This window comes from Shewanella sp. Sh95 (assembly GCF_001308045.1).
Classification (GTDB): domain Bacteria; phylum Pseudomonadota; class Gammaproteobacteria; order Enterobacterales; family Shewanellaceae; genus Shewanella; species Shewanella xiamenensis.
Window position 1 is genome coordinate 1 of the sequence record NZ_LGYY01000274.1, and the last position, 115,343, is coordinate 115,343.

Below are 115,343 nucleotides of genomic sequence, written 5' to 3' on the forward strand. Positions count from 1 at the left end.
GGCTGTGCATCGCCAATTTAGAAAGCTCACCAAAACCAAAGGTGCTTTTCCTAATGAAAATAGCTTGTTGAAGCTACTTTACGCAGGCATATTAAACGCCTCAGATAAATGGACCATGCCAATCCACAATTGGAGCCTTTGTTTATCTCAGTTAGCGATTTATTTTGAAGGACGTTTAGATAGCGTGCTGGAAATTTAAAAATTAGCCTGACACAGAATTTTGAACGCCCTCGAAGCAATAAAACTTTTATCGATTTTTAACACGCTGATGGGGAACAACTTTATATGTTCAAGGGATGAAAATCCGGTACCAAAATCGTCCAACGCAAATCGCACTCCAAGTTGGGCTATTTTATCGAGGATCTTGGCATGTTCGTGGGGTTCTTCAATCAAACAGTTTTCAGTAATTTCCAACTCAAGTGCACTGGGCGCTAGCCCTGTCACGTTAAGAACATGGGCGATTTTCTCATATAAGTTGATATGCCCAATTTGAGATGCAGATAAGTTCACTGCAATGGTAAAGCGATGCCCTGTTGATGCTAATTGGCTCAGCCAATATTGGGCCTGTCGGCAGGCTTCATACAATACCCAGTCACCTATTTCTTCCATTAACCCAATTTCTTCTGCTATGGGCAGAAATTGGTCCGGAGAAATCAAACCATCTTCGGGATGCTGCCAACGAATTAACGCCTCCATTCCCACCATATGGTGTGTTTGCGCGTCAACTTGCACCTGATAATAAACCTTAAACTGATTCTGCCTTAAGGCCATTTTTAAGCTGGACTCGATATGATTGCGGTAGCGGACTTCTTTATCTAGCGCCTCGGAATAAAACTGGATCTGATTGCGTCCCATTTTCTTAGCACGATACATGGCGATATCGGCGCATTTCATTAACTCAGAGCTATCAGAGGCGGCTTCATTATAAAATGCCACGCCAATACTGGCGCCAATCATCACATCGTTATCTCCAAGGCAAAACACTTCTTCAAAAGCTTTAAGTAGACGGTTAGCCACAATCATGGGGAAATATTTGTAGTCATTGTCAGTCACTAACACCACAAATTCATCCCCGCCTAAACGAGCAATGACGTCACCATCCCGTAACACGGCGCTGAGTCTCGATGCGACTTTCACCAACAAAATATCACCCGTCTGGTGACCTAACGTGTCATTAATCGCTTTAAAATCATCAAGATCAAGTAAAATCACGGCTAAAAAATCATTACTGCGTTTTGCTCTTGCAATGGCGCGATTTAAACACAGCTCAAATCCATAACGATTCATCAATTTGGTGAGTGAATCGTGCTCCGCCAGTTCTTTCAGTTTTTGATGGCTATTTCGTAGGGCAAGTGCCATTGAGGCGCGCTGTTTAGCGTAACGAATTGAACGACTCAGGATTCTTGAGTTAACTTCATCTTTAAGTAAGAAATCTTGGGCACCTAACTCAATACAACGCTGAGCGAGTTTTTCATCTTCGTAACGGCTCAACATCACCACCACAGTTTGATCTTGAGTCATAGAATTGAGCTTGATAAGCACTTCTAAGCCATTAGCATCGGGCAATAGGTAATCGAGTAGAATCCCGTCAAAATGACGCTCCAAGGCAAGATTCAATCCATCAAAAGCACAGTTTGCTTCAACCACATTAAAAGCTAACTTGGACTGTCGTAGCGCTCGAATAATAGCGGTTCTATCAACTTCATCATCATCGATAAGTAGTAAATCCATATACACATCCTATACGCTTGGAAGCTCAACGATGCGCCAGTAGCCTTCCAACATATTAAAAATATTGTGGAAACCATCTTTAATATCTGTTTTAACCATGTAACCAGCCACATGGTGACGGTAGGCTCTCATCCGATCTTCATCGGTACTAGAAGTCGTCAGCATAAATACAACGGAAGAAGACAACGTCGGATCAGAACGAATATGTTCAAGAAATTCAAAACCATTCATTCTGGGCATATTGAGATCGAGCAAGATCAAGTATGACCCCTTGATAGCGTTGGTATGCGTCAGAATTGTAAGTGCTTCAAGCCCATCCCTCGCTCGCACAAGAGGATTAAGCAAACGCAGCTGCTTCATCGCCCTCTGCACCGCCATATAATCCACATCGTCATCATCAACCAACAGAATGGTCACTTGTTTATAGTCATGGCTATTACTCATACCGCCTCCTTGTTGACTATGTGCATCGGCCAGCTAAACCTAAAGCAACAACCTCGCCCCGCTGATTCAAGTAGAATTTCTCCCCCTAGACTTTCAACCGTCTTTTTGACAAGCGACAATCCCAAACCGCTTCCCTCGACTTCGTCTCTTGGTCTAAGAGTTTGAAACATTTCAAATACTTTGTGGTGAAACTGGGCAGAAATTCCAGGTCCATCATCAATCACGCTAAACCAGTAATAGTGGCCTTTTGTTTCACATTGCACCTTAAGTACACCACCACCTCTATCATGGTGTTTAATGGCATTGCTAATTAAATTCCGAACGACTAGTTCTAAGAGCGTTTTAACCGTTTTAAATCGTGGAAAATTACCTTCGATGACCAATTCAAATCCCTGAGGCGGAGCGACCAAAGCGAACATATCTTCGACCAGTTGTCGACAATCAGTGTCAACCATTTCAATATCAACACGCCCAATGCGTGAAAACGTTAACAACCCGTCGAGCAATAACACCATTCTCTGGATACGATTCTGAATTAAGCCTAAGTATTTTTGGACATTTTCATTGGTGTTATCAGCAAGATCTTCACTTAACCAATGGGTTAGTTGCTCAATGCCTCTGAGGGGCGACTTCAAGTCATGGGAAGCAATATAGGCAAATCTATCTAGCTCTTGATTAATACGCTCCAATTCTGTCGTATGCTCGATACGCTGCGCTTCAATCCGCTTACGTTCAGAAATATTATTGATCGTCGTTAAAATGTAGATCCCATTACTAAAGTGAATAGGAGTTAATCCGACCTCGATCGCCAAACGTGTACCATCTTTGCAGCAACCAAACAGATCATCCCGCATCGACATATTCTTCGCGATGGGATGAAGCAGGTAATGAGATAGATGCTTTTTATGAATTTCCCTAAGCGATTCAGGTAGTAACATATTAATTGAACGTCCAAGTAACTCCTCCCTCGTATAACCAAAAAGCCTTTCGGCATGGGTATTGACTAAGGTAATCGCGCCTGTTTTATCAACCATAAACAGTGCACTCGGAGAAGCCTCGATGACTAGACGAAAGCGTTTTTCATTGGCAATTAATTCGGCGGTTAACATTGACTCTTGGTAACGGTTACGAGCCATACTGATCACTGCATAAAGTAAGGCAAGAATAAAGGCGCAGCCAATCACTTGCAGCCACATACTTTGGGTTTGCTCTGCAATTGAAATAAAGCGCGACTCAGAAGAAACATCTATTCGCCAAACTTGCCCTTCCATGTTTTCTAGTTTTGATTGATAAAAAACATCCTTCGGAGAGGGAAGCGCTTTGTGGGAACTAAACATTAAACTGGCATGATTTGCCTCTGAACCATCATAAATGGCAAGTTTTAGACCGGAAAAACGTTTTCCCATAATGCCCTGCATTAAATTATCCATCCGAAAAGGTGCGTAAACCACACCTATCGCTTGCTGTAGACGTTCCGCTTCTGTCACGGGTTGACCATGATAAAAAGGAACATACATCAATACACCAGCCTGAGAATTATCGGGCGTTTCCTGCACTAAGGTAACTTTGCCAGACACCTTAACTTGTCCCGAAGCAATAGCGTTTAGAATTGCAGTGCGACGAGTTGATTCGGAACACATGTCAAAACCAAATGCCCGTTGATTTCGCCAGTCGAATGGTTCTAAATATTTGATAACACAGTAAAGCTCTCTATTACCTGTGGGTGTGACGCGAAAATCAGTAAATCCCTCCTGTTGGACTTGCTGTGTAAACTCATCCAAGGATGTTGGCATCACTAGTTGAGCAAAACCTAAACCTTGAATCCCTGGGTAATAATCGGATAAACGCGCATTAGCGACATAAATTTGCCATTCACTGCGAGTGACGCCGTTGGAGGACAAAAAAAGCCCTACTCCACCACGTAAAACTTGCTCATAGGCCATCATTCTTCGGGTAACAGCTTCGGACAACTCCTGAACATGATTATTAAACCGCTCTTCGCCTCGATCTCTTAAATATTCCTCTAAAACAAACCAAGAAATACCCATAAAAGTCAGCGCGGCAAATAACATCAGCCAACTTGAACGAATCACACTAACGAAAAAACTTTTTGGAGGGCCGAAAGATTCAGGAAAACGGTCCGTGTCCATATTAGCTTCCCTAGCAAAGTTACATTTGAGTTGTCTTCCCCAAGTGTTGTTCGATTTTTATGCAAATTCAAGTTTATCCGACTATTTAAGTAGGGCTTAACATCAATATAAAAAGAAAGTGTTATGCGCTAAATCACAAAATTCAGCAAAAACTTAAATAGCCTTAACTCCCCTAAAAATTCAGTAATGCCATAGGAGTAACACACTGTCGTATGGGAAAAAAAATTTGCGTTTATGAGTAAAATTTTTTGCTTTTCTGCCACACTCTTTTTAGATAGAAAGGCGTTAGGAACAACATGAGGAATTCGTTATGGCTCATATTACTGAAGTCGTGCCCAACGATACTGAAATTGAGGCAATGACCACCCCTAGAAATAGCAAAGCAGCAGAGGCAATGCAGCACAAGCGTGAAATCAAGAAACGCTTAGAAGATTATCTCGAACGTGCCGAATTACGACGCGCATTAGGAGATGATGACTTTTTCTAAACTTCCTACTCCCATAAGGCATTATGGTCGTTTAAGTTCACGACTGTTATCCAAACCTTCACCCAGCTCCTTGGGGCTGGGTGCAAACGTTAACACTGATTTACCAAGCCGACTTTTCCTCATTTTATAAACCTGTGTCAGCCTAGTTTTATCAGCTACCGTTAAATCGGCACCACCAACGCATGCACTGCTGCATCGTTTCTCAAATAGCACAATGCAGCCATAATCATCTCATATAGACTTTATAAACTTTTAGCATAAGCTAATTAGTCTTAGTCTCATTGGGATAAAACAATATTTAACAGTTACTTGCATAAAAAATCTTCGCCATTTTCAGGCTAAAACAATTCATATTGCACCAAAATGATTCACTAAATCGATAGCAGATAAGATACTTAATCGACAAGATTTAATTGTTCTGGGTAAGAAACCTATAAAAACAACGACTTTACCGCTATGATTGAACTAATTTTAGCGCCTAAGTAGCAACAGGATTTCGGGAATGTCAGAGTCATTAGCCCAGTACCAAGAAGATTTACGTCGCTTTTCCGATGAGCTGATCCGCATTCAAACCCCGATCAAGATTTTAGACGCCATCAAATGGCCACGGGAAATGGAGGAGCGTTTTCTTTCTAGTAAAGGCACGGTTCTGCCAGCAATTACACAGGATTTTTATCAAAAAATTGCTCTGCCCTTCGATCCCGTAAAAACACAGGCTGAATTACTTTCTCTCAAACAAGACATTCATCGACGTTTAGGCAAAAAAGACAAGCTGGGCAAGATATTAGTCGCTAACGTAGACCAGTATCGTCTGGTGGTCGATATGCTGGGTCATCGAGGGACCCCTGTCTTTGGTCAGCTTAGCCAAGAACTCTACGGCAGCGCCAGCCACAGATTACATGGCGATCGCCACACTCTACGTCAATTGGGCGATAAACTCAGTTATATCTTCTCATTGCCCGCTGCGCGGCATATGAATAAGCATCACCCTAAAATCATCAGTGCCCCCGAAGCCGTGAATGTGCTGAGCCAGCGATTGGAAAAATACTTCCATAGCGATGATATGCGGGTGCGTTTGAGTGACGGGATTGTGTCTGACGCCGCGGTGGGGGGCGATACGGTCAAACTCAATAGTAAGGCCATGTTCAGCGAGTCAGATCTCAATGTGTACGAAGTTCATGAAGGGTGGGTGCATGTGGGCACCACCCTGAATGGTCGGGCTCAACCCCATGCTACTTGGCTCAGCGTCGGCTCTCCCCGCGTAGCTGCCACCCAAGAAGGGCTTGCTGTATTACTCGAAATGCTCACCCTAAGCTCAAACCCAGGCCGTGCCCGCCGTATTAGCGACCGTGTCGCAGCGGTAGATATGGCGGAAAATGGGGCCAACTTTATTGAAGTATTTAACTATTTTAGAGAGTTAAATCTTAGCGCTAAGGATAGTTATCGAGTCACACAAAGGGTGTTTCGTGGCGGTATGGTCGAAGGCGGCAGCTTTTTTACCAAAGATATTTCCTATGTGCGTGGTTATGTCGAGAACATCAACTTTATCCGCAGCGCCATCACATCGGGTTTACCCGAACTTATCCCTATGCTGTTTTTGGGCAAACTCGCCATTGAGGATATTCCCGTTCTCTATCAAGCCTGCCAAGAAGGCATCATTACGCCACCAAAATATTTACCGCCCATGTTCGACAACTTCAGCGGTTTGTATGCTTGGTTTGGTTTCGCCTCAGGATTGGCAGGAATCGATTTGAAAGGAGTGCAACGTCATTTCACTCGCCTATTTAAAGATGTGCCCAGTATCGACCCAAGCCTCGAGTTACTCGACGACACTGAATTTGATAACAACTCAGACTAACGCAGTAGTTTGCCCACAACCTCTTTAGGTAGTGGGCTTAAGCTTAAGCCGTTATCCACATCAGTTTGGGTAAAGCGTTCAAATCCAACTTATCGCCACGGGTGGCAATAGCCAGTGCTTTAGGTTTGGTTTTAGGCTCTTGATTCATGGCTGCCACTAACCCCTGCTGGGCTTCGGCTTCGCCATGCACTAGCAATAAAGGTGGTTGATCTTCAAAGTGCCGATACCAACGTAGCAACTCTGCCTGATCCGCATGGGCGGATAAGCCTCCGACGGTATGTAACTTGGCGGCAACTTTGACGCTATTACCATGGATAGTGAGCTCCTCCGCGCCGTCGACCAAGGCTCGTCCAGGCGTGCCAAGCGCTTGGAAACCACAGATAATCACATCACATTCTGGCCGCCACAGATTATGTTCCAAATGACTACGGATACGGCCACCATTACACATGCCGCTACCCGCAATAATGATCAAGCCCTGATGCACATCGTTTAATGCGATAGACTCTTCAGTAGTTTGAATAAATTCGACATTCGATAATAAGGGATGTTGCCCCGGATGCTGGCGAGTAAAACGCTTAAAATCATCATCCATTAACGGATAGTTATTAACATATACCCGTGTTGCCTCAATCGCCATTGGACTATCGAGGCAGACTTTCCAGCGAGATAAATCCCAATCTTTAGCATATAAATGAAATAGATATAAAAGCTCCTGCGCTCGCCCTACTGAGAAGGCTGGCAAAAGAATATTACCGCGGCTCTCGGTGACTGCCTTAGCAAAAATCGCCTTTAATTCGGCCAGAGTATCAGTCCAGCTTCGGTGGAAACGATCGCCGTAGGTGCTTTCCATTAACACTAAATCTGCGGTGTCGACTAAGGTGGGATTACGTAATATCGGCATACCCGCCCGGCCAAGATCACCACTAAAGACGATTTTCTTCTGGGACTTACCTTCGCCTAACCATAACTCGACTAAGGCAGAACCTAAAATATGCCCCGCATCTGAGAGGCAAATATCCACATGGGGAATAACCTGAGTCACTTGGCCGTATTCCAGCGGCACAAATTGACTAATAGCCTGTTCGGCATCTTCGACGGTGAACAGTGGCTCTAGGGGTTCAAGATCATGTTTAGCGCGCTTTTTATTGATTCTTTCGGTGTCGCGCACCTGCAGCATCGCCGCATCTTTAAGCATGATCGCGCACAGCTCTGCTGTGGCTTTATGGGTATAGATTGGCCCATCAAAACCCGCTTTGACTAAGAGTGGTAAACGCCCTGAATGGTCGATATGAGCATGGCTGAGCACAACCGCGGAAATAGACTCAGGATCGAAGGTGAAGGGCTCATGGTTACGCAATTCATCCGCTTTACCACCTTGGATTAAACCACAATCGAGTAATAAGCGTTCATGATCGACCGAGAGCAAATGGCATGAGCCGGTCACTTCCTCTGTCGCCCCTAAAAACTGCAGTGTCATCCGCATGGTGTGCCTCCAACGTGATTACCTCGTATAAAGCTAGACTATGCCCTTATTCCTAAAACAAAAAGCAATAATTAGTCGCATGCGAGCAATGTCAACTTTTGCCGTAACACTCAAGCATCAATAACCTAATAGCGGGTACAACTCACCTTGGCGCACGGTTTTATCGGCATTGATTAAGGTGCCATCACGCTGCCATTGAGCGAGTTGATCTTGAATGATGGGTTGCACTTCTTTTGCCGTCATCCCTGCGTTAATCTGGCGACTGTAGAGTAATTTCAGCAAAATATAATCGAGCCCAGTGAGTAAGTCCTGCGGGGTTTTATCGTTAAAGATGGATGGAAATACTTTTTCAGAATCATTGGGTAACCCAAGTACTTGAGTGATTTCTTCGACGATACAAGCCACTAACTTACCGTGCATTTTTGCCTGATCCACAGGAATAATTACCCAGGCGCGCTCAATCTCATTCTGAGAGTTGAGGGCAAATTTACCCATACAAACAGAGCCATGAATATTACTGGCTGCACTCGCGCCCATGAGGCGCATCACCTCATCGGCCCATTGGGATTGGCGGGTAAAGACTAAATGTAAATTAGCCTCTTCGAGCTTATCTACCTGCAAAATACTGTGACCCGTGATTTGCGCGAGATGACTTAGATGCATCTGCACCAATTGCGCATGCAGCATATTGTCGCCAACTTGGTGCTCAACAAAGACGCGCACGGTTTTTTGCCATTTTCGTACTCGGTGCTTATCTTTATCGTATTCATTTTTAAGGGCTATCTCATCGAAAGCTTGGGTGATGTAGGCTGGATTTTTCCAATCTCGAATGGATGTTGAAGCGAGATTGGGTATGTCGGCCTCTTTGGGACTTAACGTCGGGGAAACCGATGCGCAGAGTGGCGCAACAAAGGCTGCAAGTAGCGAAACAATACAGGCTAAGCCAATCGAACTCTTCCCCTTGAAGTGCTTTCGCCAGATTAACATGTTGTTATTCCTTCGATTGTCGAGGCAACTTAATAGAAATCAAGGCCGTAGTCGCGATAAAGGCTGTCGACATCCATAAGCAGGCCACCAGCCCATGACTCTGATACACCCAGCCAGAAAGCACGGTTCCCACCAAACGCCCCATAGCGTTGGCCATATAATAAAATCCAACATCGAGGGATACCGCCTCTTCGCAGGCATAACTCACAATCAAATAACTGTGCAGCGACGAGTTCACCGCAAACAGAGCACCAAATAGCATTAAGCCCAGCAACAAACTGGCTTCAGGGTAAAAACTGAACTGTATCGCGCTAGCAATCAATGCTGGGATAAAGGCCAAGATACTGGCCCAAATTAACGCGCTGCGACCATCGGGTACAGCACCGACGGCTAAGCTTTGGTGTTGGTGATTCCCAGTGATCTTAGGCGCCAAGGTTTGTACTATACCGTAGCCGATAACCCACACAGCTAAAAAGCCGCCCACCGCCCAATGATCCCAGCCAAATTTACTCGCTAGATACACAGGCAGCGCCACCACAAACCACACATCCCTGGCGGCAAACAGGAATAATCGTGCCGCCGAGAGAATGTTCACACTACGACTCTTAGAGAAAATCTCCGTAAATTTAGGCTTATTCTTGGCTTTACCTAAATCCTTCTTCAGCATCACTAAGCTAAGTAGCCATACGAGTCCGAGCATGCTCGCCATAGTGGCGATCGCCAGCTCAAATCCAAGTAAGGCAAGCAAAACACCACCGAGGAAAAATCCCGCGCCCTTGAGGGCATTTTTAGAACCCGTTAACAAGGCAACCCACTTATAAAGCTTGCCCTGCTCGCCTTTTGGTACTAGCAGTTTGATCGCGCTTTTAGCACTCATCTTATTGAGATCTTTAGCAACTCCAGAAAGCGCCTGCGCAGCCATCACCCAAGGCACGCCCGCGAGCCACAGCGGTAAACTGGCGGCAGGTACCAATAACATTCCTAATGCCAACACCTGCATACCAAGACCCAGATTCATGGTGCGATTTAACCCTAAACGCGCACCGAGATAGCCGCCCACCAGATTGGTTACGACGCCAAAAATCTCATAGAATAAGAACAACATCGCAATCGCGAATGGCGTATAACCGAGATCGTGAAAATGCAGCACCACCAACATCCGCAGCGCGCCGTCGGTTAAGGTAAAACTCCAATAATTGAAGGTGATCAGCAAATATTGCCGCACGGCGGCGGGCAATTGCATCAGTTGTTCAAATAGCTTGGCAGCAGGCACTATGCTCTCCTAAAGTGGCACATCAAGCTGACCGACTAAACGGGCGAGCTCTGCCGTACGGTTGGCATATCCCCATTCATTGTCGTACCACACGTAGAGTTTTAGCTGAGTACCATTCACCACCATGGTCGAGAGCGCATCGACAATGCTCGAACGCGGATCGGTTTTGTAATCCACCGACACCAGCGGCCGCTCTTCATAGCCTAAAATCCCCTTAAGCTCGCCCTCAGCGGCGGTTTGTAGCAGCGCATTCACTTCTTCTTCGGTCACGCTGCGTTCAAGCTCAAATACACAATCGGTTAGAGAGGCATTGGCGAGCGGCACCCGCACGGCGTGGCCATTTAGCTTGCCCTTAAGCTCAGGGAAAATATGGGTAATCGCCGTCGCGCTGCCAGTGGTGGTTGGGATTAAACTCAAACCACAGGCGCGGGCGCGACGTAAATCTTTATGTGGCGCATCGAGAATGGTTTGAGTGTTAGTAATATCGTGGATAGTCGTCATAGAACCGTGTTTGATGCCGATCTGCTCGTGGATCACTTTAACCACAGGCGCAAGGCAGTTGGTGGTACAGGAAGCCGCGGTCACAATCGGATGAATAGCCGGATCGTACAACTGGTGATTCACCCCCATCACCACATTTAACACTCCTTCCTCTTTGACGGGCGCAGTGACTACAACCCGCTTAACACCTTGATCTAAATAAGCTTGTAATAAGGCTTTGGTTTTCATCACCCCAGAGGCTTCAATCACTACATCGCATCCCGCCCAATCGGTCTCGGCAATCGTTTTATTACGTGTGGTGCGAATGCTTTTATCTTGAATGTGGATCTGATCATTACTCGCCGTCACGGAATAACACCAGCGACCATGGACAGAATCGAACTCAAGCAAGTGGGCCAAGGTAGCCGCATCCCCCGCGGGATCGTTAATCTGCACAAACTCCACCTCATCCCAGTCCCATGCCGCGCGCAGGGCTAAACGCCCCATACGGCCGAAGCCATTAATGCCGATTTTGATTGCCATGCTGATATTCCAATATGCTGATTGTGAGTTTTATATTATTAATTTTTAATATGTTATGAATAAGACGGACTTTTTACTTAAGTGATAACATCGCCATTGCCAACCCTAGTGGATGACAATGGCGCATCTTGTTAACGACGATTATTGCTAGGCCAAAAGCAAGTCTTGCTCAACGATAATGGCGGCTAATTTACTCCCTTAGCCATCCTTCAATTTCATCTCGGGTCGGTACTGAGCCGCTGTGGATTAACTCACCATCGATCACGACCGCTGGGGTTTTCATTACGTTAAATTTCAACAGGGTTTGCGGATCTGTGTCCTTTTTCACAATCGCATCCACGCCCATTTCTTCTGATATGTCCGCAATCATCTCGGCGGTTTTACTACATTTAGCGCAACCACTACCTAATACTTTGACTTGTTTCATGTTATTTCCTTAAAGATACGGTGCTGCAAAATTAAACATCCAACCTACTAACGTAAATGCCGTTAATAGCACAATCAACAGCAGCGCCAACAGGCGCCACTGCATAACTTGTTTGAGTAAAATAAATTCGGGGAAACTGGCTGCCACAGTGCTCATACAAAATGCTAGCGTAGTGCCAATTGGCAGACCGTTTGCTAGCAAGCTTTCCATGACAGGAATAATGCCTGTCGCATTCGAATAAAGGGGAATGCCGATTAATACAGCCGCGGGCACTGACCACCATTGGCCTTGACCTAAGTGGGTTTCAACCCACCCCTCAGGTACAAAACCGTGCAGGGCAGCGCCAAGACCTACGCCGATAATGACCCACTTCCAGACGCGGCCAAAAATATCAATCGCCTCAGCTTTGGCAAATTGATGACGTTCAGAAAAAGAGAGGGTTCGCTGAGTCGTTGAAACAGCATTTGATGCTGTCATCTGACGCCCACAAACGAGGGCTTCGGCGGCGAAGGATTGCAACCAACGCTCAGCCTTCATCGCATCTAGCAATAATCCGCCGAGCATACCCACCGCCATCCCCACAGCCACATAGAGCAAGGTAAATTTCCAACCGAGTAAACTCATTAGTAATAGGACAGCAACTTCATTGATCAAAGGTGAAGTGATCAAAAAGGCCATAGTGATCCCAAGGGGAATACCCGCCGAGGTAAAACCTAAAAACACAGGTATGCTAGAGCAAGAACAAAAAGGCGTGATGGCACCAAAAATCGACCCAAGCAAATAACCCACGCCCTTATTCTTACCCGCTAAATAATTGCGGACTCGCTCAACATCTAAGGACGCCCGCAGCAGGGCGATAACATAAATCATCACCACCAGCAATACGAAAATTTTACTGACATCTTCAACAAAAAAATGCACTGCGTCGCCCAAGGCCGAACCAGCATCGAGGCCAAACACACCAAACACTAGCCAAGTTGCAAAATCAGTAAATATTTGGAACATATCGCTCCTTAAAACAATGCAGACCTACACCCTGCGATTTATTAAGATTGAAACCAGTGCCGAGTGCGATTCGCAAAATACACCAGCGACAACATCACAGGCACCTCAACTAATACCCCAACCACAGTCGCGAGAGCCGCTCCCGAGTGCAGACCAAATAATGAAATAGCCACGGCGACCGCCAGCTCAAAAAAGTTAGAAGAGCCAATCATGCTCGCTGGTGCCGCAATCGCATGGGTAAGTTTTAGTTTTAAGGCTAGCCAATAGGCCAAGATAAAAATGCCATAGCTTTGAATAATCAAAGGGATAGCTATGAGTAGAATATTCTGTGGTTGACTCACAATGGTCTTCGCTTGAAAACCAAATAACAGCACAACCGTCGCGAGTAGCCCAATCACAGACCAAGGTTTGAGTTTAGCCAGTAACTGCGGCACAGCACTCGTATCATGGCGCGTCTCAAGGCGTTTTCGAGTCGCAACACCCGCAATCAAAGGCAATAACACATAGAGGACAACCGAAAGTAACAGGGTTTCCCATGGCACTTGAATATCGCTCACACCGAGTAATAATGCCGAGAGTGGCGCAAATAAAAACACCATAATGATATCGTTAACAGAGACTTGTACTAGCGTATAGTTCGGGTCACCTTTCGTCAGTTGACTCCACACAAACACCATTGCAGTACAAGGCGCCACACCGAGTAATATCATTCCCGCGATATATTCACTGGCGGTTTGTGGATCAACCCAGTCGGCAAATAGCAACTTGAAAAATAACCAGCCTAACAATGCCATAGTAAAAGGTTTAACGAGCCAGTTGATGAAAAGCGTTAACATCAATCCCTTCGGCGCTTTGCCAACATCTTTCACCGCAGAAAAATCAATCTGCACCATCATGGGATAAATCATTACCCAGATAAACAGGGCGATGACTAAATTAACATGGGCATATTCAAGCGCGGCTACAGCAGCAAATACACCGGGGACAACATTCCCCAACACAACCCCAGCAATAATGCTCAGCCCGACCCAAACACTTAAATAACGCTCAAAAATTCCCATATAAACCTCTTAATCGACTAACGGGTGGGCAAGTACAATTTGCTGTAATGCTGCCGATAAAACCCTAGGCTCGGCCTTTAAATCAACACGCAGCAAAGCACCTATCCGTCCCTCTAACAATCTGATTATTTTAAAAAATAAGACATCTTGATCTTCAACGTTCAGCTGGCTTGGATCGGGTAATCCCCAGTGCAATTTCGGGGTATTTCCTAGCAATAAAGGGCAAGTTTCGCCCGCTGCACTATCACAAACGGTGATAACCAGATCCGGCGAGAAGTCAGCTAGCGCCTCCCAACTTTTACTGTGAAGTCCTGCGGTTGAATACCCATGTTGCTGAAGATGTTTCAGGGTCATAGGATGGACCTTGCCCGATGGGGCGCTGCCAGCACTCATAAAAGTCAGTGGCAACCCCAATGCCAGTTGCCGAGCAATGGCCTCCGCTAAAATGCTCCGACAAGCATTATGTGTGCACAAAAAAAGCACGTTAAAATCGGGGGTTAGCTCCACATATTGTTCTATAGCCGCCATGACAAACTCCAATCCAGTACGTTTCAAAAGTTATATTAACAACACGCTTTTGCTCGCTCAGGCCGCCCACCCATTTGACAGAGATTACGCAGGTTCTCCTGCAAAAAGATGTCGTTATCATCACAGGTTTGGGCAAGTACCTGCTGGCACCAAGGCGCGATCTCAGTATTAATCCGATAAAACACCCATTGTCCTTGACGTCGATCGACTAACAGCCGGGCTTTTTTTAACTGAGCCAAGTGGCGCGAAACCTTGGGCTGACTTTCAGACAGCGCAGCCATCAGTTCACACACGCATAATTCCCCTTCCCGCTGGATCAGCAGCAGACATTTCAACCGAGTTTCATCGGCAAGCGCCTTAAAAAATGCGACAGGTTGCATGGTTTAGTCCAAAGGTAGATAAAATTACATATGGAATTTAATATATATGAAAAAACATATATGTATAGTTATTTTTGTAGAAACCACTCACTGGCTTAATAAAACAAACATAAAAATAAATACCTTAACCGTTGAAGATGATGATGTAGGTACGAAAATAACCCATTGGAAAGGCCATTAAAAAATGGTTACTCAGGCATAAAGTCGTGAAACCCGACCAAAAGAAATGCCAGTTAACATTAACTGGCATTTTCGATTTGCAATACTTTATATCAAGTTAATGCTGATAAGGTTCTAGGGAGTAACCAAATCAAACCTTGGGTGACAACTTACACATAAATTTTCTGACTTTTGGTGTACGTGGTGACACTTAGCACAATCCGTCTCGGTAGCAAAGTGACGGTTGTTATGGGGGTTAGTCGGTTTCAGGTTTTCAGTTTTTAGCGCCAGCTTTTCAGTGTTATGGCATTGCACACACTTAAGCATAGGCACAGCTTGACGCTCTCCTGTTCCATGGCAACTGTTACATTTAATCCCTTTTGCAGCATGGGTTTGATCGAGTAGAACATTGTCTTTTGCTATCGCACTTGCTGCGAAAATGCCCAAGACAAGAGCCAAAATAATTGTGAGATTTTTCATTTTTAAATTCCATCATTCATGTCACTGGATGCCAACTAAAAGCAGCCGCTATTGATAATTTGGCGTTTAAAGTTTCGCGACGTATTTGCCCGCTAAGTAGCCAAAGGTGTAGCAACGTCCCAGAGACAGACCGAATACTGTTAATGGGTAATCAACACCACCATAGAAGCCCGCACCCAAGTTGCCGACAATAAACAGGCCAGGAATTTCTTTACCATCCGCATCCAGTACTTGATGATTTTCGTTCACCAGAATTCCTGAACATAAGGTTGAAATTCTCATACGACGATGAATGCCGTAAAACGGCGGTTTAAGCACTGGAACCATTTTGCTGGCTGGTTTACCAAAATCTTCGTCTTTACCTTTTTTGCACAATTCGTTGTAACGATTCACGCTTGCGACAAAGGTTTTGGGATCACATTCCAGCTTCACAGCTAATTCTTCTAAGGTGTTGGCAGCGTAGGTATTGGTCAAAGAAGGGAATACACCTTTTTTCTCGCCGGGCACTTCAGGCATATAAACCTTAAGCTCCTCTGGAGAATAAAGATGACCTGGCCAATCCTTCGCTTGTGTCATGTAATCCGAATCAAATACCTGGGAGTAATGTCCCGCGTTATACTCATCCTTCAGGTAGTTATTCATTAATGACATTTCAACTGTTTCATTAACGAAGCGTTCGCCTTTACGGTTAACGGCTAAGAAAGGCATATCGCACATTGAAGCAGGGCCCGCGTCGAAGTCATGCAACATTTTGGTATGACCAACAGGTTCAATAACCCCACCGGCCCAATACGCCATGGCAAAACCATCACCGGTACGGTCCATTTGTTTGCGTTCAAAGTTTTTCAAATCTGGAATAAAGAAATCACACATGGCCTTGTTATTTTGGTAATCACCAGAAGACAGGATGACCCCTTTCTTCGCCATGTATTTGTGGTACTTACCATCACGAGTTTGAGCAATAACACCGATCACTTTGCCTGATTCGTCTTGGATCAGTTGTTGTGCAGGAGTGTTAAAGAAGAATTTTACACCTGCCTTTTCCGCTGTTTTTGCCAGTGCACGAATACCATCACCGGTTGTGTAGGGTTTAGGGCCACAGAATGAGGTCACAAAATTTAAACGATCAGATTGGTCCGCAATACCTCGAATACCATGTTGTACCTTGGTACCCTGATCGACCACTTGGCCACCACTTTGTTTCATTCGATCAATCACCCAAGTGACAGCTTCACCGGAGTTGTAAGCCCATTGTCTTAATAAACCAGGATGCGAGCGGTGAGCATTATCAGCCATCAAACGGCTTACTAACGCCTCAATAGCTGCTTTATCACTATTTTTAAGATCGATGCCAGAACCAGTGTTTCCCTGTGAAACAGGAATGGCTTGTTTTTGTAAACAGGCAACTGTGGCGCCGTTTTCTCTGGCAGATAATGCCGCAGGAACACCGGAAGCTCCGGCACCGACAACAACAACGTCAAAGGTTTGAGTCGTTGCGATATCTTTATCTGCGATCGGTTTAGGTTTAGGTAAAAAACTTAAGGTTGCACCGCCAATCTCGGCACATTCGGCACCCACTTGCAGTGGTGCAGCACTGGCAGACCCCATTCCTAAAGAGGCAAAAGCTAAACCACCACTGCCCATTGCCGCTCGAGTCAGAAAACTTCTTCGAGAGATCCCGTTTTGAAGCACACTCGCTGTGTATTGATCAATTTCTTTCGATTTATTACTCATTTGATACTCCTTTGCCCTCATTGCGAGTGGTATTGCACTCACAATGGTGCTGGGTCTATTCGTGCCCAGATTTTTTACGTGTATTTAGAAGCTAAAACCGCTGCGTTGACTTAAGAACACCCAATCAATCGACAATTAAATGTATGACATATGACAATACATAAAAAGAGGTATTAGCAACATCTTTGCAGTACTTCACAAAATATTAAATTTATGGAAAAACTAACCTTATTTAATAAGCAACTTCAGACTATTTTCAAACTCACCATTTAATAGATAAATACTCTAATTTCAATTATCTAATTTAAAAGTAATTTAAAATTTATTTCACAAGAAAAAATAGGTATACCAAAAAAAAAAATGGTATACCCTTAAAAAGTTGCAGGGGAGCAGTTTTCAGTACTAATGACCTAAAGTAAATTTATAGTTAATATAGAACCGAACATCATTGAAATTCTCACCTTGATCAAAATCAATAGTGGCATAACGAGCTTTTAACCCTAAACCGGAAAGTGCTCCAGAGAATTTATAACTAATTGAATAGTTGATTTCGCTAAAATCACTACCAGCATTTTCTGGCACATCATATTGACCATAATATGCATAGGCCTCTAATCCATTAAGGCCGAGTTTCTCAAAATCATAGGCTAGTTTTAATGCATTGACTTCTTCATCAGCACGCGCAGATTGATATACCTGTTGAATAACCACTTTTTCATCTCCCCATGGAGTGAGCACAGTGTCATCACCAGTTTTAGCATATAGATAAGTGATATCAGCACCAGCAAACTTGGCACCGAGATGGAAACCATATTGATATGTGTCTAGTGGGCCGCCAGTTTCATCACCCGTTGCTTTCTGAGTTAAGTAAGATGGAGTGAGATAAAAATTAACCGCACTGATGTCAGTGGAAAATTTTACTTTTGCATAGGTTTGATTAAAAACATCTTCCATGCGGTAATGCCAAAGATTAACCTCGGTTTTGACCGCCTCGAAAGGTAACTGATATTTAGCACCCAGAGCATAAACAGGGTTATCTGCCACCTCAGTAATCACACCCGCTCTCGCTAGCTCACTTTGTACAGCTTCTTTAACCGATATGAAGCTGTTATCAGACCATCCCATTGAGTCCGTAATATACAATGCGGAAAGAGTGAGATTATTTACGCTATTATTTTCAACAGAAAAACCACGAAAGGTTCTTGGAATGGCTCTAATATCGTGAGGATTCATCATCGGAGTTCTTAATTCTTGAGCTCCAAGTTTAAATTTAGTATTCCACCAATCACCTTGAATAAAATATTCTTGCAATCGATTGACACTATCATGGTCGCCATTTTTATCTCGAGCCACTAAACCATAAACACTATCAGAATCATTAGTCCAAATTGGATTAGCAGAGGCAAAGCTAGTACCAAAACTAATACCGTTAACTTTAGCGGTATTATAATAAAACAGCCCACCTAATGACGTATCATGTTTTTTATTCGTTGCGCCATCATAATCACGCGTAAAATCAAATAACCGCAATTCACCTTTAACCGTTCCATCGCTAAACATTTTATCAATCGTTGTATCTGCGAACGCAGATACAGAAAGTGCCGACAGCACAAAAAAAGATAGGCTTTTCATTTTCATCATCATCTTCCTGTTATTAGTTGACATGTTTGCCATGCCTATACTGGTTAAGAAACAGACTCCAAACCACTTTGGAGAAATGTATGACGTATAACCTTAATTAACAATGAAGACTGAACAAATATGAGAAACTAGTTGCGAAATTTATAGAGATGTTACTTCGATCAACAAAAATGAATGTTTTTTAATCACTAATATAGGAAAAGCGAGAGTACATTTTCTGCCTCAAAAGTACTTTTATGTTAAGATGGCAGAACTAAGCATATTGAGGGCAAACTAGTGCATAACTTCAAGCCAATTAAGCAGATAAAAGCATCTAGTGAAGTTGGACAACAGCTAAAAAATGCTATTTTAGGTGGCGATTATAAAGCTGGTGATAAACTACCATCCGAACGCGAGCTCATAGAATTATTCCAAGTGAGTCGAACCGTTGTCAGGGAAGCCATTAAGAGCCTTGAAGCGAGCGGCTTGGTAGAAATTCGCCAAGGTGCAATGGGTGGTGCATTTGTTAAACATCTGACATTTGAGCGTTTAAGTGATGCCTGCCATGACATGTTTATGATGGGAAAGTTATCACTCCCCGAATTATGCCAAGCGCGCATTTTGATTGAGCCTCAAGTCACCAGAATGGCAGCTAAAAATTGCACACCAGCACAAGCAATTGCGCTGCATGAAGCATTGCGACATGAAAATGACTCGTACGCTTATCCCGAGACTGTCGCTTTACGCTCTGAAGTGCATTATTTATTAGCAGAAATGTCAGGCAACCGTTTCTTAGAGGCAATTGTAAAATCACTATTGATTTTACTTAAAAATCAAACAATAAAGTTTGAGCCACCAACGGATGAAATCCATCCCTTGGGCTTACACGATATTATCGTTCAAGCCGTTATCGAAAAAGATGAAGCCAAAGCCGCCATGTTGGCACATTTAGAAGACTTTAATCGTCGTTTGAAAGAAATCGAATTGAGATACATCAAGCGGCAAAATAACGCTTAGTCTGCCCACGATAAATTTTGGCATTACAGTTTGATAAGCCGACTTACTGTAATGCCAAATTCTTTCATTACAACTCTTGACGACTGATTGAATCAACTCAATATCAGTATTATCTAATATGTTAAGCTCAGTTCTCTGCAGCATACTCTTAAACATCAAACATGCAAAAAATTAAATAATTGATTTAAAAAACAAAGCTAATTGATGCGTCAGATTTTGCCATTCCCTTTGAGCGATTAACCGCCGCATAATACCTTTAAATAAAAACACCCGATGGGTTCATCAGGTGTTTTAGGAGTCAATCAGTAGCTGCTGATGGCAAACCAGACAGTCGCACAAATTTGATCTAATTGATTGCAGATTTAGCTGAATTGAGAATGCTTATAACCCAAAGCTTCAGGATGTTATTTTTTGCAACGTCCAATATTGGAGCCAATAGATGCAACTTTGTCACACTCCTTGGCAGCTTTCTTTTCAGCAGTATTTGTAACTTTCGAGTTAGAGTTAGTATCAGCATTTGTCGATGCACAACCGCTCAAACCGAGAAATACGAGGGGAATAAGGCTCAGTGTCCATGTTTTTAGCATTGTATACATCCGTGAGTTAATTGGTTTTTAACATTTTGTTGCGGCATTGAATAGCGAAGACAGTAAGCTAACCAATAAAATCTCCTGATACAATGCTATAAACTGCAAAGACAATGTAAATTAATACATTCTACTGACGACATAAGGTTTATTAAGCGATAACACGGTAAAACACTTAGACGATGACCTGATGATAGGTTTCGACTTGGAACGACTCAACCAACTCAGGCATCACTTGGTGGAAATAATGTTGAATAGCCTCTTTAGCGCAGTGCTCATCGAAGGCAGTAATATCAACAAACTTCTCCACAAAGGTCACGCGGCGCGGTTCATCACGGCTGACGTTGAGCTCATACCGAATACAACCGGCTTCACGGCGTGTATCGGGGATCAGCGAGGCGAGCGCCGCAATCAAGGCCTCGGTTTTGCCTTCCTTAGCTAAAAAGCTCGCGACGCAAACGAGTTGTTGTTGATTGATTTTATAGTCCGCAACAGTAGTCATTTGATTTCCTTAATAAGATGTAAATTCAGCTAGTTAAAACTAGATTACTTAGGCTGGTAGCGCATGTCGATATGAGGAATGCCATCTTCCAAATACATTTCAGAACAGATGTTAAACCCGAGTTTTTGGTAGAAGCTTTTCAGATAATCCTGAGCACCAATTTGGATCCCCGCCTTGGGCCAAGTACTGAGTGCAGATTTGATCGCCCGCTGCATCAACGGCATTGCCAATCCTTTACCTCGTCCAGCAGGTGACACCACCACTCGGCCAATGCTGGCCTCGGGATAACTCAGCCCCGGAGGCAAAATACGGGCATAGGTGAGTAACTCGCCCGCAGGTGATAGGCCGATTAAATGCTGGGTTTCAGGGTGTCTATCTTTATCATCAAGCTCTGGATAAGCACAGGCCTGCTCGACCACAAACACATCGACTCGCAGTTTAAGGATTTCATATAAGGTGTTGGCAGTTAATTGATTAAATTTAAGAATGTGCCACTCAACTGAATCTTGTATAGACATAAAAAGGCTCTGCGTACAACAGGAAAAGAGCTCGAGTCTATCACAGCTCAGCGCATAAAAAAGCGCCCTTAATTCTGGGGGGAATTAAGACGCAAGGGTTACGCATTGCGAAAACTGACTCAGTGTTATTCGATCACCGCATCGTGGGCGACTGGGCCTTGTGGTTTACGGATAAGCAGTACAGCCACCACGGCAATTAACAACAGGGCCCCCATAATCAAAAACACATCGTTATAGGCTTGAATATAGGCCTGCTGACTCATGGTTTGCCCTAACAATGCCTTGGCCTGCATGGAGGCGGTATAGGGATCCGAGCCACCCTGTTGCAACATACTGGCACTCTGATTCAAATAGTCCTGCGCCTGCGTGCTGACCGCTGGCAAAGATTCCTTCACATGGGCCAAATGGCTGCGAGCCAAGTTATCGGTTAAGGTCGCCACCAACGCGATACCAAAGGCCCCACCTAAGTTACGCATCACGTTCAGTACGGTCGAAGCTGATGGGTTTTCATGGGGTTTTAAATGCGCAGTCGCGAGCATTCCGATAGGCACTAAAATAAACGGCTGGCCTAAGGCGCGTACCACTTGGGAGGCAATCATCTGCTGCCCAGCGTAATCGGCGGTCATTTGGCTATTCATGTAATAACTTAGGGCAAACATAAAAAAGCCGAAGGCGGCTAAGTAACGTCCGTCGAATCGTTGCATTAAACGTGGCACTAAGGGTAATACCAACAGCTGTGGAAAGCCCATCCACATAATCACCTCACCAATTTCCAGTGGTGTGTAATCATGCACTTGAGACAAATAAAGTGGGATCAAATAGATCGCGCCAAAGAGCGCCATCCCCAGTAAAAAATACGCCACGGTTGAAAGCACAAAATCACGTTTACCGAGTAAGCGTAAATTCACTAAAGGATCTTTACGGTTGAGCTGGATCCACACAAACAGCACTAAATTCACCGCGGCAATGATGGCGAGATTGCGGATCAAATCCGAGCCAAACCAATCCTTACGGTTGCCCTCCTCAAGCACAACCTCGAGACAACCCATGCCCAGCGCCATAGTGACAATGCCCGCTAAATCGGCATTTTTCAGTTTATCCCACACCACAGGCCGTTTCTCGAGACCATAGGCCAACATCGCCATCACCAGCAATCCGGGCGGTACGTTGATATAAAACAGGTAATGCCAACTAAAATGCTCAGTTAACCAACCACCTAAGGTTGGGCCAATCGAGGGCGCAAACGTGGCTGTCACACCAAAGAGCGCCATCCCCACGGCACGGTTATTCTCGGGTAAAAATTCTAAGATCAGCCGAAAGGCCAGCGGGATCAACGCGCCACCAAAGAAGCCCTGCAACGCCCGAAAGGCGATCATGGCCTCGAGGTTCCACGAAATCGAACACAGGATAGAAGCAAAGATAAAGGCAGCTGTGGTCCACAGCAGATAACGCCTGACCGAGAGCCCTGTGCTTAACCAGCCCGAGAGCGGAATCGCAATCATCTCGGCAACCAGATAAGCCGTTGAAATCCAGCTGCCTTCCTCAAGCGTTGCCCCAAGGCTGCCTTGGATTTCCTTCATCGAGGCATTGGTGATTTGAATATCGAGGATCGCCATAAAGGCGCCAATCAAACCACCAAAAACGGCAATCCACGAACGGCGACTACCGCGCTCATATTCGCTCGGCGTAGCCCCCGCGGCGATAGCCTCAGGTGCAGCAGCAATTGTGCTCATGTTAACGACCTACTTAGCGACCGACGTTTGCAGCGATAGTTGTCGTCGGATGCGACGCAGTATCGACCTTCACCACCGCACTTAACCCGGGGACCACTCGCGCCTCTTCTTCTGAGAGCTCTAAACGGATCCGCACTGGAATACGCTGCACGATTTTGGTGAAGTTACCCGTGGCATTTTCGGCGGGCAGCAGACTAAATTTGGCTCCGGACGCTGGCGACAGACTATCGATTACACCTGTAAAGGTTTTGTCGGGAAACGCATCGAGACTGACCTGCACCGACTGCCCGGGTTGCATATGTTGGATTTGGGTTTCTTTAAAGTTCGCCGAGATCCACACAGCCCCGTCCGGAACCAAACTAAAGAGTGCTTGGCCGGGCTGCACATACTGCCCCACCATCGCGCCGCGTTTACCAATCACCCCAGAGAAGGGCGCGGTCACACGGGTATCATTGAGCTGAATGTTAGCTAGCTCCAATGCCGCATTCGACTGCTCAACCACAGAGCTGGCTTGATTAAGCTGAGCATTAAACACAGCAAGCTCACGTTCTTTAGCCACTAACAGCGCCTTGGCTTCATCGAGGCGCGCAGCAGCAGAATCAAAACCCGCCTGTAATTGGTCGACATCGTCCTGTGAGCTGTAATTGCTGACTTTTAACTTTTTCGCTCGGCTTAATTGTTGCTCGGCACGAATTTTATCAGCCTGCGCCGCCACCACACCCGCACTCGCTTGGCTGATCAGCGCATGTTGCAGATCCACCTTAGCGGCTAAGGTTTGTAGATCGGCTTTGGCACTGGCAAGTGCAGCCTCAGCTTGGCTGACTTTGGCGCTAAACTGGTTATCTTCAAGTTGCGCCAATAACTCGCCCTTACGCACATGCTGGTTATCGGTCACATCGGATAACACCACATAACCTGGTACTTTTACGCTCACATGGGAGATATCGGCCTCAACATAAGCATTATCAGTGGTTTCGATAAAACGTACTTGCGTCCACCAGTAATAGCCGCCACCCGCAGCGGCGGCGAGTAAAAGTGGAACGGCGATAATAAGCTTACTTTTGGACATGAATGACTCCTTGATTAGTGAGTACTAGTGTACTACTGTCTCATCAAGTTTATTAGGTAGTTAAAAATCAACCCACTGTTTCACAGGTGTAACAATCATGGATCTCAATCGGGTGCAAATATTTGCTCAAGTGGTAGAGCAAGGTAGTTTTACTGGGGCAGCTAAAGCCCTCGGACTCACTAAGGCAACAGTCAGTCGCAAAATTGCCGAACTAGAAGCCGATACGGGTACTCAGCTATTATTCCGAACGACTCGCGCACTCAAACTCACAGAAGCGGGTTCGAGTTATTACAATCGAATCAATAAGATCTTAAGTGATCTTCAAAGCGCCGAAAATCAGCTCAGTGCCCACCAGCAATTAATCAAAGGTAACCTAAGAATCGTATGCCCTATTGAATTAGGTCAACTGTTTCTTGGGCCGATCTTCGCCCAGTTTTTAACCCTTTATCCCGATATCACCATAGAAGCCGAGCTCACTAACCGTAAAGTGGATGTGATAGAAGAAGGTGTGGATCTGCTATTCCAAATCGCTGACTCGAGTGATACCCGCCTACAAAGTTATTCCTTAGTTAACGCCTATAAATCCTTAATGGCCAGCCCTAAATATTTGGCCGAACATGGCACGCCCAAAGTGCCACAGGATTTGGCTAAACATAAAGCGATTCGTTTACAGTCGGCCCATATTGAAGGGGCATGGAAGCTATTTGATGGTAAAACTTGGGTAGTCATTGAGCCCGTCACGCAATTAACAGTGAATAATGTCACCATTGCCCGCGAAGCTGCCATTGCAGGGCTTGGCATTACGGCCGTGCCGTCGATTATTGCCCAAGAGGCGATAGAGAAAGGCTATTTAGTGCGACTCCTTGACGATTATCCTATGGTGCAAACCAAGGTGGTACTCAGCTATCCCAAGCGAGCCTATCTGCCGCGCAAATACCGCGTTTTTATCGAGTTTATCTACGCCTCTTTGTTTAAACGCTGGGGATCACAAGTATTAGAAGTGCCAGAATTTATCGGTCAGCAAAAATAGACCCATTCACACCCAAATTAACAACTGTAACCTTGAGAGTGTGAAATCTGCCAGTACAGAATAAATCCTTAATCTCAGAATTGCCTTAATCCTTAAGCCCCTATAAGCTTGGCAAGGTAACAGGCAGCAAAAGACCCTAAGGTTTTCCTGATACAGTTAATATAATAAAATTTAACATTTAATCATATTTTCGGAGGAAACCTAATGAGCTTACTTAAAGAGTTCAAGGCTTTTGCGTCCCGTGGCAATGTAATCGATATGGCGGTGGGTATAATCATCGGTGCCGCTTTTGGCAAGATAGTCTCATCCTTTGTGGCCGACATCATTATGCCGCCGATTGGGATCATTTTAGGGGGGGTGAATTTTAGTGATCTGAGCGTTGTGCTCCTCGCTGCCCAAGGTGATGCACCTGCGGTCGTCATCGCTTACGGTAAATTCATCCAAACCGTTATCGACTTTACCATTATCGCCTTCGCGATTTTTATGGGCTTAAAAGCCATTAACAGCTTAAAACGTAAACAAGAAGAAGCGCCTTCTGCTCCGCCCGCACCAACCAAAGATCAAGAACTACTGTCTGAGATCCGCGATCTGCTTAAAGCTCAACAGGAAAAATAAGCCTCAAAAGTCACTTAGGCAGAGTATTGAACATAAAAAACCCATCGATTTCGATGGGTTTTGTTTTTAACCTGTCAGGTATCGATTACTCTGCGGCTTCGTGCACGGTTTCGCTATAATCTTGCACCACTTCGGCGACACGGATGCGATAAGCGTTAAACAAACAAGGAACTATGCCAGTCTGCTCGGCAATGCTGTGGGCCATTTGATTACGCCATTGGGTAATAGAGGCCATATCATCCCAAAACGATAAGCTCAGCACCTTACCATCGTCGGTTAAGCTCTGAAAACGTTCAATCGAAATTAATCCCTTGCGGCCTTCTAAATACTGGCGCATTTCAGCGGCCACATGCAGATACTCTTCCTTTCCTTCTTTCGTGGGAACGACTTCAAAAATGACTGCGATCATACTCTCTCCAGAGATACTTATCCTTAATACCAGCGCTAAGCCTAGCCTATATCACACACTATAGCTCGCTGATTTTTAAACTTTAACATTGAGACTTACCACAAAATCATGCCAAGACTCAGCCCCAACTAGTCAAGCAATTTATCGTGTCGATATAACCAGCGGTATAAGGTCGGTAATACCAATAAGGTCAACGCCGTTGAGCTAAACAAACCGCCAATGATCACCACCGCTAGCGGCTTTTGGATTTCACTGCCCACACCCGATGACACTAAGATCGGAATTAACCCTAAGGCAGAGGTTAATGCCGTCATCAATACTGGTCGTAAGCGGCCCACAGTGCCTTCATAAACCGATTCATAGAGCGACTCGCCGCTCTGCCTGCGTTGGTTTATCGAATCCACTAATACCACTCCGTTGAGCACCGCCACCCCAAACAGCGTGATAAAGCCAATGGAGCTTGGCACCGACAGATAAGTACCACTAACAAACAACGCCACAATACCGCCGATGAGTGCTAACGGCACGTTCGCCATAATCAGTAATACCTGCTTAACCGCGCCGAAGGAGAAGTACAACAGCAAGGCAATCAAGGCGATTGAGACTGGCACTACCAACATCAGCTTTTGCTGTGCCCGCTGCTGATTCTCATACTGACCACCCACAATCACAGTATATCCAGCAGGTAGATCGGCCTTTGGCACCAGCGCGTAAATATCATTTACCACAGAGCCCATGTCTCGCCCCGCCACGTTCGCTTGCACTACCACGCGGCGCTGCACATCGTCACGGCGAATATTCGGCGGCGCCATTTCCACCTCAACGCTGGCCACCTCACCTAAACGCACTGTGGCACCATTGCTGCCGCTAAGGAGTAAATCCTTAATCACATCTGGACTGCTGCGAAACTCGGCGGCAAGGCGTAAATTAATGTCGTATCTGGCGTTACCGTCGATGACTTGGCCAGCGCTGGCGCCACCAATACCTTGGCTGACGAGTGTCATCACCTGATCAACACTGATGCCATAACGGGCAAGCTGCGAACGGTCAGGCCGCACTACCAGCTGCGCCTCACCACTCACCTGTTCGAGGGACACATCCACAGCACCAGGGATTTTCGCCACCAGATCGGTCAGCACTTGGCCTTTTTCAGATAAGACTTCTAAATCGGGGCCAAAGAGTTTAATCGCTAACTGCGCCTTAACCCCCGAAAGCAGCTCATCGACCCGAGTCGCAATCGGTTGTGAGAAGGTGAGTAGCAGCCCAGGGAAGACACTGAGCTTTTCCTCCATCAGCCGTTGCAACTCCAAACGCGAACTGGCCGATTGCCATTCTTCGATGGGTTTTAGGCCGATATAGACTTCAATATTGCTGACAGGCTCAGGATCGCCGCCTAATTCGGGCGCACCGATTCGGCTTAAGGCATACTCCACCTCGGGGAATTCCAGCAGCAAAGCCTCAAGCTTAGGTGCGACATCCAAAGAGGTGCCAAGGCTGGCGGTGGGTGCTAACGTTACCCTCAGGTTAATCGTGCCTTCCTCTAACTCGGGCACAAACTCGGTGCCGAGTCTAGGCAGCAATGTCATGCTCATGACAAACATCAGCGCCGCACTGAGTACCACCATTTTAGGACGCGCTAGCGTTGCACTGAGCAGTTTGCGATATGCACTATCCAGCGGCCTTAAGATCACACTTTCTTTCAGCACAACTCCACGTTTAAACAGATATACCGCTAAGGCTGGCACCGCAATTAATGCCACCAGCAAGGCGGAAATCATCGCCAAAATAATGCTGACGGCCATAGGTTGGAACAGCTTGCCCTCAACTCCTTCCAGCGCAAATAGCGGCGCAAACACCACAATGATGATGGCGGTCGCGAAGAAGATAGGACTGCACACTTCTTTCGCTGCCAGCATAATGCGCACGGCCATATTCCCCTGATGTTCGTCATCATCAGCGTTAACACCCCCATCCTCATCACCATGGTACGGGTCAGTTTCACCATCGGCACGCGCCCTTGCCTCAGCTAAATGACGGCGATCCGGTTGGGTTAAATGTTTGAAAATATTCTCAACCATCACCACTGAGCCATCGACCAACATACCAATGGCTACCGCCAAACCACCAAGGGACATCAAGTTGGCCGACAGTCCGTAATAGGACATCACCATCAGCGCCAAACCGATGGATACAGGGATAGACAGCAACACCAACAGGGTGGCGCGGATATTCACAAGGAACAGCGCTAAGATCACCACGATAAACACAAAAGCCATCAGCAGCGCATCGCGCACTGTGGTAACGGCCTTATCCACTAAATCCGCTTGATCGTAAAACACCTCAAAGGACACGCCCTTCGGCAGCGCCTGCTCAATCAGATTAATCCGCGCATCGATATCATCAATCGTCGCCTTAGTGTTAGCGCCCATGCGCTTAAGCACTACGCCAGCGACCACTTCGCCCAAGGCTTGCGCCTGCCCCGCCTCATCACGGCGCGTCATAGTCACTGAACCTACACGGATCTCACTACCAAAATCGACCTTTGCAATATCCCCCACTCGCACAGGCGTGCCACGTACTTCAGTGAGTGGAATTTGAGCAATCGAGGCAAGCCCTGCCTCTCCGGCGGGCAACATACCATAACCCCGCACCACTAATTGCTCTTGGCCTTGGTCCATAAACCAGCCACCAGCATTACGGTTATTGCTTTCGAGCGCCTCACTCACCTGCGCCATCGACAAGCCATAAGCACGCAACTTATTAGGGTCGACCTGCACTTGATATTGGCGAACTTCGCCGCCAAAAGATAACACATCGGTCACGCCGCCAACGGGCATCAAGATAAGTTTGACGAGGTAGTCGTTAAGACTACGCAGCTCGGCGGCATTGATGCCTGCACTTGGATCTGCCCGCAAAATATATTGATAAATCTGCCCCAATCCAGAGGTGTTAGGGCCAATTTCTGGCACACCCACCCCGCTTGGAATCATCTCCCGCGCCGCCTGTAACTGCTCAAACACTTGCTGTCGGGCAAAGTAAATATCCGTGCCCTCAGCAAAGACGACCGTCACAATGGACAAGCCAGTGCGCGATAACGAACGCACTTCAGTCACCGCTGGCAAAGCATACATGGCCGATTCGACCGGATAACTGATGAGTTTTTCTACCTCTTCAGCAGCCAAACCTTCAGCCTCGGTATTGATGGTCACCTGTACGTTGGTGACATCGGGAAAGGCATCGAGATTCAACTTGGGCAACATGGCCACACTGGCAGCGACCGCCGCCAGCAGCGCCAACACCACTAATAGCCGATTTTTAATCGCGGCTTCGATTGCTTTTTGCAACATAAGAATTCCTTAAGCGAGAATCATAGGCACAGTGATAGGCATCGCGATTAGTGGGCATGAATATCAAAACCAGCTTTCGCCTGCTCCGATGCCAAGAAAAATGCCCCTGCAACTACCACCTTTAATTGTGCCTGCCGTGCTTTATCCAGCTCACTGCCGCGCACTAAACTCAAGCCGCGCTGACGCTGCACCAGCTCCACCTCAATGGCTTCAAAACCATCCTCATCCTGAATAAAAATCTGCCAATCGCCATCACTGCTACGGGTTAACGCTGCATCGGGTAATACAATTCCCGATGAAATACCTGACCCGCTACTCGCCGCAGCCATGTTTTGAGAGGCATCGGCAAAGTACAGCTCGGCAAATTGCCCAGCGTGCAACACATGATCAGGATTAGGCATACTGACTAACACTTGCTCAGTACGTGTCACGCTATCCAGCTCATGGGAACGGCCAATAATCTTGCCCGCCAGCGTTTTGTCCCCCACTTGCACCAACGCCGGGCCGCCGACATTCACATTAGCCGCCTGCGCCGGGGTTAATTGCGCTTCCACCCAAAGGTGCGACTCATCGGTTAACTGCATTAATGGTGTGCCAGCGGTGAACACTTGGCCTAGCATGGCAATATCCTGCTGCACACGGCCATCGATAGGCGCTAAAAGTTGATAGCTACCGATAGCTTCTGGAGTCGACTCTAAGGTACGGATCTGTGCATCCGTCATCTTGATCGCCTCCAGAATTGCTCGCTTAAGTTCGGCATCGACCTGCGCCTGCATTCTGCGGCTCACGCTCACTGCGCCCTCGCTCATCCGACGCACTCGACTCCACTCGGCGGCGGCATTGATATATTCCGCCTGCGCCTTGGCGACTTCTGCACCGCCTAAGGTCAGTAAGGGCTCACCTTTTTTCACCTCTTGGCCGGGCACCACATGGCGCGCCTGCACCCGCACATCCAGCTGTGGCGCTAAGGTCGCGGTTCTATCACGGTCAACCACTAAGGTCGCCGTCGCCCGAATATCGAGATTAAGATTGCTAAGACTTAAGCTGTCGCTGCTCAGGGGCAACAGGCGCACGCCGGCGAGTTCCAGCTGCGCAGGTGTAAAAGTAAGTGCCTGCTCACCATGGTCATCTTCCGTCGAGGAAGTGCTCTTTTCCGCCTGATTTGTGACCTTTTCAGCGTCGTGATCATGGCCTTCGCCCGCGAAGGTGGGAGCCGTCAGGGTTAAGGAGGCAAGCATCAAGGCCAAAGCTAAACGAGAAGGAGTAAATAACGACCTTAAGCCTTCAGCAGACACTGTGCCCAAAGTATGGAAAGACAATTTTTGAGTAAATGAATTCATAGTGTTACCTCACGATTACTTTGCTGGCACGGCATTTGTGGAAGAAGTGGAACTTGATTTGTCGGCGAATGTGTCAACCACGGGAAGCAGTTGACCGCTGTCCCCCATCCAGGTTAACCAGCTCTGATAAATTGCCGTTTCGAGGTTTAAACCGACCAAATAACTGGCCGCAAGTTGTCGCCGACTCTGTAAATACTCACTGGTGCTCACATCGCCCGAGCGCCACTGTTCACTTAAGGATTTAGCGGCTTTACTCCCCGAGGCTGCGACTCGCTCACGCCAATCTTGGTAACGCGCCAGTAAACGGGGTAAGGCATTGTTAAATTGCGCCTGTTTAGCAGTAAGCACTCGCTCACGGGCTAAGTAGGACTGCTCTGCGATAGCGATGCCCTTATCTGCAACCGACTGTAACTCACTGTAGTTATTACGAACCTGCAAGGGGATAGCCACACCGACGCCAAACTTGTTGTCAGAGCCTTCCCGTTCGAGACCAAGGTTGATGGTGGGATCCGCCGCTGTATCAGCCTTAACCTTCATGGCATTGGCCTTGGCCAATAACACCTGCTGATGGACACTGGTCAATGCGGGTAATTCCGCTTTCGGGGCAATCATCGACACAAATTGGCCAATGTCAGAGATGAACTCCCTAAACTTGAGCTTATCAACCCCAAGTAACTCAATCACTTTACCTTCGGCGACTAAGGCCGCTTGTTCGGCCAGCGCATAGTCGGCGGTATTGCTTGCCAGTTCGAGTTTAAGCAGTTGCAACTCAACATCAGACAAATCTCCGGCGGCAAAGCGCTGCTCGGCAATATTGAGCTGTGCCTGAGTAAATCTTAATTGCTGCTCTGCAAAAGTAAGCGCCTTGTGGCTTTGCGACTGCTCGGCCAGCGCTAATAGACGCTCGGCCAACATCTGACTGCGTTCTAACTGTATATCCGCTAACAGGATCTGCGCCTCAAGCTGGGCAAGGCGGGTTGCTACGCCACGCTTATCGCCCCAATCTATGGTTTGGCTCAGCCCTAGGCTGTAGGTATCTGTGTCGGCGTTTTGATAATTGAGTCCAAGTTCAGGGTTATAGACGGCGCGATCCGCCGCGGCAATCACCAGCTCAGCCTGTTGCTGCCGAGCAATTTGCGCCTGCACCTCTGGCAACTGATTAATTTGCTTGAGTAACTCTGGCAACCACTGATTCAGCGAGGTTTGAGTTTCTTGGGTTAATAGTTCACCTTGCGCTACTGCATCTAGCTCTTTGACGTCTAGGCTTGAGCTTGCTGCAACAGCGTAGTTCACCTGTCCACCAACGAGCACTAGCGTACTCAACAGGCCAAACAAGGTCTGGGCGATAATGGTTTTCTTCATCGCAATTCCTAACAATATCTAAATAGGATTGGCCCCACGCTATCGACGTGCGGATACCAATCGAATGCTCCCCAGAGGCAAAATGTCGAATAAGCTCAAAGCGCTAGCGCGAGCCAAACAGGTTAGAGGTTAATAAAACCTTTGCTTTGGGGATAAATTAAGGGCTTATTGCGGCGCGCCAGAACAATAGATACGCAACCAGAAATAAGCAGATATTGAGAGTTAAGCGATGGGTGGGCGGTACTTAGGTAATTGATCTGGAGGGAAATAGGCTAAATCCGTTGGCACATAGGCCGCTTCAAAGGCCGTAAGCGTTTGGCTGTCGGAATAGGAGAGTAAAGCAACATGACCGCCATGGCATTGGCAATCAAGGCAAAGGTCAAAGTTTTGAATTTCAGTGGTTTGCACTAAATGTGAGTGGCTACTAGCACTGGTAGTCGATACGCCCGCATTGAATGCGGCTTCACCAAACGGCTCGGTGCTGAATCTGGGAGTCTGCTCGTTGGGGCACACACAATCCACACATTGAGCTAAGGTGGTCACAGGAGCACTAAATTGTAGGTGGGGATGATTCTCGGCTTCTTCGACGCCATTGCCCGCATGTAACTGATGGGCACCCAAATTCGCGCCCGCAAATTGCAGCACGATAATGGCTATCAGTAGGGTCACCATTCGGCTAAAGAATGGCTTAGCGGTCGAAATCAAATATCACCTTTGGACGATTTAGTCATAATTCAGCAATAGCTTGTGCAAACTTAAGACAGGGATTTTAAGCATAAGTTCACAGCTTGCAAGGATTAATCTGTCAAGCTGTGACACTATTCGCTTGAAAAACTTACTTAAACACGCAGTGTTTGGCGTAATCGGCCGCTTCGTTCGCCGTCCAATCACCTTTAGGTTTTTCCTTCATTTGCTTACACCAAGCATCACTACCTACCTCTGGCGCACAGGCACTTAAGCCTGCGGTAAAGGCCAACACTAGGGCGATAGCGCCTAATTTAGCGGTCGGTTTGGCAGTCATAGTTTTCAACAAAGACATAGTTAATTCCCTATAAGTTATACCCACCATGGGTCATTAAAAAGTTGAACGTTTAGCGATCCACGCAATGGCTTTGGCTTTCTGCTCCAAGGGGAACCAAGCCACTTCGCCCTGCATAAAGGGGCCGAGTAAGCGCACAGCATTACCCACCCAATCTGGGCCGCCAACAAATACTAAAGCTTCAAAATTAGGAAGTTGGACTTCACCACTGCCCGTTAGCGACTCAAATTCCCAACCTTCAAGTAAGACGTCCGCCTCAATATACAGGCAAACCTGTCCCCAATCCTTGCGGTAACTCTTAATGGCCGGCTGTAAGCGGGTACGATAATCGGTTGAAGAGAGTCGACCACTGGCGAAAAGACTGATAACACCCTTAGCAATATCGGGGATTTGGCATAACATAAAGGCACTCCGAAACGAGAACACTATTTTGCGAACGGGCAACCACGCCTGCCCTGCAAGAATGCGCCCGATGATAACAAATCTATTGAAAAGCCATAAGCAGTTATTGCTCGCTTCTCAAAGCAATTGGACAAAACCCTAAGTCTGCCATGATAAAAATCTCAAACCGTGTGGAACTTCCGGAAAATGAAATCGAGTGGCAATTTATCCGCTCAAGCGGGGCTGGCGGGCAGAATGTCAATAAAGTCTCCACCGCCGCCCAATTGATTTTTGATATCAGAAACTCGTCATTACCCGAGTTTTATCAGCAGCACCTGCTGCAAAAAGCCGATCATCGGATTACCGCCAGCGGCAAAATCATTATCAAATGTCAGGCGAGCCGCAGCCAAGAGGCGAATCGGCAAACCGCCTTGGAACAATTTATCGCCCTAGTTGCCAGCGTGGCCGAAGTGCCCAAAAAACGCATTCCCACCCGTGCGACCAAAAGCAGCCAAACCAAACGCTTAGACACCAAAAAACAACGTGGCACCACTAAAGCCATGCGCCAGCTTAAGCTGGATTAACCCAGCTTGCACAGTAACGACATTCATAATGCAAAATCCGCCCGAACAGGTTAAGTTAATGGCATTCAACCCGTTAAGGCATGTCGTAAAAGGAAAGCGTAATGAATCATAAAGTTCTGCTCATCAATGGCCCCAATTTGAATCTCCTTGGCCGCCGCGAACCCAGTGTTTACGGTCATCAAACCTTAGCCGATATCGTTGCCATTTTGAGTGAACAAGCTCAAGCAGCAGGTGTTGAACTTGAGCATATTCAATCGAATGCCGAATTTGAGCTGATCAACGCTATCCATGCCACCGATGCGCAGATGATTATTATCAATCCCGCTGCCTTTACCCACACCAGTGTGGCCCTGCGTGACGCACTGCTTGGGGTGGATATTCCCTTTTACGAAGTGCATTTATCCAATGTTCATGCCCGCGAGCCCTTCCGCCACCATTCCTATTTTTCCGATAAGGCCATTGGAGTGATTTGTGGTTTCGGCGCCCAAGGCTATGAGTTTGCCCTCGCGGCGGCGATTAAAAGATTAAAGGCATAAACGCGATAAGCATGAGCACTGGGAGCCACAAGCCATGGCGGTTGACCTTCGGAAGATCAAAAAACTGATTGAATTAGTGCAGGAATCTGGGATTGCGGAACTCGCGATTACCGAAGGGGAAGAGTCCATTCGCATCACCCGCTACAGCCCGCATACCTCAAGCACACCTGAGAGCGCGCACAATCCTCCGCCTTCCACTGCATCAAGCCCAAAGCTGGCGAAAGCCCGTGACGCACTGCCCATGATTGAAGGTTTTGTGCAGCTATCGCCCATGGTCGGTACCTTTCATGCGTCGCAAGGCCAAACCGAGGCGCCCTTGGTGCGCATCGGTCAACGGGTGGCTCGCGGCGACACGCTTTGCATTATCGAAACCATGCGAATGCAAAATCCCATCGAGGCCGAGCGTGACGGCATAGTTGGCGCCATTTGGGTGAAAGACGGGGACGATGTCGCCTTCGACCAGCCGCTGTTCACTCTGATCGAAACCTAGACTTCGAAATAGAATTTAGAGGTAAAGATGATACTGATTACTGGCGCAAGCAGTGGCTTAGGCGCGGCATTAGCCGCCCTGTATGCCAAGGATAACCAAGCACTTACACTGACGGGGCGCGATGCCAATCGCCTGCATACCGTGGCCAATGCCCTCAGCCCATTTTCGACCCAAAGCATCAGCGCCATTAGTGCCGATTTAGCGGACGAGGCGAGTGTCGAAGCGCTATTTGATGGACTCACCGATACCCCCAACACGGTTATTCACTGCGCTGGCAGTGGTTACTTTGGCGCGCTGGAAACCCAAGGCACGAGTGAAATCCAAGCGCTGCTGAATAACAATGTTACTTCAACGATTCTGCTGGTGCGTGAATTAGTGAAACGCTATAAACAGCAAGCAGTTAAGGTCGTGATCGTGATGTCCACCGCCGCCCTCGCCGCCAAAGCGGGTGAATCGACCTACTGCGCCGCCAAGTGGGCGGTGCGTGGCTTTATCGAATCGGTGCGTTTGGAGCTCAAGCAGAGTCCGATGAAGTTGATTGCGGTTTATCCCGGCGGAATGGATACCGGCTTTTGGCCAAGCAGTGGTACGAGTCTAGACACCTCAAGCTTTATGTCCGCCGATGAGGCCGCAGGCATGCTAAAACAAGCGCTGCTTGCCACTGAGCATGGTTATATCGCCGATATCACCATACAAAGAGGTTAAGAAGTTTACTTAAAAGCGGCGCAGAGATGGATCTGCGCCGTCATGGTCGGCTTAATCAATACAGTTTGCAGTACAAAGATTATCAGCGCGGCGGCTCTCCCTGTGGGTTAACCACCACATGACTAAACCGCCAAGGGATAGAAGTGCTGCGGCATAACCAGTCGCGGCGATGCCTTGGCCTGATAAGATCACTAAGCTGCCAACCCAAGGGCCAATCGCATTGGCAAGGTTAAAGGCACATTGTACTAAAGCGCCCGTCATGGCCTGCCCATCGGGAGCCACATCCATTAATCGTGCCTGCACTATCGTTGCTAGACCAATCCCCGAACCCACAAAGAATACAATCGGCATTAATGCCCAATAAGATCCCGTCAAACTTGGATACAGCGCCAATACTAAGGTGCTTAACACCAGCGACCAAAATGCCGCCGCCAGCGCCGACTTATCCGCCGCCCAGCCACAGACTAAAGTGCCTAAGGTGGCACCAATCCCAAAGACCGCCATCATCACCGGGATTTTAAAGGGCTCGACCTGGGTGACTTGGATCAAGGTCTCGGCCAGATAGGTATACACACAGAAAATCCCGCCAAAACCGATAGCCGCAATGCCGAGCGTGAGCCAAACTTCGCGGTTCTTCAGGGTTTGCAGCTCTTTTTTCGGGCTGGCATTTTGCGGTACGGCGACATTCGGGGCGAGAAAATACAGCATCACGGCAGTAACGGTGGCAATAATCGCCACTATGCCGATACCAGAGCGCCAACCGACGGTTTGCCCCATCCAAGTAGCGAAGGGCACGCCAACGATAGTGGCTAAGGTTAAGCCGATAATCACCCGAGAAACCGCTCGAGCCTTCATCTCTGGCGGCACTAAGGAAGCCGCCAGTAACATAGCGACACCAAAATATGCACCATGGGGCAAGCCACTTAAAAAACGGAAAAAGACTAACCAATTCAAGCTGGGCGCCAAGGCACTTAAACCATTAGCAACCGCCATCATGGCGGCCAAGGCGATTAACAGCGTGCGCCGCTTAATCCTCACTCCCATCACCATAATAATGGGCGATCCCACCACCACCCCAAGGGCATAGGCGCTGATGGCATAACTCACATGGGCGACATCGACGCTTAAATCGCTGGCGATATAAGGCACTAAGGTCATGGCGGCAAATTCTGTGGTGCCTAGGGCAAAGGTGCCTAATGCCAAGGCTAACAACACCCAAAGCGCGCTGCTTTGAGCTGGGGGTTGAGAGTTGGGTTGAACTGCTTGCAAACGATTTCTCCGCGATTCTGTAAAACGACAACTAGCTAAGAAAAAAACAGGAGCCCACTCGGGGCTCCAGTTATAGAAGCGTTGATAAAAATGGATTACTTAACTAACTGTTCTTGATAGGTCTGGCTAGTCCAATCGAAGGCATAAAGCGTGCCTTGCCATTCATATAAGGTACGGCCATCTTGCTGGACGATTCTGGCATTGCTCGGCAGACTCGATACACTGCGTGCCGCCCGCGCCCGGGGAACTGCGGCAGTTGGCTCCGCTGAGACTGTTGAAGCTCTCGCCGTTGAGGCCGCCGACATTACAGTTGCGCTATTGGTTGGCATATTCGACACCATCCGACCTTCGCTCGGCGAATATTGCATGCTGGTGGTAACACGCACAGGCGCAGAAATGGCCACTGGCGTATCATCATAGCCCGTCGGGATCGACAAACCGATGCCCGAATAAGGCGAATGCCAGTAACGCTCGCGATTCCAACGCCAGTCGTCATTCCATATCCCATCATTCCAGCCATAGCCAAGGTTCCAGCCCGTCGCTAAGCCAACTCCTAAACCCAATCCTCAAGGATAATAGGGACGGTAATATGGGCGATAATAACGATGGCTATCACTATGTTTATGATGCTTTTTATAGTGATTATCTTGGCGCCCATAACTCTCGCTATAGCGATCATTTGTGCCTCGATCCCCCGCAATCGCCCAATCTGGCGCGGCAAGACCACCGATCAACAAGGCGCCGAGTAAAGACAAAGCCAAGCCTGTTTTATGCCAAGGCTCCGCGTGCTTACTTAAGCAAACCGATTGATGTTTAAGGCATTTATCTTTAGCAAGGAATGAATAGAATCTCATATAAACCTCGATATACCGGGCGTTGGTCAAATAAACACCGACCTAGGACAAGTATTTTACGCTTCCAAAGCTGGAAGATCACTGAATAGGTTAACCCTAAAACAGAAAAATGCTATAGTGCGCGCCACACGGATTTCCACTGCAGAGGCTATTTCCACATGAGTTTTAAGGATTTACGCAGCTTTATCGATCATCTGGAAGCCAATGGCGAACTCAAACGCATTAGCTACCCCGTTGATCCTCATTTAGAAATGACAGAGATCGCCGATCGCGTTCTGCGTGCCAAAGGCCCTGCACTTCTGTTCGAAAATCCAACCAATCATTCCATGCCAGTGCTGGCTAACCTCTTTGGTACTCCAAAACGTGTCGCCATGGCGCTGGGTAAAGACGACCCGTTAGCACTGCGCGAAGTCGGTGAGCTATTAGCGTTTTTAAAAGAACCTGAGCCACCACGCGGTTTTAAAGACGCAATTGCAAAAATCCCTATGTTCAAGCAAGCCTTGAATATGCCACCCAAGACGGTGCGTAATCCAGCCTGTCAGCAAGTGGTTAAAACCGGTGATGAGGTCGATTTAACCCAGTTACCGATTCAGCATTGTTGGCCGGGCGATGTCGCGCCGCTGGTCACTTGGGGCTTAACCATTACTAAAGGCCCGCGTAAGAATCGCCAAAACCTTGGGATCTATCGCCAACAATTGCTAGGTAAGAATAAACTCATTATGCGCTGGCTATCCCACCGTGGTGGCGCGCTTGATTTTGCTGATTTTAAAGAGCAATTCCCCGGTGAGCGTTACCCTGTAGTTGTAGCCTTAGGCTCAGATCCAGTGACTATTTTAGGCGCGGTAACCCCAGTACCTGATGCGATGAGCGAATACGCCTTTGCGGGATTGCTGCGCGGTGAACGCACCGAAGTCTGCAAAGCCTTAAGCTGCGATTTAGAAGTGCCCGCCAGCAGCGAGATTATCCTCGAAGGCTATATCGATCCCGACGAAATGGCCGAAGAAGGCCCCTACGGCGACCACACGGGTTACTACAACGAGACGGATAAATTCCCCGTCTTTACTGTGACCCATATTACCCACCGTAAAGATCCGATTTACCACAGCACCTACACTGGCCGTCCACCGGATGAACCCGCCATGTTAGGCGTGGCACTCAACGAAGTGTTTGTGCCGATTTTACGTAAGCAATATCCTGAAATTATTGATTTTTATCTGCCTCCTGAAGGTTGTTCTTACCGGATGGCGGTGATCTCGATTCGCAAACAATACCCCGGCCATGCGAAACGGGTGATGATGGGCGCTTGGTCCTTCCTGCGCCAATTTATGTACACCAAGTTTATTGTGGTGGTCGATGACGATGTGAATTGCCGCGACTGGAACGATGTGATTTGGGCCATTACCACCCGTATGGACCCGAAACGCGACACAGTGATGATCGATAATACCCCTATCGATTACCTCGACTTTGCCTCTCCCGTTGCAGGCCTCGGCTCTAAAATGGGCCTCGATGCCACCAATAAGTGGGAAGGCGAAACCACCCGCGAATGGGGCACGCCGATTGTGATGGACCCTAAGGTTAAGCAAAAGATCGACTCAATCTGGGATGAGTTAGGCATAGACGACAGCCCAACCCTATAATTCAGCTTAAGCACGACGTACCCACTTAAGCCAAGAGAATTGGCCGCGAATGGCCTTAATGCGACACCTCTAACAAAATAAAAAGGTGCAAAGGAAGTTTGATGAAAACCATACGTTGTAAGATAGAGAAAGTAACCCCCTTTAATGACGCCGTGTATCAGGTGTGGTTAAAGCCCGATACCCCCTTGGAGTTTCAAGCGGGACAATACCTGTGTGTTGTGATGGGTGAAAAAGATAAACGTCCCTTCTCTATCGCGTCCGCCCCTAATGCCGAAGTGATTGAGCTTCATATTGGTGCGGCCGTCAGCGAAAGCTATCCAATGCAAGTGGTTGAAAGATTGCGTAATAGCACGCATATCGACATCGAAGCGCCAGGCGGCGAAGCCCATTTACGCCACGACAGCCAGCGCCCACGTTTATTGATCGCCGGTGGCACAGGCTTCTCGTACATTAAGAGTATTGTCGAGCAACAAATCGCCCTTGGCCAACAGGTTGAGACCACGCTGTATTGGGGTTGCCGCACCCAAGATGCCATGTACTACGAAAGCATCGCCCGCGCATGGCACGACGCTCACCCTTGGTTGCATTTTGTGCCCGTTATTGAAGAGGCCCCAGCAAACTGGCAAGGCAAAACCGCCAACCTACTCGCGCAAATCAAACAGGATTTTATCAGCCTCAATGGCTATGACATCTATATCGCAGGACGTTTCGATATGGTCGGTGCCGCCCGCGAAATCTTCCGCGAAATGGGTGTTGAAGAAGCCCATCTCTACGGCGATGCCTTCGCGTTTATCAAATAACGCGTTGATTTGTAGCTTGGCTGGCTAACCTTTGCCAACATAGGCTCAAACAATAAACCCCAGTTTTTACTGGGGTTTTGTTTTTGGTTTGATCGCTTTTTTAACCGACTCACGAACGAGAGTTCTTATCGAACAACGTCCATATCTACGACTTGGTTACTCCCCAAGCCTCTCCATTCGCACCACTAGCGTATTAGGTTTAATGTGGATAGAAGGCTTTATTTAAAAGACTAAACCATAAAGAAATCCTGATGCGATAGCCATACCTAAAATAACGCCGAGAAAGGCAGCAATCATTTGATTTTTAAAGATCGCTTTTAACAAAATCACTTCAGTGATACTCGCGCCAGCACTGCCGATGATAAATGCCATCACAGAGCCCATTGCCATACCTTTTTGAACTAATGCCGCTGTGAGAGGGATGACGGCTTCGGCACGAATATAAAGGGGAATGCCAATAACCGCAGCAACAGGAATGGCATACCAAGTGGCCTCGCCGGCATAGTTCACGATAAATTCAGTGGGAATAAAGCCATAGATAAATGAGCCGAGTAACACCCCGACAAAAAGATAGGGTAATACATGCTTAAAGTCCTTCCATGTGGTGCGCCAAACTCGCAATGAACGACTCACAATATCGAGTTTAGGCGGTACAGTCGGGATATCAGCACCAGGAGTAGCCGACGCCGATGTTGTCCCACAGCAGGAAGATGCTAACGGTGCTGGTTTGGTTTCGCAGCAGGAAGATAGTGCTGAAGTAGGCTTAACATCAGCATAAAGGAACATCTTAGATGAAGACTTTACATCACTACACAGGGATACAATCGGCGCTAATTTAGTAGTTTCACCGCATAAAGATAAGGCTGGTGCTGCTTTTGTGTCGCAGCAACTTGAGTGCTCTACATTTTCTTGACCATAAGCCTCTTTACGCACATATCGTTCGAATCCTAGTTTTTCAAGGGTATAGCCCGCAATGACCGATACTCCCATTGCCATGACAAAGTAAAATACCGCGACTTTCACACCGAAAGTGACCACGAATAATCCCACAATGATAGGGTTTAGTAATGGGCTAGCAAATAGAAACACCATCATAGGACCAAAGCCAGCACGAGCCCTGAGTAAACCTTTTAAGAATGGGATCGTTGAGCAAGAGCAAAATGGCGTAATAGATCCAAGTAAAGCAGCAACCAAATATCCTTTGCCATTACGCGAACTCAAAATGGATTGCACTTTTTGAGGGGTAACAAACTCTTGAAGCATACCAACGAGATAGCTAATCACAAGGAATAACAAGGTTAACTCAAGCGCAAGAAACGCAAACATATTTACCGTTTCTTTTAGCATAGTGATGAGCTGTGGATTCATTTCTACCCTTAAAACATTTCGAATATTCTGGAATAATAGTTATGATAACGACAATTTTCAACACTAAATTTCCATAAATGCAGAAATATAGTGTGAACACAGTATCAACAACAGATAAAGTTCATACTCATTGGGGATAGCAGTGCTTTTTGAAGCCGCTTAAAGATAGATAATTCTGGTATTATCGAATAAATTGATGGCATGAACGAAAACAACAGTATCAATATGAATATTGAAAATGCAGCTAAAGTATTGAAAGAACTCGGACATCCTACTCGTCTTGCCCTGTTCAGGATATTGGTAAAGGGTGGCTACGAAGGCGTTGCCGTGGGGCAACTACAAGAAGAGTTGCAGATCCCGGGTTCTACACTCTCGCATCATATTAGCGCCTTAGTATCAGCGGGGATTATCTCGCAGCGACGTGAAGGAAGAGTATTGTACTGCGTACCCGATTATCAATTATTACAAGGACTCGTACATTTTTTACAGGATCAATGTTGCAGTGCCCAGCGCCCTAAAATAGAGGAAGAGGCATAAACACACCTTCATACTACTTGCTAATCTCTGAAGTGCCTTGCACAAGCATTAAACAAGGACGTTTTATGCTCTGCAATACTCTGGCTCGCCTTACCCAGCAACCTAACGCTCAATATCTGTGAGCATCACTAAAGGCAGGTTATCCAATGCATGCTTTTTTGTTGTCACGGCTCGAGTATTATCCTATCGATAAAATATAAACCCCAGTTTTTACTGGGGCTTATATTAATTGATCAACAACGACAAGTATCACTGATGGCTAGGAATAGACTTGTACGCTTATTTCCCTAAATTATCAGCTAACTGTTTAGCGCGACTCGCAGCCCACTGGTCGATCATCTTTTCCAGCTCGCTTGCACTAATTGGGGTATCTTTTTGGGTAGTGTCTTCACTCTCGCGAGCATCTAAAACTCGTACTAATAACTTACCGCTTTGTGAGTCAAGCAATTGCGACATGCTGCCAACCTTGAGCAAGTAAGGCTCCATACCTATTGCCTCTTTTGTCACATCAATGGCAATCTTCGCCGGTAATAAATCGCGTAATTTAAGCTCTGGTCGAGTTAAATCGAAATTTGTCACCGCCGCTTGAACTCTAATCACGCCAGGGCCAGACTCAGTCGCAATCTTGACTCCATTTTTCGTCAATTCATTTTTAAACTTCGTATGATAATAACGGCCAATCTCATTCTGCTCATTAACCGTTAATAGATACCACTGGCCATTCTCTTGACGAATAAATTGTAATGGATCGAGCAACACTTGATTGTACTGGCGCAGATCTACACCCTGCTCCTTATAAATACGCTGATTGGATTAGTTTCACTCGTTTTGAACGCATCAAAGGGCACAACTTGAAACCCACTCATCGCCCTTTCCTTTACCGAGCATCCACCCATCCCCAGTAAGACCGTCGCCATGGCAATCATTACCACTTTTTTCATATTTGCTCCTGCACTGATTAATAATTTGTTTTTAGGATGAACACCGCGATAAGCGGGCCTTCTCCTAAGTAGTATTCCAACCAACAGCCTTCCACAGTGGACACGACAAGGCAGCCCGTATCGACAACTCAAACAGTGACAACAGAACTCACTTTATCAAACGGGTTCAGCACTTTATCTTACTGATAGAATAGTAATAACGTAGATTTTAGCGATTAGAAAGTCGCGCAAGCATTTATCTGTAAACTAGGTATGTGCCATAGCGTTAACACAACATCTTTCATATGAAAAAACACCCAATACAACATTTCACTAAAGAAGATTGCAGATATACCGTTTTTTCGCAGTAGGGTTATTTTAAATACAGCAGGACCTGTACCTGCGGCATCCCGAGGGGAAGGTGAACTTCAGTGATCTCGGCATTGGCCCTCAATCTCAAAAGAGTTGTGCCAGTCCGATCTTTCTTTGAACGAAACCATTTTAATATATGCGCGAAATTTAATATCAAAGAGTATCAATCAACTACCCAAAAATATATTTTGCGGCCTGTTATAAATAGTCATAAACTCCGAACTTATTAAATAATAACACTCGGATAATTAAATGGTTAAGCAAGTTATCTTGGATTGGACTCAAGGAAAAATTATTGATGATGAATTCTTTCCAGAAGATAAGCTAGGAAGAGAAAAGTACGCTACTTTTCTAACTAAACTGCTAGCCTCTCAAGGTTATGATGACCAGAGAACTGATGGTGACAAAAAACGGAATTATGTGCTTAATCTCAATGCTGAGTGGGGTGCAGGCAAAACCTACTTTCTCAAACGCTGGTCCGAAGACCTAAAAGAGCATTATCCTGTCGTATATGTAGATGCATGGAAAAAGGACTACTCAGATGACCCTTTGATGACAGTCATTTCATCCATTATTGACCAATTAAGAAAGCAAGCAGGAAAAGATAAAGATTCTCCAGTATTCAAAGCTCCTCGTAAGTTGATCGGCTTATTAAAGGCAGCGGCCCCTGGTATTGGTCGAGGATTATTTAAGCGATATGTCGGCATAGATCCTGTCGAAATTATGAATGCAGATGACGATAATGAAAATATTGGTCACATCAAGGGGGAAAATGGCCAAGATCTATTAGATACGAATAGTAACCCAATTGATATGAGCTTTGCCGCTTCAGAAGCGGTTAAGTATCTAATTGATGAACATGATGCAAAATCCAAAGCGATTGATAGCCTTAAAAAAAGTGTATCTGAATGGGTTGGAGCTGTTGTAGGCAATAAACAAAATAGCTATCCCGCTTTCATTTTTATTGATGAACTAGACCGTTGTAGGCCTAGCTATGCTGTTGAAATGCTAGAAACCATTAAACATATTTTTGATATTGATGGGGTTGTATTTGTCGTTGCAACAGACACAGAGCAGCTTCAGCATGCCGTTAAAGCGGTATACGGCGAGGGTTTTGACGCCAAAATTTACCTAGGCCGCTTTTTCAATAGTCGTTATAGCCTCAAGTCACCTAATTTAGAAAATTTTTTAGACGTACACAGCGATGCCAACAAGCTTTCAGAGGATTATTTAAAGAGAGTCAACATTGAAATATTCCCTCCTAATAGTGATGCTAAAATAACACTTAAAAATATATCAATTGTTCTTGAGGCCTTTAATGCCTCTCCGCGCACAGCAATTCAAATCACAGATAGAATACTGGCGACCATATCAAACATGCCCAGAGGTTCCAAGCTCGATATATTGATGTTGACGACTTTGCTTTGTATTAAAGAAAAGGACAATAAACTTTTTGAAGAAATCGTAAATGGCAAGTTTGAAAAAGTTATCCAGAAAGGTGATGGTACTAAAACTATCTATTTAGCTGAGTGGATAGAAAGTTACATACCAACAAGTTCTCATAACCGCCTTATTGAAATGAACTTCGACCCACAGCAATATGCGGATCGTCAGTTTACATACGGTCCATATTATAACCCGATGGGCATACCTTACACATCAGGCTCATATTGTTTTGAGTTACTTAAATATCTGAAAGAAATTTTCTCTTCTCACTTTGGTTCCAAAACAATACGTTCTACCTTTGCGTTTCTAAGTGACACACACCAACGTCCGAAAAGAGTGGACACAGATTTAGAGAAAACTTGCAAGACTCTTATCGAAGAACATCATCAATTTAACTCTAAAGGTATTAACCCATTCCAAGCCTCTGCTCTTTTGTGGGCTAATTTTCTCTATATTAGAAATCAGTTCGAAGATATCGGTATGGATGAATATAAAGACTTTGTCGAGTTGGCATCCCCTCTGGATTGGATGGGGCAAGAGGATCTAACAGAAAAAAAATAGGATTTGCATAACTCTTTGGGAATGAACAATACACCGAGTCTACAGAAGTTCACCTCCCCTGCGAAGTTGCTGAAGGGCGTTGAAGAAAATCGCGTAACGCAGACAGGAAGTCTGCGTAGCTTTCGGGGAAGGGGCGAATGAAAATCAGTGATTTTCGAGCTTATGAGCGAGAGGCAGGGACTGCCGAACTGGAGTGCTTTACAGGGATGTAAAGCGGACCCATCGGAAGCGTTAGCGATTTTCGAATAAGCACGAAGCCACTAACCAATGCATGTAACTTCGCTAGGGGCGGCAAGGGAGATCCAAGAGGGAATTGCTGTTGATCCCCTCTTGGTCGGGTGTGGGGTGAAGCCCCACGACTTTGACTTTGATTTAAAAACTATAAAGCTAAACCAATACCTCAAATTAAAAAACTCAAACGAAGTTTAAAAACACCCAGCCCTGCGGCACCAGAGCAACCCTTACACCTGAGGTCTATGCAAATCAAACCTTAATTCTTCCGAAATCCCATAGTAGGCCGATGGGCCGCCGGCGCGCAGCACGGGTTCGGCGAGGGCGGTTTGGTATACCCCTTCACTATCGAGTAAATGCTTGGCGATATGCACAGCAACCACTTCACCTAGCACTAGCCAAGTATCAATCTTGTCACCATTGGCGGCTGTTAATTGAATACATTGAGAAAGCTTACACTCAAAGTTTACTGGGCTTTCGGCCACCAGCTCGGCTTGAACGATAGTGCCAGCCTTAGGAGTCAGTCCGGCAAAGGCAAACTCATCTTCACCGCGGGGCAACATGGCGGAGGTTTGATTCATTTTCTCGGCGAGGCTGCGGGTAGTGAGGTTCCACACAAACTCCCCTGTCTCGACGATATTAGCAACACTGTCCTTCCAGCCCGTACTAGCGAAGCCAATGATCGGTGGTTTGTAGTTGAAACAATTAAAAAAACTATAGGGCGCAAGATTGCGTTGCCCCTGCGCATTGCGGGAAGAAATCCAACCTATGGGTCTGGGGGCTATAATGGCATTTAAGGGATCGTGCGATAACCCATGTCCCTTACTCGGCTCGTAAAAATAGCGGTTTTCTACACTCATGCCTCATCCCTTAATCACAATGTAAATACTCAAGCATCATCTTACAGGACTTCAGCGAACCGCTAAATATTCTAATAGCTGAATAGCGCAAAGTATAAGGGGAACAATATGTTCCCCTTAGTTGATGCTGTTTAAGACGATGAACTTACCAGATCTTGACGCGATCCTCAGGGGCTAAGTACAGCTTATCGCCGGGCTTCACATCAAAGGCTGTGTACCAAGCGTCTAAGTTACGCACGGTCAGCGCGCGGTACATGCCAGGGGCATGACCATCGGTCGCCACGCGGGCACGCAAAGCTTCGTCACGCATCTTGGTTGCCCAAGTTTGCGCGAAGCCGATAAAGAAGCGTTGGTCGCCGGTAAAGCCATCGATAACCGGTGCAGGTTTACCGTTAAGCGAGGCATGGTAGGCATCGAGTGCGGCCGCTAAGCCCGCCACGTCAGCAATGTTTTCACCTAAGGTCAGCTTGCCGTTTACATGCAAATCTGGGAATGGCGCATAGGCATCAAACTGCTTAGCCAGTGCCTCACCTTGTTTGGCAAACTGAGCAAAGTCCGCTGGTGTCCACCAGTTACGCATTGCGCCCGTCGAGTCGAACGCCGCACCATTATTATCGAAGCTATGGCTGATTTCATGGCCAATCACAGCACCAATCGCGCCATAGTTATAGGCGGCATCGGCCTTAGCATCGAAGAATGGCGGCTGCAAAATCCCCGCAGGGAAGTTAAGCGCATTCTGCACCGGCAGGTTAACTGCGTTAACCACTTGCGGCGTCATCCACCACTCGCCCTTGTCCATTGGTTTGCCGATTTTGGCGAGTTGATGGGCATATTCCACCTTTTCACCATTGATAGCATTGGCATAGGCATTGGTTGGCGATACCGCATAGGCATCGTAATTGCGCCATTTATCAGGGTAACCCACGCCAACGGCGATGGTCGCGACCTTAGCTAAGGCTTCCTGCTTGGTTGAAGGGTCCATCCACTCGAGTTTTTCGACCCGCTTACCAAAGGCACTGACGATGTTATCCACCATAGTGCTAACTTCGGCCTTGGCCGAGGCCGGGAAATAATGCTCGGCGTAGGCGTGGCCCACGGCATCTCCAAGGTATTGATCCAAGGCGCTCAAGGCGCGTTTATCACGGCTGCGCTGCTCTGGCGTGCCCGACAGCTTAGTGCCATTAAAGGCAAAGGAAGCGTTATCGATAGCCGATGGCAATACATCGGCGTGGCTGTTGATATGGTGGAACACCAACCAGTCTTTCCACGCATCCAGCGGCTCAGAGGCCACCAGCGCCGAGAGATTGGTAATAGCACTGGCGTGATAGGCGGCAAATCTGTCTTGCTTGCCAAGCTGGGCGGCATCTAAAAAGGCAGTCCAGTCGATACCTGGGGCTTTAGCGTCGAAGTCGGCACGGCTCCACACACCCGATGCCTTAGTGAAATCTTCACTGTCTTCACGGCTGGCGTGGGCGCTAGCGATCTTGTGTTCGAGGGCAAAAATGCGATCTGCACGGCTAGCAGCATCGCTAATACCCGCATCGGTTAACAGGGTTTCGATATAAGCGCGGTAAGCGGTGCGGATCTCGACCATTTTAGGATCGTCCGACAGATAGTATTCGCGCTCGGGTAAGCCTAAACCGCCTTGGAGAAAATAAGGTAATACTTCACCCGGAGTCGCCAGACCTTGGGTGACGAAAATACCGAAGAGGTTTTCAGTGAAAAAGTCGGTGGCATTGAGCGGGTCCACATCGGCGCGCAGGTTAGCACCAAGCGCCGCCGATAAGGCTTGTTTATCCGCAATGGCTTGATAACGGGCTAAATCGGCTTCCATTGGCTTCATGCCCGCCGCATCGATTGCCGCAGTGTTAGTGTACGCCTTGTAGAAATCGGCAATGCGCGCATCATCGCTGCCAGCGGCGTGTTCGGCCTTGACTAAGTCGGCGATCAGGCTGGTCTTATGCTTTTCCGTCTCTTGGAAAGCCACTAAAAAGGCGCCCGTGCTTGAGCGATCGGCGGGGATCTCAGTGGTTTTCATCCATTCGCCATTGGCGTAGGTATAAAAGTCATCACCGGGTTTCACCTTGGGCGACATGGCCGCGAGGTTAATGCCAATCGGCATGGCGGGTTGGCTGGCGGCGGGCGCTGCGCTGGTTTGTACTTTTGCAGCATTGTCGCTGGCGGCAGCGGCGGTTTCCTTGGTGTTATCACCACAGGCAGTTAATCCCGTCAGTACTGTTGTTGACAGTAATAAGGCGGGGATCAGGCGGTCCGACATAAGAGACTCCTTCCGTTGTTATTCTTGTATTTTTGGTATTTTGGCTAATCTAGATGCTTGCTAGCATGGTCTGGCAGTGTAACTGGCGATATGGTGGGATGTAAAAGAAACTCACACTTTATGATAGAAAGTTAATGCAAAGTCTTTAATACACGCTTTTGAGCGACGAGCCCAAAACAAAACAGCCGATGACTATCGGCTGTTTTAATAACATGCGAAGTTAGAGTTTGACTTGGGTGTACTGAGTCCACGCCAGCAGTTGTCCCATTTGCGGGACGATCCAAACGGCTGTGTCCTTATTTTGATAAACCCGATAATAGAACAGATCTTCATCGCGAATATCGTGCTTACGAATCGCGCGGTAAAACTGCATTGCCGAGTGGCTCACTTCATCGGGTTTGGTCAGCTCTTTTTGTGATACTTTGACATGAAAAACATCCACATTGAGATCACCTATCTGGGTTTGATATTGCTCAAAATCGCCCCGAATGGTGTACTTAATCGGTGTAGTTAAACAGTCCTGATCGGTAATGCATGAGGTGGAGTAAAACTTGCCTCGGCTTTGCCCCTCGTACACCAGCGACATGCTGAGATCCGTGCGAACCAGTAACTCACCAGCCACCGGAAAATAAATATCCGCATGGTAGTTATGCTCCAGTAGCTCCCCAACCCCTTTATCATCAACAGGTAAGACTACGCGGTTGTAGCGGATCCGCTCTTCCATCTTTTTACTAAGTGGAATAAATTCCGCCATACTCAGGCCAGCGGGTTTAGCATCAATCGAAGTGATATTGATGATGCCTTTGCCAGTACAATCCTTGGCATCTAACGCAGGGCATATTGCCATCGAATAGTTTTTACCATCCGTTGACGCAAAGGCACTGAAATAAGGTAAGCCATCGATATGATTGCCTTCTGGGGCTAAATGTTTTTGCCACCACGAGGGGTGTAAATGCTCTTCATCATCGATATACAACACCTGCGCCGTACCTAAGGTGCCACCAATATTCAGGCTGATATATTTATCGGCATTCCATTTCGCGACATGCTTCACCACAGCATGGTGATCGCTCCAGTACCAGATCAAGGTGAGGATCATCCCCAGCATGACGATACCAGCAACCTTAGTCCAAGCAGAGACACCCACAATCGCATCGCGGATAGCATCAGCATCGTTAATCGCCAACATTTTTACATGGGACTGTTCTGAGACATGCAATTGATAACCGCGGCGCGCCACAGTTTTGAGCTGTACCTCGGTATAAGGCTCTAATTTTTTACGTAATGTGCTGATGCATTGGGTCAAAGAGGTTGGTGCGACCACGCGATCTGGCCAGCCTACTTGTAGCAATTCTTCCTTGGTAAAAATGGCATTCGGCGATGACAGCAGCAACACGAGTACGGAGGCCTCTGAAAAAGTCAGGCCGATCTCGGTTCCATGAACATGGTCAACCAGCAGCTTGGCCTGTTCATCTAGCATGAGGTATGAAGTAATTTTATGCATGTTAAGCGCCCAAAACTAAGCCAAAACAATAGACTATGATTGCGCTAACAACGGGCAAACACAGTGAAACTCAGTTTCACCCGAGAGCAACCGTGACTTGTGGCTACCAAATCAAGATGGCTTATTTTACCTTTTAACAACATAAAATACTGTGACTCTACACTCAGTTTACCTATTGTTTTTTAAGCGTAAATTTAAACTAATGCAGGGGTATCTAAACTTCTTGGCGATTAAAAATAACGCAACAAACCAGTAGCAAAACAGTAAACCAGCACACAAATACACCATACATTAAGGGCAAGCCCATACCCGTTTGGGAAATTAGGGCGAGAGTACTCTTTGCCGATAAGGTATCGGCAGGGTTTGCGAGTAAGTTTAAAGCCCGGAAAAGATCGGTAGGATTGATTAAAATCAATAGGTTAAATAGTTGACGATTGAGTACTTCAGCCATACTGACGAGGGCTGTTAATAGTACCAAATCGTAGACCAACACCAACACAAACCAGAGCAGCAGTAATACACCTAAGGCTTTGGCTTTTTCGCGCACACATAGGCTCACGCAGTAACCTAAGAGTACAAACACTAAGGACAATAAAATTCCGCTACCCATCAGATGAATAAAGCCAATCACTAAGGCCAGCCGTGCGTGTTCGGCTCCAAGGACAAGCAGCAACAAGGCCGTTAAGCCAAATCCCAATAAACAGGCAGTGGCCATCACATAGGCGTGGCCGAGTAATTTGCCACAAACCAAATGCCAACGGGCTAAGGGGTAAGTCAGCAACAACAGCAAGGTGCCCGATTCCCGCTCACCAACAAAGCTATCGTAGCTAAGTAAAATGGCACCCAAAGGTAAAATAAACACCGCGAGCGTGACTAAACCAGAAAAAATTTGCGCGCTCTCAAATACCACTAAACTGCCCGATACTGCGCTGCCCATAAAACTCACACACAGCGAAAGAATCAATAACATACCCGCCATAAGCCATAACCAACGGTTACGCAGATTGTCTTTAAATTCTTTTACCGCAACGGCTTGAATCAATGTCAGCGCCATAGGAGGACGAAAACTCGACAAGCCTTGCTGCTGATCTAACTGACAGATTTGGCTCATGCCACTAACTCCGAATTAAGGTTTTCTGTACCAGCAAAGGTGTTGCAACTGGACGCGCTCTGGGGCTGAAGATTCGCCATATAACAATGGAAAATATCCTGTAAACTCGGCGGCACAATAGAAAACTCATGGATCTTCAGGGAGTGTAATTGCTGTATCACCTTGGCTTTTAGCGCATCAGGCACCCTTAAGCACACTCGGTCTGAGGCTGAGGGTTCTAACAGTGAGGCGAACAACGCTTGGCTTAGCAACTGCTGATATTGCAGCGGCGTAAAGTGATGCAATTCAATCAGGCTGGGTAGCGAGGTTGCAGCCCTAAGACTGAGCAAATTCCCTGAGGCAAGCATCTGGCCTTGGCCTAAAATCAGCGCGCTATCCATTTGATCTTGCACTAAACCTAACTCGTGGGTACTGATAATAATCGCGCAGCCTTGGGCCTTAAGTTGCGCCATTTTTTGATACAAAAAGGCCGATGCCAGCGGGTCGAGCCCGACTGTCGGTTCGTCCAACAACAGCACTTTTGGATCAGCAAGCACCGCCTGCGCTAAGCCTAAACGTTGGCGCATCCCCTTGGAAAAGGTGCGCAGCCGTTTATCCTTAGCCGCCATCAGGCCAAACTCTTCCAGTAAAAGGTTGACTCGCACAGGTGCAACGCCCTTAAGCTTGGCAAAGTAGCTTAAGAGTTCATGCGCCGTCATATTGTCATAAAAGCTTACATTTTCAGGCAAATACCCTAAAGATAAACTCGCATTGACCCGCTTGGCTTGTACCTCTTGCCCCTGCACAAATAACTGGCCCGCGCTTGGGGATACCAAGCCTAAAATCATTTTGATCAGCGTAGATTTACCGGCACCATTATGGCCTAGCAGCGCTAAGGTTTGGCCTGTAAACACCTCAAAATTAAGATCTTTTACCGCTTCAAATTCGGCATACCGCTTGCTCAATCCAACGGCCTTAACAGCCACTTGCCCTTGGGCGGCAGTTTGCTTTGTCATTAATGTCAGCGCCTGTGGATTGATGGCGTTGTTGGTAAAATGGCTCATATTCCATCTCCCTCTGTGGTCAGTCGCATTAAGGGGAAACTATCACTCACACCGCTGACACTCGTTGGCTGAAACTGCCGCTCTACCCAACGCAGCAGCAATACCACCGGGCTTTCCATCAGTAGTTTCGCCTCGGGATAGAGCCAAAATAGCTTGTCTAAATTGTCGTTAGGTCTGTGGGTAACATCCCCCACTCCGTCGCCATTAGCATCCCAGCCGCGGTATTCAGACCAGTAATTGCCCTGCCCCTGATAACTCCACTCCAGCTGAGCTTCACCGACATACTTAACTTGGGTCTGATTGGCTAAAATACGATTATGCCATAGGCGGTTTGCTTCACCGCCCATCGCCATGCTGATCCCAGTATCACTGTGACTAAATTCATTATGTTGAATGCGATTATTCTGCGCGGCGTAGATAAAAATGCCCTTGCCTTCGTTACCGAGCTCTACCGAACCTTGGGGATGCTTGACGTCTGTGGCGATATTCGCCTGAATATGAGAGTCGTTGGTGATATTGAGCAGAATGCCAAAGTCCCGCGCTTGGCTGACGCGATTATGGTGCAGGTAGATTTGTTGTGAATTCATCAATGCGTAGCCGCCGTCGACGCTAATCGCTTGATTGTTTGAGGCTTCATCACCTCGGGTATACATGTAGTGGATGCCGTATTGAAGCTTAGCGAATTGATTATGGTGAATTTTGCTGTCCGTCACCGACTCGAGATATACCCCATCGCGGACAAAGATAACATGATTTTGTTGCACATCGGGCGCGGTCACATGCTTAAGGAAAATCCCATCGCCTCGGTCTAATACATAGATAGCGCCATTGCCACTGATGCTATTTTCAAGAATGCGGGGCGCAGCAAGTTGCTCGCCATAAATCCCAAAGCCATCCCCCACCAGCCGATTGCCCTTGATAAGCACCTCGTCTGCCCCTGGCTGCAATAAAATGCCTGCATCATGGTAATAAAGATCCCGCCCCCAATGGCGAATATTGAGTCCTTCGACAATCACTTTGGGTGCAGTAATGGTGAGGGCGCTGCCTTGGCGTAGGGCATCGAGGGTCGCGCCCGCTTCGGCCTTAATATGAATGGAGCGGGTGACACTGAAATTACCTTCATACACTGCGGTATCAAGTACGAGTGTGTCACCGTCCTGCGCCTGCGCCAATGCTTGGGTTAAAGAGGCGGAATCTTTAACCCTTAACTCCTGCGTCACACCGATAAAGGATAAGGTGCAGAGCCAACAGAGGAGCAATAAACGCAGCATGATCAATCGCCTACTTATCGCCAGCGAGTAATTCGAGAGTGATATCTTCAAAGGTTAATACGCGTCCACCGTATTCCTTTGCAAAGGCTTCGGCGGCGGCTTTAGTGCTAAAAGGTGCGACTGCTGGCCCCATCACGGCTTTTTTACTGGTGCCGTAAACATAAAATGCGCTGGCGGCATCGATAAAGGCGCCATCATCAGGCTGTTCCCAATCGGTTGTCGCGGCGTCATGCACCATCATGTAAGCAATTTGTCTTTTATTTTCAGGCTGTAAGGCAAAGTTAAACATATCGCGGCTAGAGCAAAACTTAGGCACCATCTTCTCGGCCTTAAGGTGTACTTGTCCCTTTGGTCCAGGGTATTTAGTGATCACCATACCGCATAGGTGGCAACGATCATGCTCGTGGATCATCTCGGCTTTGTGTTGGTGATCGGTCGCTTCGCTCTTATTGCAGCCTAATAACAAAGGAGCGAGTAGTAACAACCCAAAGAACTTTTTCATACTGTTAATCCTTTGAAAAATATCAACGCCTCGCCAAGGCACCTTGCAGGGACAGACCTCTTGCGACGAGGGTTGATAAAAAAATGGTTCATCAAAGGCCGAGGCCTTAGTACATCGTTAAATCGCGTAGTTTTGGCCCGCTAACAGGATAAAGAGTCGTAGACACATCATCCCCACTACCGCACACATTCCCGACATGTAAAACGCTTTGGCCGAATGGCTAAAATGTTTACCCGTCGCAAAGTTCAGTAGCAGTGGCGCGGCAAAGCCGATACCCACAACACCAATCCAGAATACGCTTGCCCACACACCTTCATGGAAGGCAGCAAAAGCAAATTGACCACCGGCATTACCGGTTAATAGCGCTGTGGCGATCATGAAAATAAACATGGCTTCGGCGAACATAATGGGCCACTCAGCGCCGTGTAGAATCTTCATTTCGCCGCTGTGCAGGGGCTCTTTAAATAACCACACCGCCAGCATTTTGGCTGAAGCGCCACCCGCGGATAGACCCGAGGCAATAAACAGCGCAGGGAGTACCGAGGTGTTGATCAGCGGGAAGCGGATCAGCGCAGAAATCAAGAAGCCTGTGTAAGCACACACTGATAACGCCAGCACTAACGCGAGCGCTTCCATTGGGCGTCTAAAGCCTTTTAACTTGGCAATAATCGGCGCTAAAAACTTCAATTGTGGGATGGCCATCAGCTCTTTTTCGAGGGCTAAAAGTGCCACCACTGCCACTAACGGGATATATACCGACAGCGCAATAACACCAATCGACATCACAGAATTTAAGTTATAAAACACCAAAATTCGCCAGAAGAATAAGGGGTTAGTCAAGTCGAGTACCAGACATAACATCCCTAAGCTAATGGTTACAAAGGACAGTAAAGTCGCGGCTTTTAAGAAGGCGGTATTTTCAACCTGGCCTAGGTAAAAACGCAGCGCCAGCGCAATGGTTAACGCCCCGCCCGAAATCCCCGCGAAAAATAAATACACTGCAATCGGCCAAGGCCAAGCAACGCCTTGGGATAAGCCGAGGGTAAATTCCATACTGGTATCCATATTTACACTCCCAGTTTGACGATTGGTATGTAACGTAAGCTCGGCTCAGTACCAAACTGCGGCTTAATCCGCACTGAGTCTTTTACCGCCAATAACTTACTCACATAGGACTGAGGATCATTGGCATCACCAAAGATCAGCGCGTCGTACTTACAGCTCTGTACGCAGGCGGGTAGCTCGCCCTTAGACAGCTTGCTATGCAAACAGAAGTCACAGTTATCCGCCACATCCGTCTCTTTGTTGATGTAACGAGCGTTGTAAGGGCAAGCACCAATACAGTACTTACAACCCGCGCATTTGCTTGCATCCATAGTCACTATGCCGGTTTTCGCATCGCGGTGCGCCGCGCCCGTTGGACAAACCGTGACACAGGGGGCGTTTTTACACTGCTGGCAGGAAACCCGCACAAACTTACGCTCACAGTCACAACTCATCTTGCCGCAATGAGGGCAGGCTTGGCCTTCAACACGACCACTTTGCTGCTCAAGGATCACCCGAGAAACACCCGCGGGTAAGTTGTTTGCTTGGTTACAGGCGGTTTTACAATCACCACAACCGACACATTTATTTTGGTCAAACACCATGACGTAATGGGACTTATGGGCGCTGTCAGCATCTTCTTTGACCGAACAACCCGCTAAAGGTGTTAACATCAAAGAGCACATGCCAGCGCTTTTAAGGAACCTCCGTCTCTCTATATTTTCACTCACAACATCCTCCATCTATCGGTTTTATACCGACGTTTTTATTTATATCGTTATCGTTCCTACATGCCTGAAAATGGCTAGCGACTTGATTAATATCCACTTTCATTCAATTTGCTTTGGGCCTTGCCAATGGCGTTTAAAATGGCCTCACGATTAATCTCTGCCGTTGGCTGTGACAGTAGTGCCTGCCAATGGTCTATCGCCTCTTGGTAACGCCCATGAAGATACGCATCGGTGGCCTGTAACATGCGGGTCTGCGGCTCAAAGGGCGCAAACGCCAAGATCTGTGCAATCAGCGCTTGGGTTTGCGGCGTCATTTGGCGACCATCGCGGTAATAGAGTGCATTCGCTTTAGCGCCTAGCACCTCGGCATCTTCTCCCACCAACGCAAGCAACTTGTCCAAGGTCTGCACCGCATCGCTATATAAACCACCCGCGCTATAGGCCTGGGCAAGTGACATCAATGCCAGCGGGTTTTGTGGTTGATCGTCCACCAGGCGAACGGCTTTGGTAATGTCGGCTGCCACTAAGTAGTCAATATGTTCATTGACTATGCCCTTATCCCAATCCTGATAACGCCCCGTTTGGCTGTAGATAGCGAGCGTCATAGCAAGCAATACACCACTGCACAGCACTGGCAACCCAGGGGAGACTAAAGGCAGCCCCGCAACGGTTTGCTGTTGATTTAAGCGTGCGTGTTGCCAAAATATCCAAGCAACAAATCCGCTTAATAGGAGTGCGATGGTGAACCCTAAACTTGCCATACCTAACCTCTTTGCTTGCCGCCCCAAGCTCATGACTGAGCGTACAAAACTGAACGCTCAGTCCCCGATGTTTGCTCTTAGTGAGCAGGCATCATGCCCATCATGCGGGCTTCTTTTTTCTCACTTGGCTTTTCGATATTTTTCAGTTCAATTTCAAAGATCAAGGTAGATTGCGGTGGAATTTCACCCACAAATTCATTGCCATAGGCTAAGTTTGCTGGGATAACAAAGCGGTATTTAGAGCCCATTGGCATCAGTTTTAAGCCTTCTTCCCAACCAGGGATTACCGTCATTAAGGCAAAACGCGTAGGGTCTTTGCGGCCAACGGTATTTTCAAATTCAGTACCATCGATAAGCTTGCCAACGTATTCAACGGTGACCACATCCTCAGGATTAGGTTTGTTACCAGTTCCTTGGGTTAACACTTCATATTGCAGGCCGGATTCGGTCACAATCACGCCAGCTTTCTTTTTGTTTTCAGCAAGAAAGGCTTCACCCGCCTTGGTATTTTCAGCAGCTAATTTTTCAGCGTTGGCTTTTCTCACTTGATTTAATTCTTCGGCGCGTTGATTGAGATACGTCACCACTTCTTCATCGGTTAATTGCTGTTGTTTTTTCAGCGCGTCCACAAAACCTTGAACCACTAAGTCCACATTCACTTCTGCGCCCAGTTCCACTTGGTTATAAACCTGGCCAGAAATGTAGTTACCGACAGAGGCACCGATACTGTAAGACGCTTTATCTGCATCGGTTTTAAGGCTTGGGGCGGCAAAGCTCGCCATAGACACAAACAGTGCAGCGCAGGTCGCCACTGTGATGGTTTTTGGGATAAAAGACGTTGGCATAGATGTTTTCATTTTATGTTCTCTACAATTTAGCCCTGGGGCTTGGTGCGTTAGCCGAAAACGTATGGACATTGCCCATAACCGATTAATATATTTATTTGATTACTAGGGTTTTTCTGTTGTTCTTCCAGACATGCGCCAACCGAAAATGCCATCGGCCATATGGCGTACACCGGTGTAACCTAGCTTCATGGTTTCCCGTGCAGCCATGTTGCTGGCGGTACAAAGGCGGTTAGCGCAATAAAACACCATCACCGCATCTTTATTCTTTGGAAGTAACTCTCTCCAATTTTGAACATTGAAAAAAACCGCCCCGGGGATAAAACCTTCCGCCCAGATTTCCAGCGTGTTTACGTCGAAAAAATAAACCCCTTGCTTACCGACTAAGGTCTCTGCTTCCCGCATGGAAATAGGATTCAACTGAATTTCGTTATAGGGTGCTTCAGAAATATCAGAACCGCCCCCTGCAATGGCTGGAAGGCTGATGCCACCCAAGCTCAGTGCCATTAAGCCGCCTATCAGGCTTTGTCGGATCACGTTATTCATTATTTGGCCTCGTATATTCCCCGGCACGGATGTGCCGGGGACAAGTTAGACTCGAGTCGAACTAGATTTTCTGTGCGCTCAGACCTTTACCATCGATAATGGCTTGGGCTTGAGTGACATAGGTTAAGGCTGCATCGAGACGTTTCAGTGAGTAAGTTGGGCCGTGCGCACCCCATGAGCCGTCAGCCTTGATCAGGCGAACAACATCTTGGGCTTTGTCGGTCAACATCAGCACTTGAGTCTTGTCTTCTACCGACAGCTTGGTGACTTCTAACAGCTTGTCGATACGGGCAAGGGCTTGTTCTACTTGGGCAAAAGTTTCTTTAACTGGTTTTTGCCACTTTTGAACTTCACCGTAGATTTCCATCTGGTCTTCAAAGTGCAGACCCACTTCAAGTTCAGATTGGAACTGGCTGTGACAACCTTTGTTTTCCACTACATCGTGGTCTGAAGCCGAAGTACGGGCACAGGTCCACATCAAGTCGAGGTAGTTGTAGCCGTTTTCATCTTTCGCCACAGTCCAACCTTTGGTCGTCGCATCGCGAGACTTACCTTCTGGTGGGTTAAGGGTCTTACGCAGTGGATCGACATCAATCTTCCACATGTGTGACTTACGCACGTTGTCGAAGCCCGCCATATCTGGGAATTGGATCGCAGTGAAGTTTTCACAGCTTCCCATGTTTGGCATGTGACAGCTTTGACAAGTTTGGTTGCTGTGGGTGTTAGTGTTCTTAGCAATCTCGGCTTGAGCCGTATGACACTCAGTACACTCTTTGATGATTTTTGGTTTAGTAATGCCTGACTTCCAATCACCATCTGTCACTTCGTGAGGATCGTGACAGGTTGAACAACGCATACCTTTGTCATAGTGAGCAGAGGCAAACATTTGTGAACCTTCAGTACCGCAAGATGGGCAAGAAGATTTCATCTTCACGTTGAAGGCATATTCCAGCTTCTCTTTACCCTGTGGCGTTTCAGCTAGCTCTTCAACAAAGTTGAAGCGTTGGTGACAACGTTCACAGTTAGATGGCATACCGCCACCAATACCGCCGTCTAAGTGGCCGCCTGCGCCATGACACTCTTCACAGGTAATCCCTTTAGAAATCGTGTGTTTTTGCAGCTCTTTCGGGTTACCTAAAGCAGCGAAGAATTCATCTTTCGTTTGGAAGTCAAACTTGAAGCTATGGCACATTTCGCAATAGGAGCTAGCAGGTTGGAATAGGAATTCCTTCTCATACTTAGCACCGTATGAGCTCATGCCCCATTGGTGTGAACCGCTGGTACCAAAATCTTCCATTTTGACGGGGAAACTTGGAATAGCTTTGTTAATTTTTGCAGCCATTTCAGGAGTTAACCACTCAGCCCAACCGCGGGAGAATTGGTTACCACCAGCGACCATAGTACCAGTGCCATCTTTCAACAGACCGTCTTTCACATGGTAAGTACCGCGCACTAGGTAGGCGTCGATAAAACCATATTTAGTACGTGGCGTACCCACAGTCGCGTAGATAGCGTCTGGCGTAATACCCGATGGCAGAATCGTGGTATCTTTGGTGGTATACATGGTTTTTTTCAGGTCGTTATCGACTTCTGGATGTTCGCCAGGGAAGCGAATCGTCTTAGAGTGACGTGAACGTCTCCATTTTTCGTATTGCGGGCCATGACACTCACCGCATTTTTCTGGGCCCACAAACTTGTTAGGGAAATCTAAAATCGATTTTGCCCCTAAACGGTATTGCAGTGCTTTTGGACGCTGACCATCATTATAAGAGCTATAACGTACAGCGGTGCCATCGGTTGAGTTCACTTCTTTACTGTGTTTACTGTAAGCAACACTGTCACCACCGTGTAAATATTCTTCACCACGGTCACTGACTTTATAAGTGCCTTTTAAACGACCTTCTGCGTCATATTTAAAAACTGGGTGATTTTCAAATAGAAAATCAAACAATTCTTGCTCTTGAACAATATAATCCTGCAGTGTTTTAACACCACGGGATTTCTCCATTAAATTTTCATTTAAATTGGGGTTAGCCAAGATATCTTGAGTATAGTGAGTTTGTTGTTTATTACCCACACCAGGGACCACTTTACCATCCGATTTAGCATCGGATGCGATTGTGGTAGCGCTTACGGCAGAACCTAAACAAAACAGCACGCCTAAGGCTGTTTTGGTTTTCCATCGCTTCATCATTCACTCCTAATTTATCATTAGTTTTATATTTTCCACTGAACCTAACTGTTCACTGAACGACATAAACAATTGACCAGTGACGGCATAATGAATGAGAGAAGAAGCAAAAAATCTGCGCTAGAGCACATTAAATTTTGATTCAGAAATCAATAGAGCTAAAAATCAAAAAATACATATAAATCATAAATTTGATAAAATTTTATTAGTGATTTTTTAGATTTTAAATCTGTTTTTTTACATCTAAAAAAACCTAAAAACAGCTTTGATTTTTCAAAAAGAACCAAAGCCACAAATGACGATTTTAATACCGAGACAGATCACATTCCTTCCGTTAAAACTCAGTTACCCTGCAAGCCAATCGTGGAATGGGTAAAGACTTCACATCTAACTTACCTAGATAAAAACAAATAAGTCTGTACCGATTAACCGCTAAAAAGTAACCTCTCATTAATTTCAGTATTAATGTAAATCGATAACTAATGCCATGCAGGAAATATCAATGATAAATATGATTCCAGAAATAGGGCACATATTGCTAATCATGAGTACTGTTTTTGCATTATTGTCGGCAACGAATCATTTAATTGGTAGCTATCGGAATAACGTTTACCTAATCCACTTTGGCAATAAATTATTTTACGCACTATTTATTACCTTATTTGCCGCACTGTGTAGCTTAATATTTAGCTTTATTAGCGATGATTTTTCAGTCGCCTATGTTGCCAACCATTCTAATAGTCAACTCGCTGTGGGCTATAAAATTGCGGCCGTGTGGGGCAGCCATGAAGGCTCAATGTTATTTTGGGTATTCGCCATTGCCCTGTGGGGCGCAGTGATCAATTGGCGCCAAGCAACGAATAAGGTTAATCTCGATAGTGCCAGTTTACAGGCTGATAAGGCTTACTTTGGTCGAGTCCTCGCAATTTTGGGCTTAGTGATCCTCGGCTTTAATTTGTTTTTACTCTTTACCTCCAATCCCTTTGCCCGCTTGCTACCAAATATTCCAGTCGAAGGGCGCGACCTTAACCCCATATTGCAGGACATAGGCTTAATACTGCATCCACCTATGCTGTTTTTGGGATATGTCGGGCTAACGGTTTGCTTTGCCGCAGCACTGGCATCGTTACTGGGAGGAAAGTTACCGACTCGCCACCTCGAATACATGCGCCCTTGGGTGCTATTGGCGTGGATTTTCCTCACAGGGGGCAATGCCTTTGGTTCTTGGTGGGCTTATAACGAACTGGGCTGGGGCGGTTGGTGGTTTTGGGATCCCGTTGAAAACGCATCATTTATTCCTTGGCTGGTTGCGACAGCGCTGGTGCATTCTTTAGTGCTCACCCGAAAAACACAGGGCTTTACTCTTACTACACTGTTTTTATGTTTATTAGCATTCTCCCTTAGTTTGTTAGGCAGCTTTTTGGTGCGTTCCGGTATCGTGCAATCGGTACATGCCTTTGCTGCTGACCCAACCAGAGGTATGTCAATCCTATGTTTATTAGTGCTTTTTGTTGGTGCTGCCCTATTTATTTTTGCGATAAAAGCCCCCGCACTGAGACGAGAAGTCACCCATGCGCTATTAAGCAAAGAGACCTTATTACTGCTTGGGGTGATCGTGCTGGTAGTCGCGGCTTTTTCCGTACTACTTGGCACCTTTTATCCCCTGATATATGAGCTGTTAAACCTAGGTACTTTGTCGGTGGGCGCACCTTATTTTAATGCGATTTTTGTCCCATTGACCTTTATCGCTGTCGTCTTAATGGGCCTCGCCCCGCTACTCAATTGGGGGCAATCCACCCACAAACCACTCAAGGTATTGGCTGTCCCCACTGTAGCCATTGCCATTATTGCAACAGTGCTGGGTTATCAAGCTAAAGGCGATGGCGCATTATTCCTCGTTCTTGGCAGTGCCAGCGCGTTATTTTTATTGTTATGCCTTGGTTTGAGTCTAAAGATGATACTCAAGCCACCACGCGGCGCCCCAGAACGCTTACCCACAGCACGACCAATCCAGCCGTCAGCATCAAAGCGCGCAAGGGTCGCCATGATGCTCGGACACTTCGGGGTTGTAGTGACGATTATCGGCGCAACATCGGTGTCTTTTTTCGAACAGGAAGCCCTGCTACGAATGGGGCCAGGCCAGGGTAAACCGTTAGCGAATTATGTGCTGGTGTATGAGAGTACCGAGCAAGTTGAGAGCCAAAGTTTTACTGCTATTCAAGCCAATATCAGTGTACGCGATGCCAAGCAGGACGATCGAGTACTGGGCTATATCCAACCACAAAGACAAACCTTTAAAAGCAATGGTATGGAAATGTCCCACGCGGGCATCGACCACGGTTTTTGGCGCGATATTTACGTCTCAATGGGACTGCAACTGAGCGACACTGAGTACCTGATCCGCATTAGCTATAAACCATTGGCGACTTGGATTTGGCTAGGCGCCATGTTGATGATGCTCGCAGGAGCAATCGCTGCGTGGCCCGTCAGACAAGTTCGCCATGTCGAACACACAGAAGCACTGAGGGCAGCAGGCACCCCTCAGCTAGGGAGACTGTAACCCCATGAATCCATTATTTCGCTCCCCCTATTTGAGTTTATTGTTTTGGTTGTTGTCACTCATCCTCTGTTTTGGCGGGACAACCTTTCTCGCGACGGCACAGGAAAGCTCGGATATGGGCACATCCTATCAGCAACAGGCAATAGCGATCAGCAAAGTACTGCGTTGCCCAATGGCGACCAACCAAACCTTATTCGAGTCACAGGCACCTATCGCCCATGAGCTCAAGGGGCAAATTTTTTCGCTGCTTGAACAAGGCTATAAACGGGATGAGATCCTCGATTTTATGGTACAGCGCTACGGTGAAAAAATCCGTTATCAGCCAGAATTAAAACCCTCAACACTGGCGCTTTGGCTAGGCCCACTGGCGTTATTAATCATAGGGTTAGGCTTAGGTCTTACCCTGATAAAACGCAAGTCACCTGCCGCTAACAACGCGACTCGCTCAGTTTGAATATAAGGACAAACCCATGAAATCATCCACAGCCAAGCTCACCCTCCTTTGCACTTCATTGCTGCTGAGCTGCGTCGTGCAAGCCCATTCTCTGCAAAACAAACTCTATGACACTGGCGAAGCAATTCCAAAACCACGAGTCATGACGGGTTTTATTGAGATGCAACATGCCCGCGGGATACCCGAAGTGCCTTTTATGGATGAAGCTGGGCAAGCACAAAGCCTCAAACAACATCAAGGTAAGCTTACGCTAGTAAACCTCTGGGCAACCTGGTGTGTCCCTTGTTTAAGGGAAATCCCCGAGCTGCAAAAACTACAACAGCAATTTGCCGATAAAAAAATCGCTATTGTGCCAATTTCAATTGATGAAGAGATAAAAGAAGTACGCCCGTTTCTTAATCAGCATGGTTTTAATCAATACAGCACTTGGCTCGACCCCAACAAAAATATCGAGCAGATCATTCCTGCCAATGTGGTTCCTGCGACTTATTTATTTGATGCAAAAGGTAATCTTGTTGGATTTGTTCGTGGCTATTTAGATTGGTCTGACAAAGAGGTTGCCCCTTATTTGGATAAGCTGATCGCCAAATACGCGCAATAAGCCGTTAACCCAGCGGTCAATGACGAGGTCTTTAGTGACTTAGTCCGAGCCTGTTAATCAAATCTCCATTCGGTGTCCACCCTAATCTTTGCCGAAACCCGCTGCTCCCCGATTTGGCAGCGGGTATTTTTTACTTCAAGGCCAGCACACTTTGTATTCTGCGCCACCTTTCTTTAGAATTGCCGCAGTTATCCATAAATCGATTTCACCAATCTATTTGTAAAACCTATTGATAAAATCTAAGGCACTCCGATGAAACTCAGCTGTTTAACTCAACCTATTTATGACCACTTGTATCGTGATATCAGTGAGTTTCGCAGTACCTTCGACCTCGCCGTCAACGATGCCAGCTCATTAGATGATAAGGCTGACACCTTACATACTTCGCTGATTATTGAAGAGTTAACTGAACTTGCCGAAGCTGATAGCCGTATCGAACAAGCCGATGCGATTGTCGATTCAGTGTATGTGTTGATGGGGCGTTTAGTGCACTTAGGCGCCGAGCACATGCATGACAAATTAGAAATCAGCTACCTTATCGACTTGCTGCTGTGTGTCGCCAAAAACCGTGAAATTGACTTTATCGCCTGCTGGGACGAAGTCCATTCGAGCAATATGAGCAAAGTGTGCCGCAACGAGCAAGAGCTAGCCGAAACCATTGCTTTTTATGCCGAGCAAGGCGTTGACATCGTCGGCAGTAAAAAGGGCGAATTTATCATCGCCAAATGCGCTAAAGATGTAGAAATGGCCGGTAAAGTCGTGCGCCAAGGCAAGGTATTAAAGTCGGTGTACTATCGCCCAGCGGATTTAACTCAGTTAGTAAAAGCGTAACGTGTAGTGAATCTTCTCTTGCACTGGCGGCCAATGCTTTTATCACTAGGAAAACTACATGAATCCAGCAAAAGTGGTGCGTGCCAAGGTCAAACAATTAACGGATTTACCGAATATTGGTAAAGCGAGCGCGGCGGATCTACGTCTGCTCGGCATAGAGACTCCGGCGCAATTGCTTGGGAGAAATCCCTATGAAATGTATCAAACCCTGTGTGACAAAACGGGGCAAATCCACGATCCCTGTATGCTCGATGTGTTTATTTCGATTACCCGCTTTATGGCGGGCGACGATCCTCAACCTTGGTGGTTTTATACCGAGGAGCGCAAACAAGCACTCACTCATCCTTAATTTGAATGACCGTGTTCCTGCGGTGATTCAAGGGATTCAGTTACAACCGAACTATCAGGGTCATCCCTTAACCATTCGCGCCAGATAGCGACTAACAGCGCCATCAACACGGGGCCGACAAACAGACCCACAAAGCCCATGGTTTTCACTCCACCAATCAAGCCGAAAAAAGTCGGTAAGAAAGGCAGCTTAATAGGCCCACCAACCAGATTAGGGCGCAGGGTTTTATCGACGATAAACAGCTCGATACTGCCCCAGAGGAATAAGCCGACCCCAGCGGTCATATCGCCAGTGCCAACTAAATACAGTGAGATCAGGGTAAACATGGTTGGCGCGCCGCCTGGCACTAAGGCCATAAAAGCAGTCAACACCCCAAAGGCCACGGCCGAAGGCACGCCAGCAATCCAGTAGGCAATCCCCAGCACTATGCCTTCACCGATGGCGATAAGCGTCATGCCGATAACGGTTGAACTTACCGTCGCGGGCACCACGCGGGAAAAGCGATACCAGCGGGCGGGTAGAATACGCTCACCGACAATATCAATCTGCTTCGCCACCGACGCGCCATCTTTATATAAGAAAAACAAGGTGATCAGCATAAACAACAAGGTCAGCAGCAAGCCTAAAGTATTCCAGCCCAATTGCAGCACCCAACGGGAAATGCCTGTCAAATTTTGTCCGCTAATTGCACTGACTATCTTGCCCAGTTCATGGGGTTCCCCAATAAACTGTTGCCATTGTTGGGTAAACCACGCACCAACCCAAGGTAAATCCTTAATCCAAAGGGGAACGGGCGCGCCATGCTGGTTAGCATACACCAACCATTCAGCCCATATCCTAATCTCTTGTAAAGCATAGGAAAAAACAAATATCAGCGGTGTAATTAGCCCGACAATAATCAAAACTAACGCGATAGTGGCAGACAGCGCCGAGCGACCACCGCATTTAACCAATAATTTTTGATACAGCGGCCAACTGGAGAAGCAGACGATCAGGGCGGCCAAGGCGGGAACTAAAAAATCGATAAAAAAGAAAACACCAGCACACAGCAATAAAATCAATAGGGTACGACCCACCGCAGCATTACTGATAATCTGTGCCATCCACATACTCCCACAATAGAATCCAACAACAAGGTGAAAAACTCGGCAGAGTGCCAAGCAACAACCAGCCTTTGGGTCTTCCCCATTCTGTTAGCCAGTTTATTGCGCAGTGCTTTCCATGGGCAACGACATTTAACAAAAGCGTGAGTAGTGTATCAGTGGTGCTTGCATCCCCAAAGGTATTCGAATGTCTCGAAGGCCGAATGGCTGAAAATCCTTATGGCGCGGCCTTGAGCCTTGGAAGTAAACAGTAGATGCAGGCTTTGCACCTGTAACTATTTATTGGATATTAAACCCAAAGCCTAAAGCCAATTGCCGTGTCAGTTCGGCTGCGGGAATGTTTTGGCAACCACTGGCATTTTGCCCGCACCACAGCGGACTAAAATCGCCACATCCTTGTCGCTCCGCCGCCGTCCTTAAGCCTGCAACCGCTGAGGATGCCAAGGGGAAATCCGGTACAGCCTCATTCATCGGCCCCATTTCAGCCATAAAGCGGTTTACTATGCCGCGCGCAGGTCGACCAGAAAATAAATTAGTCAGCGCTGTATGCTGCGCGGCATCGCTTTGCAGCGCCTCACGATGGATTGCACTGGTATTGCACTCAGGGCAGAGCAAATAGGCCGTCCCCACTTGCACGGCCGAAGCGCCCATCGTCATGGCTGCGCGCACTGTGGCTACATCGACAATGCCACCTGCGGCAATCACAGGAATATCCACCGCCGCAATCACCTGCGGTAATAGACTAAAAGTGCCGAGCTGCTCGGTTAAATCCTCGGATAAAAAGTGTCCCCTATGGCCTCCTGCTTCTAAACCTTGGGCAATAATCGCATCGGCACCGTGGGCCTCAAGCCAGAGTGCTTCCTCGACGGTTGTCGCCGTAGAGATAACTTTTGATCCCCAAGCTTTAATTTCCAGCAGCAATTCTTCATCGGGCAAACCAAAGTGAAAACTCACCACCTCGGGCTTAAATTTGGCTAACACCTCGGCCTGTGACTTGCTGTAGGGTGTACGCTGGGCGCCAGCAGGCTGCACACTTGAGTCGAGATTAAATTCCGCAAAATAGGGGGCTAACTGTTCGAGCCAAATCGCTTGCTTGGCCGCCTGTGGCAGAGGCTCGCTATGGCAAAAGAAGTTCACATTGATAGGTTTAGTGGTGTTGCTGCGGATTTCGGTTAACTCAGCTTCAAGCGCCTCGAGGGATAACATGGCGCAAGGTAATGAACCTAAACCCCCCGCCTCAGACACGGCGATAGCAAGCGTACTGCCTTGCACTCCAGCCATAGGCGCTTGAATAATCGGAAATTCAATCCCAAATAATCGTGTAAGTCGACACGGCATACTTCACCTCCTTTGAACTTAATCCTGCTGTCACTCACTCCGCAGCAGTTACTCACTCCGAGACCGCCAGCTTAAACAACGATGACCACCAAACTGAGTGGCATTTATCACAATCTACCAGAAAACTGCACGCAACTTGTAGTATTTGCCAAATATTGAAAAATCGGTAAATTGGGTTAGATCATAAAATGTCATGCGTTAAGGGATATTTAAGTCTAATTAAAAGTAAAAATAATATCGACATAATTTAAATTACATTTGTATCATAATGCAAAACGCTTATTGACCTTATTCAAATAAAACCCGTGATATCAGCCGCACTAAGCGATAAAAAAACTATTTAGGTTACATTAAATACTTTATGATTCGCCCCCATTTTTTGGAGGCCATATGTTAATAAAATCTAGTCTATTTTCGACGTTCAATATTAATCGAATAATTATCTGCTTACTCTTGATGTTTACCACATCCGTTGCCTATGCAAAAAAAGATGATAATGACGATGAAATCACCCTTGGCCGCACCATATTACTCGGCATTGGCGATCATCCAGCCACCATACCTTTGATCATTTGCCGACAGGCAAAATATATCAAAATCAAAGCAGAAAGAGATGTGAGTATCGATCGTGTTGTCGTCACCTATGGGGATGATAAAACCCGCACCATCAAATTTGATACCGATATCGAGAAAGATGAACACTCGGAATGGAAATCATTAGGCGCCCGCCGCTGTGTTAAAAAAATTGAAGTATATGGAAACTCAGATCGTAGTAAAGCTGGGATAAAAGTATTAGGACGTAAATAACTTAAGTCATCAACAATAAGTATTAATCAGCTAATAATATTCTTTGAGCTAGCCGATTTTTATTAATAGTCTGAATATGAGTCATAAATAAATGAATTTTCGCACAATATTAATGTTATTACTCGGCCTTAATGTAACAGCGTGTGTTACCTTTCCTACTGAGGAATCGGCACATGTCAAAATATTATGGGAAAACTCCGTAGCTATTGAAAACTGTACTTATAAAGGCACAGTGATTGGTTCGCAGGGGCATTTCTATGATTATTGGCTGCACAGTGATAGGGATATGGTGTGGGGTACACTCAACGAGATGCGCATCAAAGCTCAAACCTTAGGTGCAGATACCGTCTACCTCTACCAGCCATTCAAGTTTTTAGGCTCAGTGACTATGATGGGTAATGCTTACCAATGCTCTGACATCCAAAGTTCAGCCAGTCAGTATCCGCAGATTGATGCGACGCAGGATACCACTTCGAGTCAGTGAGTCGCGGCTTGAGCTAAGTTTTGAGCGGCTATCAGGCGACACGCCTGATAGCACTCATACAAACGGAGAGGAAAACTTAAAACAGGTAATCGGCTCCGAGACCAATAAATAAGGCTAACCCTGCCCAGTTATTGTTGAGAAAGGCTTTAAAACAAGGGGCTCTTTCGCGGCCAAAAATCAACATCTGTTGGTAAGTGCTAAAACCAACAAAGGTCAGCAATCCTAGACCATAAAGCAGGCCACGGTCGGCACTCCAACCCGCGGCGATAAAACACAGCAGTGCAGCCAGTTGAAATAATCCAATGATTTGACGGTCATATTGGCCAAAAAGAATGGCGGTTGATTTGATACCGACTTTTAAATCATCATCCCTATCGACCATGGCGTACATGGTGTCGTAGGCCACAGTCCAAAACCAATTCGCCGCAAATAACCACCAGGCTTCGATGGGCACTTCACCGGTTTGCGCCGCATAGGCCATGGGGATAGACCAGCTCCATACCACACCCAAAAACATCTGCGGCATGTTTGTTACCCGCTTAGTAAAGGGGTAAATAATGGTGAGGATAATGCCTACAACGGATAATTTAACCACTAAGCCATTGAGCAGTAAGACTAAACCAAAAGCGGCTAAACCTAAGATCACAAACAGTAATAACGCTTCTTTGGTGCTGATTTCGCCGCTGGCGAGAGGGCGGGATTTGGTACGTTCAACGTGGGAGTCGAGATCGCGATCGGCATAGTCGTTAATAATGCAGCCACAGGCACGCATAATCACCACACCAATAATGAAGATAATGAGCACCTTAAGATCGGGCATACCACCTGCTGCTAGCACCAGCGCCATCAAACACGGCCAGAGTAATAACAAGGTGCCGATAGGACGGTCGAGTCGAGTCAGGCGGGAATAAACGTCCCACTTCTGCTTTAGATTCATTAACTAACTACTCCCAAACCTAATTTTTTATCTCGGTTGCTAGGGTAAACATCATATACCCTAGCCCCCTTTTAAGCGAATTTGCATAGGCTGAAACTGTCACAAAATCATGACATTCATGCCAATCAACGCGCCTCTAAGCGCGCGTAAGCCACCACCAGCCACTTACTGCCAAAATCACTAAAATTCACCTGTACCCGCGCCTGTGCGCCACTGCCTTCAAAGTTAGTCACTTTGCCGTCACCAAACTTTGGATGATGCACTCTTTGCCCAACGCTAAAGCCAGTATCGTTGGCGACCGCCGACTTTTGCGCACTGAAGCGATTATTCGCCATCGGTGTCGACACCTGCGCCTTTAAGCGAATTTCGTCCACATATTGCGGCGGAATTTCCTTAATAAAGCGTGATGGACGGGCGTAATCTTCACGGCCATAAATACGGCGAGACTCGGCATAGGTGATATAGAGTTTTTCCATCGCGCGGGTCATGCCCACGTAACAGAGGCGGCGTTCCTCATCGAGTCTGTCACCCTCTTCGAGCGCCATCTTACTCGGGAAGATCCCCTCCTCGACACCCGCCATAAACACCATAGTAAACTCCAGCCCCTTGGCCGAGTGCAGTGTCATCAGCTGTACTGCATCGGTAAAGGCGTCGGCCTGACCTTCGCCCGCCTCTAAGGCCGCATGGGATAAGAAGGCGTTAAGCTCGCCCATATCCTCAAGCTCCTCTGGCATTTCGAAGGTGCGCGCGGCGGTGACGAGTTCCTCTAAGTTTTCGATACGAGCGTGGGCCTTTTCGCCCTTTTCCGCTTCGTACATGGCTTTGAGGCCAGAGGCTTGGATCACTGTGTCCGTCATCCGGTACAGCGCCATATCCTGAGTTTCTTCCTGCAGGGTGACGATAAGATCCATAAAACCACTCACCGCTGAGGCTGCGCGGCCCGCAAGCACTTTTTCATCCAGCAGCCGTAAACAGGCCTGCCATAACGTAAGCTCTTGCTGACGCGCGGTCGAACGCAGAATATCTAAGGTGCGATCGCCAATGCCACGGGGCGGCGTATTAACCACTCGCTCGAAGGCGGCATCATCATTTTTATTGCTGATAAGCCGCATATAACCCATAGCGTCTTTAATCTCTTGGCGTTCGAAAAAGCGCAGGCCACCGTAAATCCGATAGGCTAAGCCTTTGTGTAATAAGGCTTCCTCTAGCACGCGCGACTGGGCGTTTGAGCGATATAAAATCGCGCAGTCACTTAAATTGCCGCCTTTTTCGTACCAATCATTGATCCGGCCGACAATAAAGCGCGCCTCATCCATTTCGTTAAAGGCGCAGTAGAGGGAAATCGGCTCACCATCGGCTTCGTCAGTCCACAGCTCTTTACCTAAACGCTCGGGGTTATTGGCAATAAGGGCGTTCGACGCCTTCAAAATATTGCCCTTGGAGCGATAATTTTGTTCGAGACGAATCGTGGTCGCCGTGGGGAAATCCTTCAGGAAGCGGTGTAGGTTTTCAACCTGAGCACCACGCCAACCGTAAATCGATTGGTCGTCATCACCGACGATCATCACATTGGCAGTTTGGCCGGCAAGCACGCGGATCCAGGCATATTGAATGGCGTTGGTATCTTGGAACTCGTCTACCAGAATATGCTTAAAACGCTCTTGATAATGTGCCAGCAAATGCGGCTTATTGAGCCAAAGCTCGTGGGCACGCAGCAGGATTTCGGCAAAGTCGACAAGGCCAGCGCGATCACAAGACTCTTGATAAACCTGATAAATCTTCAGCAGGTTTTGCTCAATCGGAAAACCACCCGCATCGATATGCTTAGGCCGCAATCCTTGGTCTTTCTTGCCATTGATATAACCCTGCGCCTGACGGGGAGGATATTGTTTTTCATCCAGATTCAAACTTTTAAGGATGCGTTTCAGCAAGCGCAGCTGATCGTCTGAATCAAGAATTTGGAAGCTCTGCGGTAATCCCGCATCTTGGAAGTGAGTGCGTAATAAACGATGCGCTAGCCCGTGGAAGGTGCCAATCCACATCCGCCCCATATTGGTGCCAGCGACTTTTTCAACCCGCTCACGCATCTCGGCCGCAGCTTTATTGGTAAACGTCACGGCTAAAATCGAGTAAGGACTCTGCTGTTCAACCTGCATTAACCACGCGATACGGTGGGTTAACACCCGCGTTTTACCACTGCCCGCCCCCGCAAGCACTAACATGCTAGATTGCGGTGCCGCGACAGCCTCGCGCTGTTTATCATTCAGGCCGTCTAGTAAAGAAGATACGTCCATTCTCGCCTCCAAAAAATCGAGGGGGCATTATAACAGAAGAAATCCCACCTGCGCGCCTGATCCACAAGACAAGAGGCATAAGCCAAGAAGCACGAGACAGTAGCCATAAGATGATCGGTATGGAACAGTCCATTCTTAAGCACTGTCATTGCCGCAATGCTTGTGAGCGGGAATCCAGCTTGTATTTGTTTTGGGTTGGAATTAAACAAAGACACAGCGGTATTAATTACTCATAGAAAGGGTGTTCATCATTCTGTTTCAATGATTAAGCACTGTCATTCCAGTGACACGCCGTTAACTCATCCCTGAGGGCTCGACGACGGCATCCATGCCGTCAACGGTCACTTACATGCCAGTGCTTAATTACGCGAGCTAAATCGTATTTTTTCAGTCTGAAACGGCATCTAAGTGTGACGTGTAAATTGAGCGAATCATCTCAGCAGGTATATATCTTTGAGCAAGTTGGGCACAAACCAATAGCTTAGGCAAAATTTAACAATGGATGTTTCGTTAAACTCATAAACTTTGATAAACCCTAATTGGCATAAGAAAGAAATTGGGGTACACAAATACTATGTTTCAAATCGATCTTTAATTTGTAGGAAGCTAAAGCGAATGCTGCATTCAAGGAGTTTTCTGCGGAAAACTTATCCACTTGCTCATTTCGATGGGCAAAGCCATTTCGTGCTTCTCGGGCTTTTTCTATCAATGGGACAACTGATTCATACTTATTATAGTTTTCAGTGGTTTTTATTTTTACAAGCATGTCATCGAGTTTAGGGGAATGCCCCTGTGTAGTCATTTCACCACTAGCTTCATTTAAGAAAATATCAAGTATTATATGTTCAATGATAAACCAAGAGAGAATTAATGAGGTACTGTAATCACTATTTATATATTCGCTTTCAGATTTTGATAGAGTGTTTAAGCATTCAATTCCCTTCTCGTCTAAACGTTCTAAAACATCAAAAGCCTTTTTGTATGCATCAACCGAAATCTGACCATCTCGACTTCCTAACTCTTTGAATTCAAGATTCATAACTGAAGTTAAATTAGGATATGTCGGGATAAATGTTGTTGGTTCATTAAGGTTTTGACCGATTTCACCGAAAAATTTCATGCACATGGTTTCATGTAGTGTGATTTCTATTGGGATAATAGAAGTGGAAAAGCCTGAAATATATTCCTTAGATGTCAAAGCTAGTAGATAGTTATAAACGTTAGCTATCTTAATTAACGTTTTACGCAACTCAACAGCTTTGAAATAGTCATCATCTTGGCTTATTGTTAATCTCTTTGTGTTGCTTGATATCCAAACCATGCCTGGTCTTGTTACTTTTATAGAAAGATCTTTCCCTTCAGCAGCAAAAACCACATCTCTTATTAAAAGAGATTTATTATTTTTATCGTTGAAATCATACCAATGCTCATCGGCATCGACTACAACCCACACATATGGTTTAGGTATAAAACCTAAAAAATAAATATTATTCATTAGCTTGTCCCAGCAATTAATGTGGATATATTAATAACACTTGTCGGAAAGTTTAACGACTTTTTATTAAAAGTTTATCGACACGCCCATCATAAAAAAGCTTATCAAGACACCCACTGTTAAATTTTGCGGGTGAAACAGAACATCCACAACTATTTGATGCTTTAAGTGACCAACAGACAACTCAAAAATCAAAGGAATACACCATCCCCTCGGAGTTGCCGCAGGGCGAATAGACAAATTGCGTGAGTCTCGCCATGGATGGCGAGCTAGCTTTCGCAGGTGCAGGGACGCATCCTTCGGAAGCGATAGCAAATTTGGCAATGAGTCCAAGGGGCTTTCAACTCCGTTAGGGGCGTCTTGGAGCATCCAAGGAGGATAGGACGAGCAGTCCTCCTTGGTCGGGTGTGGGGTGAAACCCCACGACTTTGATTTTATTAACAGTTTAACGAGACACCCACTGTTAAATTTTGCGGGTGAAACAGAACATCCACAACTCTTTGATGCTTTAAGTGACCAATAGCAAACTTCATAATCAAAGGAGGATAGGACGAGCAGTCCTCCTTGGTCGACTCTTGATTAAAAATCAGGGGATGAAACCCCACGACTTTGACTTTGACTTTGACTTTGACTTTGATTTTATAAATTGAACAATCGGTAACTCGTTAATTTTGAATTAAATAAAGAGTAACATGCATGAAACAGATCGAATCATCACTTTTATGCGCATAAAAGTGTAAAGTTCCGCACTTTTATGCGCGTAAAAGTGTAGAATGAGTTATAGTATAGGCCGTTAACAATCTTAATTGACGGGAAATGACAATGCAGCGCAACCTACTCAACGCCTTAATAGCATGGAAAGACCAACCTGTGCGCAAGCCATTATTGATCGATGGCGCAAGGCAAACGGGTAAAACCTATCTGCTGCAAGAGTTGTTTGGTAACACCTTTGCCAACATCCTGCGTATCGACTTTCTTGAAAATCCCGCCTACAAACAAGCATTCGATGGCTCACTGTCACCAGACGAGCTAATAATGAACATTGAGCTGTTGACCAATCAGGCGTTCAACCCAGAAACCGATCTGCTGATATTAGATGAAATTGGCGAATGTGAGCGTGCCGTTACCTCACTAAAGTATTTTGCTGAAAAAGCACCGTCCTATTTTGTCGCGGCAAGCGGCTCGAACATTGGTTTGCTCAACACCTTCCCTGTAGGTAAGGTAGAACAATACAATTTACGACCTCTGACCTTCCAAGAATTTATTTACGCATCCAACGAGCAAGCACTGATCAAAGCGTTTAAAGCCCAAGCAAGCACACCGGCGGTGCACACTAAATTGATGGATAAACTTACAGATTACTTTTTTACCGGTGGTATGCCAGAAGCCGTTTCCGCTTGGTATAGGTTGAAAGATGCGAGCATTTTAGAGCGGGTTGAAAAAGTCACAAAAATTCATGCCGATTTAGTTGAAGGTTATCGCCGCGATTTTGGCAAGTACGCGGGCAAGGTCGATGCCACACTGATTGAATCTGTGTTTAACAGTATTCCAGCGCAGCTATCACTTGTAAGTGATGAGTCCGTTAAACGCTTTAAATTTAAACATGTGCATGAGCGCAAATCTCGTTATAGCGATTTTGAGACCGCGATCCATTGGCTTCACTGCTGCCGCTTAGCCTTGCCAAACTACCCTATTGAAGGGCTGCCGAAATCGCCGCTGGCGGCCTATAAAAAAGAAAATATGGTTAAATTGTTTCTATTTGATGTGGGGCTGCTCAATCATATGCTGGGCAGCAGTTATAAAGAGATTAAGCAACAAAATTACGAATACAAAGGCTATGTGGCTGAAAACTTTGTACAACAAGAGCTCACTGCTATTGGCGTTGACCCAAGCTATTCATGGAATGACGCTCGCGCCGAAATCGAGTTTATTTTGGCAACCGATGAAGGCGATATCATCCCTGTTGAAGTCAAAAGTGGCAAACGTACCAGAGCTAAATCGTTGGCATCCTACGTTGAAAAATGTGCTCCAAGTAAAACCTTTAAGTTAACTGGCACACAAGGCTCATCGGCGTTAGAACAAACCAATATTGTAATGCCTTTGTATTTCACCCAGTATTTACCACAGAGATGGTAAAGAGCCTTGCTTAGCATCCCGAGGTCTACACAAAGTGACTTTATGAGTAACAATCTGTAGACCTAAGGAGCATACAAGCTTTCAGCCAATCAAAACTGAACGATATTTTTTGCTAACAACGCTTGGCCTGTCTGTAACCCCATTATTTAAAGCAAATCACTTAACCGGTTTAACAGCGCTTTACGACCATTATTAGTCACAACAAAGCGCTTAAAACGTTGCTCAAACGCCACGTTATCCGCTTTAAACTGATAGGCCTCAAACAGCTGATGCAAATAGCGTGCTGCCTCATCATAGCCACTGGCGCAGGTGCGATTCGCTTGCTCTTGTGCTTGCTGCCAGCTGTGCTCACGCTGATTGTAGATATCCGTCAACATCTTCTCTTTTTCCGCTTTTTCGATGGCTAATTTTTTTGCGAGCGCCTCAGCTTGCTCTTGCTGTAATTGGCTTTGCGCTTGCTCTATGAAAGGGGAAATCAGGTCGGGGGTTAACCAGTATTGATAGATTTCGTCGGTGTTGGCCGATTCTTTTCGCGTCAGTGCTAAGGCTTGGTGACGGGTTAGCTGGCCTTGCTCAAACAGCGTGCGTAATAGCGTGTCTTTCTCCGCATCCGTGAGATTATGCAGCCACGCATCAAACTGAAATTGGGCTTGTTTGGCTTGGTGACTTGGTTGTTCGTTCAGCACCATCGCAAGTGCCTTAACCCATGCTAACGGAATATCATACAGCGCCGCAAACGTCTGCACCTCTTCACTGAGATGCTCAAAATCGTATTGAATTAACGGTATTTCTTCAGGTTCTTCATTACAATCAAACGCTTTGAGCCACATAAAGTACACAAGACACCAATTCCCGTGGATTAACTCGCTACGTAACCCAGCTAAATGCTGGAAAAAGTCGTCAGCCTGTTCATCGTCAAAATACTCGCCATACTCTTCGATGGAAAAAATCAGCAGTTGCCACTCATCGCTTTGATGTACATGAAGCCCATCGCTTGAAAAGGCAAGCAACGCTTCAGGGATCGTTCCGGCAGGTAACTTGATGTATACATCGATTGAGCCCCAATCGGCATAGTAAAACCCGATATCGAAGTATTTTAACATCAGCGTAGAAGGTTCCGCCTTTAAGTCACTGTAGGTGTAATACACCTGAAAGGACGTAGCAGTGATGTCCGCACGGCTTGAAATGGTTCTGAGTGCTTGGCGCGCCTTAGCATCTAAGTAACCATCCAGACGCTCGAATTTATAGTATTGATATTCGCTCACGATGGCCTTGCTATGCGTTAATGGTGAATTGAAAAGTTTGTTTTAACAAAGGCTGTACCTTAACAACTCTGCCGATCGGTTCAGCGCCTTTGTAACGCCTTGGCTCAATGATCAAAAATCCCCAAAACTGTAAAAATCGCTCAATAAATCTTGATTCGATGAGCATGCTTAAACTTCTTTCTGGCGAGAAGTAATCATCCGTAGGCAAGGACTGAAGTAAATCAGGGAAAGCTGTCATCACCTCTTTCACCAGCTTTTCTACACTGTGATGACCTTGTAGGCGCCACAGCATAAACAGCCAAAAGGGTCGCAAGTCGATATCGTATTCAAAACCGTCCAAATATCCCCAGTTATATTGGCTGATGGCGGCCTCTAACATAGGTTTAAAAAATGCCTGTATGCCTAGAGCTTGATACTGCTTTTGCGCTGACTTTTTAACGTGATAACGGCCACTACGAAGGTAAATAATACCGCAAATGTCGGCTAACACTCGGGTGTAGTGCAAGGCATTAAATTTATCTTCGTTACTGCCCGCAAACTCGCTGATGCTAATATTTATTGGAAACTGAGCAACGGCAAACTCAGGTAATAACTCACTGGCCTGTTTAACCAACTTAGTCGGTAAGCTGCCTTTACTTGTGGCTTTGAAGGAGCCTTCTTGCGCCATGGCCTCATCAAGAATTAGCGCTAGATAACGCATCACCGGACTGGTTGAAAGATCGTCTGGTGTGCTGATTGTCACCCACTGTAATTGCTCAAACGGCGCATAAAGCCAATTGGCCATTTGTGTTGGTGTTACGCCACAAAAATCGGGATGAGGTTGATTATTGCGATCCTGAACTTTGTGTTGTAAAACGGCGTTAAGTTCATCAAGGCTCAAATTTGGGTTCATTGCCAACATGGCCTCAACATCATCGAACACTTGGGCATGTTGCTGGAAAACGCTGCTCATACAACAACGTTTAAACTTTTTACCACTGCCACAATGGCAAGGATCGTTACGACCGAGTTTCATTGCTGTCTCTTTTTATTGTTGTAGAAACTTGCTGGCAAAGCCTTAAAACTTCGCACTCACGACAACACCGTTGAAATTAAGACAATCTTTAATTCTTTGCTGCTGAACCGCGCTAAGCGTGTCGATATCATGGAAGGCAAACTCTGAGTGTTCATGACTTAAGCGAATCAGCGCATCGGCAGATGCACACTCACAACGAAAGATAAAAGCTTGGGATTGATAGACGCTGTGATAATACACGCCGCTAAGATAGTGAATGTTCACCTCTAATCCCAATTCCTCTTGGCATTCGCGCAGCAGCGCTTCGTGAATGGTCTCTCCTGGTTCTAAGGCGCCGCCGGGTAAGCCCCAAGCAAAATTGCCATAGTTCGCTTTGAGCAGCAGCACTTGCCCTAACTCATTGGTAATCACTGCATGACTACTGAGCCGAAACCTATCTTCAAATGCCATCTACCCATCCTACGTTGGCGCGATTACCAGCTTGCTATTTGCTATTTGCTATTTGCTATTTGCTATTTGCTATTAAAAGTATTGCAGCTGGCAGGTTTGCCGGAGGCAAAGCCGATATTAAACCATTTCACTCTGTCAGCCGAACTACCATGGGTAAAGGCTTCGGGTTGCACGGCGCGACCCGCCATTTTTTGCAGGCGATCATCCCCCACGGCACTGGCCGCGGCAATGCCTTCTTCTACATCGCCAGGCTCAAGCAAATTGAGCTGTCTATCGACATAATGCCCCCACACGCCAGCGTAACAGTCGGCTTGCAATTCGAGGGCGACACTCAGTTGATTGGCCTGCGCCTTGCCAGCGGCTTGCTGGGCCTGACGCACTTTAGTGCTGGTGCCGAGTAGGTTCTGTACATGGTGACCGACCTCGTGGGCGATAACATAGGCAAAGGCGAAATCCCCCGGCGCTCCGAGTTTTTTCAATTCCTCGAGAAAACTCAAGTCGATATAGACTTTGCTGTCAGCGGGGCAATAGAAAGGCCCCGATTGCGCCTGCCCCATACCGCATCCGGTTGAAGTCATATTGCGATAAAGCACTAGCTTAGGTTCGACATATCGCCCTTGTAGCAATTGATTCCAAACGGTCTCCGTCGTGCCAAGAATCGCCGCCACAAACTGGGCATTTTCATCTTGAGCCGCGGTATTACTGGCCGATTGAGACTGACTAAACCCCGCTTGATTACTCGGTTCGAGGGATAATCCGCCGGTAAAATATTGAAACGCAAAATATAACCCGCCCAGCAGCAATACCACTCGACCGATTTTAGTTTGCAGCAGAAAAGGCAATAACCTAAGCAAGAGCGCACTGGGCACGCCCGCCGACGCCATCTGTTGGTCCCGTCTGTCTTCGATATTGGAGCTGCGATCACTGTCACGCCAACGCATTGGATTTCCTCGGCTATGGGTATGCAATAGACATTTCAGTTTAGCCGTTATTTGGGATCATTCTGCTCAGTAGGAGCCGCTTTTAACGAGCGCAAAAACAGCCCTAGCCCACCAAAGGCTAACACTAAAATCACGATCAAATCGAAGGCCGACATGGCTTTAAAGTGAAACTGAATCGAGCTGATCACGCCTACAAGTAAGGCGACTAAGGAGCCTAAGGTAAGCAGCCAACCGAGCTTAGTCTTGGCATCAAAAAACACCATCACTATCCCGAGGATAAACGGCAGCATCACCATACCTGTGGTGATCGATAATCCCTGTCCAAAGGCATTCATGCGGTAGAGGCCGTAACCTAGCCCAAAACTGGAACTTACCTGTATCGCATTGAATAACAGATAGAATCCTGCACACATCATGGCAAGTCCAATAAAAAACTGGCCAATACCGCCCTGTGTTCCTCCCGCTCCCTTCATACCAATCCTTGCTATTGACGTTGTTGAATCGCCCGATCCACAGCTTGTTTAAGCTGTTGTTCCTCTTCAGCCTTTTTGGCCTTTTCATGGGCAGTTAACTGCTTATCCGCCTCATCCACGCAGCGCTGCTTATCTAGCATGGGTTCATAGGGGTCGACATCCGTCCGGGCGGAACAGGCTAGCTCAGCACAGCCAGAGGTCAATAATAATGTGGACAAGACTAACATAATCAATGGGGTTTTCATCTTCGGCTCCGCAACAAATGCTACAAAATAACTACACTTAGCCAAACTAACATTGCCAAGCTTTACTTGAGCTGTATCGATTATGTGCTCAACGATATTGACACAGATCCACGAAAGGCAAACACTGAGTGATGTTTTTTTATCCACCCATGACCAACTCCCCCTTGGTTCACCTTGGGGCGTTAATTAAGACAAGGACTGCGCTTGAATACTCTACTCTTAGGTAAAGGTGAGCAACAGGTTCACTTAAATCTTAAATATGCCAACCGCCACGGACTGATCGCTGGCGCTACAGGTACAGGCAAAACCGTTTCGCTGATGACGCTAGCCGAAGGCTTTTCCCGCCAAGGTGTACCCGTCTTTCTTACTGATATCAAAGGCGATATTTCAGGACTCGGTGTCGCAGGCACACCAAACGATAAGCTATTGAAGCGGGCGGCAGAAATCGGGATAGTAGATTATCAAACCGAGGCAAACCCCGTCGTTTGCTGGGATTTGGCAGGAGAGCAAGGTCATCCATTACGCACAACCGTGAGTGAAATGGGGCCGACCTTACTCGGGCGCATTCTCGAGCTCAATGACACCCAAAGCAGCATTTTAGACATAGTGTTTCAACTGGCTGACGACCAAGGTTTATTGTTACTCGACCTCGACGATTTGCGCGCCATGCTCAACTTAGTGGCCGATGAGCGCAAAGACATCTCCGCCAAATATGGGCTTATCAGCGCCCAGTCCCTTGCCGCCATTCAACGCTCAGTGCTTGGTTTAGCGCGCGATGGGGGTAACGACTTTTTCGGCGAACCAGCACTTCAACTCGAAGACTTGATGCGCACTAATTTGCAAGGGCGCGGCATTATCAACCTGTTAGCCGCCAATAAACTCATCTTGACCCCAAGCCTCTACTCCAGCTTCTTACTCTGGCTGCTATCAGAACTCTTTGAAAATTTACCCGAAGTTGGCGATCTCGATAAACCTAAATTAGTCTTCTTTATTGATGAGGCACACCTATTATTTGAGGGCTGCCCAGCAAGTTTGCTTAAACGCATAGAGCAAATTATGCGGCTTATCCGCTCCAAGGGCGTCGGGGTATATTTCTGCTCGCAATTTCCCGACGACATTCCCAATGAAATTCTCGGTCAGCTCGGCAATCGCATTCAGCATGCCCTCAGGGCGTATACCCCAAGGGATCAAAAAGCCGTTAAAACCGCAGCCGAAACCTTTGTATCGAATCCTAAATTGGTGGTCAGCGAGGTAATTTCACAACTCGCCGTGGGCGAAGCCTTAGTGTCAACCCTTGCCGAGAAAGGCGTGCCGACTATGGTTGAGCGCACCTTGATAGCACCACCACGCTGCCGGATGGGACCAGCCACGACCGAGGAGTTAACCGCTATCCGTCATCAAAGTCCGATTGGTGGTAAATACGATACTTTAGTCAATCGCGAATCCGCCTATGAGCTATTGAATCAACGTCATACCGAACAAACGAATGGCAGCAGTACTGCGCAAACAACCAGTACGCCAACGACCAAAGCAGCTGAGCAAGGCTGGTTTAGCGAGCTTATCTTTGGTAATAAACGCCGCCAAGGATTAGCCGAAACCTTGTCGAAACAAGCGGCAAGAACCGTTGGTAATCAACTCGGAAAACAAATTTTACGCGGATTACTCGGCGGTATACTGGGAAAATCGACTCGCAGGTAAGGTAATGAAATGTGTAAATACCGTGTTCTGAACCGCATATTTTATATACAGATTAGCACTAGCATTAGCGTGAATTATTCTAAGCAGCGAGTGGATCTTCCTTAGGATTTCGGTGATAAGATTATTTTGCGAGTACAGCTCAGAGAGGCAAACAAATTCAAATAAATTACCAATCGTTTTAAATAGTTGTGATTTAAAAATGGTGTAATTCGAGTTTAAATGTTTCGCTTTAATCAGGACATCATGGAACGGGTTTTATGCAAATGGCTTACATGATTAGCCTGATGAACAACCACTGAAAGTACATGGAGTTAACTATGAGTAAAGAGCAAAAAAATCGCAAAGAGGCCAAGAAAAAGCCGTTAATGTCGATCAAGGAAAAACGCGCTGCAAAGCACGCCAAAAACGCGACTAAAGGCCTCCTCGATAACGTTAAGTAATATTGTGACACCTTAGGGTGCGCTTCCAATATCTTGATTAAGGGTTAACTACGGTTAGCCCTTTTTATTAGCCCGTTTTTTATTCTCACCAACTTAACGATAATTTATTCCGCAAACACAAAAAAGCTAACATACTGATTTTTTTTAAATATTAATAAGCTAGAACGCCTTTATTTAGGACCTCACCTAGACTAAAGCAATATCTACAATGCTTGAGTCTTTTGCTATGGTTTTCTTCACCCAAATCCACACATTCTGAACGCAACACACTTGCCGATATGTTCCTAGAGTCAGATGTAATCTACGCATTATCGACTCATGGTTACACTGATTAACTCGGCACATTAACCGTAAAAACTCACTGTCTAGCTTGTATCGAAAGGCGTGTTAAAGCTTGTATTTTGAACAGTTTTGGGTATATAAGGTCTGATACTAAAATAAATAATCAATGATATCTATTGTTCTTAACCTATATAACACAATAAAAAATAAGGATATTTAAGCATGAAAATCAACAAACGTTTTATCGCCGTGGGCGCCGCTTTAACCCTCTCACTCAGTGCAGCCACGATGGCGGCCGCACCTGCCTTTATCAATATTCTGACCGGTGGTACCAGTGGTGTGTATTACCCGATTGGTGTGGCACTGTCGCAACTTTATGGTACAGGTATTGAAGGCGCGAAGACCTCAGTACAAGCCACAAAAGCCTCGGTTGAAAACCTCAACTTGCTGCAAGCCGGTCGTGGTGAGCTGGCCTTAGCCTTAGGTGATTCAGTGGCTGCGGCCTATCAGGGCGATGCCGATGCAGGCTTTAAAAAACCGTTAGATAAGGTTCGCGTGCTCGCAGCCGCTTATCCTAACTATATTCAAATAGTGGCGAGTAAAGAATCTGGTATTAAAACCTTAGCTGATTTAAAAGGTAAACGTATTTCTGTCGGTGCACCTAAGTCGGGTACTGAACTCAATGCTCGCGCCATCTTCAAAGCGGCTGGCTTAAGCTATGAGGATATGGGCAAGGTTGAGTTTTTACCTTACGCTGAATCCGTTGAGCTGATTAAAAACCGTCAGTTAGATGCAACCTTACAATCCTCGGGCTTAGGGATGGCGGCGATCCGTGATTTAGCTGCGACGATGCCAATCAACTTTGTTGAAGTCCCCGAAGATGTGATCCTCAAAATTAATAATCCTGCCTATCAGCATGGAGTCATCCCCGCGTCGACCTACGAAGGTCAAACTGCTGATGTCTCAACGGTTGCGATTCAAAACCTATTTGTCACTCAAGCGGGAGTGTCGGACGATTTAGCCTATCAGATGACAAAACTGATGTTTGAACATTTAGATCGTCTCGGTAATGCGCACTCAGCGGCAAAAGCGATTCAATTAGACAAAGCGACCAAAAACCTACCAGCGCCACTGCACCCAGGTGCGGAGCGTTATTTCAAAGAAGTTGGCGCACTCTAAGGGTGTAACCTCAATCTGAGCGACCCTTTTCCAACTCAGCACTTGGGTGATTCCCCAAGTGCTGCGTCGCCCTCTGTTGTCTAATGCTGTGAGGCATAAATATGAGCGATTCCGAACAAGGCCTAGGTGCAAGCACCAGTGACTGGCCCAAAGCGCTGTTTTATACGGCACTTATTTTCTCTATTTTTCAAATCATTACCGCCGCATTTCACCCCGTATCGACTCAAGTGCTGCGGGCAACCCACGTTGGTTTTTTACTTTTAGTGGTTTTTTTAAGTTATCCCGCCGTGGGCAAAGCTCGACCTTGGCAACCCTTAGCTTGGTTGCTTGGCCTTGCGGGCATGGCAACGGCCGCCTATCAATGGATTTTTGAGGCCGATCTGATCCAACGTTCGGGTGAATTAACCGATGCCGATATGGTGATTGGCGTGGTGTTGATTGTCTTAGTGTTTGAGGCCGCGCGACGAGTGATGGGTTGGGCATTACCGATCATTTGCTGTATTTTTTTAGCCTATGGCTTATTCGGCCAATACCTCCCCGGCGACTTAATGCACCGCGGCTATGGCGTTGACCAAATTATCAACCAGTTATCCTTTGGCACCGAGGGGCTTTATGGCACTCCAACTTATGTGTCGGCCACTTATATCTTCCTGTTTATTTTGTTTGGTGCCTTTTTAGAACAAGCAGGCATGATCCGTTTGTTTACCGATTTTGCGATGGGCTTATTCGGCCATAAACTGGGTGGCCCGGCCAAAGTCGCCGTGGTTTCCTCGGCGATGATGGGGACAATCACAGGTTCGGGCGTCGCCAACGTGGTGACCACTGGACAATTTACCATTCCACTGATGAAACGCTTTGGTTACCGTCCCGCCTTTGCCGGTGGCGTTGAAGCGACCTCCAGTATGGGTAGCCAAATCATGCCGCCGATTATGGGCGCGGTGGCCTTTATCATGGCCGAAACCATTAACGTGCCGTTTATTGAAATCGCCAAAGCCGCCTTGCTGCCAGCGTTACTGTATTTTTGCTCCGTTTTTTGGATGGTGCATTTAGAAGCCAAACGCGCCAATCTTTGTGGCTTGCCCAAAGATCAATGTCCCGATCCTTGGGCGGCGGTTAAGGCGCGTTGGTATCTGCTTATTCCGTTGTTTATTTTGGTTTATTTACTGTTTTCTGGCAGAACACCGCTGTTCTCGGGCATGGTCGGTTTAGCGCTGACCTCAATAGTGATCTTAGGCTCAGCCATTGTGCTGCGCCTGCCTTCTAATGCCCTGCGTTTTGCCTTTTGGATTGCCCTTGGCGTGCTGTGCGCGGGCTTCTTCCAGATGGGGATTGGCGTAGTATTTGGAGTCATTGCCATACTCGTGGCCATCTGTTGGTTTATCAAGGGCGGTAAAGATACTCTGACCATTTGCTTACATGCATTGGTCGAAGGTGCGCGCCATGCCGTACCAGTTGGGATTGCGTGCGCCTTAGTGGGAGTGATCATCGGTATTGTCTCGCTCACGGGAATAGCCTCCACTTTTGCCAGCTATATTCTCGCTGTAGGGCAGGATAACCTGTTCTTATCCTTAGTATTAACTATGCTCACTTGTCTGGTATTAGGCATGGGAATACCCACCATCCCTAACTATATTATTACCAGCTCAATTGCCGCACCGGCGTTACTGGATTTAGGCGTGCCGCTGATCGTCTCCCATATGTTTGTGTTTTACTTTGGGATTATGGCTGACTTAACACCACCCGTTGCCTTAGCCTGTTTTGCGGCCGCGCCGATTGCAAAGGAATCGGGGCTTAAGATCAGTTTGTGGGCGATTCGTATTGCTATCGCAGGCTTTGTTATCCCCTTTATGGCGGTTTATGACCCCGCACTAATGCTGCAAAGCGATAGCTGGTTGGCAACGGGTTTTGTGGTGCTAAAAGCAACCGTTGGTATTGGTATCTGGGGCGTAATTTTTACGGGTTTCTTACTGCAAAAACTCTATTGGTGGGAACGGGTTATCGGCTTCCTCGCTGGAGCCAGTTTGATCCTTGCCACCCCGCTCAGTGATGAAATTGGCTTTGGACTGGCGCTACTGTTTATCGTGCAGCACAGCCTCAGAGCCCGCAAACTGAAACGTCTTGCCGAGCAGGGGTAATGTTTTGGAATTTTATGCAAAGGTAAGGCAATAGCATGCTAGGTCTATGTTTAGGCCTAGCTGGCACACTGTGGGCACAAGTGCCCACAGAGCACTTTACTTTGGCCTGGAACCACAGCATCGAAAAAATCCGCTGGGAAGAAGATTATCAGCTCACACCGCAAGGCTTAGTGTTAGTTGAAGCCAGAGTGAAAGGCACAGGTGCGGGTATGGAAATCCCTGATGATGCGGTGTTTAACAATGGAAGTTGGCATTATCAGCCTAAGCTGCCCGTGCTGCCCAAATTACGCTTAGGTCGCACCCCCGAAGCGGGAGATTTTGAGCTGTGTTTCGCCAACGCCACTGGTAAAGTGCAATGCCAAGCCATGAGTCATTGGCTTGGCCCTCCAAATAAGCAAGATGCCGCTGTTGAGGTATGGAGTTGTGAGCAGTGAAATATCACTTTATAGAGACGCGCAAGCAAGGCGCGATGCTGCCCATTAGCGCTCGATAATGCTCTTAACGAGAGAAGCTGTAGCCGTTTTTCCCTTGATGTTTAATGCGATACATGGCGGCGTCTGCACGTTCGCAACTTTCAGCAAAACTATCACCATCACTAAAAATATCAATGCCGATGCTCAGTCCAATCGCCACTTCATGACCTTCAAGTAAAAAAACCTGTCGATAAACATCAAGCAAGGATTGTGCAAGCATGCTTAATGATTCAACTTCGGTGGATGGCAGTATGATCACAAACTCATCACCACCTAACCGTGCGATCTTCGCTTGCTCACCCGAATGAGCGACCAAAGAATCTGCAACGTGCACTAATAAATTGTCGCCAAATTTATGGCCGTAACGGTCATTTAAGGCTTTAAAACCATCAAGATCGATAAAAAATAACGCACCACTCATGCCGGGCTGCAAGCACTCATCGAAGGCCTTGGCTATAGCTTGGCGATTCATCAGGTTGGTAAGTGGGTCGCTATGGGCGAGTAACGCTAAATCGAGTTCATAACGCTTTTCTTGGGTGATATCGATATGGCTGCCCATCATCCGCAGCGGTGTACCATCAGGTAAACGTTCTACAATGCGGCCCCGATCCGACACCCAAGTAACGCTGCCATCTTTATGCAGCATTCGGTGCACGGCCTGGTAATAATCGGCCTTGCCATTCACATGATCTTCAAAGGCTTGGATTACCCAGTCTTTATCTTCTGGGTGTAATTTGCTTTTCCAGATATCAACATGGGCTGCTAACTCATCGGGGCTAAAACCGAGCATTTCGCCCCAGCGCATATTGAAAATGGTTAAATTCCCACTTGGAATATGCTGTTCCCATAAGCACAAACCATTGCCATCAAGGGCGGCGAATAGTTTCTCTTCGGCACGACGATTCAACGCCGTTAATTGAGCGTTTTCACGTTGAAGCTGAGCAATTTCGGCCTGAAGTTGCTTAATCTGTTCTGCTGCCGTATCCGATGCCACAGAAAAATCTCTTTCCTTAACGTGGGGAAACCTCGTCCAGTGTAAAACAAACAATGCCGAAGTGACATAGTGAGGAGGACGAGAAGACCCTAGATCATACTCGCCCTATCGAGCTTACACAGACTCTTACTATCTTGTCATACTTAGTCGCGAGTCAGCACTTCAAGCAATTCGATTTCAAAAGTAAGATCAGAATTGGGTTTGATATGAGCCCCAACTTGGCGCTCGCCGTAGGCTAAATGAGCTGGCACCAATAACTTGCGTTTGCCGCCCACTTTCATCCCCATAATCCCTTGGTCCCAACCTTTAATCACTCGGCCAGTCCCAATCACACATTGAAATGCCTGACCACGGTCATAGGAGGAATCGAACTGCGTACCATCTTGCAAAAAACCGCGGTATTGGGTAGTGATCAACGCGCCTTTTACGGCCTCTTTTCCATCACCGACAACCAGATCGATTATTTCTAACTCAGTCATTTAATTAATCTCTTACTCTTCACTTAACACAGTGATTTATCAAAGTGTCTATTCTAACATCGGCACTCCTACTTGTCGGCGTGCCGTGGGGATTTTGTGGCTTATACCATTCTTGCTTGATCCTATCCTCCTTTAAATTCCACTTATTCAACCCCATATCTAGATCATCCCCGAGCTTAGGAGCCAGATTATGATTATCGCTTGCCCCCAATGTGACACCTTAAACCGCGTGCCCCAAGAGCGGTTAACTGAGCAGCCGACCTGCGGCAAATGCAAACAGAATCTATTTGCGGCGGCTCCGATTGAACTCACAAGTGCCAATTTTATCAATCATGCCCATAAATCAGAGTTGCCCTTAGTTGTTGATTTTTGGGCCAGCTGGTGCGGCCCCTGTAAGAGTTTTGCGCCTATATTTTCTGAGGCCGCAAAAGTATGGGAGCCAAGATTCCGCTTCGGTAAAATCAATACTGAAGAACAACAAGCACTTGCGGCTCAATTTAATATTCGCTCCATTCCCACCTTAATGATTTTCAAGCAGGGACAACTCCTCGCGCAGCAAGCCGGCGCCTTACCTAAGCCAGCGTTCGATCAATGGTTAAAACGTTATGGTTAATATGTGCTTCGCCCATAAAAATACCCAGCTGAGCTGGGTATTTTTATTTGGATGAATCAGAGGCGATTACACTTCCCAGAAGGTGTGAGCAATAATGCCCAGCACTATCATGCTGAGGAAGTTAACTATCATGCCCACTCGCACCATTTCCGACTGCTTGATATGGCCAGAGCCATAAACAATGGCGTTAGGCGGCGTCGCCACTGGCAACATAAAGGCGCAGGATGCGGCAATACCAATTAGCACGGATAGCATGACGGGGGATACCCCCAATGCTTCGGCAATCGCCGCAAATACAGGCACTAACAGCGCCGCACTCGCGGTATTACTGGCAAATTCGGTTAGCATTACCACAAAGGCGATCACCGCAAACACAAACAGCGACATGTGGGTGCTGCCAAAAATATCCGTCATCCAGTGCGCGAGGAACACACTGGTACCGGTAGTTTTGAGCACGGCACTCAAGGTCAAACCGCCACCGAATAAAATCAACACGCCCCAGTCGGTAGTCGATTCAATCTTCTTCCAACCAACTAAACCGAGCCCCGCCAGTAATACCACAGCACCGAGTGCAACGACGGTATCAAACTGGGTTATTCCGCCAAGCGCTTTTGCCAACGGCACACTGAAAATCCAGCAACATACGGTCGCAAGGAAGATAACCAGCGTCAGTTTTCCTTGGAACGTAAGCTTTTGATCTTCAAGTGCAAGCTCGCATTTAGCCGACAAGTCTGGCTTAAAGTACCAATAGAGCGCAATGAGCATCATAGGGAGCATTAAGATCACGGTTGGAATGCCAAATTTTAGCCAATCGCTAAAACTTAACCCCACCTGCGCTGCGGCAATCGCGTTGGGAGGACTGCCGACTAAAGTACCAATACCGCCGATATTAGCGGAATAGGCAATCCCCAATAATAGGAACACATAGGTACTGTGATAGGTTTTACGATCTAATTGCTGCAAAATTCCCAGTGCCAGAGGCAGCATCATTGCCGTGGTTGCGGTATTACTGATCCACATCGACAGCAGCGCAGTTACCCCAAACAACATTAAGCAGGCAATACTCAGCTTGCCTTTAGAGGCCAGCAGTAATTTTTGCGCGATTAAGGTATCAATCTTTTGATTGTGCAATGCAGCTGCAAGCACAAAACCACCGAAAAATAGATAGATAATTGGATTGGCAAAGTTACTCATGGCCTCTTTGGTTTCAAATACCCCAAAGAATACCGCCAAAATAGGCACTAAAATCGCAGTAATACTGATATGAATCGCTTCGGTTAACCACAGAATGGCTGCAAAGACTAAAATCGCAAGCCCAGTATTCACTCCCTGCTCAAAGGGTAATCCGTAATACAGTGCAAACAGCAGCACAATATCCGCCATTAAGACCAGCATATTTTTCTTTTCAAGCCCAGTATTGGCGGGCAAAGGATTAGGGGGAACCGACGTTGATTGCGTTAAGGACATGGTGACTACTACCTTCATACCATTATTTTTTCTAGCAAATTTAGGGCATAGGTCACACTAGTAAAAGCAGTTTATTTTGTACTTTAGCTACATAGCAACAACAAAATGCTAAGACTTAAAACGCAAAAAAACCATTTTCGCGATAAAAACCACCTATTTTTGATCTTAAGTGATGAACAAAACTTTCAAACGGATAAAAATACTGCAAAAGCTTGATAAAGCTGTAACTAAATAAATATTTAAAACTGTGATAAAGATCAAATCACGGCGTAATTCAAAGTGATAAAAGCCTTAATTTAATATTAATTTTTAACAATATAAAATGCTAATTAATTGCATAACATCCAGATAATCATCCCACTGACTTTTCATCGCTAATAACAAAGCTTATGAGCACTAGAGCGTGTTAATATTTCGAGATTAGATTTTGTTCGTTCTGATAAGTAAGTGATCACCAAACAACGCGTTGAATGTTGCTTTTTCACCCAAACCAATAACATTTAAACTTCAATATCTATATGAATAATAAACACAAATATTATTCACCATCTCAGTCAATCTAACTCACTTTACCCCGTCAGCAATCCAGCCTAGAGTCGCGACCGTAATCGTGCCTTCTGTTTATTTTTTTACCTGTTTTGGTACCGCTTGTGGAAAATATGCTGTTAGCTCAACCCAATCAAAAGCCAGGGCTGTTTGTTCCAGTGGCAGGACTTAGTCTATTTGCTTTAGCGTCAGGCTACTTGATGAGTTTGATCCCACTCTCACTCACTTACTTTGATTTGAGCCTTGATCTTGCACCTTGGCTGGCGAGTATTTTCTACCTTGGCTTATTACTGGGCGCACCTTGTATTGCACCGATTGTCAGCCGCATAGGGCACAGTAAGGCCTTTATTTTGTTCTTAAATATCTTACTGTGCAGCGTTGTGGTGATGGTTTTGCTGCCACAGAGCAGTGTTTGGTTAGCAGCACGCTTGATTGCCGGCATCGCCGTGGCGGGGATTTTTGTGGTAGTTGAATCCTGGTTACTGATGGCCGATACCCAAAAACAACGGGCAAAACGTTTAGGTTTATATATGACCGCCCTCTACGGTGGCACCGCCATTGGGCAACTCGCCGTAGATTATTTAGGTACCACGGGTAATTTACCCTACTTGGTGGTAATAGGTTTGCTGGCCGCCGCCAGTTTACCTGCACTGTTGGTTAAACGTGGCCAACCACAGTCCAGTGAACAACACGCTATTGCCCTTTCCGACCTAAAAACCTTAAGTAAACCCGCCGTGATCGGCTGTTTAGTCTCGGGATTATTACTAGGCCCCATCTACGGCTTATTGCCTGTGTATGTGTCGCGAGACATGGGTTTTGCCCAGCAAACCGGGCAATTTATGGCGCTAATTATCTTGGGCGGCATGATAGTCCAGCCCTTAGTGAGCTATTTATCTCCCCGCATTCAAAAGAGTGTGTTGATGACCGCCTTTTGCTTAGTGGGTGCTGCGGCGCTGTTGTTACTGATGCAAACATCGCTTGTGGGATTATGGTTGGGTTTTGTGTTACTCGGCGCCTGCGCCTTTGCTCTCTATCCCATCGCCATCAGTCTGGCGTGCGATCATTTACCCAGCAGCCAAATCGTCTCCGCCACTCAGATTATGTTGCTCAGCTATTCTGTGGGTTCGGTTATTGGTCCGGTTGCCGCCAGTCGTTTCGATGATGTAGAACATGGCTTACCACTGTATTTAGCCGCAAGTTTTTTAGTCACGGCTTGCTACCTCAGTGCGCACTTACTGGCCCGAAGTAAAGCTCGCCTACCCGCAGCGAAGGCTTAGTCCAGGGCCGTTAATGTTGAGTCATCTGCATCCGATAAATAGTAATGGGCGTCGATAACGGCGCCCATTGCTATTACGATGTTTGCTGGGTGAGTTCTGCCACTGGCACTGTAGCGGAAATGGCCCAGATACTGTCCTGCGGCCCATTAAGCACCCGATGGCGAGTCAGCTTGTAACCATAAAAGAACACCCCGCTAAAGGCCAACGCCACCAGATCAACGCCCAAAGTCGCTGAAGAATAAGGCGCCCATAAGCCTAAACTTGGCGCGAATACCGCAACTAGAGACGTGATTGGCATCGCCAATGTAGCCAAGCCGCACAAAGGCAAAATCAGTAGCGCCGCCTTGGCTGCACCACGCCAAAAGGCGTAAGCCACCAGCAATCCAAACACCAGATAATACAGCCACAAATAGACGTGGTTAATATTGCTCACATGCGCGTAAAACCATTTACCCAGCAACATACTTATCGTTAAGGCGGCAACGGAGCCTAAGCAAATCCCCACTGTGGCACTGGCCATTAAACGGCAAGCACGGGTTTGTTCACTGGCCTGCTTTTTACGGCGTTTTTCCAGCCACAGCAGGTTGCCACTGTAAAATAAAAAAGCGCCGCTCAAACCTAAGAAGAAATACACCCAGCGCCCGAGATCGCCACCATAACTGCCAAAGTGTAATCCAAAGAATACTGCGACCGTTCTAGCCCAAATCCCCTTGTCACTTTGGTCAATCGTGCTGTTGGACACCTTAAGACTGTAAGGATGCAGATATAAATAATCAGTGACGGGTCCACGCATAAAACCATTGGGGTTATATAACCCCAAGCGCAAGGTCGCACGGGGATTATCCAAGTTCATAAAGGTCATTTCATTCACTTGATAATCGGGGGCGATTTGCTGCACCTTGGCTAACACAGTGGTGACCTTTGGCAAATCGGCAAGTGTATAGGGCGTTCTGTCAGGCGCGGGCTGGACAAAGAGCGGTTTTTCACCATAAACCACCTGCTTAAGCCCATCGTAAAGCTGATCATGGAAGGCAAACACTATTACAGTAAGGCTAATCACTAAATGAAATGGCAGACTGGTAATACCGACTAAATTATGGGCATCGAGCCAGAAACGACTCTCACCTTTATCTTTACGCAGAGCAAAAAAGCTTTTGGTTAAGGTGGGCAGTAAAAAAATCACCCCAGAAACCAATGCTAAGAAGTATAAAACGGCGGCTATCCCCAACACATAGACACCTGCCTGATCGTGACCGACTTCGCCGGCAATCCCCGCGGTGCGATGTAATTGGTCAATCAGCTCAGCCAACTCACTGGGCGTACTTAACTGTGTCAGTAGCTGCCCATTTTCGTCAAGACTGGCATGCCAAAGCTGGTGACTCATGCTGAGTTCACGCTCCGAGCCCTGTTGATACCAGGTCATCGGCGATTGATGCGCATCATTTAAGTGCAAACTAAAACCAGTTTTGGCCTTATCATCTTGCGCTAACACTTGCGCGACTAAATCATCCAGTTTGTCAGCGGGCACTTGAGGCAAAGTTAGGGCTGGCGGCATTGACCAAGCGTCAATCGCCCCCTTAAACATGGTGAGCGAACCAGCATAAAAGCCGATAAACAATACGATTCCGGCGATGATACCAGTCCAAATATGGATAGACTGATACACCCGTAACACATCACTGCGAACTTTCATCCTTGTCACCTAAAGGTATATAACACTATATAAGTCAAAATGTTAAATAGGCCCAAGTAGCCAATTGCCCTGAGTCCGGTTTTAAACATAAAGCTAAAACTTAAGATCAATAACCAGATAGGCGTTATCAGCCACATGTTGAACTGCACTTTAGTATCGGCATCGATACCGCCTGGGCCAAACCAGGCAAATAACCCCACCAATCCAAGCGCTAAGGTAAATCCTAAAATCAATCCCGCCAGTGATTTAGTCCACCAGTCAGGTTGTAATTTGTCCTGTTCAGCTAAACGTGCCATGAGTTATTTACGCCCCAAAAGTGAGACAAAAGGCACTAACCCCGTCAATAACATCAACAGGGCTAACCAAATAAAAATCGCGGCGCTAAGGGTAAAGAGACTGAGCCAACCGAGTAAACTGGCAAAGGCAAAAGCATAGGCGAGTAACCGCCAAGGCCGCTTAGGAAGGGAGCTTGCAAATAGTTTTTGCTGCTTATTCGTCACATAAAATAACAAGCAGGCCAACAGCGTCGCTAACACAGATATAAGTTGCAACACGGGATGTTTTCCTCTCACCACAAAGCGTTAGCATTCGAGTCCATTTGCCTATGCTCGGTGTATATCCTATAAAAAGATAAACGCATGAAAGCAATGGAAGAATTTGAATCTCAGGACTCTAGCCATGGTGAGAATAATTCGCAATAAGATTTACAGTGTAAGGATGAGTTGTGATATTACTGTCACATATTGATAAGCTAGATACCCGATTGTTGCCAGCTGTTAACCATTAAGATACATTTTGCAGCAACCGTTTCGTCTCGATATAAATAATCATCAACACGATCCGCGATCACTCCAACCCCATCTCGACGACCCTAGCAAAGGAAGCTAAATGATAAAAAATGAACTCAACCTGCCAAGTTCCTTTGGCCTGTCTAAAATCATTCCTTTAGTGATTTTACTGATCCTCTTTATCTCACTCTTTGGTAGTTGGTACACGGTTGACCAAGGTGAACGCGGGGTGATTCTACGTAACGGTAAGATCATTGGTACAGCAGAGCCGGGACTTGGGTTTAAACTGCCCATGTTTGACACCGTAGTAAAAATCTCAACCCAAACCCACACGACTAGCTACAGTTCACTACAAGCCTATAGCCGTGACCAACAACCCGCGACACTTAACGCTTCAGTCACCTTTAGCGTACCGCCGGATCGGGTCGAAGAAGTCTATGCCAACTTCAAAAGTATCGATGCCATGGTGGCGCGCTTACTCGACCGCCAAGTGCCAACGCAAGTTGAAAACATTTTTGGTAAATACACCGCAATTTCAGTAGTACAGGAGCGGATCAAATTTGGTATCGATGTGACCAATGCCATCACCCAATCGGTGAAAGGGCCAATCGAGATCACCTCGGTACAGATTGAAAATATCGATTTCTCCAACGCTTATGAGAAATCTGTTGAAGACAGGATGCGCGCAGAGGTTGAAGTACAGACCCAACTGCAAAACCTAGAGAAAGAAAGAGTCAGCGCCCAAATCGCCGTGACCCAAGCGCAAGCGGAAGCAGACTCACAACTCGCCCGCGCGAAGGCTGAGGCCGAAAGTATTAGGATTAAAGGGGATGCTGAAGCCTCTGCGATTAAGAGCCGCGCCGAGGCTCTGGCACAAAATCAAAACCTTGTCGAACTGACCAAGGCCGAGAAATGGGATGGAAAACTACCAACCACAGTCTTACCAACGGGCACTCTGCCCTTTATCGATGCTAAGAAGTCGAACTAACAAACGACTAAGCATCGCAAGTAAGCTATTTGCCACTAGCGATACGCATTAGGCTTTACCATAAAAATCCCCAGTCATTGCTGGGGATTTTTATTTAGCGTTAGCGCTATGAACAGCAATCGCTGCGGCGTAACCAGCTTCTTGGGATCTTCTCAAACACCACTTTCGCCATCAACAACGCCAGTACTATGCCCGAGGTGGCCACTAACCAACTTGGTAGCATTTGGTGTTCATGACCAATCTGTGGCATTACCTCAAAGCCAAAGTTCGCCACTAGATAGTTCACTAAGGCACCAGCTATTAAGGCAACACCTAACACACCGCCAAGATAGCCATAGAGCGCACGCTTACCCAGCTCCTTAGTCACTACACCTAAAGTAGCGATATTGGTTGCAGGACCTGCCATCATAAACACCAGCACGGCGCCGGGGGACACGCCAGCGAGTAACAAGCCCGCGGCAATCGGCGTCGAAGCCGTTGCGCAGATATACATAGGCACAGACACTAGCACCATCACCAGCATGGCCAGCAACCCATCGCCCCACTTAGCCAAAAAGTCAGCAGGAACATAGGTTTGTACTAATGCTGCGAAGAATAAACCCACCAGCAGCCAGAGGGTAGTATCACGCACCAGATCCGTCGCCGCATATTTAAGCCCAAGCCCAATACGTGCAATCACAGATTCAGACTTCAACTCAGTCGCCATATCCTGAGTCGACGCACAGCAGCTCTCGCCTTCGGCTTGATGGCTCTCAGCCGTTTTCGCGCTTGAGCTACCACAACAAGCGCCCTTCTTCACTACGACTATTTTTTCAGGCGCGGCAGTTTGAGTGCCACAGCATGAACCAGCATTTTCAACCTTGACCGCACTGACTTTAGCCGCATTAACCATACCGACAGTGCCCATACTTGAGCCACTAACTGCCATTAGACTAGGCTTAGCCATAGGTGTCATTTTGATTTTCGGTTCGGTTGATGGCGCTTTCGCGTTATCACTGCCGCAACAGGAAGATTTGACCGGCGTAATTGCAGGCGCCTTAGTCGAGGCGCAGCAGCGTTTTACCGCTTCGGCTTTTACCACTGTCTCTGGTGACGGGGATTTTGAGGCGCAGCATGAAGCGACAGGCGCAGCGCTAGCTAATGCCTTGTCTGACTGAACCTTGTCTGACTGGGAATCGGCCTTAACCGCAGGTTTGCCATCGTCATCATCACGTCCCACCAGTAAGCCCGCAACAATGGCACTGGTGATCGCCGCAATTGGGCGCACTATTGCCATAAAAGGGCCGAGTAACACGTAGGAAACCGTTACTGAGTCAACCCCAGTTTCAGGAGTGGAGACTAAAAAGGAGGTGGTTGCCGCTTTCGATGCCCCAGAGCGGCGCAGCCCCACGGCGGCGGGGATCACACCGCAGGAACACAGAGGTAAAGGCGCGCCCAATAATGCTGCCTTGACCACGGTTTTAAAGCCATGTCCGCCGAGCTGCTTTTGCATCCAGGCCATAGGCACGAATACTTTAAGTAAACCCGCCAGAATCAAGCCAAGCAACAGCCAAGGGGCGGAATCTAAAAACAGATCGATAAAATTCTTCAGTAACATAATTAATTCCCTGACTTATCTAGGGTTGTAGCTCTGTGGACTGCACCATGATCATGCTCAACGCGAACTCGTTCGGTACTCGACTCTAGCGCCTCTAAAATCGAGCAATGTTCGGCACTACGAGGCCCGCCGCAGCAGGCATCCGACAGACTCTGTAAGCTGGTTTGAAAATGCAATAACTCGGCAATCTTCGCCTGTACCTGCGCCAGCTTGAGGTCCACCATGCCCTTTACATCGGCACAGACCCAATTGGATTTATCAAGATCGATAGACAACAGCTCACTGATTTCACTTAAGGTAAAACCCACCGTCTTCGCCCGCAGAATAAAACGCAGCCGCGCCGCGTCGGCATCGGTATAGACCCGATAGCCAGAGTCGGTTCGGCTCGAAGGCGAAAGTAGACCGTGTTTCTCATAGAATCTGAGGGTATCGGCCTTCACCTCGCATAAATCGGCTAACTCACCAATTCGGTACATAGTTAATCCTTTGCAGTTTTACTCGAATCTTCTCAAGCAACACTGACAATCAATATGATGGAGCGAGTATAAACCTTAGAGCCTACTCCAAGGTCAAGGGCTATTTTCAAATTTACACTTCACCCCAAAATCATTCCACTTTGTTCTGATATCAATATTGTGAAATCGCGCAGAAAAAACACCCGTAAATCCCGTTTTACGGTAGAATACGCGCGCCTGACGTTGGGACAAAAAATATAAGTAGGACCAAGGGGCTTTTGGAAAGCAGAACCGATTGAAGTTGTTCTGTTTTCCGAAAGATCCTTGAAACTAAAATAACTGGACCCTGTACCCAAATGACTGTTGCAAATAATGCCAGACCCATTCGTCGCGCGCTGTTAAGCGTTTCAGATAAAACCGGAATTCTCGAATTCGCCAAAGCATTACACGCCCAAGGCGTTGAACTGCTGTCAACGGGCGGTACCGCTCGCTTGTTAGCGGATAACGGCGTGCCTGTTATCGAAGTATCTGACTATACAGGACACCCTGAGATCATGGATGGTCGCGTTAAAACCCTGCACCCGAAAGTGCATGGCGGCATTTTGGCGCGTCGCGGTCTTGATGAAAATGTCATGGCTGCTAACAATATCAATGCAATCGATCTGGTTGCGGTTAACCTCTACCCCTTTGCCGATACCGTTGCTAAAGCTGGTTGCACCTTAGAAGATGCGATTGAAAACATCGACATCGGTGGCCCGACTATGGTGCGCGCTGCGGCGAAAAACCATAAAGACGTGACTATCGTGGTAAATGCGGCCGACTATAATCGCGTATTAGCCGAAATGGCCGCCAACAATGGCAGCACGACTCACGCAACCCGTTTTGATTTAGCGATTGCCGCCTTCGAACACACTGCGGGTTACGATGGCATGATCGCCAATTACTTCGGCACTATGGTTCCAGCGCATAGCACTGATGAGTGCTTCGAAGACTCAAAGTTCCCACGCACCTTCAACACTCAATTAGTGAAGAAGCAAGATCTGCGTTACGGTGAAAACAGCCACCAAACTGCGGCCTTCTATGTTGACACTAAGATCGACGAAGCCTCAGTCGCAACGGCAGTTCAACTGCAAGGTAAGGCACTGTCTTACAACAACATCGCCGATACCGATGCCGCCCTTGAGTGCGTGAAAGAGTTCAGCGAACCCGCTTGCGTTATCGTTAAACACGCTAACCCATGTGGTGTTGCACTGGGTAAAGATCTGCTCGATGCCTATAACCGCGCCTATCAAACTGACCCAACGTCAGCCTTTGGCGGCATTATCGCCTTCAACGGCGAGTTAGATGCAGCAACCGCTAGCGCTATCGTTGAGCGTCAATTCGTTGAAGTGATTATTGCGCCAGTCGTGAGCCAAGGCGCCCGCGATGTAGTGGCCAAGAAAACCAACGTGCGTCTGTTAGAGTGCGGTCAATGGGATACTAAGACCAAGACCTTAGACTATAAGCGCGTAAACGGTGGCCTGCTGGTGCAAGACCGCGACCAAGGCATGGTTGGCTTAGATGACATTAAAGTCGTGACTAAGCGTCAACCGACCGAGAGCGAGCTGAAGGACTTAATGTTCTGCTGGAAAGTGGCTAAGTTCGTTAAATCTAACGCGATTGTTTACGCTAGAGACGGCATGACCATCGGTGTCGGTGCCGGCCAAATGAGCCGCGTCTACAGCGCTAAGATTGCCGGTATCAAGGCTGCCGATGAAGGCTTAGAAGTGGTTAACTCTGTGATGGCGTCCGATGCCTTCTTCCCATTCCGCGACGGTATCGATGCCGCAGCGGCGGCGGGCATTAGCTGTATCATCCAACCGGGTGGCTCAATGCGCGATGCTGAAATCATCGCCGCTGCCGACGAGCACGGCATGGCCATGGTAATGACGGGCATGCGCCACTTCCGTCACTAATGCCACCTACAGCCAGCACGCCAAGTGCTGGCTGTTTCGTTTATCGCACTCAGTGAACATAAGTATCTAACCACAAGAATTTAAAACTCAAAGGGATGACTTAACATGAAAGTATTAGTTATTGGTGGCGGCGGCCGCGAACATGCCCTAGCTTGGAAAGCGGCACAATCACCTCAGGTCGAACTGGTTTATGTTGCACCGGGTAACGCGGGCACGGCTCTCGAACCAAAGCTTGAAAACTTAAATATCAGTGCAACTGACATTCCTGCCCTGCTCGATTTTGCTAAAACCAATCAGATCGAACTCACCATCGTTGGCCCGGAAGCGCCGCTGGTATTAGGCGTGGTCGATGCCTTTAACGCTGCGGGTTTACCTATTTTCGGCCCAACGAAGGCGGCAGCTCAGCTCGAAGGTTCAAAAGCCTTCACTAAGGACTTTTTAGCGCGCCACAATATTCCTACCGCGGGTTATAAAAACTGTACCGAAATCCAAGACGCTAAAGCCTTCGTGCGTGAACTGACGGGCAAGACGGGTTACCCAGTGGTGATCAAGGCCGACGGTTTAGCCGCAGGTAAAGGCGTGATCATCGCCCAAGATCAAGCCGAAGCGGATGCCGCAATTGATGATATGCTCGCGGGCAATAAGTTTGGTGATGCCGGTTCTCGCGTGGTTATCGAGGAATTCTTAAAAGGCGAAGAAGCCAGCTTTATCGTTATGGTCGATGGTAAAAATATCCTCGCGATGGCGACCAGCCAAGACCATAAAGCCCGTGATAACGCCGACCACGGTCCAAACACTGGCGGAATGGGTGCTTACTCTCCTGCTCCTGTGGTCACCCAAAGCGTACACGATTGGACAATCGCTAACGTTATCCGCCCAACGGTGGATGGCATGGCGGCTGAAGGCAATGTGTACACTGGCTTCCTGTATGCAGGCCTGATGATCGCACCAGACGGCAGCGCCAAAGTACTGGAATACAACTGCCGCTTTGGCGACCCAGAAACCCAACCAATTATGATGCGCCTCAAGTCTGATCTGGTTGAGCTGTGTTTAGCCGCGACCCGTGGCGAGCTGGATAAAGTCACTGCCGAGTACGACGAGCGCGCCGCAGTTGGCGTAGTGTTGGCCGCAGGCGGTTACCCTGATGACTATCGCAAAGGCGATGTGATTGACGGCCTAAGCCTAGGTAATCACGATGCCAAGGTATTCCACGCGGGTACTGAGATGAAAGACGGCCATGTGGTCACCAACGGCGGCCGCGTATTATGTGCGACAGCCTTAGGACACACAGTGACCGAAGCACAAAAAGCTGCTTATCTGCTGGTTGATGAAATCCACTGGGATGACGTGTATTTCCGTACCGATATCGGTTATCGCGCCATTGCCCGTGAACAACAGAGCTAAGGGTTAATCCCACTAAAAATACCGGCCTAATGCCGGTATTTTTATGCCTTAAATTTGACGATCGTCAAATTTAAGATAATGATTTATATAAATTTTATTAAGATATTATCTACTTTAGCCCGTATTATTCCGCTACAATGCTGCATAATTGTTAATTCCCAAAATAATAAGGACTCCCTATGGAGATTAGACTTATATCTACCGCCATCGCCTTACTGATTGGCGGTTGCGGGGGCGGCTCTGAGGATGCGAGCACCACCACACCACCCGTTCAGCCACCGACTATCACCCAATATACCGCCAGTGCAAGTCAGGTATCGGGCGGCAAACTCACTCCTGCAAGCCAAAAAGTCGATTCGGGCAAAAGAGCCAGCTTTAGTGTTCAAGCGGACGCAGGCTTTGTACTAGAAAAAATTAGTGGCTGTGGCGGTTCATTAGCCGAGTTAACTTATACCACAGCGGCGATGTCGGCGGATTGCACGATTACTCCAGCCTTTATCAGCAATGCTGAAAATGCCATTCGCCATCAAGATCATACCCTTGCCAGCGCCATTGAGCTGATTGACTTCAGCACTACCGAACTAGCCAAAGTGGACGCTGCCCGCAAAGCGAAAATCACCCAGCTCTATCAAGGTGTAGGTAGCAGCATTAGCTGGCATCCGACCCACGACTCCATTACCTTTTCGAGCTTTATGCCGGAAAACACTTTTACCCTACTGCCATCAAATGTGGATGGCAGTGGCGCCAGTGCCGTTCGCGGCCTAGTGATGGCGGGCGAGCAACAGGGACAACGCTATGCCGCTATGGGTGGCAACTTATTTAGCGTCAACACTTCTGCGCAGACAGATATACTGTTGAAAAATCTCATCTCATGGCTGACTAAAGGTGGCGATCAACAGGATGGCCTCAGCATAGTCACGGCCCAAATGCCGAGCCGTGCCGACAGTTGGTATTTCCCCCATAACGAAGGGATCCGCACTTGGCTAAGCAAGTACTATCCCGATGCTCACAGTATCAATACCGCCAATAGCTGCGACTACAGCGCCCTCGCCAGCTGTATCGATACCTTAAAACCCGATTTAATCGTTATCAGCGATATTGACCGCGACAACCTAGGTTACGCGGGCATTCAAGCGGCGATTGCCAAAGCCAAGGCTGCGGGTATTCCCCTGCTACTCTCAAATTATCGACGCGAACAAAGCGCTATGCTCTCGCCACTCTATCTTGAGATGGGACTCTCTACCGCTGGCAACTATTGGTCCAAACTCAATGCCGATAACTTGAATGTAAGTAGCATTCTGGCCGAAGATAAAGCCCTTGAAGATGTTAAGAAACTACTGGCAAATCTGCGGGAGCAGCGCTTTGATACGCAGGTATTAAATGACTGCACAGGCAATTACTTAAGCTGTAATAGCGGCGCCTTTGTTGAGGCTTTTAAAGCGGGTGCCGACTGGTATCGCAGCAGCGCTGAAACCTTAGATATCAATGGCATTGATGTGTTTAGTCGCACTAACTTCCCACTGATAAAGGCCGGTTTACTGCTCGCCGATAAATACCGTAGTGAAATTGATTATCCCATCGCCTACAGCGAGTTCACCCAATGGCAGCAAGCGCTATTTGCCGATTGGACGGTGAGCTACGCCCGCGCCCATAACCTTGCCCAAGCCGATTTAGGGGAATATGTCACCGACAGAGCCAATCTAAGTAAAGGCACTAATGCTCACTACGGTTATCCGGCCACAGTATCAGAGCGCAAAACCATTAGCGTACCTTATACAGGTCAATGGACCAGCTCAGGCTGGTACGCCTTACCGGGACAAACCATCACGCTCAGTCGTTTGGATAGCACCAATGCCAACGTCGAAATTAAGCTAAATTATCATAGACGCAATACCAACCGCGCCTTTGAACAAAAGGTTTATCGCGCGCCGCTTGAGTTAGCGCAGCAGCGTCTTAAGCTCGCCAAAGGGCAAAGCATCGAGTTTTCAACCCCCTATGGCGGCCCGATTTATTTCTATATCAGTGGCGGCGAAGGCGCGCTCAGTGTCGATGTGCAAGCAAAAAATGTGGCTAAGCACCCAAGTATCATGGATTTTTCTAATCCTGCTGAAATCACGGCCTTCAATGACAAAATCCAAAACACTGAGCTGCCCCATGTGGATCTGCGCACCGATGGCGCTGAACAGCATTTACGCCGCGACCGTTTTATGAATGCCATTGGCGGTAAGATCCCCGATGTTACCGCCTTGCTCAAAAGCATCGTCGAGGACCATATCAATAGTGTTTACACCTTAGCAGGACTTAAGATCCAAGGTAAAAGCTTAAGTGAGTCGTTACCCGCCGAGGTGCTATCAAGCTGTCAGGCGCTGTTTGGCGCCGATTGCACCGATGCCAGTCTGCATACCCGCAGCATCATCCAACACGCTAACTATGACCAGAATGCCCAATGTGGATCGGGTTGCAGTGGCAATCCTTGGGATGCCGCTTGGAATATTTCACCCACGGGTTGGGGAGATAACCATGAACTTGGCCATAATCTGCAAACCAACCGCCTCAATGTGCAATATGCCACAGCCGCCAACAGCGACAATTGGACAGGTTATGGCAGCCGTGCAGGAGAAAACTCCAACAATATCTTCCCCTATGTCGTGCTGTGGAAGACCCATTATTTGCGTGATGGTAATACCAACACCATCAATGATGGCCATATGAATCACAAAGATCTCTTTTATGTGTTTATGTCCGATGCCATAGGCACTAAGGATACCAGTGGCAAACGCGTGGTCTTCGGCGCTAACTGTAAAGTGTTAGATATCGGCGAAGACCGATATACCGCACCTTGGGCAAGTAATGATTATGCGGTACATAATGGCTATCGCATGGGGTTTTATATCCAAATGGCCCTCAAGGCCCATGGCATGACGCTAAGTGATGGCACAACCTTAAGTAATGGCTTTAATCTCTTTACCTTGCTGTATCAGCACAGCCGTATTTTCGGTAAATACGCTAATAACGCCAGCGATTGGGAGGCAAACCGCAGTAAACTCGGTTTTGACTTGTTCCCCTTCGATGGCCATAGCGTCTACGGTGGTAAAACGGTCAGAGATATTCCTGGCAATGACTTTATGTTGGTTTCCTTAAGCAAACTCACAGGCAAAGATTGGCGCAGCCATTTCGATATGCTAGGACTGCGTTACTCTAGTCTTGCAGCCATGCAAGTCACAGCAAACGCCAGCCTTGGCACGGTACCAATGGGTATGTATGAGCTCGAAACTGATTTACCACCCGCGAATATGAGCCAAGGCTTAACCTTTATCCCACTGTCACTGAGCGATAGCAGCACACTTTGGAAAGGCACAGGCTCACCTAGCCAATGCGCGAAACCTTAATACCCTAGACATTAAAGCACTAGACGTTAAGACACTGAAAATTAAGTGCAATAAAAAATAAACCTCGCAAATGCGAGGTTTATTTTTGCCTAAAAGCGTGATCTAACGCACACAAGTTGCGAAGTGGATAGCGCACTATTTGACCTCAATAATGATATCCAATAATAAATCAGGGGTTTTCTATGGGTTATTCAATCAAAGACATTATTTATCAAGGCGAAAAGTCCGGCGTGCATAATTGGCAAACACTGTCGGGACAGAATTTTTACTGGCATCCTGACTGGCTTCATATTGCCGAGGATCTCACAGGCCATAAGGCAACAGCCAACATCCAAGCTGATGGTGATAAGGCAACCCAAAATGAAGCTGAACAAGCCATCGTTAAACACCTCAATAAAAGCTAATGGCCTGAGGCAATTGCTTTACGGGCTATTTTATCGATTAAGCCCGGTGCAATCAGCTTAAGCCAACGCCCGAGCCGGCCGCGAAGAGAAGTGATAAGCTGCCGGCCTCGGGTTGCTATCACGGGTAGCATCATGTCGGCACATTGCTCTGCGGAAATAATTTTAGCTTCCTGCATTGGCGATTTACCGAGTGGCTTACCCGCACCATCTAAGGCTCGCTTATGGATTTGCGAGACGACAAAATCAGGGCAAATCACCGTCACGGCCACATTATCGTCAGCAAGCTCAATCCGTAGCGAATCAAAAAAACCGATAACAGCATGCTTAGACGCCGCATAACCACTACGAGTCGGTACGCCTGTTAACCCAGCCACCGAAGCCACCACCACGACCTGACCTTGGCTCGACTTTAAATAGGGTAAGGCGGCATGGGTCAAATAGGCAGGGCCTAAGTAATTAACGCGCATGATATCTTCAAGAACCGCTAGTTGGGTTAACTCATCAAAACGCGACCACATCGTCATGCCCGCATTATTAACCAAAATATCGAGACGGCCATAATGGGCAATCGTGGCTTGAATTAGGTCTTCACACTGGGAGGCACTGCTAACATCAGCGGCAAAAACAAAGGGGGTAGGACCATAGTTAGCAATTTCGAGGGCAAGTGAGGCAAGACGCGTTTCGTTGCGAGCACTCAATACAAGTTGGCATCCTACCCGCGCCATGGCAATCGCCAGCGCACGACCAATACCTTCAGAAGCCCCTGTAATAATAACCACTTTACCCGTCAGTCCATCCATAACCATATCCTTGTTACTAATATGTTAACTTCGGTTAAGGGTAAATTGGCATAATCACCTAAAAAGCGCAATCCCCTATGCGCGTTGCGCTAAGCTCATCTCAAACTGCTCACAATAACTTGCTAGAGGTTGCGGCCGTCCTATCGCATAACCTTGAGCATAGTTGATACCAATCGCTTGCAATCTATCGATAATCTCTTGGTTTTCTACAAATTCGGCGACCGTCTCAATTCCCATTACTCGGCAAACGTCTTGAATAGATTTCACGATGGCATAGTCCTTGGCATTGACGGCCAGGTTTTTAACAAAGCAGCCATCGATTTTGACGTAGTCCACGGGCAGTTCGCGTAAATAGCCGTAGGAAGCAAAGCCACTGCCAAAATCATCCAATGCAAAGGAAAAACCGAGTTTGCGCAATTGCCTGAGCATTTCCATGCCGCGGTGACGGTTTTGAATCGCAGTCGTTTCGGTAATTTCAAAGCAAACGCATTGGCTAGGAATATCAAAAATTTGCTGCTGCTTAGCAATATATTCCACCATGCCTTCGGCGCCGAGACTATTGCCCGAAAGGTTGATTGAAATGCAGTGATCCGGCCAAAGCTGCGAATTTAGCGACAGCCATAAAAAGGCTTTACGTATCACTTCTTTATCAATTTCAGGCATCAGCTTAAAACGTTCTGCGGCAGCAATAAACTGGGCTGGCGCCAAAATGCGACCACAAGGCTCTTGGATCCTGAGCAGAATCTCCATCCGTTGGCGTTTAGAACTCGCACCTAATCCTCGGATGGGCTGGTAGTAGAGCAGGAGTTCATTTTCCTCAATTGCTTGGGCAATACGCATCGCCCATTTAGGCGCATTACGCTGGTAGGTCAGTTCTTTATCTTTATCATCATAAATATGGATTTGATTGGCGCCCTTAGCTTTAGCGGCAATACAAGCGATATCCGCATCCTTGAGTAATTCCTGCGCATTGATATAGGGCGCACGCCCAAAGGCAACACCAATACTTAAGCCGACTTTGTAGTTGCAATTTTTATCGTGTAACACTTGCAACGATACCTGGGCAATAATGTGCTTTAGCAACTGCACCACGGCTAACGCCGAGCGATCGCAGATCACCAGTCCGAACTCATCCCCACCTAAGCGAGCGAATAACTCCTGAGGCCCAAGACATGATTGGATAGCCTTAGCGACCATGGCCAACATGCGATCACCCGCAGTATGGCCACAACTATCATTGATCAACTTAAACTGCTCTAAATCCAAATAACATACCGCAAGGCTCCTCGTTTGACCGGCGAACTCGGGCAGTTGTTCTTCGAACGCTTGGCGATTAAGTAACCCGGTAATACCATCAAAGTTTGCGCGTTTTTGTAGCTGGTGCTTAAGGCGTTCTTCTTGGGTGATATCCCGCAGTACTACTACAGTACCGACAATCTCTTTTTCATGATTAAGCACGTTACTAATGCTACGTTCAATAATTCGTGGCGTAGTGGTTAGCAGCTTGATTTTAGCGACTTGAGGTGTAGTTTCGCCAAGGCGAATACAGTGAAATACCGCTTGATTTAACTGCTCTCCAGCCTTTAATAAGCTAGCAAGACTCTCACCAACGGCATCACAACTGGCCACATCAAGCAGTGTTTCAGCCTTTGGATTCATGTAAATGACGTTTGCATCGATGTCGGTCAAGATAACGGCTTCAGCAATCGACTCTAAGGTTATTTTACCGCGCTCTTTCTGCTGATAAATCCTCGCGAGTAAGCTGTTTACGCGATTCGCCAATACAGATAACTCTTCATTACCCTCGCTGGTCACAGGCCGATATACACTCGCCATAGGATCAACGAGCGCTAATTGCTGCATCAAGCTATTAAGGGGCTGTAACAGGCCTGAACGCAACCAAACATAACCCAAAGCGACAATGAATACCCCCAGCAATATCACCGCAAGCGACACCCAGTCGAGACTAAGCTTTACATCTCGAAAAGGATCATCAGAAAATTCAACCTGAAGATAAATTGGTTGTTGACTAATGAGACTCGGCAGCGCAACCGAACTTGGATGTAAGGTATTATGTGTTGTTACAGCATTAGACATGCTGATCCGCGCGACAAGGGAGGTTTGAGCATATTCCAGTAGATCGCGCTCAGTAAGTTGCCGCACTAACAGCACATACTCACCCAAATGTGAAGCGACCGCAGTGACGACATATCCTTTATCGCCAATTAAATAGGCGCTGGCAAACTCAGGCTTAGCCTGCGTCGTTATCGCCTTGGCGATTTCCTGCCGATTCACATCAGCTATTGATTGCTCATTTTGAAAAACACTCTGCAAATTTCCATCTCGCAGAATAAACCAACTTAAATTGGCAGACATGGAGCTCTCAAGCCACGAAGACTCGAGGGCTTTTAACTGCTCGCTATCGAGATGAGCTAATGGTGAGGCATAGATGTTAGTGAGAAAACCTAACCGATCGACATCGATGCGGAACTGCTGCTGAATATTCGCCAGCTCGCGCTGTACATTATCCTGACGTAACAATTCGACCCTATGGTCAAACCAAACCCCGAGGCAATAGGAGACAAGCACAACGGCTGGTAAACAGAACCCTGCAATAAATACCAATATTTTGTTGCCTATGCGCATCTTTTACCACGGCTTACGTAATTAAATTAACAAACGGCTTTATTTAGTCCCTTATAGCGCCATGCAACATATCTCATTTGCAAATAGTATTAAATATCACTTTGCTTTATCCGTTGCTAAAGTAGGCAATAGCATGCATTTAATTGCTTTAAACGCCTTTGATTTAACGCAGCTATTCGATAAAAAAGTTTTAAAAAGTTAGATGGTAACCGAGCTCCAACGCACTAACACCGCGGAGACATACGCTATAAAGCACGCGATTAATTAATGCACTCGCTAAACCACAAGTTAATACCCAATTAACAACACCCAAGTGGAAGTTTCTGACGCTGTAATAAACGCCATAAAAAACGGACCCTCAGGTCCGTTTGTTATTTAGTGCAGCTTATTTATGGTACTGCTTAGATTGAGCGTGAACCGCCTTAATAAAGGCACCTGCATGATCTGGGTCCACATGCTGGTGAATACCATGGCCTAAGTTAAACACGTGGCCTGTACCTTCACCGTAGCCAGCCAGAATTTGAGCTACTTCTTCTTCGATACGTGGGATTGGCGCGTACAGCATAGAAGGATCCATGTTGCCCTGAAGCGCCACTTTGTGACCGACACGGCGACGGGCATCGGCAATATCGACAGTCCAGTCTAAACCTAAGGCGTCACAGCCAGTTTCAGCCATGGCTTCTAACCATAAGCCACCGCCCTTAGTGAATAAGGTCACTGGCACTTGGCGGCCATCGGCAAAGCGAGTCAGACCATCGACAATCTTCTGCATATAACGCAGTGAGAATTCACGGTAAGCCGTGTGCGATAACGCGCCGCCCCATGAGTCGAAGATCATCAGCGATTGAGCGCCGTTAGCAACCTGCGCATTCAGGTACAGAGTCACTGAGTCTGCTAACTTGTCGAGTAACATATGCAGCGCCGCTGGCTCTGCGTAGGCCATCTTCTTAATTTTTTCAAAGGTTTTACTCGAGCCACCTTCAACCATGTAAGTCGCGAGTGTCCAAGGAGAGCCAGAGAAACCAATCAATGGCACTTGGCCATTCAGTTCACGGCGAATAGTGCTAACCGCTTTCATCACATAACCCAGATCATCTTCTGGATCGGGAACGGCTAATTTTTTGATGGCATCGATAGTGTCTGTTGGGCGCTCAAAACGTGGGCCTTCGCCCGCCTCAAAATACAGACCTAATCCCATCGCATCGGGAACAGTCAGAATATCGGAAAACAGAATCGCCGCATCCAGCTCGTAACGACGCAGCGGTTGTAGCGTTACTTCACAGGCCAGTTCATGGTTTTTACATAAAGACATGAAGTCACCCGCTTGAGCGCGAGTCGCTTTGTATTCAGGGAGATAACGGCCAGCTTGACGCATCATCCACACTGGAGTCATATCAACAGGCTGTTTTAGTAGGGCGCGTAAATAACGATCATTCTTTAATTCTGCCATTTGGCTTGATTCCTAGACTTATTGAGATCCGCTGGGTCGGTAGTTTAGCATTTACGCGGATAATGTAACCTTTAAGTGCAAATTTATGTGAGCTATTCCCCATCATTGCTGTCCATTTAAGCACTTATCGTCAAAATGCTAGCCAGATAACATACTGTTTAGTAATCGAACCCAAAGTCACACTAAGACAGAAAAAAGTTGCGCTGGTTTCCTGCCTTTGGTATAAAAAGTTTGCGCTAGCAAGAACAATCAAGAAGCTCGTCGCATCGAGCCTGCTATATACATTACTCGCCCAACGATAGGTTTCTATCGTTGGGCTTTTTATTTCCGCATTTTTTTATACAAAACAGCTGGTTTGTCCATCTGCCAATTCTCGCAAATCCCGATAAAAAGGGTTGATCCAAGAGCTATTTCTCCCCTACATTAGAGTCATGTCCTGGCACTTAAATGGAATGCATCATGCTGAGAGAACTCGAGAAAGCAGAACAAAAGTGGGGCGGTTCAAATAAGCTTATAGATCAATGGCTAGAAAATCGTCGTAAACTCTTGGTGCATTACTGCCAGATAGCAGGCCTTCCTCCCTATGGGAAAGCCGAAAAATCCCTTCCCTCCTTCGATCATGTGAAATCCTTTTGTGATTTATTAGTCGATTACGTCTCCGAAGGCCATTTCGAAGTCTATGACCAAGTGGTCAATGCCTGTGAAAAGTTTGGCGCCTCGAGCAAAACCTTAGCCCAGCAAGTACTGCCAAAGATCACCCCAACGACCAACGCGGCGTTAGACTTTAATGATAAGTACGCCGAAGCGCAGGATGACCAAGTGTTATACCAGCTCGATAAAGATCTTTCCGAACTGGCCCACACCATGGAAACCCGTTTCGAGTTAGAAGATAAATTGCTCGAAGTGCTACATAACCAGTATTCAGAGCACGCCCAGCAAGCTTAATGCGGCATGATAAGCCACGCTAAACACTGCGCTAAAGAGATACCTGACCGATAAATAATCAATTTATCCTCTGTCTTTCGTTAAGTTGCTATGTGATTGTTTGCGCATTAACAGTACAGCAAAGCATTCAATAGAAACAAAAAAGCCAGCTTTCGCTGGCTTTTCATTATCATATCAATCGATTATACAGCTGATTGAAAGATCACTTGTGATGCTTTCTTAGTGTAAGAATCGATTTGATCGAAGTTCAAGTAACGGTAAGTGTCAGCTGCAGTTGCGTCTAACTCTTTCGCGTATTCTTGGTATTCTTCAACCGTAGGCAGACGACCTAACAGTGCTGCCACTGCCGCTAATTCCGCAGACGCTAAGTATACGTTTGCACCTGTACCTAAACGGTTCGGGAAGTTACGGGTAGAAGTCGATACTACAGTTGCACCTTCAGCCACACGTGCTTGGTTACCCATACACAGTGAACAGCCTGGGATCTCGATACGCGCACCAACGCGACCAAAAATACCGTAGTAGCCTTCCTCGGTCAGTTGGTCTTTGTCCATCTTAGTCGGTGGTGCAATCCAAAGACGTGTTGGCAGCGTCTTAGCGAACTTGTCTAACATCTTACCGGTCGCACGGAAGTGACCGATGTTAGTCATACAAGAACCCACGAACACTTCGTCAATCTTAGTTTGCGCAACAGATGACAGTAATACAGCATCATCAGGATCGTTAGGCGCACACAGGATTGGCTCTTTGATCTCGTTCAGATCGATTTCGATCACTGCTGCGTACTCAGCATCCTTGTCAGCACTCATCAGCTCAGGATTCGCTAACCACTCTTCCATGCCTTTGATACGACGCTCTATCGTGCGACGGTCACCGTAACCTTCAGCGATCATCCACTTCAGCATAGTGATGTTAGAGTTCAGGTACTCAATGATTGGCTCTTTGTCTAACTTGATAGTACAACCCGCTGCAGAGCGTTCTGCTGAGGCGTCAGACAGTTCGAATGCCTGTTCTACTTTCAGGGTTTCTAAGCCTTCGATTTCCAGTACGCGACCAGAGAAGATGTTGATCTTACCTTTCTTCTCAACCGTCAGCAGACCCATTTCAATCGCTTTTAATGGGATAGCATGTACTAGATCACGTAGGGTGATACCAGGTTGCATCTTGCCCTTGAAGCGTACTAATACTGATTCTGGCATGTCCAGAGGCATCACACCGGTCGCAGCAGCGAAGGCAACAAGACCAGAACCCGCTGGGAATGAAATACCGATTGGGAAACGCGTATGTGAGTCACCACCAGTACCTACTGTGTCTGGTAATAACATACGGTTTAACCATGAGTGAATAACACCGTCACCTGGGCGCAGCGACACACCACCACGGTTCATAATGAAGTCTGGCAGCGTGTGGTGAGTGTTAACGTCAACCGGTTTTGGATAAGCGGCAGTGTGGCAGAATGACTGCATAGTCAAATCAGCACTGAAGCCTAAACAGGCTAAGTCTTTCAGCTCGTCACGGGTCATAGGACCGGTAGTGTCCTGTGAACCTACAGAAGTCATCTTAGGCTCACAGTATTGACCTGGACGTACGCCAGCAACACCACAGGCTTTACCGACCATCTTCTGTGCAAGGGTATAACCTTTGCCATTATCAGCGATGTCTTGAGGACGTACGAATACGTCAGAGGCTGGTAAACCTAATACTGCACGTGCTTTGTCAGTTAAACCACGACCGATGATCAGTGGAATACGACCACCTGCACGCACTTCGTCTAACAGTACGTCGGTTTTCAGGCTGAACTCAGAAATCACTTCATCTGAGCCATGACGCTTAACAACACCAGCGTATGGGTAAATGTCGATCACATCGCCCATTTCCATTTTGCTGACGTCGAGTTCGATTGGCAGTGCGCCCGCATCTTCCATAGTGTTGAAGAAAATCGGCGCAATTTTGCCACCTAAGCAGAAACCACCAGCACGTTTGTTAGGTACGAATGGGATATCATCGCCCATGAACCACAGTACTGAGTTAGTCGCAGATTTACGTGATGAACCAGTACCTACAACGTCACCCACGTAAACTAATGGGAAACCTTTAGTTTTCAGTTCTTCTAATTTCTTGATTGGACCTACGCTGCCAGGTACATCTGGCTCGATACCATCACGCGCGTTTTTCAGCATCGCTAAGGCGTGCAATGGGATATCTGGACGTGACCAAGCATCGGGTGCTGGTGACAGGTCGTCGGTGTTGGTTTCACCAGAGACTTTGAATACGGTCAGGGTGACTTTGTCCGCTAATTTTGGACGGCTTAAGTACCAATCTGCATTTGCCCACGCTTCAACCACTTGTTTTGCATAGACGTTACCCGCTTCCATTTTCTCAACCACATCGTGGAAAGAGTCAAACATCAGCAAAGTGTGAGATAAGGCTTTAGCAGCTAAAGGCGCCAGAGCGGGGTTATCTAACTGAGCGATCAGCGGCTCGATGTTATAGCCACCTTGCATAGTGCCTAATAACTCAGTCGCACGTTCGGCAGATAGTATGGGTGAAGTTGCAGTGCCTTTAGCAACCGCATCTAAGAAAGCGGCTTTAACATAGGCGGCTTCGTCAACACCGGGGGGAATTCGATTTTCGAGCAGGTCAAGAATAACAGCTTCTTCACCAGCGGGGGGATTTTGAACCAATTTAACCAGTTCAGCCACTTGATGTGCATCTAATGGCTTAGGGACTACGCCCTCTGCAGCACGTTCTGCGACGTGTTTACGATATGCTTCTAGCACGGCAACATTCCTCTTTGTTTGGCGCTCTAACAACGAAACTGCACGTCTTCTCAATTGAAGCTGACAGTCCGACATGATCGACCCGTATTTCCGGCCAGCAGTATACTACAGCTTTGCAAAAGTATGAATCAGGTCACACTCGGCAAAAGACGAAATAAGGGCTAAATCCGGAGGTGCAACTCAACTTACGGCAACAATAAAACAATGGAAATTAGACAATAGTTTGAAAACAGATAAAAAACCATAATCTACAAATAGTTAACATAAGTTAATCAATTTAAAATCGAACGATTATTTTTTTGGACATCAATTCCTTTCCACCAAAAATATTTCTCAACTTTGTGTGTTTAGGCTTTGAAGATGACGGGCTTAAACTTACACTCAAGCTCGAATGACCCATTTCCCATCCCTTGGAGTAGTAATGACATCCCTCAGTATTCAAGCCGTTATTTTTGATATGGATGGCGTGTTAATTGATTCAGAACCCCTTTGGCAAAGGGTTGAATATGAAGTGTTATCGGCGCTTGGCGTGCCAGTCACTATCGAAACAATTCAACAAACCACGGGGTTACGTATCGATCAATGTGTCGATTATTGGTATCACAAAGCGCCTTGGGCCGATTACGATAATGCCAAGATCAGCAACGCCATAGTTGACAAAGTTGCTGAAGAAATTCGGCAATCCGGTGAGCCGATGTCTGGCGTTCAACAAGCAATGGCATACTGCCAGGCCAAAGGCTTAAAGGTAGGCTTAGCAACCTCATCACCAACGGTGCTGATTGATGCTGTGCTAACAAGGCTTAAGCTTAAGGGCCAATTTATGGCGGTAGAATCTGCTGAAGCGCTTACCTATGGCAAACCCCATCCAGAGGTTTACTTAAATTGCGCAGCGGCCTTAGGGGTTGACCCGCGATATTGCCTCGCGATTGAAGACTCTTTTAATGGTCTGATCGCTGCCCGCGCCGCCAATATGCAAACCGTTGCGATTCCTGCGCCAGAACAACGCGGTGAAGCAAAATGGATCATAGCCCATCATCAATTAGAGAGTTTATTGGAGCTTGATAAGGTGTTCTAAATAAAGTCACCGAATCAATTTGAGAAAGGTTAATCACAGCTAGGATACACCGATGAAGTATTATGTGTTGTTAATACTGTGGGCGGCGAGTTTGCCAGCCTTAGCGACAGATTCTATGCGCTGTAAGCAATTCGTCATCAACGTAGGCGATCCCTTAAACGCAGTGTTAGAAAAGTGCGGACCGCCAAACGAAGCCAAAGAATATAGCCAACCCGCCACTTATCGAAACTCCGCGGGTGATATCGTGATTGATCCAAGCAAGTTGCCGATAGAATATGCTGAGTGGACCTATGATTTTGGCCCGACACGATTGATGCGGCGGGTTTATGCAACCGATCAAAAAATCGAAAAAATTGAAACTTTAGGATATGGGCATTAATCCTAACCCAAGTAAAAAGCCAGACATTCGTCTGGCTTTTTCATTTTCATCCTATGGATTACCAGATTTTTACGCGCTCTTCTGGTTTTAAATACATCTTGTCGCTCTCTTTCAGCTCAAAGGCTTTATAGAAAGCTTCAATATTGCGCGGTGTACCCATAGCACGGTAGTGGCTAGGTGAATGTGGATCAGTCAGTAAACGACGACCTAACTCTTCATCACGGTAGTTGCGGCGCCATACCTGTGACCAACCGACGAAGAAACGCTGCTCACCCGTTAAGCCATCGAGCACTGGTGCAGGTTTACCGTTTAAGCTCATCGCATAGGCACGCGCCGCTACGGTTAACCCGCCTAAGTCACCGATGTTTTCGCCTAAGGTTAAATCACCGTTCACAAACTTACCGGGCAAGGCTTCATAGCCAGAATACTGCGCCGACAGTTGCTTGCCGCGT

At 47.0% G+C, this 115,343-nt stretch carries 102 protein-coding genes and 3 pseudogenes (1 of these 105 running past the window's edge); 37 read left to right on the forward strand and 68 right to left on the reverse strand.

Translation table 11 applies throughout. The features are described from left to right. Positions 1–199, forward strand: a pseudogene (locus tag AEA42_RS22025) (hypothetical protein); the annotation flags it as partial. A 32-nt stretch (positions 200–231) separates the two neighbouring features. Here AEA42_RS22025 and AEA42_RS20015 read toward each other — a convergent pair. The 3 genes and pseudogenes from AEA42_RS20015 to AEA42_RS20025 form a co-directional block, all read right to left on the reverse strand. Continuing rightward, positions 232–1,731, reverse strand: a pseudogene (locus AEA42_RS20015) (EAL domain-containing protein); the annotation flags it as partial. 9 nt (positions 1,732–1,740) lie between these two features. Continuing rightward, on the reverse strand, positions 1,741–2,175 hold the full coding sequence (locus tag AEA42_RS20020) for a response regulator (protein ID WP_055648652.1): 435 nt from the start codon (positions 2,173–2,175) through the stop codon (positions 1,741–1,743). Beyond that, positions 2,172–4,325, reverse strand: a complete 2,154-nt coding sequence (locus AEA42_RS20025) for a CHASE domain-containing protein (protein WP_055648653.1) — start codon at positions 4,323–4,325, stop codon at positions 2,172–2,174. The genes AEA42_RS20020 and AEA42_RS20025 overlap by 4 nt, the downstream gene beginning before the upstream one ends. Before the next feature lie 310 nt (positions 4,326–4,635). On the opposite strand from AEA42_RS20025, the gene AEA42_RS22480 reads away from it, so the two are divergent. Together AEA42_RS22480 and AEA42_RS20030 are read left to right on the forward strand one after the other, a co-directional pair. Further along, entirely contained in the window at positions 4,636–4,812 is a 177-nt protein-coding gene (locus AEA42_RS22480) for a hypothetical protein (RefSeq protein WP_011621344.1), read from the forward strand. A gap of 502 nt (positions 4,813–5,314) precedes the next feature. Continuing rightward, a complete protein-coding gene (locus AEA42_RS20030) occupies positions 5,315–6,670 on the forward strand; it encodes a flavohemoglobin expression-modulating QEGLA motif protein (RefSeq protein ID WP_037414006.1) in 1,356 nt (451 codons plus the stop codon). Positions 6,671–6,713: 43 nt separating this feature from the next. On the opposite strand, the gene AEA42_RS20035 is transcribed toward AEA42_RS20030, so the two are convergent. From AEA42_RS20035 to AEA42_RS20090, 12 genes are all read right to left on the reverse strand, one after another. Beyond that, positions 6,714–8,156, reverse strand: coding sequence for an MBL fold metallo-hydrolase (locus AEA42_RS20035; protein ID WP_055648654.1), 1,443 nt, complete (start codon positions 8,154–8,156; stop codon positions 6,714–6,716). Between the two features lie 117 nt (positions 8,157–8,273). Next, positions 8,274–9,143 carry a DUF2927 domain-containing protein gene (locus AEA42_RS20040; protein ID WP_055648655.1) on the reverse strand — a complete coding sequence of 290 codons (870 nt, stop codon included), beginning with the start codon at positions 9,141–9,143 and terminating at the stop codon, positions 8,274–8,276. Positions 9,144–9,147: 4 nt separating this feature from the next. Then, a complete protein-coding gene (gene arsJ / locus AEA42_RS20045) occupies positions 9,148–10,416 on the reverse strand; it encodes an organoarsenical effux MFS transporter ArsJ (protein WP_055648656.1) in 1,269 nt (422 codons plus the stop codon). A 9-nt stretch (positions 10,417–10,425) separates the two neighbouring features. Further along, positions 10,426–11,439: an ArsJ-associated glyceraldehyde-3-phosphate dehydrogenase gene (locus AEA42_RS20050; RefSeq protein WP_055648657.1), complete on the reverse strand. Its 1,014-nt coding sequence runs from the start codon at positions 11,437–11,439 to the stop codon at positions 10,426–10,428. A gap of 190 nt (positions 11,440–11,629) precedes the next feature. Next, the gene (locus AEA42_RS20055) at positions 11,630–11,866 is read right to left on the reverse strand and encodes a thioredoxin family protein (RefSeq protein WP_055648658.1); all 237 of its coding nucleotides are present in this window, start codon (positions 11,864–11,866) and stop codon (positions 11,630–11,632) included. 9 nt (positions 11,867–11,875) lie between these two features. Further along, positions 11,876–12,871 (reverse strand): permease, encoded by a 996-nt coding sequence (locus tag AEA42_RS20060; protein WP_055648659.1) that lies wholly within the window; start codon positions 12,869–12,871, stop codon positions 11,876–11,878. A 41-nt stretch (positions 12,872–12,912) separates the two neighbouring features. After that, a complete protein-coding gene (gene arsB / locus AEA42_RS20065; protein ID WP_037413989.1) occupies positions 12,913–13,932 on the reverse strand; it encodes an ACR3 family arsenite efflux transporter in 1,020 nt (339 codons plus the stop codon). Positions 13,933–13,941: 9 nt separating this feature from the next. Continuing rightward, entirely contained in the window at positions 13,942–14,460 is a 519-nt protein-coding gene (locus tag AEA42_RS20070; RefSeq protein ID WP_055648660.1) for an arsenate reductase ArsC, read from the reverse strand. Between the two features lie 35 nt (positions 14,461–14,495). Beyond that, positions 14,496–14,840, reverse strand: coding sequence for a metalloregulator ArsR/SmtB family transcription factor (locus AEA42_RS20075; RefSeq protein ID WP_037413988.1), 345 nt, complete (start codon positions 14,838–14,840; stop codon positions 14,496–14,498). A gap of 294 nt (positions 14,841–15,134) precedes the next feature. Then, positions 15,135–15,479, reverse strand: a complete 345-nt coding sequence (locus AEA42_RS20080) for a cytochrome c3 family protein (RefSeq protein WP_037413986.1) — start codon at positions 15,477–15,479, stop codon at positions 15,135–15,137. Between the two features lie 66 nt (positions 15,480–15,545). Continuing rightward, on the reverse strand, positions 15,546–17,213 hold the full coding sequence (locus AEA42_RS20085) for an FAD-binding protein (protein WP_037428680.1): 1,668 nt from the start codon (positions 17,211–17,213) through the stop codon (positions 15,546–15,548). Between the two features lie 402 nt (positions 17,214–17,615). Then, a complete protein-coding gene (locus AEA42_RS20090; protein ID WP_226770048.1) occupies positions 17,616–18,878 on the reverse strand; it encodes an OprD family outer membrane porin in 1,263 nt (420 codons plus the stop codon). A 252-nt stretch (positions 18,879–19,130) separates the two neighbouring features. On the opposite strand from AEA42_RS20090, the gene AEA42_RS20095 reads away from it, so the two are divergent. Beyond that, complete coding sequence (locus tag AEA42_RS20095; RefSeq protein ID WP_055648662.1) at positions 19,131–19,850, forward strand: FadR/GntR family transcriptional regulator; 720 nt, start codon at positions 19,131–19,133, stop codon at positions 19,848–19,850. Between the two features lie 762 nt (positions 19,851–20,612). Here AEA42_RS20095 and AEA42_RS20100 read toward each other — a convergent pair. From AEA42_RS20100 to AEA42_RS20115, 4 genes are all read right to left on the reverse strand, one after another. Further along, positions 20,613–20,939, reverse strand: a complete 327-nt coding sequence (locus tag AEA42_RS20100) for a putative quinol monooxygenase (RefSeq protein ID WP_037413979.1) — start codon at positions 20,937–20,939, stop codon at positions 20,613–20,615. Between the two features lie 44 nt (positions 20,940–20,983). Next, entirely contained in the window at positions 20,984–21,457 is a 474-nt protein-coding gene (locus AEA42_RS20105; RefSeq protein WP_055648663.1) for a GNAT family N-acetyltransferase, read from the reverse strand. 125 nt (positions 21,458–21,582) lie between these two features. After that, positions 21,583–23,190 carry a DHA2 family efflux MFS transporter permease subunit gene (locus tag AEA42_RS20110; protein WP_055648664.1) on the reverse strand — a complete coding sequence of 536 codons (1,608 nt, stop codon included), beginning with the start codon at positions 23,188–23,190 and terminating at the stop codon, positions 21,583–21,585. Between the two features lie 13 nt (positions 23,191–23,203). Next, positions 23,204–24,259, reverse strand: a complete 1,056-nt coding sequence (locus tag AEA42_RS20115) for an HlyD family secretion protein (RefSeq protein ID WP_055648665.1) — start codon at positions 24,257–24,259, stop codon at positions 23,204–23,206. A 97-nt stretch (positions 24,260–24,356) separates the two neighbouring features. Here AEA42_RS20115 and AEA42_RS20120 point away from each other — a divergent pair, with 97 nt between their 5' ends. Then, the gene (locus AEA42_RS20120; protein WP_088586195.1) at positions 24,357–25,289 is read left to right on the forward strand and encodes a LysR family transcriptional regulator; all 933 of its coding nucleotides are present in this window, start codon (positions 24,357–24,359) and stop codon (positions 25,287–25,289) included. A gap of 204 nt (positions 25,290–25,493) precedes the next feature. After that, positions 25,494–25,904 (forward strand): large-conductance mechanosensitive channel protein MscL, encoded by a 411-nt coding sequence (gene mscL, locus AEA42_RS20125; protein WP_037413967.1) that lies wholly within the window; start codon positions 25,494–25,496, stop codon positions 25,902–25,904. Between the two features lie 85 nt (positions 25,905–25,989). On the opposite strand, the gene AEA42_RS20130 is transcribed toward mscL, so the two are convergent. From AEA42_RS20130 to AEA42_RS20160, 7 genes are all read right to left on the reverse strand, one after another. Beyond that, positions 25,990–26,313, reverse strand: coding sequence for an antibiotic biosynthesis monooxygenase (locus tag AEA42_RS20130; protein ID WP_037413966.1), 324 nt, complete (start codon positions 26,311–26,313; stop codon positions 25,990–25,992). Positions 26,314–26,441: 128 nt separating this feature from the next. Continuing rightward, a complete protein-coding gene (locus AEA42_RS20135) occupies positions 26,442–29,660 on the reverse strand; it encodes an efflux RND transporter permease subunit (protein ID WP_055648667.1) in 3,219 nt (1,072 codons plus the stop codon). A gap of 47 nt (positions 29,661–29,707) precedes the next feature. Then, positions 29,708–31,000, reverse strand: coding sequence for an efflux RND transporter periplasmic adaptor subunit (locus AEA42_RS20140; protein WP_055648668.1), 1,293 nt, complete (start codon positions 30,998–31,000; stop codon positions 29,708–29,710). Positions 31,001–31,015: 15 nt separating this feature from the next. Then, positions 31,016–32,362: a TolC family protein gene (locus tag AEA42_RS20145; protein WP_055648669.1), complete on the reverse strand. Its 1,347-nt coding sequence runs from the start codon at positions 32,360–32,362 to the stop codon at positions 31,016–31,018. Between the two features lie 222 nt (positions 32,363–32,584). After that, positions 32,585–33,034 carry a hypothetical protein gene (locus AEA42_RS20150; RefSeq protein WP_055648734.1) on the reverse strand — a complete coding sequence of 150 codons (450 nt, stop codon included), beginning with the start codon at positions 33,032–33,034 and terminating at the stop codon, positions 32,585–32,587. Positions 33,035–33,197: 163 nt separating this feature from the next. Then, a complete protein-coding gene (locus AEA42_RS20155) occupies positions 33,198–33,401 on the reverse strand; it encodes a DUF3012 domain-containing protein (protein ID WP_037428695.1) in 204 nt (67 codons plus the stop codon). 36 nt (positions 33,402–33,437) lie between these two features. After that, positions 33,438–33,803, reverse strand: coding sequence for an STAS/SEC14 domain-containing protein (locus tag AEA42_RS20160; protein WP_023268861.1), 366 nt, complete (start codon positions 33,801–33,803; stop codon positions 33,438–33,440). A gap of 149 nt (positions 33,804–33,952) precedes the next feature. Between AEA42_RS20160 and arfB the strand changes: the two genes are divergently transcribed. The 4 genes from arfB (at position 33,953) to AEA42_RS20180 (ending at position 36,097) form a co-directional block, all read left to right on the forward strand. After that, positions 33,953–34,366 (forward strand): alternative ribosome rescue aminoacyl-tRNA hydrolase ArfB, encoded by a 414-nt coding sequence (arfB, locus tag AEA42_RS20165; RefSeq protein ID WP_055648670.1) that lies wholly within the window; start codon positions 33,953–33,955, stop codon positions 34,364–34,366. 101 nt (positions 34,367–34,467) lie between these two features. Continuing rightward, positions 34,468–34,902: a type II 3-dehydroquinate dehydratase gene (gene aroQ, locus AEA42_RS20170; protein ID WP_055648671.1), complete on the forward strand. Its 435-nt coding sequence runs from the start codon at positions 34,468–34,470 to the stop codon at positions 34,900–34,902. A 34-nt stretch (positions 34,903–34,936) separates the two neighbouring features. Continuing rightward, positions 34,937–35,392 carry an acetyl-CoA carboxylase biotin carboxyl carrier protein gene (gene accB, locus AEA42_RS20175; protein WP_055648672.1) on the forward strand — a complete coding sequence of 152 codons (456 nt, stop codon included), beginning with the start codon at positions 34,937–34,939 and terminating at the stop codon, positions 35,390–35,392. 27 nt (positions 35,393–35,419) lie between these two features. Further along, positions 35,420–36,097: an SDR family NAD(P)-dependent oxidoreductase gene (locus tag AEA42_RS20180; RefSeq protein ID WP_055648673.1), complete on the forward strand. Its 678-nt coding sequence runs from the start codon at positions 35,420–35,422 to the stop codon at positions 36,095–36,097. Positions 36,098–36,148: 51 nt separating this feature from the next. Here AEA42_RS20180 and AEA42_RS20185 read toward each other — a convergent pair whose 3' ends face one another. Further along, positions 36,149–37,366: an MFS transporter gene (locus AEA42_RS20185; protein ID WP_055648674.1), complete on the reverse strand. Its 1,218-nt coding sequence runs from the start codon at positions 37,364–37,366 to the stop codon at positions 36,149–36,151. A 95-nt stretch (positions 37,367–37,461) separates the two neighbouring features. Further along, a pseudogene (locus AEA42_RS20190) lies at positions 37,462–38,220 on the reverse strand (hypothetical protein). A gap of 158 nt (positions 38,221–38,378) precedes the next feature. Here AEA42_RS20190 and ubiD point away from each other — a divergent pair. Together ubiD and fre are read left to right on the forward strand one after the other, a co-directional pair. After that, positions 38,379–39,860, forward strand: coding sequence for a 4-hydroxy-3-polyprenylbenzoate decarboxylase (ubiD, locus tag AEA42_RS20195; protein WP_055648675.1), 1,482 nt, complete (start codon positions 38,379–38,381; stop codon positions 39,858–39,860). A gap of 101 nt (positions 39,861–39,961) precedes the next feature. Continuing rightward, the gene (gene fre, locus AEA42_RS20200) at positions 39,962–40,660 is read left to right on the forward strand and encodes an NAD(P)H-flavin reductase (RefSeq protein WP_055648676.1); all 699 of its coding nucleotides are present in this window, start codon (positions 39,962–39,964) and stop codon (positions 40,658–40,660) included. Positions 40,661–40,882: 222 nt separating this feature from the next. Here fre and AEA42_RS20205 read toward each other — a convergent pair whose 3' ends face one another. Continuing rightward, positions 40,883–42,028, reverse strand: a complete 1,146-nt coding sequence (locus AEA42_RS20205) for a permease (RefSeq protein WP_055648677.1) — start codon at positions 42,026–42,028, stop codon at positions 40,883–40,885. Between the two features lie 225 nt (positions 42,029–42,253). On the opposite strand from AEA42_RS20205, the gene AEA42_RS20210 reads away from it, so the two are divergent. Next, positions 42,254–42,565 carry a metalloregulator ArsR/SmtB family transcription factor gene (locus tag AEA42_RS20210; RefSeq protein WP_037414026.1) on the forward strand — a complete coding sequence of 104 codons (312 nt, stop codon included), beginning with the start codon at positions 42,254–42,256 and terminating at the stop codon, positions 42,563–42,565. Positions 42,566–42,844: 279 nt separating this feature from the next. Here the strand turns inward: AEA42_RS20210 and AEA42_RS20215 are convergent, their stop codons facing one another. Both AEA42_RS20215 and AEA42_RS22765 read right to left on the reverse strand, forming a co-directional pair. Continuing rightward, complete coding sequence (locus tag AEA42_RS20215) at positions 42,845–43,324, reverse strand: DUF3313 family protein (protein ID WP_231640424.1); 480 nt, start codon at positions 43,322–43,324, stop codon at positions 42,845–42,847. Positions 43,325–43,344: 20 nt separating this feature from the next. Next, positions 43,345–43,506: a hypothetical protein gene (locus tag AEA42_RS22765; RefSeq protein ID WP_197278469.1), complete on the reverse strand. Its 162-nt coding sequence runs from the start codon at positions 43,504–43,506 to the stop codon at positions 43,345–43,347. Between the two features lie 603 nt (positions 43,507–44,109). Here AEA42_RS22765 and AEA42_RS20220 point away from each other — a divergent pair. Continuing rightward, positions 44,110–45,864, forward strand: coding sequence for a P-loop NTPase fold protein (locus tag AEA42_RS20220; protein ID WP_055648678.1), 1,755 nt, complete (start codon positions 44,110–44,112; stop codon positions 45,862–45,864). A 461-nt stretch (positions 45,865–46,325) separates the two neighbouring features. On the opposite strand, the gene AEA42_RS20225 is transcribed toward AEA42_RS20220, so the two are convergent. From AEA42_RS20225 to sirA, 13 genes are all read right to left on the reverse strand, one after another. Further along, positions 46,326–46,955 carry a flavin reductase family protein gene (locus AEA42_RS20225; RefSeq protein ID WP_055648679.1) on the reverse strand — a complete coding sequence of 210 codons (630 nt, stop codon included), beginning with the start codon at positions 46,953–46,955 and terminating at the stop codon, positions 46,326–46,328. 145 nt (positions 46,956–47,100) lie between these two features. Next, positions 47,101–49,233, reverse strand: a complete 2,133-nt coding sequence (locus AEA42_RS20230; protein WP_055648680.1) for a M13 family metallopeptidase — start codon at positions 49,231–49,233, stop codon at positions 47,101–47,103. A gap of 220 nt (positions 49,234–49,453) precedes the next feature. Next, a complete protein-coding gene (locus AEA42_RS20235) occupies positions 49,454–50,737 on the reverse strand; it encodes a helix-turn-helix domain-containing protein (RefSeq protein WP_055648681.1) in 1,284 nt (427 codons plus the stop codon). Between the two features lie 214 nt (positions 50,738–50,951). Next, the gene (locus tag AEA42_RS20240; RefSeq protein ID WP_055648682.1) at positions 50,952–51,848 is read right to left on the reverse strand and encodes an ABC transporter permease; all 897 of its coding nucleotides are present in this window, start codon (positions 51,846–51,848) and stop codon (positions 50,952–50,954) included. Further along, a complete protein-coding gene (locus AEA42_RS20245; RefSeq protein WP_055648683.1) occupies positions 51,845–52,891 on the reverse strand; it encodes an ABC transporter ATP-binding protein in 1,047 nt (348 codons plus the stop codon). The genes AEA42_RS20240 and AEA42_RS20245 overlap by 4 nt, the downstream gene beginning before the upstream one ends. Continuing rightward, a complete protein-coding gene (nosD, locus tag AEA42_RS20250; RefSeq protein ID WP_055648684.1) occupies positions 52,888–54,162 on the reverse strand; it encodes a nitrous oxide reductase family maturation protein NosD in 1,275 nt (424 codons plus the stop codon). The genes AEA42_RS20245 and nosD overlap by 4 nt, the downstream gene beginning before the upstream one ends. Positions 54,163–54,172: 10 nt before the next feature. Beyond that, positions 54,173–54,664, reverse strand: a complete 492-nt coding sequence (locus tag AEA42_RS20255) for a nitrous oxide reductase accessory protein NosL (RefSeq protein ID WP_037413896.1) — start codon at positions 54,662–54,664, stop codon at positions 54,173–54,175. A gap of 117 nt (positions 54,665–54,781) precedes the next feature. Then, on the reverse strand, positions 54,782–55,729 hold the full coding sequence (nrfD, locus tag AEA42_RS20260; RefSeq protein WP_047537518.1) for an NrfD/PsrC family molybdoenzyme membrane anchor subunit: 948 nt from the start codon (positions 55,727–55,729) through the stop codon (positions 54,782–54,784). Between the two features lie 2 nt (positions 55,730–55,731). Next, positions 55,732–56,439, reverse strand: coding sequence for a 4Fe-4S dicluster domain-containing protein (locus AEA42_RS20265; protein WP_037427340.1), 708 nt, complete (start codon positions 56,437–56,439; stop codon positions 55,732–55,734). 86 nt (positions 56,440–56,525) lie between these two features. Continuing rightward, a complete protein-coding gene (locus AEA42_RS20270; RefSeq protein WP_037413889.1) occupies positions 56,526–57,200 on the reverse strand; it encodes a tetratricopeptide repeat protein in 675 nt (224 codons plus the stop codon). Positions 57,201–57,277: 77 nt separating this feature from the next. Further along, on the reverse strand, positions 57,278–58,057 hold the full coding sequence (locus AEA42_RS20275) for an FKBP-type peptidyl-prolyl cis-trans isomerase (RefSeq protein WP_037413888.1): 780 nt from the start codon (positions 58,055–58,057) through the stop codon (positions 57,278–57,280). A 93-nt stretch (positions 58,058–58,150) separates the two neighbouring features. After that, positions 58,151–58,591, reverse strand: a complete 441-nt coding sequence (locus AEA42_RS20280; protein ID WP_037427342.1) for a rhodanese-like domain-containing protein — start codon at positions 58,589–58,591, stop codon at positions 58,151–58,153. Positions 58,592–58,652: 61 nt separating this feature from the next. Further along, positions 58,653–60,782: a dissimilatory sulfite reductase SirA gene (gene sirA, locus AEA42_RS20285; protein ID WP_037413884.1), complete on the reverse strand. Its 2,130-nt coding sequence runs from the start codon at positions 60,780–60,782 to the stop codon at positions 58,653–58,655. A gap of 502 nt (positions 60,783–61,284) precedes the next feature. On the opposite strand from sirA, the gene AEA42_RS20290 reads away from it, so the two are divergent. The 5 genes from AEA42_RS20290 to AEA42_RS20310 all read left to right on the forward strand — a co-directional run bounded on the left by AEA42_RS20290 (position 61,285) and on the right by AEA42_RS20310 (position 65,577). Next, positions 61,285–63,342: a heme lyase CcmF/NrfE family subunit gene (locus AEA42_RS20290; RefSeq protein ID WP_055648685.1), complete on the forward strand. Its 2,058-nt coding sequence runs from the start codon at positions 61,285–61,287 to the stop codon at positions 63,340–63,342. A gap of 4 nt (positions 63,343–63,346) precedes the next feature. Then, complete coding sequence (locus tag AEA42_RS20295; RefSeq protein WP_055648686.1) at positions 63,347–63,796, forward strand: cytochrome c-type biogenesis protein; 450 nt, start codon at positions 63,347–63,349, stop codon at positions 63,794–63,796. A gap of 16 nt (positions 63,797–63,812) precedes the next feature. After that, positions 63,813–64,397: a TlpA disulfide reductase family protein gene (locus AEA42_RS20300; RefSeq protein WP_037413878.1), complete on the forward strand. Its 585-nt coding sequence runs from the start codon at positions 63,813–63,815 to the stop codon at positions 64,395–64,397. Positions 64,398–64,649: 252 nt separating this feature from the next. Then, positions 64,650–65,228, forward strand: coding sequence for a nucleoside triphosphate pyrophosphohydrolase family protein (locus tag AEA42_RS20305; protein WP_037413877.1), 579 nt, complete (start codon positions 64,650–64,652; stop codon positions 65,226–65,228). Positions 65,229–65,286: 58 nt separating this feature from the next. Continuing rightward, complete coding sequence (locus AEA42_RS20310) at positions 65,287–65,577, forward strand: helix-hairpin-helix domain-containing protein (protein WP_037427347.1); 291 nt, start codon at positions 65,287–65,289, stop codon at positions 65,575–65,577. Here the strand turns inward: AEA42_RS20310 and AEA42_RS20315 are convergent. Together AEA42_RS20315 and AEA42_RS20320 are read right to left on the reverse strand one after the other, a co-directional pair. Then, a complete protein-coding gene (locus tag AEA42_RS20315; protein WP_055648687.1) occupies positions 65,574–66,680 on the reverse strand; it encodes an AI-2E family transporter in 1,107 nt (368 codons plus the stop codon). The genes AEA42_RS20310 and AEA42_RS20315 overlap by 4 nt on opposite strands. 279 nt (positions 66,681–66,959) lie before the next feature. Then, a complete protein-coding gene (locus tag AEA42_RS20320; protein ID WP_037427349.1) occupies positions 66,960–68,018 on the reverse strand; it encodes a nitronate monooxygenase in 1,059 nt (352 codons plus the stop codon). Positions 68,019–68,408: 390 nt separating this feature from the next. Between AEA42_RS20320 and AEA42_RS20325 the strand changes: the two genes are divergently transcribed. Further along, positions 68,409–68,825 (forward strand): DUF2541 family protein, encoded by a 417-nt coding sequence (locus tag AEA42_RS20325; RefSeq protein ID WP_055648688.1) that lies wholly within the window; start codon positions 68,409–68,411, stop codon positions 68,823–68,825. Between the two features lie 91 nt (positions 68,826–68,916). Beyond that, positions 68,917–69,309, forward strand: coding sequence for a DUF4156 domain-containing protein (locus AEA42_RS20330; protein ID WP_055648689.1), 393 nt, complete (start codon positions 68,917–68,919; stop codon positions 69,307–69,309). A gap of 76 nt (positions 69,310–69,385) precedes the next feature. Here the strand turns inward: AEA42_RS20330 and ubiA are convergent, their stop codons facing one another. The 3 genes from ubiA to AEA42_RS20345 form a co-directional block, all read right to left on the reverse strand. Continuing rightward, a complete protein-coding gene (gene ubiA / locus AEA42_RS20335; RefSeq protein WP_037413866.1) occupies positions 69,386–70,246 on the reverse strand; it encodes a 4-hydroxybenzoate octaprenyltransferase in 861 nt (286 codons plus the stop codon). A gap of 125 nt (positions 70,247–70,371) precedes the next feature. Then, a complete protein-coding gene (gene uvrD, locus AEA42_RS20340) occupies positions 70,372–72,540 on the reverse strand; it encodes a DNA helicase II (protein ID WP_037427350.1) in 2,169 nt (722 codons plus the stop codon). A gap of 535 nt (positions 72,541–73,075) precedes the next feature. Next, on the reverse strand, positions 73,076–74,035 hold the full coding sequence (locus AEA42_RS20345; protein ID WP_055648690.1) for a hypothetical protein: 960 nt from the start codon (positions 74,033–74,035) through the stop codon (positions 73,076–73,078). A gap of 822 nt (positions 74,036–74,857) precedes the next feature. On the opposite strand from AEA42_RS20345, the gene AEA42_RS20355 reads away from it, so the two are divergent. Continuing rightward, positions 74,858–76,171 carry an AAA family ATPase gene (locus AEA42_RS20355; RefSeq protein WP_055648692.1) on the forward strand — a complete coding sequence of 438 codons (1,314 nt, stop codon included), beginning with the start codon at positions 74,858–74,860 and terminating at the stop codon, positions 76,169–76,171. Between the two features lie 146 nt (positions 76,172–76,317). Here the strand turns inward: AEA42_RS20355 and AEA42_RS20360 are convergent, their stop codons facing one another. From AEA42_RS20360 to AEA42_RS20385, 6 genes are all read right to left on the reverse strand, one after another. Next, a complete protein-coding gene (locus AEA42_RS20360) occupies positions 76,318–77,436 on the reverse strand; it encodes a hypothetical protein (protein ID WP_037413538.1) in 1,119 nt (372 codons plus the stop codon). Positions 77,437–77,446: 10 nt separating this feature from the next. Beyond that, on the reverse strand, positions 77,447–78,451 hold the full coding sequence (locus tag AEA42_RS20365; RefSeq protein WP_055648693.1) for an SEC-C domain-containing protein: 1,005 nt from the start codon (positions 78,449–78,451) through the stop codon (positions 77,447–77,449). Between the two features lie 42 nt (positions 78,452–78,493). Next, complete coding sequence (locus AEA42_RS20370; protein WP_047536799.1) at positions 78,494–78,901, reverse strand: NUDIX domain-containing protein; 408 nt, start codon at positions 78,899–78,901, stop codon at positions 78,494–78,496. A 62-nt stretch (positions 78,902–78,963) separates the two neighbouring features. After that, complete coding sequence (locus tag AEA42_RS20375; RefSeq protein WP_047536796.1) at positions 78,964–79,842, reverse strand: neutral zinc metallopeptidase; 879 nt, start codon at positions 79,840–79,842, stop codon at positions 78,964–78,966. 47 nt (positions 79,843–79,889) lie between these two features. Beyond that, on the reverse strand, positions 79,890–80,315 hold the full coding sequence (locus tag AEA42_RS20380; protein ID WP_047536794.1) for a hypothetical protein: 426 nt from the start codon (positions 80,313–80,315) through the stop codon (positions 79,890–79,892). A gap of 11 nt (positions 80,316–80,326) precedes the next feature. Further along, a complete protein-coding gene (locus AEA42_RS20385) occupies positions 80,327–80,560 on the reverse strand; it encodes a hypothetical protein (RefSeq protein WP_037413552.1) in 234 nt (77 codons plus the stop codon). Between the two features lie 204 nt (positions 80,561–80,764). On the opposite strand from AEA42_RS20385, the gene AEA42_RS20390 reads away from it, so the two are divergent. The 5 genes from AEA42_RS20390 (at position 80,765) to AEA42_RS20405 (ending at position 86,728) form a co-directional block, all read left to right on the forward strand. Further along, positions 80,765–82,258, forward strand: coding sequence for a helicase HerA-like domain-containing protein (locus tag AEA42_RS20390; protein ID WP_055648694.1), 1,494 nt, complete (start codon positions 80,765–80,767; stop codon positions 82,256–82,258). A 317-nt stretch (positions 82,259–82,575) separates the two neighbouring features. Further along, entirely contained in the window at positions 82,576–82,698 is a 123-nt protein-coding gene (locus AEA42_RS23070) for a hypothetical protein (RefSeq protein WP_037413559.1), read from the forward strand. 504 nt (positions 82,699–83,202) lie between these two features. Continuing rightward, positions 83,203–84,159, forward strand: a complete 957-nt coding sequence (locus AEA42_RS20395) for a TAXI family TRAP transporter solute-binding subunit (RefSeq protein ID WP_037413561.1) — start codon at positions 83,203–83,205, stop codon at positions 84,157–84,159. Positions 84,160–84,260: 101 nt separating this feature from the next. Further along, entirely contained in the window at positions 84,261–86,294 is a 2,034-nt protein-coding gene (locus tag AEA42_RS20400) for a TRAP transporter permease (RefSeq protein ID WP_055648695.1), read from the forward strand. Positions 86,295–86,329: 35 nt separating this feature from the next. Continuing rightward, complete coding sequence (locus tag AEA42_RS20405; protein ID WP_055648696.1) at positions 86,330–86,728, forward strand: DUF1850 domain-containing protein; 399 nt, start codon at positions 86,330–86,332, stop codon at positions 86,726–86,728. A gap of 64 nt (positions 86,729–86,792) precedes the next feature. Here the strand turns inward: AEA42_RS20405 and AEA42_RS20410 are convergent, their stop codons facing one another. After that, positions 86,793–87,761, reverse strand: a complete 969-nt coding sequence (locus AEA42_RS20410; RefSeq protein WP_055648697.1) for a diguanylate cyclase — start codon at positions 87,759–87,761, stop codon at positions 86,793–86,795. A gap of 143 nt (positions 87,762–87,904) precedes the next feature. After that, positions 87,905–88,240, reverse strand: coding sequence for an FKBP-type peptidyl-prolyl cis-trans isomerase (locus AEA42_RS20415; protein ID WP_011070807.1), 336 nt, complete (start codon positions 88,238–88,240; stop codon positions 87,905–87,907). A 190-nt stretch (positions 88,241–88,430) separates the two neighbouring features. Between AEA42_RS20415 and trxC the strand changes: the two genes are divergently transcribed. Next, entirely contained in the window at positions 88,431–88,853 is a 423-nt protein-coding gene (gene trxC / locus AEA42_RS20425) for a thioredoxin TrxC (protein WP_055648699.1), read from the forward strand. Positions 88,854–88,919: 66 nt separating this feature from the next. Here trxC and AEA42_RS20430 read toward each other — a convergent pair whose 3' ends face one another. Next, positions 88,920–90,320 carry a DASS family sodium-coupled anion symporter gene (locus tag AEA42_RS20430; RefSeq protein ID WP_047535129.1) on the reverse strand — a complete coding sequence of 467 codons (1,401 nt, stop codon included), beginning with the start codon at positions 90,318–90,320 and terminating at the stop codon, positions 88,920–88,922. Positions 90,321–90,970: 650 nt separating this feature from the next. Between AEA42_RS20430 and AEA42_RS20435 the strand changes: the two genes are divergently transcribed. After that, positions 90,971–92,143 (forward strand): MFS transporter, encoded by a 1,173-nt coding sequence (locus tag AEA42_RS20435; RefSeq protein ID WP_055648700.1) that lies wholly within the window; start codon positions 90,971–90,973, stop codon positions 92,141–92,143. 73 nt (positions 92,144–92,216) lie between these two features. On the opposite strand, the gene AEA42_RS20440 is transcribed toward AEA42_RS20435, so the two are convergent. Genes AEA42_RS20440 through AEA42_RS20450 form a run of 3 tightly spaced genes read right to left on the reverse strand, consistent with a single transcriptional unit; the run spans position 92,217 to position 94,390 of the window. After that, entirely contained in the window at positions 92,217–93,836 is a 1,620-nt protein-coding gene (locus tag AEA42_RS20440; protein WP_055648701.1) for a PepSY-associated TM helix domain-containing protein, read from the reverse strand. Between the two features lie 5 nt (positions 93,837–93,841). Then, positions 93,842–94,132, reverse strand: coding sequence for a hypothetical protein (locus tag AEA42_RS20445; protein WP_037413577.1), 291 nt, complete (start codon positions 94,130–94,132; stop codon positions 93,842–93,844). A 3-nt stretch (positions 94,133–94,135) separates the two neighbouring features. Beyond that, positions 94,136–94,390, reverse strand: a complete 255-nt coding sequence (locus AEA42_RS20450; RefSeq protein WP_037413578.1) for a hypothetical protein — start codon at positions 94,388–94,390, stop codon at positions 94,136–94,138. Positions 94,391–94,724: 334 nt separating this feature from the next. Here AEA42_RS20450 and AEA42_RS20455 point away from each other — a divergent pair, with 334 nt between their 5' ends. Beyond that, positions 94,725–95,612 (forward strand): SPFH domain-containing protein, encoded by an 888-nt coding sequence (locus tag AEA42_RS20455; protein ID WP_037413580.1) that lies wholly within the window; start codon positions 94,725–94,727, stop codon positions 95,610–95,612. A gap of 106 nt (positions 95,613–95,718) precedes the next feature. Here AEA42_RS20455 and AEA42_RS20460 read toward each other — a convergent pair whose 3' ends face one another. Then, complete coding sequence (locus AEA42_RS20460; RefSeq protein WP_055648702.1) at positions 95,719–97,209, reverse strand: permease; 1,491 nt, start codon at positions 97,207–97,209, stop codon at positions 95,719–95,721. Positions 97,210–97,211: 2 nt separating this feature from the next. After that, a complete protein-coding gene (gene zntR / locus AEA42_RS20465) occupies positions 97,212–97,685 on the reverse strand; it encodes a Zn(2+)-responsive transcriptional regulator (protein WP_055648703.1) in 474 nt (157 codons plus the stop codon). Positions 97,686–98,020: 335 nt separating this feature from the next. Between zntR and purH the strand changes: the two genes are divergently transcribed. The 4 genes from purH (at position 98,021) to AEA42_RS20485 (ending at position 104,816) form a co-directional block, all read left to right on the forward strand. Beyond that, the gene (gene purH, locus AEA42_RS20470) at positions 98,021–99,619 is read left to right on the forward strand and encodes a bifunctional phosphoribosylaminoimidazolecarboxamide formyltransferase/IMP cyclohydrolase (RefSeq protein ID WP_055648704.1); all 1,599 of its coding nucleotides are present in this window, start codon (positions 98,021–98,023) and stop codon (positions 99,617–99,619) included. Positions 99,620–99,724: 105 nt separating this feature from the next. Next, entirely contained in the window at positions 99,725–101,023 is a 1,299-nt protein-coding gene (gene purD, locus AEA42_RS20475; RefSeq protein WP_055648705.1) for a phosphoribosylamine--glycine ligase, read from the forward strand. Between the two features lie 179 nt (positions 101,024–101,202). Next, positions 101,203–104,412 (forward strand): ImpA family metalloprotease, encoded by a 3,210-nt coding sequence (locus AEA42_RS20480; RefSeq protein WP_055648706.1) that lies wholly within the window; start codon positions 101,203–101,205, stop codon positions 104,410–104,412. A gap of 182 nt (positions 104,413–104,594) precedes the next feature. Next, positions 104,595–104,816 carry a hypothetical protein gene (locus AEA42_RS20485; RefSeq protein ID WP_037413589.1) on the forward strand — a complete coding sequence of 74 codons (222 nt, stop codon included), beginning with the start codon at positions 104,595–104,597 and terminating at the stop codon, positions 104,814–104,816. Here the strand turns inward: AEA42_RS20485 and AEA42_RS20490 are convergent. From AEA42_RS20490 to hemE, 3 genes are all read right to left on the reverse strand, one after another. Then, entirely contained in the window at positions 104,813–105,616 is an 804-nt protein-coding gene (locus tag AEA42_RS20490; protein ID WP_055648707.1) for an SDR family oxidoreductase, read from the reverse strand. The genes AEA42_RS20485 and AEA42_RS20490 overlap by 4 nt on opposite strands. Positions 105,617–105,691: 75 nt before the next feature. Continuing rightward, a complete protein-coding gene (gene pdeB, locus AEA42_RS20495) occupies positions 105,692–108,262 on the reverse strand; it encodes a cyclic di-GMP phosphodiesterase PdeB (protein WP_055648708.1) in 2,571 nt (856 codons plus the stop codon). A gap of 385 nt (positions 108,263–108,647) precedes the next feature. Next, positions 108,648–109,712 (reverse strand): uroporphyrinogen decarboxylase, encoded by a 1,065-nt coding sequence (gene hemE / locus AEA42_RS20500; RefSeq protein ID WP_055648709.1) that lies wholly within the window; start codon positions 109,710–109,712, stop codon positions 108,648–108,650. A gap of 459 nt (positions 109,713–110,171) precedes the next feature. On the opposite strand from hemE, the gene rsd reads away from it, so the two are divergent. Continuing rightward, complete coding sequence (rsd, locus tag AEA42_RS20505) at positions 110,172–110,657, forward strand: sigma D regulator (RefSeq protein ID WP_086017236.1); 486 nt, start codon at positions 110,172–110,174, stop codon at positions 110,655–110,657. Positions 110,658–110,839: 182 nt separating this feature from the next. Here rsd and acnB read toward each other — a convergent pair whose 3' ends face one another. Next, entirely contained in the window at positions 110,840–113,437 is a 2,598-nt protein-coding gene (gene acnB / locus AEA42_RS20510; RefSeq protein ID WP_039978860.1) for a bifunctional aconitate hydratase 2/2-methylisocitrate dehydratase, read from the reverse strand. Positions 113,438–113,858: 421 nt separating this feature from the next. Between acnB and hxpB the strand changes: the two genes are divergently transcribed. Next, a complete protein-coding gene (gene hxpB / locus AEA42_RS20515) occupies positions 113,859–114,512 on the forward strand; it encodes a hexitol phosphatase HxpB (RefSeq protein WP_055648710.1) in 654 nt (217 codons plus the stop codon). A gap of 52 nt (positions 114,513–114,564) precedes the next feature. Continuing rightward, on the forward strand, positions 114,565–114,891 hold the full coding sequence (locus AEA42_RS20520; RefSeq protein ID WP_055648711.1) for a DUF2845 domain-containing protein: 327 nt from the start codon (positions 114,565–114,567) through the stop codon (positions 114,889–114,891). A gap of 58 nt (positions 114,892–114,949) precedes the next feature. Here AEA42_RS20520 and AEA42_RS20525 read toward each other — a convergent pair whose 3' ends face one another. Next, on the reverse strand, positions 114,950–115,343 hold the 3' portion of the coding sequence (locus tag AEA42_RS20525; protein WP_055648712.1) for a M13-type metalloendopeptidase. It continues 1,649 nt past the right edge of the window; only the last 394 of its 2,043 coding nucleotides appear in the window; its start codon lies off the right edge, out of view — the gene reads right to left on this strand; its stop codon occupies positions 114,950–114,952.

What these genes read in the sequence shown, in the direction of transcription:
- AEA42_RS20430 (WP_047535129.1), bottom strand. Translation starts at nt 90,320, where the DNA reads ATGTCCTTAACGCAATCAACGTCGGTTCCCCCTAATCCTTTGCCCGCC.
- AEA42_RS20300 (WP_037413878.1), top strand. Translation starts at nt 63,813, where the DNA reads ATGAAATCATCCACAGCCAAGCTCACCCTCCTTTGCACTTCATTGCTG.
- AEA42_RS20345 (WP_055648690.1), bottom strand. Translation starts at nt 74,035, where the DNA reads ATGAATAATATTTATTTTTTAGGTTTTATACCTAAACCATATGTGTGG.
- pdeB (WP_055648708.1), bottom strand. Translation starts at nt 108,262, where the DNA reads ATGCGCATAGGCAACAAAATATTGGTATTTATTGCAGGGTTCTGTTTA.
- AEA42_RS20075 (WP_037413988.1), bottom strand. Translation starts at nt 14,840, where the DNA reads ATGCAACCTGTCGCATTTTTTAAGGCGCTTGCCGATGAAACTCGGTTG.
- AEA42_RS20280 (WP_037427342.1), bottom strand. Translation starts at nt 58,591, where the DNA reads ATGAATAACGTGATCCGACAAAGCCTGATAGGCGGCTTAATGGCACTG.
- AEA42_RS22480 (WP_011621344.1), top strand. Translation starts at nt 4,636, where the DNA reads ATGGCTCATATTACTGAAGTCGTGCCCAACGATACTGAAATTGAGGCA.
- purD (WP_055648705.1), top strand. Translation starts at nt 99,725, where the DNA reads ATGAAAGTATTAGTTATTGGTGGCGGCGGCCGCGAACATGCCCTAGCT.
- AEA42_RS20395 (WP_037413561.1), top strand. Translation starts at nt 83,203, where the DNA reads ATGAAAATCAACAAACGTTTTATCGCCGTGGGCGCCGCTTTAACCCTC.
- AEA42_RS20155 (WP_037428695.1), bottom strand. Translation starts at nt 33,401, where the DNA reads ATGTCTTTGTTGAAAACTATGACTGCCAAACCGACCGCTAAATTAGGC.
- AEA42_RS20255 (WP_037413896.1), bottom strand. Translation starts at nt 54,664, where the DNA reads ATGAAAAAGTTCTTTGGGTTGTTACTACTCGCTCCTTTGTTATTAGGC.
- AEA42_RS20455 (WP_037413580.1), top strand. Translation starts at nt 94,725, where the DNA reads ATGATAAAAAATGAACTCAACCTGCCAAGTTCCTTTGGCCTGTCTAAA.
- AEA42_RS20325 (WP_055648688.1), top strand. Translation starts at nt 68,409, where the DNA reads ATGTTAATAAAATCTAGTCTATTTTCGACGTTCAATATTAATCGAATA.
- AEA42_RS20225 (WP_055648679.1), bottom strand. Translation starts at nt 46,955, where the DNA reads ATGAGTGTAGAAAACCGCTATTTTTACGAGCCGAGTAAGGGACATGGG.
- AEA42_RS20275 (WP_037413888.1), bottom strand. Translation starts at nt 58,057, where the DNA reads ATGAAAACATCTATGCCAACGTCTTTTATCCCAAAAACCATCACAGTG.
- AEA42_RS20040 (WP_055648655.1), bottom strand. Translation starts at nt 9,143, where the DNA reads ATGTTAATCTGGCGAAAGCACTTCAAGGGGAAGAGTTCGATTGGCTTA.
- AEA42_RS20035 (WP_055648654.1), bottom strand. Translation starts at nt 8,156, where the DNA reads ATGCGGATGACACTGCAGTTTTTAGGGGCGACAGAGGAAGTGACCGGC.
- AEA42_RS20025 (WP_055648653.1), bottom strand. Translation starts at nt 4,325, where the DNA reads ATGGACACGGACCGTTTTCCTGAATCTTTCGGCCCTCCAAAAAGTTTT.
- AEA42_RS20020 (WP_055648652.1), bottom strand. Translation starts at nt 2,175, where the DNA reads ATGAGTAATAGCCATGACTATAAACAAGTGACCATTCTGTTGGTTGAT.
- AEA42_RS20400 (WP_055648695.1), top strand. Translation starts at nt 84,261, where the DNA reads ATGAGCGATTCCGAACAAGGCCTAGGTGCAAGCACCAGTGACTGGCCC.
- arsB (WP_037413989.1), bottom strand. Translation starts at nt 13,932, where the DNA reads ATGGGAATTTTTGAGCGTTATTTAAGTGTTTGGGTCGGGCTGAGCATT.
- AEA42_RS20210 (WP_037414026.1), top strand. Translation starts at nt 42,254, where the DNA reads ATGAATATTGAAAATGCAGCTAAAGTATTGAAAGAACTCGGACATCCT.
- AEA42_RS20380 (WP_047536794.1), bottom strand. Translation starts at nt 80,315, where the DNA reads ATGAAGGGAGCGGGAGGAACACAGGGCGGTATTGGCCAGTTTTTTATT.
- AEA42_RS20235 (WP_055648681.1), bottom strand. Translation starts at nt 50,737, where the DNA reads ATGCATAAAATTACTTCATACCTCATGCTAGATGAACAGGCCAAGCTG.
- AEA42_RS20290 (WP_055648685.1), top strand. Translation starts at nt 61,285, where the DNA reads ATGATAAATATGATTCCAGAAATAGGGCACATATTGCTAATCATGAGT.
- AEA42_RS20440 (WP_055648701.1), bottom strand. Translation starts at nt 93,836, where the DNA reads ATGAAAGTTCGCAGTGATGTGTTACGGGTGTATCAGTCTATCCATATT.
- sirA (WP_037413884.1), bottom strand. Translation starts at nt 60,782, where the DNA reads ATGAAGCGATGGAAAACCAAAACAGCCTTAGGCGTGCTGTTTTGTTTA.
- zntR (WP_055648703.1), bottom strand. Translation starts at nt 97,685, where the DNA reads ATGTACCGAATTGGTGAGTTAGCCGATTTATGCGAGGTGAAGGCCGAT.
- AEA42_RS20110 (WP_055648664.1), bottom strand. Translation starts at nt 23,190, where the DNA reads ATGAGCACAATTGCTGCTGCACCTGAGGCTATCGCCGCGGGGGCTACG.
- AEA42_RS20370 (WP_047536799.1), bottom strand. Translation starts at nt 78,901, where the DNA reads ATGGCATTTGAAGATAGGTTTCGGCTCAGTAGTCATGCAGTGATTACC.
- nrfD (WP_047537518.1), bottom strand. Translation starts at nt 55,729, where the DNA reads ATGGATACCAGTATGGAATTTACCCTCGGCTTATCCCAAGGCGTTGCT.
- accB (WP_055648672.1), top strand. Translation starts at nt 34,937, where the DNA reads ATGGCGGTTGACCTTCGGAAGATCAAAAAACTGATTGAATTAGTGCAG.
- AEA42_RS20330 (WP_055648689.1), top strand. Translation starts at nt 68,917, where the DNA reads ATGAATTTTCGCACAATATTAATGTTATTACTCGGCCTTAATGTAACA.
- AEA42_RS20090 (WP_226770048.1), bottom strand. Translation starts at nt 18,878, where the DNA reads ATGTCAACTAATAACAGGAAGATGATGATGAAAATGAAAAGCCTATCT.
- AEA42_RS20160 (WP_023268861.1), bottom strand. Translation starts at nt 33,803, where the DNA reads ATGTTATGCCAAATCCCCGATATTGCTAAGGGTGTTATCAGTCTTTTC.
- uvrD (WP_037427350.1), bottom strand. Translation starts at nt 72,540, where the DNA reads ATGGACGTATCTTCTTTACTAGACGGCCTGAATGATAAACAGCGCGAG.
- AEA42_RS20415 (WP_011070807.1), bottom strand. Translation starts at nt 88,240, where the DNA reads ATGACTGAGTTAGAAATAATCGATCTGGTTGTCGGTGATGGAAAAGAG.
- AEA42_RS20105 (WP_055648663.1), bottom strand. Translation starts at nt 21,457, where the DNA reads ATGTCTATACAAGATTCAGTTGAGTGGCACATTCTTAAATTTAATCAA.
- AEA42_RS20140 (WP_055648668.1), bottom strand. Translation starts at nt 31,000, where the DNA reads ATGAATTCATTTACTCAAAAATTGTCTTTCCATACTTTGGGCACAGTG.
- rsd (WP_086017236.1), top strand. Translation starts at nt 110,172, where the DNA reads ATGCTGAGAGAACTCGAGAAAGCAGAACAAAAGTGGGGCGGTTCAAAT.
- AEA42_RS20365 (WP_055648693.1), bottom strand. Translation starts at nt 78,451, where the DNA reads ATGAAACTCGGTCGTAACGATCCTTGCCATTGTGGCAGTGGTAAAAAG.
- AEA42_RS20240 (WP_055648682.1), bottom strand. Translation starts at nt 51,848, where the DNA reads ATGAGCCAAATCTGTCAGTTAGATCAGCAGCAAGGCTTGTCGAGTTTT.
- AEA42_RS20315 (WP_055648687.1), bottom strand. Translation starts at nt 66,680, where the DNA reads ATGGCACAGATTATCAGTAATGCTGCGGTGGGTCGTACCCTATTGATT.
- AEA42_RS20115 (WP_055648665.1), bottom strand. Translation starts at nt 24,259, where the DNA reads ATGTCCAAAAGTAAGCTTATTATCGCCGTTCCACTTTTACTCGCCGCC.
- AEA42_RS20145 (WP_055648669.1), bottom strand. Translation starts at nt 32,362, where the DNA reads ATGAAGAAAACCATTATCGCCCAGACCTTGTTTGGCCTGTTGAGTACG.
- trxC (WP_055648699.1), top strand. Translation starts at nt 88,431, where the DNA reads ATGATTATCGCTTGCCCCCAATGTGACACCTTAAACCGCGTGCCCCAA.
- hemE (WP_055648709.1), bottom strand. Translation starts at nt 109,712, where the DNA reads ATGGCAGAATTAAAGAATGATCGTTATTTACGCGCCCTACTAAAACAG.
- ubiD (WP_055648675.1), top strand. Translation starts at nt 38,379, where the DNA reads ATGAGTTTTAAGGATTTACGCAGCTTTATCGATCATCTGGAAGCCAAT.
- AEA42_RS20295 (WP_055648686.1), top strand. Translation starts at nt 63,347, where the DNA reads ATGAATCCATTATTTCGCTCCCCCTATTTGAGTTTATTGTTTTGGTTG.
- AEA42_RS20150 (WP_055648734.1), bottom strand. Translation starts at nt 33,034, where the DNA reads ATGGTGACCCTACTGATAGCCATTATCGTGCTGCAATTTGCGGGCGCG.
- AEA42_RS20375 (WP_047536796.1), bottom strand. Translation starts at nt 79,842, where the DNA reads ATGCGTTGGCGTGACAGTGATCGCAGCTCCAATATCGAAGACAGACGG.
- AEA42_RS20445 (WP_037413577.1), bottom strand. Translation starts at nt 94,132, where the DNA reads ATGGCACGTTTAGCTGAACAGGACAAATTACAACCTGACTGGTGGACT.
- AEA42_RS20220 (WP_055648678.1), top strand. Translation starts at nt 44,110, where the DNA reads ATGGTTAAGCAAGTTATCTTGGATTGGACTCAAGGAAAAATTATTGAT.
- AEA42_RS20355 (WP_055648692.1), top strand. Translation starts at nt 74,858, where the DNA reads ATGCAGCGCAACCTACTCAACGCCTTAATAGCATGGAAAGACCAACCT.
- AEA42_RS22765 (WP_197278469.1), bottom strand. Translation starts at nt 43,506, where the DNA reads ATGAAAAAAGTGGTAATGATTGCCATGGCGACGGTCTTACTGGGGATG.
- AEA42_RS20055 (WP_055648658.1), bottom strand. Translation starts at nt 11,866, where the DNA reads ATGAAACAAGTCAAAGTATTAGGTAGTGGTTGCGCTAAATGTAGTAAA.
- mscL (WP_037413967.1), top strand. Translation starts at nt 25,494, where the DNA reads ATGAGCTTACTTAAAGAGTTCAAGGCTTTTGCGTCCCGTGGCAATGTA.
- aroQ (WP_055648671.1), top strand. Translation starts at nt 34,468, where the DNA reads ATGAATCATAAAGTTCTGCTCATCAATGGCCCCAATTTGAATCTCCTT.
- AEA42_RS20085 (WP_037428680.1), bottom strand. Translation starts at nt 17,213, where the DNA reads ATGAGTAATAAATCGAAAGAAATTGATCAATACACAGCGAGTGTGCTT.
- AEA42_RS20245 (WP_055648683.1), bottom strand. Translation starts at nt 52,891, where the DNA reads ATGAGCCATTTTACCAACAACGCCATCAATCCACAGGCGCTGACATTA.
- AEA42_RS20135 (WP_055648667.1), bottom strand. Translation starts at nt 29,660, where the DNA reads ATGTTGCAAAAAGCAATCGAAGCCGCGATTAAAAATCGGCTATTAGTG.
- AEA42_RS20030 (WP_037414006.1), top strand. Translation starts at nt 5,315, where the DNA reads ATGTCAGAGTCATTAGCCCAGTACCAAGAAGATTTACGTCGCTTTTCC.
- AEA42_RS20060 (WP_055648659.1), bottom strand. Translation starts at nt 12,871, where the DNA reads ATGTTCCAAATATTTACTGATTTTGCAACTTGGCTAGTGTTTGGTGTG.
- AEA42_RS20385 (WP_037413552.1), bottom strand. Translation starts at nt 80,560, where the DNA reads ATGAAAACCCCATTGATTATGTTAGTCTTGTCCACATTATTATTGACC.
- AEA42_RS20050 (WP_055648657.1), bottom strand. Translation starts at nt 11,439, where the DNA reads ATGGCAATCAAAATCGGCATTAATGGCTTCGGCCGTATGGGGCGTTTA.
- AEA42_RS20310 (WP_037427347.1), top strand. Translation starts at nt 65,287, where the DNA reads ATGAATCCAGCAAAAGTGGTGCGTGCCAAGGTCAAACAATTAACGGAT.
- AEA42_RS20070 (WP_055648660.1), bottom strand. Translation starts at nt 14,460, where the DNA reads ATGGCGGCTATAGAACAATATGTGGAGCTAACCCCCGATTTTAACGTG.
- AEA42_RS20405 (WP_055648696.1), top strand. Translation starts at nt 86,330, where the DNA reads ATGCTAGGTCTATGTTTAGGCCTAGCTGGCACACTGTGGGCACAAGTG.
- AEA42_RS20480 (WP_055648706.1), top strand. Translation starts at nt 101,203, where the DNA reads ATGGAGATTAGACTTATATCTACCGCCATCGCCTTACTGATTGGCGGT.
- AEA42_RS20320 (WP_037427349.1), bottom strand. Translation starts at nt 68,018, where the DNA reads ATGCCGTGTCGACTTACACGATTATTTGGGATTGAATTTCCGATTATT.
- hxpB (WP_055648710.1), top strand. Translation starts at nt 113,859, where the DNA reads ATGACATCCCTCAGTATTCAAGCCGTTATTTTTGATATGGATGGCGTG.
- AEA42_RS23070 (WP_037413559.1), top strand. Translation starts at nt 82,576, where the DNA reads ATGAGTAAAGAGCAAAAAAATCGCAAAGAGGCCAAGAAAAAGCCGTTA.
- AEA42_RS20180 (WP_055648673.1), top strand. Translation starts at nt 35,420, where the DNA reads ATGATACTGATTACTGGCGCAAGCAGTGGCTTAGGCGCGGCATTAGCC.
- AEA42_RS20490 (WP_055648707.1), bottom strand. Translation starts at nt 105,616, where the DNA reads ATGGATGGACTGACGGGTAAAGTGGTTATTATTACAGGGGCTTCTGAA.
- AEA42_RS20270 (WP_037413889.1), bottom strand. Translation starts at nt 57,200, where the DNA reads ATGGCAAGTTTAGGGTTCACCATCGCACTCCTATTAAGCGGATTTGTT.
- AEA42_RS20120 (WP_088586195.1), top strand. Translation starts at nt 24,357, where the DNA reads ATGGATCTCAATCGGGTGCAAATATTTGCTCAAGTGGTAGAGCAAGGT.
- arfB (WP_055648670.1), top strand. Translation starts at nt 33,953, where the DNA reads ATGATAAAAATCTCAAACCGTGTGGAACTTCCGGAAAATGAAATCGAG.
- AEA42_RS20080 (WP_037413986.1), bottom strand. Translation starts at nt 15,479, where the DNA reads ATGAAAAATCTCACAATTATTTTGGCTCTTGTCTTGGGCATTTTCGCA.
- purH (WP_055648704.1), top strand. Translation starts at nt 98,021, where the DNA reads ATGACTGTTGCAAATAATGCCAGACCCATTCGTCGCGCGCTGTTAAGC.
- nosD (WP_055648684.1), bottom strand. Translation starts at nt 54,162, where the DNA reads ATGCTGCGTTTATTGCTCCTCTGTTGGCTCTGCACCTTATCCTTTATC.
- AEA42_RS20460 (WP_055648702.1), bottom strand. Translation starts at nt 97,209, where the DNA reads ATGTTACTGAAGAATTTTATCGATCTGTTTTTAGATTCCGCCCCTTGG.
- fre (WP_055648676.1), top strand. Translation starts at nt 39,962, where the DNA reads ATGAAAACCATACGTTGTAAGATAGAGAAAGTAACCCCCTTTAATGAC.
- AEA42_RS20305 (WP_037413877.1), top strand. Translation starts at nt 64,650, where the DNA reads ATGAAACTCAGCTGTTTAACTCAACCTATTTATGACCACTTGTATCGT.
- AEA42_RS20205 (WP_055648677.1), bottom strand. Translation starts at nt 42,028, where the DNA reads ATGAATCCACAGCTCATCACTATGCTAAAAGAAACGGTAAATATGTTT.
- AEA42_RS20485 (WP_037413589.1), top strand. Translation starts at nt 104,595, where the DNA reads ATGGGTTATTCAATCAAAGACATTATTTATCAAGGCGAAAAGTCCGGC.
- AEA42_RS20130 (WP_037413966.1), bottom strand. Translation starts at nt 26,313, where the DNA reads ATGATCGCAGTCATTTTTGAAGTCGTTCCCACGAAAGAAGGAAAGGAA.
- AEA42_RS20100 (WP_037413979.1), bottom strand. Translation starts at nt 20,939, where the DNA reads ATGACTACTGTTGCGGACTATAAAATCAATCAACAACAACTCGTTTGC.
- AEA42_RS20230 (WP_055648680.1), bottom strand. Translation starts at nt 49,233, where the DNA reads ATGTCGGACCGCCTGATCCCCGCCTTATTACTGTCAACAACAGTACTG.
- AEA42_RS20520 (WP_055648711.1), top strand. Translation starts at nt 114,565, where the DNA reads ATGAAGTATTATGTGTTGTTAATACTGTGGGCGGCGAGTTTGCCAGCC.
- ubiA (WP_037413866.1), bottom strand. Translation starts at nt 70,246, where the DNA reads ATGAATCTAAAGCAGAAGTGGGACGTTTATTCCCGCCTGACTCGACTC.